General features: G+C 67.0%; 80 protein-coding genes, 1 tRNA gene and 2 pseudogenes. 39 read left to right on the top strand and 44 right to left on the bottom strand.

The genetic code is table 11. From position 1 onward, the window contains the following. Nucleotides 1–179: pseudogene (gene cpsB / locus QO033_RS20785) on the top strand (mannose-1-phosphate guanylyltransferase/mannose-6-phosphate isomerase); the annotation flags it as partial. Nucleotides 180–266: 87 nt separating this feature from the next. On the opposite strand, the gene QO033_RS20790 reads toward cpsB, so the two are convergent. From QO033_RS20790 to QO033_RS20805, 4 genes are all read right to left on the bottom strand, one after another. Further along, nucleotides 267–701: a universal stress protein gene (locus QO033_RS20790; protein WP_284482819.1), complete on the bottom strand. Its 435-nt coding sequence runs from the start codon at nt 699–701 to the stop codon at nt 267–269. Continuing rightward, a complete protein-coding gene (locus QO033_RS20795; RefSeq protein WP_407682135.1) occupies nt 698–3,301 on the bottom strand; it encodes a TRAP transporter permease in 2,604 nt (867 codons plus the stop codon). The genes QO033_RS20790 and QO033_RS20795 overlap by 4 nt, the downstream gene beginning before the upstream one ends. 133 nt (nt 3,302–3,434) lie before the next feature. Then, the gene (locus QO033_RS20800; RefSeq protein ID WP_284482820.1) at nt 3,435–4,403 is read right to left on the bottom strand and encodes a TAXI family TRAP transporter solute-binding subunit; all 969 of its coding nucleotides are present in this window, start codon (nt 4,401–4,403) and stop codon (nt 3,435–3,437) included. Nucleotides 4,404–4,491: 88 nt separating this feature from the next. Further along, on the bottom strand, nt 4,492–5,352 hold the full coding sequence (locus tag QO033_RS20805) for a MurR/RpiR family transcriptional regulator (RefSeq protein ID WP_284482821.1): 861 nt from the start codon (nt 5,350–5,352) through the stop codon (nt 4,492–4,494). Nucleotides 5,353–5,487: 135 nt separating this feature from the next. Between QO033_RS20805 and QO033_RS20810 the strand changes: the two genes are divergently transcribed. The 5 genes from QO033_RS20810 to QO033_RS20830 all read left to right on the top strand — a co-directional run bounded on the left by QO033_RS20810 (nt 5,488) and on the right by QO033_RS20830 (nt 13,431). Then, nucleotides 5,488–6,828, top strand: coding sequence for an aspartate aminotransferase family protein (locus tag QO033_RS20810; protein WP_284482822.1), 1,341 nt, complete (start codon nt 5,488–5,490; stop codon nt 6,826–6,828). Then, a complete protein-coding gene (locus QO033_RS20815; RefSeq protein WP_284482823.1) occupies nt 6,828–7,607 on the top strand; it encodes a 3-keto-5-aminohexanoate cleavage protein in 780 nt (259 codons plus the stop codon). Before QO033_RS20810 ends, QO033_RS20815 begins: the two co-directional genes overlap by 1 nt. A 170-nt stretch (nt 7,608–7,777) precedes the next feature. Further along, nucleotides 7,778–9,415, top strand: a complete 1,638-nt coding sequence (locus QO033_RS20820; protein WP_284482824.1) for an MFS transporter — start codon at nt 7,778–7,780, stop codon at nt 9,413–9,415. Between the two features lie 217 nt (nt 9,416–9,632). Then, a complete protein-coding gene (locus tag QO033_RS20825) occupies nt 9,633–12,254 on the top strand; it encodes a TonB-dependent receptor (protein WP_284482825.1) in 2,622 nt (873 codons plus the stop codon). A gap of 10 nt (nt 12,255–12,264) precedes the next feature. Then, nucleotides 12,265–13,431, top strand: a complete 1,167-nt coding sequence (locus QO033_RS20830; RefSeq protein WP_284482826.1) for a cytochrome-c peroxidase — start codon at nt 12,265–12,267, stop codon at nt 13,429–13,431. A 21-nt stretch (nt 13,432–13,452) separates the two neighbouring features. On the opposite strand, the gene QO033_RS20835 is transcribed toward QO033_RS20830, so the two are convergent. After that, nucleotides 13,453–14,814, bottom strand: a complete 1,362-nt coding sequence (locus QO033_RS20835) for a M10 family metallopeptidase C-terminal domain-containing protein (protein WP_284482827.1) — start codon at nt 14,812–14,814, stop codon at nt 13,453–13,455. A 246-nt stretch (nt 14,815–15,060) separates the two neighbouring features. On the opposite strand from QO033_RS20835, the gene QO033_RS20840 reads away from it, so the two are divergent. Both QO033_RS20840 and QO033_RS20845 read left to right on the top strand, forming a co-directional pair. Next, on the top strand, nt 15,061–15,318 hold the full coding sequence (locus tag QO033_RS20840; protein WP_284482828.1) for a spike base protein, RCAP_Rcc01079 family: 258 nt from the start codon (nt 15,061–15,063) through the stop codon (nt 15,316–15,318). A gap of 11 nt (nt 15,319–15,329) precedes the next feature. Further along, nucleotides 15,330–15,821: a hypothetical protein gene (locus QO033_RS20845; protein WP_284482829.1), complete on the top strand. Its 492-nt coding sequence runs from the start codon at nt 15,330–15,332 to the stop codon at nt 15,819–15,821. A gap of 69 nt (nt 15,822–15,890) precedes the next feature. Here the strand turns inward: QO033_RS20845 and QO033_RS20850 are convergent, their stop codons facing one another. The 12 genes from QO033_RS20850 to QO033_RS20905 all read right to left on the bottom strand — a co-directional run bounded on the left by QO033_RS20850 (nt 15,891) and on the right by QO033_RS20905 (nt 27,890). After that, entirely contained in the window at nt 15,891–16,268 is a 378-nt protein-coding gene (locus tag QO033_RS20850) for a RidA family protein (protein ID WP_284482830.1), read from the bottom strand. Between the two features lie 100 nt (nt 16,269–16,368). Continuing rightward, nucleotides 16,369–17,055, bottom strand: coding sequence for a cysteine hydrolase family protein (locus QO033_RS20855; protein WP_284482831.1), 687 nt, complete (start codon nt 17,053–17,055; stop codon nt 16,369–16,371). A 54-nt stretch (nt 17,056–17,109) separates the two neighbouring features. Next, nucleotides 17,110–17,499, bottom strand: a complete 390-nt coding sequence (locus QO033_RS20860; protein WP_284482832.1) for a VOC family protein — start codon at nt 17,497–17,499, stop codon at nt 17,110–17,112. Nucleotides 17,500–17,529: 30 nt separating this feature from the next. Continuing rightward, the gene (locus QO033_RS20865; protein ID WP_284482833.1) at nt 17,530–18,519 is read right to left on the bottom strand and encodes an isopenicillin N synthase family dioxygenase; all 990 of its coding nucleotides are present in this window, start codon (nt 18,517–18,519) and stop codon (nt 17,530–17,532) included. A gap of 42 nt (nt 18,520–18,561) precedes the next feature. Next, complete coding sequence (locus tag QO033_RS20870) at nt 18,562–19,452, bottom strand: ABC transporter permease (protein WP_284482834.1); 891 nt, start codon at nt 19,450–19,452, stop codon at nt 18,562–18,564. Then, nucleotides 19,449–20,552, bottom strand: coding sequence for an ABC transporter permease (locus QO033_RS20875; protein ID WP_284482835.1), 1,104 nt, complete (start codon nt 20,550–20,552; stop codon nt 19,449–19,451). Before QO033_RS20875 ends, QO033_RS20870 begins: the two co-directional genes overlap by 4 nt. A 7-nt stretch (nt 20,553–20,559) precedes the next feature. Continuing rightward, a complete protein-coding gene (locus tag QO033_RS20880; RefSeq protein WP_284482836.1) occupies nt 20,560–22,050 on the bottom strand; it encodes an ABC transporter ATP-binding protein in 1,491 nt (496 codons plus the stop codon). 106 nt (nt 22,051–22,156) lie between these two features. Next, a complete protein-coding gene (locus QO033_RS20885; RefSeq protein ID WP_284482837.1) occupies nt 22,157–23,242 on the bottom strand; it encodes a BMP family ABC transporter substrate-binding protein in 1,086 nt (361 codons plus the stop codon). Nucleotides 23,243–23,646: 404 nt separating this feature from the next. Continuing rightward, a complete protein-coding gene (locus QO033_RS20890; protein WP_284482838.1) occupies nt 23,647–24,663 on the bottom strand; it encodes a glycosyltransferase in 1,017 nt (338 codons plus the stop codon). Between the two features lie 38 nt (nt 24,664–24,701). After that, entirely contained in the window at nt 24,702–25,697 is a 996-nt protein-coding gene (locus QO033_RS20895) for a glycosyltransferase family 2 protein (RefSeq protein ID WP_284482839.1), read from the bottom strand. 38 nt (nt 25,698–25,735) lie between these two features. Beyond that, a complete protein-coding gene (locus tag QO033_RS20900; protein ID WP_284482840.1) occupies nt 25,736–26,650 on the bottom strand; it encodes a glycosyltransferase family 2 protein in 915 nt (304 codons plus the stop codon). Between the two features lies 1 nt (nt 26,651). Further along, a complete protein-coding gene (locus QO033_RS20905) occupies nt 26,652–27,890 on the bottom strand; it encodes an oligosaccharide flippase family protein (protein ID WP_284482841.1) in 1,239 nt (412 codons plus the stop codon). Between the two features lie 221 nt (nt 27,891–28,111). On the opposite strand from QO033_RS20905, the gene QO033_RS20910 reads away from it, so the two are divergent. After that, nucleotides 28,112–29,338, top strand: coding sequence for a polysaccharide biosynthesis/export family protein (locus QO033_RS20910; protein WP_284482842.1), 1,227 nt, complete (start codon nt 28,112–28,114; stop codon nt 29,336–29,338). Nucleotides 29,339–29,363: 25 nt separating this feature from the next. Here QO033_RS20910 and QO033_RS20915 read toward each other — a convergent pair whose 3' ends face one another. From QO033_RS20915 to QO033_RS20925, 3 genes are all read right to left on the bottom strand, one after another. Further along, on the bottom strand, nt 29,364–31,937 hold the full coding sequence (locus tag QO033_RS20915; protein WP_284482843.1) for a hybrid sensor histidine kinase/response regulator: 2,574 nt from the start codon (nt 31,935–31,937) through the stop codon (nt 29,364–29,366). Nucleotides 31,938–31,963: 26 nt separating this feature from the next. Beyond that, entirely contained in the window at nt 31,964–32,494 is a 531-nt protein-coding gene (locus QO033_RS20920; RefSeq protein ID WP_284482844.1) for an oxidoreductase, read from the bottom strand. A gap of 124 nt (nt 32,495–32,618) precedes the next feature. Continuing rightward, entirely contained in the window at nt 32,619–34,040 is a 1,422-nt protein-coding gene (locus tag QO033_RS20925) for a WecB/TagA/CpsF family glycosyltransferase (protein WP_284482845.1), read from the bottom strand. 365 nt (nt 34,041–34,405) lie between these two features. On the opposite strand from QO033_RS20925, the gene QO033_RS20930 reads away from it, so the two are divergent. The 3 genes from QO033_RS20930 (at nt 34,406) to QO033_RS20940 (ending at nt 37,992) form a co-directional block, all read left to right on the top strand. Next, on the top strand, nt 34,406–35,023 hold the full coding sequence (locus QO033_RS20930; RefSeq protein ID WP_284482846.1) for a response regulator transcription factor: 618 nt from the start codon (nt 34,406–34,408) through the stop codon (nt 35,021–35,023). Between the two features lie 126 nt (nt 35,024–35,149). Further along, nucleotides 35,150–36,643 (top strand): GumC domain-containing protein, encoded by a 1,494-nt coding sequence (locus QO033_RS20935; protein WP_284482847.1) that lies wholly within the window; start codon nt 35,150–35,152, stop codon nt 36,641–36,643. Beyond that, nucleotides 36,640–37,992: an O-antigen ligase domain-containing protein gene (locus QO033_RS20940; RefSeq protein ID WP_284482848.1), complete on the top strand. Its 1,353-nt coding sequence runs from the start codon at nt 36,640–36,642 to the stop codon at nt 37,990–37,992. Before QO033_RS20935 ends, QO033_RS20940 begins: the two co-directional genes overlap by 4 nt. Before the next feature lie 88 nt (nt 37,993–38,080). Here the strand turns inward: QO033_RS20940 and QO033_RS20945 are convergent, their stop codons facing one another. From QO033_RS20945 to QO033_RS20960, 4 genes are all read right to left on the bottom strand, one after another. Beyond that, complete coding sequence (locus tag QO033_RS20945) at nt 38,081–41,134, bottom strand: efflux RND transporter permease subunit (protein ID WP_284482849.1); 3,054 nt, start codon at nt 41,132–41,134, stop codon at nt 38,081–38,083. After that, on the bottom strand, nt 41,131–42,213 hold the full coding sequence (locus QO033_RS20950; protein ID WP_284482850.1) for an efflux RND transporter periplasmic adaptor subunit: 1,083 nt from the start codon (nt 42,211–42,213) through the stop codon (nt 41,131–41,133). Before QO033_RS20950 ends, QO033_RS20945 begins: the two co-directional genes overlap by 4 nt. Then, nucleotides 42,210–43,268, bottom strand: coding sequence for an efflux RND transporter periplasmic adaptor subunit (locus QO033_RS20955; RefSeq protein ID WP_284482851.1), 1,059 nt, complete (start codon nt 43,266–43,268; stop codon nt 42,210–42,212). Before QO033_RS20955 ends, QO033_RS20950 begins: the two co-directional genes overlap by 4 nt. A 106-nt stretch (nt 43,269–43,374) precedes the next feature. Next, the gene (locus tag QO033_RS20960) at nt 43,375–44,196 is read right to left on the bottom strand and encodes a TetR/AcrR family transcriptional regulator (protein ID WP_284482852.1); all 822 of its coding nucleotides are present in this window, start codon (nt 44,194–44,196) and stop codon (nt 43,375–43,377) included. 411 nt (nt 44,197–44,607) lie between these two features. On the opposite strand from QO033_RS20960, the gene QO033_RS20965 reads away from it, so the two are divergent. From QO033_RS20965 to QO033_RS20975, 3 genes are read left to right on the top strand one after another with little or no spacing between them, the layout of a single operon-like run. After that, on the top strand, nt 44,608–45,627 hold the full coding sequence (locus QO033_RS20965) for an HlyD family secretion protein (RefSeq protein WP_284482853.1): 1,020 nt from the start codon (nt 44,608–44,610) through the stop codon (nt 45,625–45,627). A 16-nt stretch (nt 45,628–45,643) separates the two neighbouring features. Further along, nucleotides 45,644–48,394 carry a ribosome-associated ATPase/putative transporter RbbA gene (gene rbbA / locus QO033_RS20970; RefSeq protein ID WP_284482854.1) on the top strand — a complete coding sequence of 917 codons (2,751 nt, stop codon included), beginning with the start codon at nt 45,644–45,646 and terminating at the stop codon, nt 48,392–48,394. A 2-nt stretch (nt 48,395–48,396) separates the two neighbouring features. Next, entirely contained in the window at nt 48,397–49,515 is a 1,119-nt protein-coding gene (locus QO033_RS20975) for an ABC transporter permease (protein WP_284482855.1), read from the top strand. Nucleotides 49,516–49,549: 34 nt separating this feature from the next. On the opposite strand, the gene QO033_RS20980 is transcribed toward QO033_RS20975, so the two are convergent. Further along, nucleotides 49,550–50,707: an acyl-CoA dehydrogenase family protein gene (locus QO033_RS20980; RefSeq protein WP_284482856.1), complete on the bottom strand. Its 1,158-nt coding sequence runs from the start codon at nt 50,705–50,707 to the stop codon at nt 49,550–49,552. Nucleotides 50,708–50,752: 45 nt separating this feature from the next. Further along, nucleotides 50,753–51,397, bottom strand: a complete 645-nt coding sequence (locus tag QO033_RS20985) for a TetR/AcrR family transcriptional regulator (protein ID WP_284482857.1) — start codon at nt 51,395–51,397, stop codon at nt 50,753–50,755. Between the two features lie 292 nt (nt 51,398–51,689). Between QO033_RS20985 and QO033_RS20990 the strand changes: the two genes are divergently transcribed. The 5 genes from QO033_RS20990 (at nt 51,690) to QO033_RS21010 (ending at nt 56,663) form a co-directional block, all read left to right on the top strand. Further along, nucleotides 51,690–52,532, top strand: coding sequence for an enoyl-CoA hydratase/isomerase family protein (locus QO033_RS20990; protein ID WP_284482858.1), 843 nt, complete (start codon nt 51,690–51,692; stop codon nt 52,530–52,532). Beyond that, nucleotides 52,519–53,310 carry a TIGR03084 family metal-binding protein gene (locus QO033_RS20995; protein ID WP_284482859.1) on the top strand — a complete coding sequence of 264 codons (792 nt, stop codon included), beginning with the start codon at nt 52,519–52,521 and terminating at the stop codon, nt 53,308–53,310. The genes QO033_RS20990 and QO033_RS20995 overlap by 14 nt, the downstream gene beginning before the upstream one ends. Before the next feature lie 60 nt (nt 53,311–53,370). Next, the gene (locus tag QO033_RS21000; protein ID WP_284482860.1) at nt 53,371–54,939 is read left to right on the top strand and encodes a class I adenylate-forming enzyme family protein; all 1,569 of its coding nucleotides are present in this window, start codon (nt 53,371–53,373) and stop codon (nt 54,937–54,939) included. 10 nt (nt 54,940–54,949) lie between these two features. Then, on the top strand, nt 54,950–55,696 hold the full coding sequence (locus QO033_RS21005) for an SDR family oxidoreductase (RefSeq protein ID WP_284482861.1): 747 nt from the start codon (nt 54,950–54,952) through the stop codon (nt 55,694–55,696). A 109-nt stretch (nt 55,697–55,805) separates the two neighbouring features. Continuing rightward, nucleotides 55,806–56,663 carry an IclR family transcriptional regulator gene (locus QO033_RS21010; RefSeq protein WP_284482862.1) on the top strand — a complete coding sequence of 286 codons (858 nt, stop codon included), beginning with the start codon at nt 55,806–55,808 and terminating at the stop codon, nt 56,661–56,663. Between the two features lie 13 nt (nt 56,664–56,676). Here the strand turns inward: QO033_RS21010 and QO033_RS21015 are convergent, their stop codons facing one another. From QO033_RS21015 to QO033_RS21085, 15 genes are all read right to left on the bottom strand, one after another. Beyond that, on the bottom strand, nt 56,677–57,276 hold the full coding sequence (locus QO033_RS21015; protein WP_284482863.1) for a pentapeptide repeat-containing protein: 600 nt from the start codon (nt 57,274–57,276) through the stop codon (nt 56,677–56,679). Continuing rightward, on the bottom strand, nt 57,276–57,743 hold the full coding sequence (locus QO033_RS21020; RefSeq protein ID WP_284482864.1) for a flavodoxin domain-containing protein: 468 nt from the start codon (nt 57,741–57,743) through the stop codon (nt 57,276–57,278). Before QO033_RS21020 ends, QO033_RS21015 begins: the two co-directional genes overlap by 1 nt. Next, nucleotides 57,740–58,975 carry an FAD-dependent oxidoreductase gene (locus QO033_RS21025; RefSeq protein ID WP_284482865.1) on the bottom strand — a complete coding sequence of 412 codons (1,236 nt, stop codon included), beginning with the start codon at nt 58,973–58,975 and terminating at the stop codon, nt 57,740–57,742. Before QO033_RS21025 ends, QO033_RS21020 begins: the two co-directional genes overlap by 4 nt. After that, the gene (locus QO033_RS21030) at nt 58,972–60,477 is read right to left on the bottom strand and encodes an aldehyde dehydrogenase (RefSeq protein WP_284482866.1); all 1,506 of its coding nucleotides are present in this window, start codon (nt 60,475–60,477) and stop codon (nt 58,972–58,974) included. Before QO033_RS21030 ends, QO033_RS21025 begins: the two co-directional genes overlap by 4 nt. Then, complete coding sequence (locus tag QO033_RS21035; protein WP_284482867.1) at nt 60,477–61,289, bottom strand: aspartate dehydrogenase; 813 nt, start codon at nt 61,287–61,289, stop codon at nt 60,477–60,479. Before QO033_RS21035 ends, QO033_RS21030 begins: the two co-directional genes overlap by 1 nt. 6 nt (nt 61,290–61,295) lie before the next feature. Next, complete coding sequence (locus QO033_RS21040; protein WP_284482868.1) at nt 61,296–62,969, bottom strand: thiamine pyrophosphate-binding protein; 1,674 nt, start codon at nt 62,967–62,969, stop codon at nt 61,296–61,298. Between the two features lie 21 nt (nt 62,970–62,990). Further along, a complete protein-coding gene (locus QO033_RS21045; protein ID WP_284482869.1) occupies nt 62,991–63,779 on the bottom strand; it encodes an SDR family oxidoreductase in 789 nt (262 codons plus the stop codon). Then, nucleotides 63,776–64,708 (bottom strand): VOC family protein, encoded by a 933-nt coding sequence (locus tag QO033_RS21050; protein WP_284482870.1) that lies wholly within the window; start codon nt 64,706–64,708, stop codon nt 63,776–63,778. Before QO033_RS21050 ends, QO033_RS21045 begins: the two co-directional genes overlap by 4 nt. A 23-nt stretch (nt 64,709–64,731) precedes the next feature. Next, nucleotides 64,732–65,550 (bottom strand): alpha/beta fold hydrolase, encoded by an 819-nt coding sequence (locus QO033_RS21055; RefSeq protein WP_284482871.1) that lies wholly within the window; start codon nt 65,548–65,550, stop codon nt 64,732–64,734. Beyond that, nucleotides 65,547–66,284 carry an SDR family oxidoreductase gene (locus tag QO033_RS21060; RefSeq protein WP_284482872.1) on the bottom strand — a complete coding sequence of 246 codons (738 nt, stop codon included), beginning with the start codon at nt 66,282–66,284 and terminating at the stop codon, nt 65,547–65,549. The genes QO033_RS21055 and QO033_RS21060 overlap by 4 nt, the downstream gene beginning before the upstream one ends. 2 nt (nt 66,285–66,286) lie before the next feature. Continuing rightward, nucleotides 66,287–67,336 carry an aromatic ring-hydroxylating oxygenase subunit alpha gene (locus QO033_RS21065; RefSeq protein ID WP_284482873.1) on the bottom strand — a complete coding sequence of 350 codons (1,050 nt, stop codon included), beginning with the start codon at nt 67,334–67,336 and terminating at the stop codon, nt 66,287–66,289. 45 nt (nt 67,337–67,381) lie between these two features. After that, entirely contained in the window at nt 67,382–68,149 is a 768-nt protein-coding gene (locus QO033_RS21070; protein WP_284482874.1) for an ABC transporter permease, read from the bottom strand. A gap of 77 nt (nt 68,150–68,226) precedes the next feature. Next, nucleotides 68,227–69,201 carry an ABC transporter substrate-binding protein gene (locus QO033_RS21075; protein ID WP_284482875.1) on the bottom strand — a complete coding sequence of 325 codons (975 nt, stop codon included), beginning with the start codon at nt 69,199–69,201 and terminating at the stop codon, nt 68,227–68,229. 20 nt (nt 69,202–69,221) lie between these two features. Further along, complete coding sequence (locus QO033_RS21080) at nt 69,222–69,992, bottom strand: ABC transporter ATP-binding protein (RefSeq protein ID WP_284482876.1); 771 nt, start codon at nt 69,990–69,992, stop codon at nt 69,222–69,224. Beyond that, a complete protein-coding gene (locus tag QO033_RS21085; RefSeq protein WP_284482877.1) occupies nt 69,982–70,284 on the bottom strand; it encodes a recombinase-like helix-turn-helix domain-containing protein in 303 nt (100 codons plus the stop codon). The genes QO033_RS21080 and QO033_RS21085 overlap by 11 nt, the downstream gene beginning before the upstream one ends. A 254-nt stretch (nt 70,285–70,538) precedes the next feature. On the opposite strand from QO033_RS21085, the gene QO033_RS21090 reads away from it, so the two are divergent. Then, the gene (locus QO033_RS21090; RefSeq protein WP_284482878.1) at nt 70,539–71,684 is read left to right on the top strand and encodes an FAD-dependent monooxygenase; all 1,146 of its coding nucleotides are present in this window, start codon (nt 70,539–70,541) and stop codon (nt 71,682–71,684) included. Between the two features lie 298 nt (nt 71,685–71,982). Here the strand turns inward: QO033_RS21090 and QO033_RS21095 are convergent, their stop codons facing one another. Further along, nucleotides 71,983–72,927, bottom strand: a complete 945-nt coding sequence (locus QO033_RS21095) for a cupin domain-containing protein (protein WP_284482879.1) — start codon at nt 72,925–72,927, stop codon at nt 71,983–71,985. 84 nt (nt 72,928–73,011) lie between these two features. Here QO033_RS21095 and QO033_RS21100 point away from each other — a divergent pair, with 84 nt between their 5' ends. The 4 genes from QO033_RS21100 to QO033_RS21115 all read left to right on the top strand — a co-directional run bounded on the left by QO033_RS21100 (nt 73,012) and on the right by QO033_RS21115 (nt 77,865). Next, entirely contained in the window at nt 73,012–73,791 is a 780-nt protein-coding gene (locus QO033_RS21100; protein ID WP_284482880.1) for an IclR family transcriptional regulator, read from the top strand. 240 nt (nt 73,792–74,031) lie between these two features. Continuing rightward, nucleotides 74,032–75,609 (top strand): NAD(P)/FAD-dependent oxidoreductase, encoded by a 1,578-nt coding sequence (locus tag QO033_RS21105; RefSeq protein WP_284482881.1) that lies wholly within the window; start codon nt 74,032–74,034, stop codon nt 75,607–75,609. Beyond that, on the top strand, nt 75,602–76,765 hold the full coding sequence (locus QO033_RS21110; protein ID WP_284482882.1) for an NAD(P)/FAD-dependent oxidoreductase: 1,164 nt from the start codon (nt 75,602–75,604) through the stop codon (nt 76,763–76,765). The genes QO033_RS21105 and QO033_RS21110 overlap by 8 nt, the downstream gene beginning before the upstream one ends. A gap of 44 nt (nt 76,766–76,809) precedes the next feature. Beyond that, a complete protein-coding gene (locus tag QO033_RS21115) occupies nt 76,810–77,865 on the top strand; it encodes a GlxA family transcriptional regulator (protein ID WP_284482883.1) in 1,056 nt (351 codons plus the stop codon). 22 nt (nt 77,866–77,887) lie between these two features. On the opposite strand, the gene QO033_RS21120 is transcribed toward QO033_RS21115, so the two are convergent. After that, nucleotides 77,888–79,126 carry a lytic murein transglycosylase gene (locus QO033_RS21120; RefSeq protein WP_284482884.1) on the bottom strand — a complete coding sequence of 413 codons (1,239 nt, stop codon included), beginning with the start codon at nt 79,124–79,126 and terminating at the stop codon, nt 77,888–77,890. Nucleotides 79,127–79,217: 91 nt separating this feature from the next. Between QO033_RS21120 and QO033_RS21125 the strand changes: the two genes are divergently transcribed. The 6 genes from QO033_RS21125 to QO033_RS21150 all read left to right on the top strand — a co-directional run bounded on the left by QO033_RS21125 (nt 79,218) and on the right by QO033_RS21150 (nt 86,050). After that, nucleotides 79,218–79,291, top strand: a tRNA-Gly gene (locus QO033_RS21125). A gap of 273 nt (nt 79,292–79,564) precedes the next feature. Continuing rightward, entirely contained in the window at nt 79,565–80,053 is a 489-nt protein-coding gene (locus QO033_RS21130; RefSeq protein ID WP_284482885.1) for a MarR family winged helix-turn-helix transcriptional regulator, read from the top strand. A gap of 46 nt (nt 80,054–80,099) precedes the next feature. Continuing rightward, nucleotides 80,100–81,164, top strand: a complete 1,065-nt coding sequence (locus QO033_RS21135) for an HlyD family secretion protein (protein WP_284482886.1) — start codon at nt 80,100–80,102, stop codon at nt 81,162–81,164. Continuing rightward, nucleotides 81,161–83,908, top strand: a complete 2,748-nt coding sequence (gene rbbA / locus QO033_RS21140) for a ribosome-associated ATPase/putative transporter RbbA (protein ID WP_284482887.1) — start codon at nt 81,161–81,163, stop codon at nt 83,906–83,908. The genes QO033_RS21135 and rbbA (QO033_RS21140) overlap by 4 nt, the downstream gene beginning before the upstream one ends. A 1-nt stretch (nt 83,909) precedes the next feature. Beyond that, nucleotides 83,910–85,022, top strand: a complete 1,113-nt coding sequence (locus QO033_RS21145; protein WP_284482888.1) for an ABC transporter permease — start codon at nt 83,910–83,912, stop codon at nt 85,020–85,022. 485 nt (nt 85,023–85,507) lie between these two features. Next, nucleotides 85,508–86,050 carry a phosphatase PAP2 family protein gene (locus tag QO033_RS21150; protein WP_284482889.1) on the top strand — a complete coding sequence of 181 codons (543 nt, stop codon included), beginning with the start codon at nt 85,508–85,510 and terminating at the stop codon, nt 86,048–86,050. A 139-nt stretch (nt 86,051–86,189) separates the two neighbouring features. Here the strand turns inward: QO033_RS21150 and QO033_RS21155 are convergent, their stop codons facing one another. Then, the gene (locus tag QO033_RS21155; protein ID WP_284482890.1) at nt 86,190–86,969 is read right to left on the bottom strand and encodes an IclR family transcriptional regulator; all 780 of its coding nucleotides are present in this window, start codon (nt 86,967–86,969) and stop codon (nt 86,190–86,192) included. Between the two features lie 177 nt (nt 86,970–87,146). Here QO033_RS21155 and QO033_RS21160 point away from each other — a divergent pair, with 177 nt between their 5' ends. The 8 genes and pseudogenes from QO033_RS21160 to QO033_RS21195 all read left to right on the top strand — a co-directional run. Then, nucleotides 87,147–88,352 (top strand): CaiB/BaiF CoA transferase family protein, encoded by a 1,206-nt coding sequence (locus QO033_RS21160; protein ID WP_284482891.1) that lies wholly within the window; start codon nt 87,147–87,149, stop codon nt 88,350–88,352. Nucleotides 88,353–88,355: 3 nt separating this feature from the next. Next, the gene (locus tag QO033_RS21165) at nt 88,356–89,522 is read left to right on the top strand and encodes an acyl-CoA dehydrogenase family protein (RefSeq protein WP_284482892.1); all 1,167 of its coding nucleotides are present in this window, start codon (nt 88,356–88,358) and stop codon (nt 89,520–89,522) included. Between the two features lie 11 nt (nt 89,523–89,533). Further along, complete coding sequence (locus QO033_RS21170; RefSeq protein ID WP_284482893.1) at nt 89,534–89,998, top strand: MaoC family dehydratase; 465 nt, start codon at nt 89,534–89,536, stop codon at nt 89,996–89,998. Then, nucleotides 89,998–90,852 carry an HpcH/HpaI aldolase/citrate lyase family protein gene (locus QO033_RS21175; protein WP_284482894.1) on the top strand — a complete coding sequence of 285 codons (855 nt, stop codon included), beginning with the start codon at nt 89,998–90,000 and terminating at the stop codon, nt 90,850–90,852. Before QO033_RS21170 ends, QO033_RS21175 begins: the two co-directional genes overlap by 1 nt. After that, the gene (locus tag QO033_RS21180; protein WP_284482895.1) at nt 90,830–91,453 is read left to right on the top strand and encodes a TRAP transporter small permease; all 624 of its coding nucleotides are present in this window, start codon (nt 90,830–90,832) and stop codon (nt 91,451–91,453) included. The genes QO033_RS21175 and QO033_RS21180 overlap by 23 nt, the downstream gene beginning before the upstream one ends. Then, nucleotides 91,450–92,736, top strand: coding sequence for a TRAP transporter large permease (locus tag QO033_RS21185; protein ID WP_284482896.1), 1,287 nt, complete (start codon nt 91,450–91,452; stop codon nt 92,734–92,736). The genes QO033_RS21180 and QO033_RS21185 overlap by 4 nt, the downstream gene beginning before the upstream one ends. 29 nt (nt 92,737–92,765) lie before the next feature. Then, complete coding sequence (locus tag QO033_RS21190; protein ID WP_284482897.1) at nt 92,766–93,779, top strand: TRAP transporter substrate-binding protein; 1,014 nt, start codon at nt 92,766–92,768, stop codon at nt 93,777–93,779. 124 nt (nt 93,780–93,903) lie between these two features. Then, nucleotides 93,904–94,033 (top strand): annotated as a pseudogene (locus QO033_RS21195) (electron transfer flavoprotein subunit beta/FixA family protein); the annotation flags it as partial.

Here is a 94,033-nt window from a genome sequence, read left to right on the forward strand (position 1 = left end):
CCATCGACGAGGAGGTGAAGCTGGTGACCGAGAACCAGTCCGTCTACATCCCGCTGGGCGCCGTCCACCGGATGGAAAACCCCGGCAAGGTGCCGATGGTGCTGATCGAGGTGCAGACCGGCTCCTACCTCGGCGAGGACGACATCATCCGCTACGAGGACATCTACGCCAGAAGCTGAAACCGGAATGCGCAACGGTCCAGAAGCAATCCCCCGGTACTGTCTGTACCGGGGGTTTTTCGTGTCGGTGCGTCCCGGGCTCGGCGGTCAGCGCACGACATAGACCGAGCAGTTCGAATGGCGCACCACCCGTGAGGCATTGGGCCCGAGGAGGTAGTCCTTCAGGTCGGGCCGGTGGGCGCCGAGCACGATCAGATCAGCGCCGTCCTTTCCGGCGGTTTCGAGGATCTCGTGATAGGCGGTGCCGACGCCGACGATATGGCGGACCCTGGCGTTGACCGCCGCGCCAAGCACATCGGCCACCAGGGTGGACAGCGCGGCGCGGGCCTGGGTGATCGCCTCAGAGGTGTGGCCTTCCTTGAAGAAGCCGCCGACCATGCTCATCCCGTAGTCGGGCAGCACCGTGATCACGTCGAGCTGCGCGCCTTCGAGCTCTGCCAGGCGCCAGGCGCGGGTCAGCACCTTGGCCTCGCTTTCCGGGCGGTTGACATCGACGGCGCAGAGGATGGTGGTGAGGGTCATGCCGGAACTCCTTCGGGACGGGCCGCGCGGCGGGATTGCAGGAAGGCGACCAGGCCGAGCAGCAGCAGCGCCGGGATGAAGATCAGCTCCTTGGGAAGCTGGTTGACCGGGGCCTGTACGGCGGTGATCTCAACCGGATTGTCGCCGTAGAAATCGAAGCTGGACAGTTTGTCGCCGAGCGGCGTGCCGAACATCGGTTCCTCCAGGATCATCTTGTCGCCCTCGGGCATCAGCAGCAGCCCCAGCGCATCCAGCCGGGCCTGAAGATCGCCCTCGGCAACATCCAGCACCACGGTCAGATCCTTCATCTCCAGCGTGTCGAAATCCGGGCCGGAGATGACCACGCGCAGTTGCGATCCGGTCGGTGCCTCAGTCAGGGCCTGCTCGAACGCGGCGGGGTCTATGGCATGATAGGGGTGCTGGATCTGATCCATGAAAAAACCGGGCCGGAACAGGGCAAAGGCAACGATCAGCAGCGCCAGGGTTTCCCAGATGCGCGACTTGGTCAGGAAGAACCCCATGGTGGCGGCGGTGAAGACCAGAATGCCGATGGTGGCGATGACGAAGACGATGATGCCCTGTGTCCAGGTCACGTCGATCAGCAGCAGATCGGTGTTGAAGATGAAGACGAAGGGCAGAGCGACGGTGCGCAGCGAATAGAAGAAGGCGGTGAAACCGGTGCGGATCGCATCGCCGCCGGAGACGGCGGCGGCGGCGAAACTGGCCAGCCCCACCGGCGGGGTCACATCGGCCATGATCCCGAAATAGAAGACGAAGAGATGCACCGCGATCAGCGGCACCACCAGCCCCGACTGGGCGCCGAGTTCCACCACCACCGAGACCATCAGCGAAGAGACCACGATATAATTCGCCGTGGTCGGCAGCCCCATGCCCAGGATCAGCGACAGGATTGCCACGAAGATCAGCATCAGGATCAGATTGCCGCCGGACAGGAATTCGACGAAATCCGCCATCACCTGACCGATCCCGGTCAGCGACACGGTGCCGACGATGATGCCGGCGGTGGCAGTGGCCAGGCCGATGCCGATCATGTTGCGGGCGCCGTCGATCATGCCGTCGATCAGGTCGATCGCGCCATCCTTCAGGCGGGAGAGCGCGTTGTCCTCGCCCCGGAAAAAGGCCTTCAGCGTCTTCTGGGTGATCAGGATGAAGAACAGCAGGAAGGTGGCCCAGAAGGCGGAGAGGCCGGGCGATTTCCGTTCGATCATCAGGAAATAGACCAGCACCACGATCGGCATGAGGTAATAGAGGCCGGCCTTCCAGATCTTGCCGATATCGGGCAGCTCGACGATTTCCGCGTTGGGGTCGTCGGCTTCCAGCTCCTCGACCGAGGCGGCCAGTCTGACGAGGCCGACATAGACCAGCCCCAGCAGCAGGGCCAGCACCCAGCCGGCACCCTCGGGCACCAGCGCGACGACGGCGCGCACCGGGAACTGTGTGGCATAGCACAGCGCCGCGAAGCCGGCGAAGAAGACGAACATGCCACCCACCGTCTTGCCCAGCGAGACGACCTTGTTGCCGAGCGTCGGCATCTTGTTCTTAAGCGCTTCGAGGTGAACGATATAGACCAGCGCGATATAGGAGATGATCGCCGGCACGAAGGCATGGGTGATCACCTCGAAATAGGAAATGCCCACGTATTCGACCATCAGGAAGGCGGCGGCCCCCATCACCGGCGGCATGATCTGGCCGTTGACCGAGGAGGCGACCTCGACCGAGCCGGCCTTTTCGGCGGAGAAGCCCACGCGTTTCATCAGGGGGATGGTGAAGGTGCCGGTGGTGACCACATTGGCGATGGAAGAGCCGGAAATCAGCCCGGTCGCGGCGGAGCCGACAACGGCGGCCTTGGCCGGGCCGCCCCGCAGGTGGCCGAGCGCGCCGAAGGCCATCTTGATGAAGTAGTTGCCGGCGCCGGCCTTATCCAGCAGGGCGCCGAACAGCACGAAGAGAAAGACGAATTTGGTCGAGACGCCGAGCGCGATACCGAAGACCCCCTCGGAGGTGATCCACATATGGCTCATCGCCTTGCGGAGGGAGGCCCCGGCCCAGCGGATCTGGTCGGGGACCATTTCCGAGGCGCCGAAGAAGACATAGGCGAGGAAGACGATGGCGAGGATCACCATCACCGGGCCAAGGGTGCGATAGGCGGCGATGAAGAGGAACAGCAGCCCGGCGAGCGAGAACCACGCATCGCTGGTGTCCGCGAGGCCGCCGTTGTTGACGATCTTCTGGTAGAAGAAATAGCCGTACATCGCCAGGGCCGCGCCGCCGATGGCGAGGATCCAGTCATACCAGGGCACCCGGTTCTTCGGCGCCGCCCTGAACAGCGGATAGGCCATGGCCGACAGGAAAATGGCGAAGGCCAGATGGATCTGGCGGGAATTGTTGATCAGGTCGCCGGGCAGCACATAGGGCGCCACCGGCGAGGCCAGCAGGACCTGAAACACCGACCAGATCAGAGCCACAGCGGCGATCAGCGTGCCGATGGCCCCGGGTACGGCCCGGGCGCCGCTGTCTGAGGCGGCGACCAGTTCCTGCAGTTCGTCTTCGTTCAATGCGCGTTTTTCAAAATCGGACATCAGGCCCCCCGTCTCGACCTTCGCCCTCCCCAGCCGGAAGTCGATTGAGTTTAATGTTGTGATTTTTGTCTGCTGTCGGAGGGCGGCTGGCCGCCCTCCGGACCGATCGCGGGATCAGGATAGGGGTGGAGGATTACTCCATCCAACCTTTTTCTTTGTAGTATTTGGCGGCACCCGGGTGCAGCGGCGCGGACAGGCCGTCCTTGATCATCTCCTCCGGCTTCAGGTTGGCGAAAGCCGGATGCAGGCCCTTGAAGTCGTCGAAATTTTCGAACACGGCGGACACCACGGCATAGACCGCATCGTCGGAGACATTGGCCGAGGTCACGATGGTCGCGCCGACCCCGAAGGTATGTACGTCATCGGGATTGCCACGGTACATGCCGCCGGGGATGGTGGCCTTGCGGTAGAAGGAATTGTCCGCGACCAGCTGGTCGACGACCGGGCCGGCGACTTCGACCAGCACGGAGTCACAGGCGGTGGTGGCCTCCTGGATCGAGCCGGAGGGGTGGCCGACGGTATAGACCATGGCGTCGATCTGGTTGTCGCAGAGGGCGGCGGATTGCTCCGAGGCCTTCAGCTCGGTCGCCAGGGCGAAGTCGCCGCTGGTCCAGCCCATGGCGTCCATCAGCACTTCCATGGTGCCGCGCTGGCCGGAGCCGGGATTGCCGATATTCACCCGCTTGCCCTTGAGATCCTCGAAGGTCTTCACACCGGCATCGGCGCGGGCGACCACGGTGAATGGTTCGGGATGAACCGAGAAGACCGCGCGCAGATCCTTGAACGGGCCCTGGTCCTCGAATTTCGAGGTGCCGTTATAGGCATGGTACTGCCAGTCCGACTGGGCGACGCCGAATTCCAGCTCGCCCTCGCGGATGGTGTTGATGTTGTAGACCGAGCCGCCGGTGGATTCGACCGAGCAGCGCACGCCGTGGTCGCGGCGGCCCTTGTTGACCAGGCGACAGATGGCGCCGCCGGTGGGGTAGTAGACCCCGGTGACACCGCCGGTGCCGATGGTCACGAATTCTTCTGCGGCAGAGGCGGTCGCGAAGCTTGCGCTGGCAACCAGCGCGGCGAGGCCGAGTTTGAAGTGTTTCGTCATGAGCTCAGTACTCCCATTGGTTTCTTGGTTCGTTCATGAAAGCTCACCGCAGGCGGACTGCGATGTTAGGGGGAAATTTCCCCTGCATTCACCCTATGACCTCGCCCAGAACACGGCTCTGACGTTCGATTTCGGCGATGCGCTCAGAGGTTTCCGGGCCGCAGCCACGGGCGACCATGGCCACCAGGGTTTCCAGCAGAAACACGGTGGCGACATAGGATGAGAAGAAGTTGGGCCCGTCGGAGGGGACGATGAAGCCGGAGTCGGCGCCGCGCAGCGCCGGGCAGGTGTGGCTGGAGGCGATGACCACCACATAGACCCCCTGCCGGCGCGCCTCTTCCGCGGCGCGGATCGACACTGTGGCGTAGGGGGCCTTGGTGATGACGATCAGCGCATCCTGGGCGTCGAGATCGCAGATCGCGCTGCCGATGGAGGCCCCCATGCGGCCGATCTGCTTCCAGTTCGGCCCGAGGAAATTGCCCATATAGCCAGCGTATTCGGCGATTCCGGTCGACCCGAGCGCCCCCAGCAGCAGCACGTTTCGGGCCGTGGCCAGCCGCGCGGCGGTGCGGTCGAGCTGATCGGTATCGATGCCGGCGGCCAGCTGATTGAGGTTGGCAATGGCGCTGCTGCGGGCGTTGTCCAGGAACACATGCGGCTGTTCGCCCTGGGTTTGCCGCAGATCGTCGGCGCGGGCGGCGAAGCTGGAGACGCTGCGGCCGATCTGGGTGCGCATTGCCTCGCGCAGGTCCTCGAAGCCGTCATATCCCAGCGCCCGGGCCAGCCGGCTGAAGGTGGCCGGTGAAATCCCGCTTTCCTCGGCCACCGTGCGCAGCGACCGCGACGCGGTATCGACCGGATTGGCGGCGAGATAATCGCCCGCCTGCTGCAGCCGCGCGCTGAGCCTGCCGTAACTTTCCGCAAGTCTGCGTTCAAAACTTGGCTGCACGCGCGGCCCCCGGGGTGTGACTGACGGTAACGGATTTGCGATTCTTAGCGTTTCATTTGTTTCATATGTTGTCAATAAATGAAACAATTGTATCATCCTGAAACGCGCCGCATTGCGCTGAGTTCGGAGATTCGCATGAACGCCCCCGTCGTCCCCCCGTCACATGTCTTCCACCGGTCGTCCCGGGCCACGCCGCCGCGCGCGGTGCGGGGCGAGGGCGCCTATATCTTCGATGCCGCCGGCAAGCGGTATCTCGATGGCTCCGGCGGCGCGGCGGTCTCCTGCCTCGGTCACTCCGATCAGACGGTGATCCAGGCGATCAAGGACCAGCTGGATCAGCTGCCTTTCGCGCATTCGGGGTTCTTCAGCTCCGACCCGGCAGAGCGTCTGGCCGACCGGCTGGTTGCCCATGCGCCCGAGGGGATCGACCGGGTCTATCTGGTCTCCGGAGGGTCGGAGGCGGTGGAAGCCGCGCTGAAGATGGCGCGGCAGTATTTCGTCGAGATCGGCGAGCCGCTGCGCACCCGCTTCATCGCCCGTCGGCAGAGCTATCACGGCAATACGCTGGGCGCGCTGGCGGCCGGCGGCAACGCCTGGCGCAAGGCGAAATTCGCACCGCTGCTGATCGAGACCAACCACATCTCTCCCTGCTACGCCTATCGCGGTCAGATGGAGGGGGAGAGCCTGGAGGCCTACGGGCTGCGTGTCGCCGACGAGCTCGAGGCTGAGCTGAACCGTGTCGGGCCGGAGACGGTGATCGCCTTCGTTGCCGAGCCGGTGGTGGGCGCGACCCTGGGCGCGGTGCCGGCGGTGCCGGGCTATTTCAAACGGATCCGCGAGATCTGCGACCGCTATGGCATCCTGCTGATCCTGGATGAGGTGATGTGCGGCATGGGCCGGACCGGAACGCTGTTTGCCTGCGAACAGGACGGCATCGCCCCCGATATCGTCACCATCGCCAAGGGGCTCGGGGCCGGCTATCAGCCGATCGGCGCGGCGCTCTGCTCGGGCCGGATCCATGCGGCCTTTGCCGAGGGCTCGGGCTTCTTCCAGCACGGCCACACCTATAACGCCCATCCCACCGCCGCGGCGGCGGCCGATGCGGTGCTGACCCGGCTGACCGACGACGGGCTGACCGCCCGGGCGGCTGAGATGGGCGAGACGCTGGACGCGGCGCTGCGGGCGGCCTTCGGGCAGCACCCGCATATCGGAGATATCCGCGGCCGGGGGATGTTCCGCGGACTGGAGATCGTCGCCGACCGCGCCAGCAAGACCCCCTTCGATCCGGCCGAGGGCAAGGCCGCCCGGGTCAAGGCGGCGGCCTTCGAGGCGGGGCTGATCTGCTATCCGATGGGGGGCACCATCGATGGCAAACAGGGGGATCACGTGCTGCTGGCGCCGCCCTTCATCCTCAGCGAGGATCAGATCGGCGAGCTGGTCGACAAGCTGTCGCAAGCCTTCGCGGCGGTGCTGTGATGACGCTGCCCCGGCTGATGGTCGCCCCCAACGGCGCCACCAAGAGCAAGGCGGACCACCCGGCGTTGCCGATCGCGCTGGAGGAGATCACCGCAGAGGCCCGTGCCTGCCTGGCGGCGGGCGCGGGCGCGCTGCACCTGCATCTGCGCGACGATGCCGGCGGCCACCTGCTGGACAGCGGTGCCTATGCCGAGGCGCTGACGCATCTGGCGGCAGAGGTGCCGGGGCTGGCGCTGCAGATCACGACGGAGGCCGCCGGCCTCTATCACCCGGCGCATCAGCGCTATGTCGCGCTGCATTCCGGCGCGACGATGGTGTCGGTGGCGCTGCGCGAGAACATCCGCGACAGCGGCACCGCCGCGCGCCGGTTCTACGAGTGCTGCGCAGAGCGGGGGATCGCGGTGCAGCATATCCTCTACGATCGCGCCGATGCCGAGGTGCTGACTCATGTCCTGCCGCCGGCGCTGTTGCGTGATCGGGGGCTGCAGCTGCTCTTCGTGCTGGGCCGCTACACCGCCGGGCAGCAATCCGATCCGGGGATGCTGGCGCCGTTTCTTGACTGGGTGGCTGCGGAAGGACTCAGCCCGGACTGGGCGGTCTGCGCCTTTGGGCAGGGTGAGACCGCCTGCCTGGTCGCGGCGGCACAGCGGGGCGGCAAATGCCGCGTAGGGTTCGAAAATGCGCTGGTCCATCCAGACGGCCAACGGGCCGGCAGCAATGCCGAGCGGGTGACAGAGGTGACAGCGGCGCTGGCCGGGGCGGGCCTGGCGGCGGGCTGAGACCGGTCGCGACCAGCGCCGGGACAGGGGGCACAGGGCGCATCGGTGCCGGTTTTTCGCCGCATCGTTCAAGGCGGCTTGCGACCGGGGGCAGAGATCCGCATAGAATGCAAGGACTTGCCCCGACGTGCGGCAGAATGACCGACACCAGCTTCCAGCGGAGAAAGCCGATGCCCAATTCCGTGCCCACGCTCGCCGTGTTCCGCAACCGGACCTTCCGGATGCTCTGGATCGCGACCCTGGCGTCGAATTTCGGCGGTCTGGTGCAATCGGTCGGCGCCGCCTGGATGATGACGACGCTGACCTCGTCACAGGCGATGGTGGCGCTGGTGCAATCCTCGGTCACCCTGCCGATCATGATCTTTTCGCTGACGGCTGGGGTTTTCGCCGACAACTACGACCGCCGGAAGATCATGCTCTGGGCGCAGAGCTTCATGTGCCTGGTGTCGATCGTGCTGGCCTTTCTGGCGTTCGAGGGGTTGCTGTCGCCCTGGCTGCTGTTGTCCTTCACCTTCATGATCGGCTGTGGCACCGCGCTGCATACGCCGTCCTGGCAGGCCTCGGTCGGCGATATCGTCAGCCGGGAGGAACTGCCGGCGGCGGTCTCGGTCAACAGCATGGGCTTCAACATGATGCGCAGCGTCGGCCCGGCGGCGGGCGGCGCCATCGTGGCGTTGGCGGGGGCGGCCGCCGCCTTCGCGGTGAATGCCTTCAGCTATATCGCCATCATCGCGGCGCTGTTCGGCTGGCGGCCGCAGCGCCCGCCCAGGACTCTGCCGCGCGAACCCTTCGGCAGTGCCTTTGCCGCCGGGCTGCGCTATGTCGCGCTGTCGCCGAACCTGATCCGGATCATCCTGCGCGGCTGTATCTTCGGGGTCTCGGCGGTGGCGGTGCTGGCGCTGCTGCCGCTGGTGGTGCGCGATCATCTGGACGGCGGGGCGCTGACCTATGGGGTTCTGCTGGGCTGTTTCGGCTTCGGAGCCGTGGGCGGGGCACTGGCCAACGGCCGGCTGCGCGACCGTTTCCGCAACGAGATCATCACCCGGATGGGCTTTGCAGGGTTCATCGTGACCTTCACCGTGCTGGCGCTCAGCCCCTTCGCGGTGCTCAGCGGCGCCTCGCTGCTGCTGGCGGGCTTCTGCTGGGTGATTTCGCTGTCTCTCTTCAATGTGACGATGCAGTTGTCGACGCCGCGCTGGGTGGTCGGCCGGGTGCTGGCGCTCTATCAGACCGGGACTTTCGGCGGCATGGCCGCCGGCAGCTGGATCTGGGGCGCGATCTCGGAACAGGCGGGGCTGCAGGTGGCGCTGTTCGTGGCCTGTGGAGCGTTGTTGTTCGGTGCCCTGGTCGGGATGGTGGCGCCGCTGCCGGATTCTCAGGATCTGAACCTCGATCCCGCCAACCGCTTCACCGAACCGCCCCTGCAGCTGGATATCACCCCGCGCAGCGGTCCGATCATGATCATGGTGGATTACGAGATCGATCAGACCGATGTGCCGCGGTTTCTGGAGCTGATGAGCCAGCGGCGCCGGGTCCGGGTGCGCGACGGGGCACAGCAATGGTCCTTGCTGCGGGATCTGGAGAACCCCGATCTGTGGACTGAATCCTATCACGTGCCGACCTGGGTGGAATATATCCGCCACAACGAACGGCGCACCCATGTCGATGCCGGCGTGTTCGATCAGCTCAAGGCGCTGCACAAGGGCTCTGCCCCGCTGCGTGTGCACCGGATGATCGAACGTCAGACGGTATCGCCGCGCGACAATATTCCGCGCCGGGTGCACCCCGATCCGGCTGAGCAGGTCTGAGCCGGGCTGTCTGAACGCCGCACTCCACCTGGAACCGAGACACCGCGCTGGCCGTTGACCCCAGGGCATGCGTGGCGTTTGCACATCTCAGCCCTCAAACATGATAAAAACAATCGGGATTAGTCTTGAACCCCGGGGGCACATCCCCTAGGGCGATGAGAAAACACGAGGGACGCAAGCCGCACGCCAGCTCCGACACTGAAAACGGATGGTTCAAATGCGACTTCTCTTCTCGCCGCCGTCGCGGCGTCGGCGGCTTCTGGGCACCACGGCGCTGCTGCTCTCCACCCTGACACTCACGCCCCTTTCGGCTCAGGAAATGCTGGAACTCGACCCGATCCTGGTCGAACAGGAGGAGGGCGAGATCCGTGCCATCGACAGTTCGGACGAGGGCGCCGGCGCCACCGTGCTGAGCGGGGCATCGACCAATCTGCGCTCGGACGGGTCAGGCGATGCCAATACCGCGCTGGCGACGCTGCCGCATGTGCAGGCGCAGCGGCCCGACAGCTCCGACGCCGGCAGCAATGTCGATGACGTACTGGATCTGAAACCGCTGGAGCTGTCGATCTCGGGCGCCTCGGTCACCGAAAACAACATCATGCTGAACGGGGTGGGGGTGAACTCCATCACCGGCAATGCCAGCCCCACCACCAGTGGCGATCTCAGCCGCGATACCGGCACCCCGGCGATCTATGCCTTCTACGGGCTGCATTCGCAGTCCCAGTTCATCCCGACCTCCTTCGTCGAGAGTGTCGAGGTGCTGGATTCCGATATCCCCGCCCGCTACGGCGGCTTTCAGGGCGGGGTGATCAAGTACCGCCTGCGGGAGGCCAATCCGGAGAAGAAGGAAGGTTCCTTCGTCGTCAACTACGGCACCCACGACTGGACCAGCTATGTGCTGGGGACCGAGGATGGCGACAACCCCGATGACCAGCCGAAACCGGAATGGACCAAGCTGGAATATGCGATCGAGATGAACCAGCCGCTGACGGAACGCTCCGCCCTCCGCTTCGGATTCTCGCGCCGCTATGCCGAGGGGCGCAAGTCGATGGATCCGCAGTATGTGGAGCCCTGGGCCGAGAACGACAGCCGCAGCGACTTTTACGGGCTGTCCTATGTGAACGGCTTTCTCAATGGCGGCAAGCTGACCCTGGGGGCCTATGTCACCGATTACAGCCAGGGTTGGGATAGCGATTACGCCGATGGTTTTCACGTCGATGTGGACAGCCGCAACATCCTGCTCGACAGCAAGTACGAGCGGGAGTGGGACAGCCTGTCGATTGCCGGGCTGGAGATGTCGAACGCCAAGCTGACCCTGCGCGGCATCTATCAGAATAACCGATCCTCGAACGAGAACGACAAGAGCGCCTATTACAACTGGTATGGGTCCTACCCCTATGGTGGGGAAGCCTTCTATACCGATGCCTTCTCGGGCTGGTGCGAAGGCGATGCGACAGCCACGAGCCTGGTCGGCTGCCGCACCGGTGGCTACGGCGACACCTATTACAAGGACACTCACGAGCGTCTGGAGGCGATGCTGGAGGCCGATGTCGCCCGGGGCAATTTCGCCATTGGCGGTGCGATCGAACATATCGACGCCAGCCGCTCCGCCTCCGGCTTCAGCTATTACAGCACGACGACGCGGATCGGTGCCGGCGATGCCTTCGACGCCTTCATCTGCGCCGACGGGGACGACAGCTGCCTGGCCGATCAGTATTTCAACCGCCGCATCATTCAGGACCCCTATGACGTGTCGGTCGAGGCCTGGAAGGCCGAGGCCTTCGCCGAACTGGAACAGACCTGGGGTACGTTCAGCCTGCGCGCCGGGCTGCGGGCCGATTACAACGATGTCTTTCACAATTTCGACCTGGCGCCGCGGCTGACCGGAACCTGGCGGCCGAGCGACCGGCTGGAGGTGTCGCTGGGCGCGAACCGCTATTACAGCGACAATTTCCTGGCCTATGCGATCCATGACGCGGTTCCGCGTGGGCTGAACCAGACCCGCGGCCATGACGCGACCACCGGCGAGGTCGGGACCGACTGGACCACCGCCATCGATCTGGGCCGCTACAGCTATACCCAGGGCAATCTGGACACGCCCTATAACGACGAGCTGTCGCTGAAGGTCGTGTTCCGCGACAGCTGGACCGATGGTGTCTGGCGGCTGAGCGGCATCTATCGCGACGGCAAGGACCAGTTCGCCGCCTCCACCGCCAGCAGCTCGACCTCGCAGGAGCTGACCAACGATGGCTGGACCCGCTATAAGTCGGTGTCGCTGGAATACGAAAAGCTCTGGGCGGCGCCGGGGATCGCGGCGCTGGACAGTGTCGGTCTCTATGTCTCCGGCGTCTGGGCGGACCGCTCGGTGTCGAACAACAGCTATTTCCTCGAAGACGAGGGCAGTTATGAGTTCATCTCCTATCACGGGCAGAGCTATACCACCGAGGAATTCGACGGGGTCACCGGCAATCTGGACATCCCGGTGCGCTCGACGCTGGAACTGCGAAGCTCCTGGAAACAGGGGCGGTTCGGGCTGGGAATCGGCGCCGATATCACCTTCGGCTATGACGGGACGCGCGACAGCGGCAGCAACGAGACCCTGACCCATGCGGTCTATGGCAGCCAGAGCCACAATATCTACACCGACTATAAATTCAGTACCGCGGTATCGGCCTTCCTGACCGCGCGGCTTCGCCTGGCCGAGCTGCAGACCGGCACGGTGGATCTGAACCTGAAGGTGGCGAACCTCTTTAACGACACCGGCGGCGCCACCTCGACCGACGACAACCCCTGGATCGAAGGCCGCTCGTTCTATTTCGGCACTTCGGTGACCTGGTAAGGAGAGCAGGATGAACAGACGCGCCGAGACCACCGCCCCGGCCACGATATCCCCGACACTGATGACCCGGCTCGCGGCCTACTGGCACTGGCCGATCTGGGCGGCGGTGGCGATCCTCTTGGTGATCGGGGCGGTCGATCTGGCGACCCCGGTACCGGATCGGGCGGCGCGTCTGCGGGCGGTCTATGCCGGATCGCCGGACCATTGGCCGGCGCCCTGGGTCGATCCCGATGTCGCCTATGTCGAACTGGCTGCGGCGGATTTGCCGCCACGGCCGGAGGCGGGCAGCGCGGAGGCGCGGAAGGTCGCGTTGGGGGAGCGGCTCTTCAACGATCCGATCCTTTCGGCGTCCGGTCATATCGCCTGCCAGAGCTGCCATAACCGGCGGCTGGGTTGGGGCGACGGGCTGCCGCGCGCCTTCGGTCATGGCCGGGCCGAGGGAACGCGCAACGCGCCGTCGCTGTTCGCCGCCTGGGCGCGGCCGGCGTTCTTCTGGGACGGCCGCGCCGCCAGCCTGGAGGATCAGGTGATGGGGCCGCTGGCGGCGGAGAACGAGATGGCCAATCACGACCTGAGCGATGTGGCGCATCGGTTGAAGTGGCTGCCGGGCTACCCCGAGGCCTTCGCCGCCGTCTATGGCGACAGCGAGATCACGCTGGCCCGGGTCGCCGGCGCTCTGGCCAGTTTCGAACGCCAGCTGGATTTTCCCAGCCGGCTCGACCGGTTCCTGTCGGGGGAAACCGCGATGCTGTCGGATCGGCAGATAGAGGGGCTGCATCTGTTCCGCACCAAGGCGCGCTGCGTCAATTGCCACATGGGGCCGGCGCTGATGGACGGGCAGGCCCACAAGATCGGGCTGACCTATTACCAGCGCAGATACGAGGACATGGGCCGCTATGCGCTGACCGGGGATCCGGCGGATGCGGGCGCCTTCCTGACCCCGAGCCTCAGGCATGTGTCGCGCAGCGCGCCCTATATGCACAACGGGCTGTTCCCGACGCTGCGCGGTCTGGTCAATCTCTATAACGCCGGTGGCGCGATCCAGCCCCACCAGCCCGAGCGCGCTGCGCGCGATCCGCTGTTCGGGCCGGCGACCGAGGTATCGCCACACCTGCGGCCGCTGAACCTGACGCTGGACGAGCGCGCCGCGCTCGTCGCCTTTCTCGAAGCGCTGTAACCGCCCGGGCGGGTGGCGCGGTCAGAGCGCCACCAGATCCGCGCTCAGGCTGTCGATCCCGATCAGCCGGACCAGCGCGCTGTCGAGATCGAGGAGCAGGCCGTTGTCGACCAGGCTCAGGCCGGCCTCGATGGCGGCAAACTCGGCGAAATCGAAGGCCGTCAGGTCCAGCAGATCGCCTTCGCTGAAATCGGTGATCCGGGCGCGGCCGTCCCCCGGGGCGATGACGAAGGTATCGGCACCGCCGCCTCCCGTCAGCACGTCGCGGCCATGGCCGCCGGTCAGCACGTCCTGGCCCTTGCCGCCCAGCAGCCGGTCGTTGCCATTGCCACCCTCCAGCCGGTCGGCGCCCAGACCGCCCGCCAGTCGGTCGCCGCCGGCACCGCCCAGAAGATGGTCGTCGCCGCTGTCGCCGCTGATCCGGTCGGCGCCGCCGCGGCCCTTCAGCAGGTTGTCGGCGGCATTGCCGGTGAGCAGATCGTCACCGCCGCCGCCGATGGCGCGTTCGATCACCACGCCGTTGGCGATGGTGAAGCCGCCGTGGATGCCGGCCACATGGCTGACCCAGCCACCACCGCCTTCTTCGGCCAGAAGCGTGGCGGCGCGCAGGTCGATGACCGCATCGGCGGCGCCGCTGTAGCGGAGGGTGTCGCGACCGCCGACGTCCCAGATCGCCAGATAGCCGGTGCCGGGAGCGTTCTCATCGGGCAGCACATAGGTCGTCGCGCCGCTGCCGGTTTCGGGATTGGCGCCGTATTTCGCCTGCAGCACCGCGATATCGATGGCCGAGGGCCCCAGGTTCCAGCCCCAGGCGCGCGACGCGGGCAGGCCCTCGGGCGCCTCGGGCCAGCCGTCGTTGTAGGTCATCACCGTATAGATGCCCTGATCCAGCCCCATGCCATCGCCGATCATGGGCATCACGGTAGAGCCGCCGCCGGCTTCGAAGGGATGCGCCAGCCCCAGCCCGTGGCCGAATTCATGCAGGAAGATCGTGTACATGTAGCTGCCCTCATCCAGCAGGCCGCTCTCCGCGTCGCCCCAATAGGGCAGGCTGTTGAACCAGGCGATGCCCTGGGTGTCACCATAGGCCGGGTCCGGCGGGTTCATGAAGCCGAGCGATCCATATTCGGTCTCTGTCTTGGTCAGGCGGAAGCTGGCGCCTTCGGGATCGTCGGTGATCGAGACGCGCAGATCGGCGATCGCGGCATAGCTTTCCAGCGCCGCCATCGCCTGGGCCCTGGCATAGGCGGACCAGTCGCCCTCACTGATGACGAAATCGAACCTCTCGCCATTCTTGGCGAAATAGACGGTGATATCGGGGCTCTCCAGGGCGACGCCATGGTCGATGGAGGACAGGACGGGGTTATCTGAGACTGTGGTCATTCCGCTCTCGCTTCGCGCAGGGCGGGGCACGGCCAGAGATGGGATGCCGGCCGGCCCGCAGATGTAACTGGACTGGGGCTGGCGCATCGGTCGGGCTGGCGGCGGCATCGAACCCCGGAACAGCGGGCGTGTCAACGCCGCCCGGGTGGACACCCGGATGGACAGGCCCTGAACCGGGCGACCGGGCAACGGATCGGCCCGCGCGCCTATGCTGCACCCCGGTTATCAGCAGAAAGGACCGAGAGGATGGAGGATCCCTTCAAGCATCACGCGCGCGGGCTGGAGTCGCCCGGCGCGGTGCATTTCGCAATCACCCCGGATGACGACAACGATCTGCCGGTGCGGCCGCGCTATCTGTGGTGCAACGGGGCCGGCACTGCGGTGCTGCGCGACAGTGCCGGTACCGATCTCAGCTATATGCTGGGGGTGGGGCAGATCCTGCCCTTCGCGCCGGTGCGGGTGATGGCGACCGGCACCACCGCCACGCTCTTCGGCGGCTACTGAGCGGGCGGGACATGAGCGCGCTTATCGAGGATGCGACAGGCCTGGCGCTTCTGGCCTATCTGCGGCGCGGCCAGATCGCCGGAGAGGCGGTGGTGGACCTGATGATCGCCGCGCCCGACCCGGCGGCGCTGGAGACCTTCGCGGCGGAAACCGGTCTGAGGGCGATGGGAGAGGATGGGGTGCCGCGCGATGCGCCGCATGTGGTCAGCGATATCATCGGTCCGGTGGAGACCGCGGCGGCGGTCTATGACGGCGATGGCGTCACGCTGCTGACGCCGGCTGTCTACGATCCCGCCTGCCATGCCAATTTCCGGATTTGTCCGGCGGCGGAGGCGTCGGGCGGGGTGGCGCTGCCGGCCTGGCAACAGGCGGTGGTCGACTGGATGCGGCTGGGCACCTTGGTGACCAGCGCCGGCGGCGCGGTGGCGATGGTTCACCGCGATATCCGGCTGATCGATCCCGACAGTATCGCCACGCCGGCGCGGGTCTGGCTGGCGGCCTGAGGCCGGGCCGGGATGCCGGGGCGCGCGCGTGGCTTCGCCCGCGCGCGCCCCGGGACATCGGCGTCCGGGTCAGGCGGTCAGATCGGCGGTGGCCATCATCTCGATCCGCATGCCGGGCGCCACCAGTTCCTTGGCCACTACGGTGGCGCGGTTCGGATAGGGCGGTTTGAAGTGGCGGCGATAGACCTCGTCCACGGTTTTCATGTCGGCTCCGTCGATCAGGAAGATCTGGACCTGCAGCACATGGTCGAGCGTGCCGCCGGCCTCGGCCATCACCGCCTTGAGGTTCTCGATGGTCAGCTCCGCCTGCGCCTCGATCCCGGCCTGCAGGATGCTGCCGTCCTTCTGCACCGGGCCATGGTTGGTATAGACCATGTCGCCGGATTTCACGCCCCAGGTGAAGGGCTGGCCGGGTTCCGGCAGGCCGCCGGTCAGGATCTGTTTCATCTCTTGCTCTCTCTCGCTTTCAGCTGGGTTTACGGCGACGCTGGCAAGAACGGCAGGCCGGCGCAAGGGCCGTTTCGGTGCGGGGCGAGGTGGGGCGAGCTCAGGCGGTGGCGCTTTCCCAGACCCGCAGGATTTCTTCCGATGCCATCACCACCCCGGTGTGCAACGAGATGATCTTGAGCGCGGCCTGTTCCATCTCCTCATTGGTGCCGCGGACCAGGTCGGCGGCGACGCAGACGCGGTAGCCGATGTTGGAGGCGTCAAAGGTGGCGTTCAGCACGCAGCAATCGGTCATGCCGCCGTTCAAGACCACCCGTTTCACGCCCATCGAGCGCAGCAGGAAATCCAGATCGGTGGGATAGAAGGGCGACAGCCGACGCTTGGTCTCGACAATCAGGTCGGCCTCCAGCACCTCGGTCGAAAACTCGTTCCATTGGGTGCCTTCGATGGCGTGCTGGTCGATGCCGGGGATCTCGCCCACGGTCAGCGGGAAGAGGGTGCGCCAGGCCGCCGGATGGGCGCCTTTCAGGTCATCCTCTCCGGTCGCGCGCAGGACGGAGCGGACATGGATCACCGGAACGCCCATCGCGCGGGCGGCGCGGTGAAATTCATTGACCGGTTCGATGATCTCGCGGCCACGCGGCGCCGGGCAGGGGCACATCGGGTCGGTGGACAGATGGCCTTCGTGCATGTCGATGGAGATGACCGCCGTATCCGGGCGGGAGACCCATTCTGAGAAGACATCATCGGGGATCTCTTTCTCGGCGCCGTAGACGAGGGCTTTCATCGGATGTCCTTTCCGGGGGAAGAGGGGCGGACCCATGGCCCGCCCCCGATCGCGTTAGACGTCGGTGCAGGCCAGCCGGATGGCATTGCCGTCCGGGTCGCGCATCACGGCCATATACCAGTGGTAATAGGTCATGAACTGCTCCTGCACCATGGTGGCGCCGAGGCCCTTGGCCTTTTCCACGATGGCGTCGAGCGCCTCCTTGCTTTCGCATTTGAAGGTGAAGGCGGTCTGGTCGCCTTCGCCGGGCTTACGCGGCTCCAGCCCCAGCATCTCGTAGGCCGCCAGCGCGCTGAAGCCCACCATGCAGTCCCCGGACATGTAGCCGCGGAACACATCGGAGCGCAGCCCCTCGTTCTCGGTCAGATCGAAACAGTCGCGGTAGAATTCCGACAGTTCGATGAAGTTTTCGGAAAACAGGCTGACCTGCATCAGAAGGTTCATGGGTCTTTCCTTGATTGGCCCAGCAGCGCCTTACTTGGCGGCGATGCCGAAGGTTTTTTCGAATTGCGCGCGCAGGTGCTCGCCCGCGGTCATCGCCGGGTATTTGGCGTAACCGTCGTGTTCCAGGATCGTGGGGGCGCATTCCACTTTGTAGAAATACTCCGGATCGCAGAAGGTCGGGCAGGAATAGCGGGTCTTGTCGGTCTTGTTGTTCAGCACCCGGTGGAAGTTCGCCTTGTAGCGATCATTGGTGATCACCGGCAGCATCTCGCCCAGGTTGATGATGTAGGTGCCCGGGATCGGCGGGGCGGAGATCCACTGGCCGTCGGCATTGCGCACTTCCAAACCGCCGATATCGTCTTGCAGCAGCAGCGTCAGCAGGCCCCAGTCGGTATGGGCGCCGGCGCCCAGCTGGTTTTCGGCGGCGTCCTTCGGCATCGGCGGGTATTTCAGGATGCGGCAGTAATGCAGCGGCTCGACCAGCGCCTCGTCGAAGTAATCCTCCGGCAGTTCCAGCGACAGCGCGACCAGACGGGCCAGATGCCGGCCGAGGTCCAGGACCTTCTCGACATAGGCCTCATACTGCGGGCGGAACTCGGGGAAAGCCTCGTCGGGCCACTGGTTCGGGCCGGTGCCGGGCACTTCCAGCTTGGTATAGCGGTGATCGGGGCCGGCCTCGACCGAGGACATGAAGCCTTCCTTCAGGCCGGGCGGGGAGCCTTCGTCCAGCGTCTGCGCCGCCATCGGCTCATAGCCGCGGGTGGAGTGCTGCTGGACGGAATCGAGCTTCATCTTCTCTTCCATCGGCAGGTCGAAGAATTCGGCCGCCAGCTTCAGCTGGGCGTCCATCACCTCCTGCGGGATGCCGTGGTTCTTGATGTAGAAAAACCCGGTGTCGACGCAGGCCTTGTGGATTTCCCAGGCCACGGCTTTGCGTTTTTCCAGATCGTCCGAAAAGCTGTCGGTCAGGTCGATCAGCGGGATTTCCGTCGCCGCGTGCGGGGGTTCGTAAATGATCATCGGTGTTTCCTTCTCCGTGTTGGTGGGGCGGTGCCGGGGGGATCAGCCCCGTTCCTCCCTGATATGGTGTTGGCCGAGCGCTGCGGGCTGGGACCAGCGGTCCCGGCCCCGGGCGGCGGCCCAGATCATGACGGCCAGCGTGGCCAGATAGGGGGTCATCTGCAGGAAGTAGCGCGGCACGTCGAAGCCGGCGGCGGCGATGCGCGGGATCAGCGCCTCGATACAGCCGAAGAGGATGGCGCCGAGGAGCGCCCGCCAGGGGTGCCAGCGGGCGAAGATCACCAGAGCGATGGCGATCCAGCCGCGCCCGCCCACCACGCTGTCGACCCAGATGCGCGATACCGCGACCGTCAGATAGCCGCCGGCCAGCCCGATCAGCGCGGCGCCGATCAGGATGGCGGCAAAGCGGATGGCGGTGACATCGATCCCGGCGGCGTCCGCCGCGCCGGGGTTTTCGCCCACCGCGCGGATGGTCAGGCCGAAGCGGGTCCGGTTCAGCATCCAGACCGTCAGCGCGCAGAGCACCGGGGTGGCGTAGACGATCACATCCTGGCCCAGAAACACCGGCTCAAGCCCGCTGATCGCCTTGTTGGTCCAGCGCTCGGCCGAGGCGATGTAACTGGTCAGCGCCTCGGCGAAGAACACCAGCGCCAGACCGGCGATCACATGGTTGATGCGAAAGCTCGCCGCCATGATGGCGAAGATCAGCCCCATGGCCATACCGGCCAGGACTGACCCGCCAAGCGCCACCAGCGGCGGCGCGCCGTGGATCATCAGCCCGACGCCGGCCAGGGCGCCGGCCAGCATGAAGCCTTCGGCGGCCAGGTTCAGAACGCCGGCGCGTTCGGTGATGATCAGCCCCAGCGCCGCGATCGCGAAGGGCGCGGCGAAGCCGGGGATGTTGATCAGCCAGTTGAGCAAAAGGTCACTCATGCCGCGCTCCGCCAATGCATGCGATAGGTGAGGAAGAATTCGGAGGCCGCCACGCAGATGATGAAGACCGCCTGGATCAACTGCACCAGTGCCGAGGGCACGCCGAAGAAAACCTGCAGGCTCTGCCCCAGAAGCATCAGCACCGCCATGAAGAAGGCGACGACGACCACCCCCAGCGGATGATTGCGGCCGAGAAAGGCGATCAGCACGCCGGAGAACAGGTAGCCCACGAAGAAATCCTGGGTCATTCGCCCCTCGATCCCGGCAGCGATGGCAAAGCCGGTGAGCCCGCCGACCGCGCCGGACCCGAGGATCGAAGCCACCGACAGCCCCAGCACCGGCACCCCGACGGCGCGGGCCATGGTGGCGTTCGACCGCATCAGATCGACGAGATAGCCCAGCCGCGAGAAGGAATAGGCCCACCACAGCGCCAGCGCCAGCAGCCCCGACAGCGGCAGCGCCCAGGTCAGGTTCTGCCAGCCGAGCTGTGGCAGCTTCTCGAAGGCCTCGTATTGCTCGGTATGGGGAAAGGCGCTGACCGGGTCTTTCCAGGGGCCATAAAGCAGGTGCAGCAGCAGGTTGAAGGCCACATAGTTCAGCAGCAGCGTGGTGATCACCTCGTTGACGCCCAGTCTGATCTTCAGAAGACCGGGGCCGGCAACCCAGATCATGCCGCCAAGCGCCGCGGCGACGGCCATCAGCAGCAGCCGCGCACTCTCCGGCCCGATGTCGTGGATCGCCACGTAGGAGGCGAAGATCGCGCCGAGGATCATCTGCCCCTCCAGCCCGATGTTCCAGAAATTGGCGCGAAAGGCGATAGCGGTGGCCAGGCCCGCCACCACCAGCGGCGCGGTCTGCGCCAGCACCGATCCCAGCGCGCGCGGGCTGGAAAAGGCGGTGGTCATGATCTCGCGGCCCAGATCGCCGGGCGGTACGCCGGCGCCGGCCAGCAGCAGCACCGACACCAGCACCGCCAGCAGCAGGCTGCCGACGTAGATGCCGATGCGCAGCCCCTCGGCGACGCTCTGGCGCGGTTCGAGAAGCGGCACCAGCCGCAGGCGGGTCTTCGCGGCCGGGGCGGCGGGGGAAGCGGAAGTCATTTGCGTCTCAGTCATGGGTCACCATCGCCGCGCCGATCTCGGACCGGTTGGCAGGCGCCTTGAATTCGGCCACCAGACGGCCGCCGGCCAGCACGCCGATCCGGTCCGACAGCAGCAGGATTTCGTCAAGATCCTCGCTGATCAGGATCACCGCGGCACCACGGTCGCGGGCAGCGCGCAGTCGCTCGTGCACGGCGGCGCCGGCGCGGACATCCAGCCCGCGCGACGGGCTGTGGGCCAGAACCACCTGCGGCGCGCCCTGGAATTCGCGGGCGATCACCAGCTTCTGCGCATTGCCGCCCGACAGCAGCGCCGCCTTCTGCCCGAGGCTGCGCACCCCCTGCACATCGAAGGTCTCAATCGCGGCGCGCGCTTCGGCCCGGGCCTTGCGGCGGTTGAACCACAGCCAGCTGCCATAGCGGCCGGCGAGTGCGCCGTTCACCGCGAAATTATCGGCCACACCGATGCTGCCGGCCAGCCCGTGGCGATAGCGGTCGACCGGGATGCAGGCCAGCCCGTTCTGGCGCCGGTGCGCCGGGCCGGCGCCGGTGACATCGCCATGGCCGGCGATCTCGATCGACCCTCCGGTGGGCAGGCCCAGCCCCATCAGCACCTCGGCCAGCTCGTTCTGGCCGTTGCCCGACACCCCGGCGATGCCGTAGATCTCGCCGTCCTTGACCTCGAAGCTGACATCGACCAGCCCCTTGCGGCCGCCGTCGCCGGCCAGACGCACCTGGTTCAGCCGGATCCGCGCCCCGCCGACATGGGGCGAGGGCTCGGGCTCCTCGACGATATGTTCGCCGACGATCAGCGTGGTCAGGCGGCCGGGGTCCATCTCGGCGGGCAGGGTCTCGGCGATCCTGCGGCCCTGTCGCATCACGGTGATGCGGTCGGAATGATAGAGCGCCTCATGCAGCTTGTGGGTGACCAGGATCACCGCGCTGCCGCTGTCGGCGAGGCCCCGGACCAGCGCCATCAACGCGCGTCCGTCATCCTCGCCCAGAACCGCGGTCGGCTCGTCGAGGATGATGATGCGGGCGCCGGCGACGAGAACCTTGAGGATCTCAAGCCGTTGCTGTTCGGAGACACCGAGGGTGCCGACCCGGGCGTCGAGGTCGATCTCGAAACCCATGCGGTCGGCCAGCGCCAGCGCCTCTCGGGCGATCTCGGCCGGGGCGCGTCCGGGGTTGAAGAGAAGGATGTTTTCGAGAACCGTGAAGGCGGGTACCAGTTTGAAATGCTGGTGCACCATGCCGATGCCCTTGGCGGCGGCGTCGCGGGCACCGGCGATGGTGACGGCGCGGCCTTCGAGCTCCACATGGCCCTCGTCGGGGGCGTAGAGCCCGCAGGCGATATTCATCAGGGTCGATTTGCCGGCGCCGTTTTCGCCCAGCAGCGCGTGAACCTCGCCCGGGGCCACGGAAAAGTCGACGCTGTCGAGGGCCTTGAAGCCCCCGAAGCTCTTTGACACGGAGCAAAGGCTCAGCGCGTTGGTCATCTCAGGCGATCTTTCCGCTGTCGTGAGGGTCCGCGCCGGAACGCCGCGGGCCGGAGGCTGGATGGCGTGTGGCGGGCCGGCGGTGTGCTGCCGGGCCCGCATCGGGTTATTGGCCGGTCACACCGTCAACGAACCAGTCCATGCCCCAGAGGTCGCCGTCGCTCAGCACCTCGCCCTCGGCCACGCGCAGCGTGCCGTCGCGATCGCTCAGCGGACCTGCGAAGATCTGCTTGCCGGCGATGATGGCGTCGCGCTCGGCCATGACCTTGGCTTTCAGCTCTTCCGACACCGCGTCGCCGCAGCAGGCGATGTCACCGCCGCCCTCGGCGATCGACAGGAAGGCGCCATAGGGGGCCGGTTCGAAGGCACCGGCGGCGATCTTCTCGATCTCCGGTTTCAGGAAGCGGTCCCAGGTCCAGACCGAGGAACATTGCGTCGCGGCGCTGAATTCCGACAGGTCGCGGTGGTGGCCGGTGCCGTAGATGCCGTGTTCTGCGGCGACGATCTGCGGGGTGGGGGTGTCGACGTGCTGGCCGACCACATCGACGCCCTGTTCGATCAGCGCCTCGGTTGCGGCGCGCTCCTTGACCGGATCGCCCCAGGCGCCGGTGAAGACCACGCTCAGCTCCGCATCGGGGTTCACCTGCCGCGCGCCCATCAGATAGGCGTTGACGGTCCAGTTCACCAGGCCGAAGGGGTTGGCGGCGACGAAGCCGATCTTGTTCGATTTGGTCAGCCCGCCGGCGACCATGCCGCAGAGATACTGGGTCTCATAGGTGCGGCCATAGACGCTCTTCAGGTTCGGCCCGTTGGTGGTGCCGGCCGGGTTGATGAAGACGGTTTCGGGATACTGCTCGGCCAGCTCCTTGAAGGTGTCCGAATAGCCGAAGGCCGAGCCGATGATGATGTTCGAGCCGCGCTCGATGAACAGTTCGGCCGCCGGGCGGATGGCGGTCGCCGATTCCGGGATCTCCTCGGCCTGCGGGATCCGCATGTCGAGCTCGTCTTCCAGCTTCTGGCGGGCCTCGTCGATGGCTTGCGACCAGCCGCCATCGTTGCTGGGGCCGAACAGGATCACGGCGGGTTTCGGATTGCCGACGGCGGCGAATTCGGCCTGGGCCATGCCGGCCAGCTGCATGGTGGCGAAGGTGCCGACCGCTGCAAGCTTCAGGACGGAGCGAAAGATGGTCATTGAGCTATCCCTGCGATATGTCGTTGGCGCGTGGTTGGATCACGCTGTTGGCGCCGCATCGCGCGATGCGGAGGGGTTGACTGGATGGCCGGTCTCTCCGGACCTGGCTCTCTGACCTCAGCCAAGGGCCCTTTAGGCGTCAAACGAATAGCGGGGCGGATAGAGACGCGCTGTTAACTTTTTTTCCAGTTGGTCAAAAAATGAGCGCAGTTCGGACTTGGGTGTTTCGATTCCGGGGGAATGCGGGGCAGGGGCCGCGGGGCAAGAGAATCGGCACCGGTCCGGCCGTTTCATGGCACGGCTGCAGGGGAAATGCCATCGGGACCGCACCGCTGGGATCGGTGCGGTCCCGGCGCCCGGAAACGGGCGCGACCGGCGTCTGAGGGCGGACGCCGGACCCTGGGTCAGGCGCTGCGGACGGCCACGTCGGCCGGCCTGGCCCCAGCGGTGTTCGGGGCGAGCTGGGCCAGCAGTCCGTGCCAGCCCGCCAGCGTGTGCAGTTCCGCCGGCAGCCCGTCGGTGGCGGGCAACAGCGCGTGGTCGGCGCCGGTCAGATGCACCAGGGCGCTGATCCAGGCCGAGATCGAACCATCGGCAACCGGGCTGAGGCCGCGCCCGGCATCGCCCAGCCCGTCGACGGCAGAGCAGAGCACCGGGCGGCGGGCGGCGCGGGCCTCCTGCGCGACCAGCCCGTAGGGCTCCCACCGCGACGGCATGGCGATGGCGTCGCAGCGGCTGAGCTCGGCGGCGGGATCGGCGGTGAAGCCGGTGAAATGGATCCGCGGATCCTCATCCGCCAGCGCCTCCAGCACCACCCGTTCAGGGCCGTCGCCGATCAGCCGCAGCCGCAGGTCTGGGTCGGGCAGGGCGCGAAAGGCGCGGATCAGCAGGTCGAAGCCCTTCTGCCGGTCGAACCGGCCGATGGCGCCGATGCTGCGCACCGGCCCGGAGGGCGCCTTCATGGCACGAAAGACCGAGAGATCGACACAGGGCGGGATCACCGTCAGCGCCCCGGCGGCGACCAGTTCACGCTGGGCCAGCCAGCCGGCCTGGGCCTGGCTCACCGCGACGACCCGGTCGAACAGCGCATAGGCGCAGCGCAGCAGGCGGCGGAACCGGCCGGGGGCGGTGACGTTGGCGGCGGCGAAACCGGCGGAATAGCTGTGTTCGACATGGATCAGCGGCTGGCCCGAGTGGCGCGCCCGCAGCAGCATCAGCCCGGGCAGGCCGCGCCAGCTGATGGTCAGATGCGACACCACGATATCGGCTTCGACCGGCACCGCGGTGGGGCGGTTGCGGGGCACCGGCACGATCCGATGCTCTGCCAGCTCGGCCATGTCGGGGTCGCGGGCGATGAAGTCGAGATAGCGGGTGACGCCGCCGGGATTGGTGTCGTCGATCAGATGGGCGATGCGCAGCATGGGAAAACTCCTTTCGGGAAACTCGGGAAACGTCGGGGTCAGGCGGGGCGGCGGGGCGCCGGCCGGCGGGCGGCCAGCCCGCGCAGCCGGTCGATGGCACGGGGGCCGCAGGTGGCCAGCACCAGCCCCGCCGCGAGGGTGGAGAGGGTCTTGACCGGCTCTTCCAGCAGCGGCCGGGGCGAGGCGGCGAAACAGGCGGCCAGCCGGGCCAGCGCCTGCGGCCGGTCGCCGGCGCTGATTGCCCGCCGTGCCAGATAGCGGTGTTGATAGGCGCGCGCCGCCGGAGCGTGACGGGCGATGAACTCCGGAGCGAGCGGCGTCAGCTTGGCCACCATCGCCTCCCAGCTGGCATATTGCCGCTCGACCCCGGCCGACAGCCCGCCCGAGGCAACGCGGTAACGGGTCAGCAGGCCGGGAATGCCCTCGATCTCCCAGTCGGTGCTGAGCGCCAGCCGCAGCCAGCATTCGATATCCTCGGACTGGCGGAACCTTTCGTCGAACCACCAGTCGCGCCGCTCTTCGCCGGCGGGGCGGAAGGCGATGGCCTCCAGCGCGGCGCGGCGCAGCACCGGGGCGGAGCCGTTGCCGACCGGGTTGCGCCGGAAGATATGCGCAGGAGTGATGCCGCGCAGGCGGGGCCGCTGTGCCAGGCCGGTGGGATGGCCGGCCTCGTCGATCAGTTCGGAGCCGGAAAAGCTCAGCCCGACATGCGGATGGGCCTCGAGATGGGCGACGTGATCGGCCAGTTTGGTCGGCCGCCACAGATCGTCGGCATCGCAAAAGCCGATGAAGTCGCCACGGGCGGCGTGGATGCCGCTGTTGCGGGCGCCCGCCAGTCCCCGGTTGGGCTGCTGCACCAGCCGGATGCGCGGATCGCCGAAACCGCGGGCGATGGCGGCGGTGCGGTCGCTGGACCCGTCGTCGACCACCACGATCTCGAAATCGCCATAGGTCTGATCGAGCAACGCGCGCAGGGTCTCGCCCAGCGTGGCGGCGACGTTATAGGCGGGGACGATGACGGAAGCCTTGGGCATGATCGGATCCTTTCGGGGGCGGAAGCAAAGCGGATGGGTCAATGCGAGAACAGCGCCTGGCGCAGGGCGCGGGGCAGCAGCGGGGCGGCCAAGGCCCCGGCCAGCGTCAGCCCGCCGCGGCGCAGGTCGGAAAAGAAGCCGGCGGGGCTGGTGCCGATGCCGGAGCAGGCCAGCAGCAGCGCCTCGCGCACCGGGGCGCCGGTGCGCAGCGCCCGCCGCGCCAGATAGCGCAGGTGGATCGCCTCGGCCCGGGCATCGGGGCGAAAGCCGAAGCGCAGCGCGGTGGCCAGCGCCGCCTCGCGCCCGGCACGCATCTTGTCGAGATCGGAGGACAGGCCGGTGGGGCTGGTGCGGTAATGCACCAGCGTGTGCTGCACGCCGATCAGCCGAAACCCGCAGGCACAGAGCCGGATCAGCCATTCCAGGTCCTCGTTATGGACCAGCGCGCAGTCGAACCCGCCGGTGGCGCGGAACACGTCGCGGCGCACCACCAGGTTGGACATGGTGCAGACCGGGTTTTCCCCCAGCAGCATCTGTACGCTGATCGCCTCGGCCGGGACCGTCGACAGGGTTCGCGAGCCGGCCTCGTCGAAAAAGGCGACACGGGCGAAGGCGGCGTCGACGGTTGGGTCGGCAAAGACTTCCAGCATGCGCTGCAGCTTGTCGGCCTCCCAGAGATCGTCGGCATCGCAGAAGGCGATCAGATCGCCGCGCGCCGCGTTCAGGGCGACGTTGCGGGCGCTGGCCGGGCCCTTGCCGGGGTTGGGCAGCAGGCGGAACCGGCAGTCCTCGGCGGCGAAGCGCTCTGCCACGGCGCGGGTGCTGTCGGTGGAGCCGTCGTCGACGATCAAGGCCTCCCAGTCCGGCTGGGTCTGGAACCGCAGGCTTTCCAGCGTGCGCGCCAGCGTGGTCTCGGCGTTGTAGCAGGGGATGATGATGGTAAAGCGCAGCATGTCACACCAACTTTCTGGACGAGGGATGGAAGGCGGGGGCGAGGGTGGGCAGGGCGGCACCGATCTGCACGGTCAGCGCGACCGCGAGATAGCCCCAGGCGATGGCGCTCAGCCCGTAGGGGGCGAGCAGGGCGGTATTGCCGATCAGCGCGGCGGTCAGCCCGAGGGTGACCAGGAATTCGGTCTGCGGCCGGTCGTGGCTGCGCAGCCATTGCGCGGCGGCCGACCAGATCACCCCGGGGATGGCGGCGAGGCAGAGGATTGAGACCACATCGGCGATCCCGTCCCAGCGGGCCCCGAACAGCACTGGCACGTAATAGGGGGCAGCCAGCGCCTGCAGGATCACCGCCGGGGCAATCACCGCCACCGACAGCACCAGCGCCTGGCGCAGCGCGGCAGAGCGGTCCTCAGCGCTGCACAGATGCGGGAAGAGCGCGACAGAAAAGGCCTGGGCGAAGGACGTGGCCAGTCCGAGCCCGGCGTTGAAGGCCATGAAATAGAGCCCCAGCGCCTCGGTCCCCATCAGGGCGCCAATCACCAGCTTGTCGGCCTGCAGCCGCAGCGCCTTGACCACCTCGACCCCGAGAACCGCCCAGCCATAGCGCAGGAAGGGGCCGACGGGGGCGGCGGCGACGCGGCGGTCGGGCGCCCAGGGGTGCAGCCGGCGCATCGCCAGCAGCCAGATCGGCGCCGCCAGCAGGCGGGGCAGGATCAGCGCCAGCGGCCCGGGAAAGACCAGCGCCAGCGCGGCGGACATGAGGTTGGCGCCGACCACCTGGCCGCCGGCGATGGCGGCGGTTTGCTGCATCTTGCCGGCGCGCATCGCCAGCGCGCAATGCACCAGCCCCGCCGGCATGAACAGGTATTCCGCCGCCAGCACCGCGATCAGCCAGAACAGCAGCGGCTCTGCGGTGACCATCAGCACGCCGGCGCCGATCGCCAGCTGCAGCGCGAAGAGCCCCAGGCTCCAGCCCCAGAACAGCCGCGACGCGGTGCGGCAGGTGGCCTCCAGCGCCTCGTCGCGGGCGGCGATGATGCGCTGGCCGATGCCGTTTTCGGTCAGGGCCTTGAGGATATCGCCGGCGGCGATGGCGGCGGCGGCCAGGCCGATGGCACTGGCCTCCATCCGGTGTGCCACCGCGACCACCACCAGCAGCCGCGAGGCTTTGCCGGCGACTTCCGACAGGCAATAGGCGGCCAGGTGGCGCACGAAGGGGCTGAAGCGGCTGGAAAACGTCATACTCGGTCTGATCCTGTGTCACGGGGCCGATCGCTGCGGCCTGAACAGTTCTACCGCCGCCGGCTCGGGTTTGCCGCTGCGCGGGGGGAGAGCGGGGTGGCGCAGCGGGCTAGCCTCCTATCCGAAAGGATTAGCCTGCGAGGCCGTCGCGACGATGGACGAACCGGCGCTGCCGCCGCTAAGATCGATTCAATCATGACGAGAGGAGCGAGAGGCCCGACGTGTTCCGACCCGGCCCCAGACTTTGTGCGAGCCTGCTGGCGCTGAGCGTCGCCACCGCCTGCACGGTGCCCCGGCAAGCGGCGAATATCGAAGCCGCCGCCGCCGGCGATGCCTATCAGGCGCAGTATCGCGCTTTCGTGGCGCAGGAGGCGGAGCCGCCGCTGCTGCAGTCCCCGGCGATCAACGCCGGGAAATGCCGCCCGCCCGCCGGCGATGCCGGTGGCACCGGGGGCGGCAAGCTGGGCCGCCCGATGCCGTACGCCCTGACCGGAGAGCTGCTGACCCGCGGCGATCTGGTGGATCTGCGGCTGCCGGAGGACGAGACCTTTCCCGGCGATTACGTGATTTCGCGCGATGGCACGCTCAAGCTGCCCTATCTGGCGCCGATCCCGGCGCAGGGCCGCAGCCCGGCGCAGGTGATGGCGGACATACGCCGCGCGCTGGTGGCCGGCGGCTATTACGATACGGAGCCGACGCTGTCGCTGCTGATCCGCGATTTCGCCCCGGCCCGGGTGGCGGTGTCCGGCGCCGTCTTCGAACCGCGCCTGGTCGAGATCGGCGGCATTCGCGGCGATGAGGTGGACGCCGGCCGCCAGGCGGCGCTGGGTGATTCCACCGAAGGGCGCAACCTGTCGGTGGCGCTGCGCAATGCCGGTGGCATCCGCCCGGATGCCGATCTCTCCGCCGTGCGGCTGACGCGGGCCGGCACCAATTACACCATCGATCTGCGCGGAGCGCTGGCGGGGCGGCATTTCGAGGACATCATGCTGCTGACCGGCGACGAGCTTTATGTTCCCAGCCGTCTCTGTTTCCAGGACGATCTGATGAAACCGAGCCCGATCAGCCCGCCGGGGATATCGCTGTACCTGTCGAACCTGACCCAGCCGGCCACCGGCAATGCGCCCTCGGCCATCGGCCAGACGGTGCGCGAGGTGCCCTATGGCACCCGCTACATGCAGGCGGTGATCGATGCCAACTGCGTCGGTGGCGCCCGGATCAGCAGCGCGGACCGTTCGGCGGCGCTGTTTTCGCGCAACCCGATGACCGGTGTGTCGGTGGTGATCGAACGCAAGGTCGAGGTGATGCGGACCCGGGCCGATCGCGACGATTACGATCCCTATCTGCTACCGGGTGATTCACTGGCCTGCTATGACAGCGGTGTCACCAACCTCTCGGAGGTGATGCGGATCATCGGGCTGGCGAGCGTCGTGGCGTTGCTGGACTAAGGCCGGAGACGTCGTGCCGGGCGGCTCAGGCGGCGCGGTGCCAGGCCTCCAGCGCCAGCCGGCTGCGCGCCCAGAGATCGTTCAGTGCCGCCAGATCGGCCGGTGCCACCGGGGTGCCCTGCTTGGTGGCGAGCTCGACCTGACCCAGTGCCCGGCGCAGCGCCACCGCCCCGAAGGTGGCGCAGGAACCGGCGCATTTATGCGCCAGCGGTCCCAGATCGGGCCGGTCGGGCGGGGTGGCGGCCAGCGCCGGGATCGCCTCGTCCAGCTCGGCCAGAAAGCTCTGCATCAGATGCGCGCTCGCCTCCGCCCCCAGCCCGGCCCAGAGGGTCGAGAGTTGGTCGGTGTCGATCAGCGGATCGGTCGGGGCGGGCCGGATCGTCACCACCGGTGCCGCCGGCAGCTCGCCAGAGGCGACCCGGGCCAGCGCTTCGGTCAGTTCGGCGCGGTCGATCGGCTTGCTGATGCTGTCGGTCATGCCGGCCTCGCGGAAGCGGGCGAGTTCCTCGGGCAGGGCGTGGGCAGTGACGGCGATGATCGGCACCCGGGCACAAGGACCGCTGCCGGCGCGGATCCGCTGGGTGGCCTGGGTGCCGTCCATCACCGGCATGGAGATATCCATCAGGATGGCGTCGAAGTGCTGCGCCTCGGCCCATTCGACGCCGGCGCGGCCATCGCTGGCCTCGGTCACCCGGTGGCCGTCGGCCTCCAGCATCTCGCGCGCGACGAAGCGGTTGATCTCGTTGTCCTCCACCACCAGCAGATCCAGCGGCGCCAGTTCCGGCCGCGGGGTGCTGCGGACGGCGCGGGCCGGCAGCGGCTCCGTGCTGGGATCGAGCGGCACCCGCAACCAGAACAGGCTGCCTTCGCCCGGCTCGCTTTCGGCTCCGATCTCGCCGCCCATCATCTCGGTCAGCCGCCGCGCGATGCCGAGCCCGAGCCCGGTGCCCCCGGCCTGCCGGGCATAGGAGGAATCGAGCGTCTCGAAATCGGAGAAGATCCTTTCCAGATCAGCCTCGGCGATGCCGATGCCGCTGTCGATGACGCGGAACTCCACCGCGTGGCCGTCGCGCAGAAGCTCAGCCTCGATCTCCACCGTGCCGCCCTGGGTGAATTTCACAGCATTGCCGGCGAGGTTCAGCAGCACCTGGCGCAGCCGGCGGGCATCGCCCTCGGCGGCATCCTGGGGCGGGCCGACCCAGCGCCAGCTGAGCCGGTCGTGGTTCTGCGCCGCCAGCGGCGCCATCGTCTCCACCACTCCGTCCAGCAGCCGGGTGAGCGAGAAGGGCCGCGATTCCGGGCGCATCTTGCCGGCTTCGAACTTCGCCAGATCCAGCACGTCGTTGACCAGCCCCAGCAGCAGCCGGCCGGAGGATTGCATCCGGTCGAGCAGCTCGCTCTGCCGTTGGTCCAGCCGGTGATCGCGCATCAGCTGCATCGATCCGAGCAGCCCGTTCAGCGGCGTGCGCATCTCATGGCTCATCACCGCGAGGAATTCGGCCTTGGCCCGCTCGCCGGCCAGCGCCCGGTCGCGGGCGACGGTCAGCCCCTCCTCGGCGGCCTTGCGGCGCGAGATGTCGCGGATATAGGCGACGAAGAGCCGGCCGCTGTCGTCCTCGGCCAGGTCGATCGAGATCTCCGCCGGAAAGCGGCGGCCGAAGCGGTCGACCGCGGTGATCTCGATCTGTTTCTCATGCGCCTCTGGCGCGCGGGCACTGTCGAGAAACCGCAGCGGGCCGTCGCGCAGGCTCTCGGCCAGATCGGAGGGGAACAGCAGGTCGATGGCGCTGCGATGGCGCGCCTCCTCGCGGGTATAGCCGAAGATGCGCCGGGCGGCGGGGTTGAATTCGCGGATTCGCCCCTCCGCATCGGTCACCACGATGGCGTCCAGCGCGGTTTCGATGATGGTCCGCAGCCGACCGGCGGTGCGCTGCACCTCGCGGGCGCGGGTCTGCGACAGTTTCGCCAGCCGGAAGAACGACACCGTCAGCAGCGCCAGGCCGGCCAGAAGCACGGCCAGAACCACGGCCATCATCAGCAGCGTCTGCACCAGATGCTGCCGCCGTTCGTCCGAGATCTGGGCGAAGGCGGACAGGCCGGAGAGCGAGAAGGTGCGCACGTCGTCGGCAATATGGCGGGTGTCGCGGGCCAGCTGCGGCAGCGCGTCGAACAGCGCCACATCGCTGCCGTCGATCAGCGGCACCGTGGAATCGAGAAAACTGCGCAGATGGGTTCGCGGATGATCGAAGGTCGGGTCGGCGCGCAGCCGTTCGAAGACGGTGCCGCGTTCCAGCGTCGTCATCCGGCTGTAGAAGATATCGAACCGGCGGCGGACCTGATCCAGTCGGGTGGGATCGTCGCGCGCCCGTTCCAGTTCCAGCTGAAACCGCAGGAATTCCACATCCGCCTGCGCCAGGCTCCATTGCAGGTTGTCGGAATTGGCCTGCGACAGATCGTCGAGCTCGCGCAGCACCAGCAGCGCCATGCCGCTCACCAGCCCGAGGCAGAAGATCAACGTCAGAACCGTGGCGCCGGTGCGGCGCCACGGTGTGCCGGTTGTTCCGGCCTCTTTGGTATTGTCCTGCCTGATCGGGATCATCTGCCGTCCTGCAAAGAGGGAAGCGGTTATTCGACGGTGATGCGGTCCAGCTGCCAGATGCTGCGGGAATAGATCACCTCTCCCTGATACTTCGGATTGGTGTCATAGGGGTAAATAACCCACAAAGGCCCCTTTTCGCGCACCGACATCGGTTTGCCGTTGTTCAGATAGGCGACGATCGGCCCGCCCTCGACCCAGTCGCTCCGGGGGATTTCGATCGCATAGTCATTGATCGCGGTGGCGCGCAGGCTGTCGCCCCGGGCGCCGACCGCCTGCATCAGCGCCACCAGCGGCACGCCGGTGAAGCTCTGGACGCCCTCGGTCCAGATGGTCGATGTCTCGATGGTCACGGTCTCCAGCGTCTCCAGCATGGCGCGGTCGAAGCGGGCCGCCTCAGCGTCGTTATGCATGGAGATCGCACCGTTGATGGTGAGCAGGACCTCGCCCTGAGGAGGGGCGAGATCCTGTGCCGCGACACGGAGGGGGAAGAAAAGTGTCACGGCGATTGCAACGGCGCAGGCCGCTGCAAAGAAGATATGTCGTGCGGGGTTGGCCATCTGGAAAACTCCTGGGAAACTCCGGGTATCTGGGTCCGGTATAGCAGCCGGTGGCGTCCGGCTCATGCGGGCATCGGTGGAGAGGACCTATCCGAACGGATAGGATCCAGGGGGGACGCGCGGCTCAGTAAGCGCCGCGCCCGCCGATCACGGCGCGGCAGGTCATCGAGATCAGCATCAGGTCGAGCAGCAGCGAGCGCGAGGCAGCATAGGCCAGATCCATGTCGATCATCTTGTCGAACCCGATCTCGGCCCGGCCGGAGACCTGCCAGATGCCGGTGAGCCCGGGGTTGACCCTGAGCCGCCCCAGCGCGCGGGCGGGATAGGCGGCGACCTCCTCGGGCAGGGCCGGGCGCGGGCCGACAATCGACATCTCGCCGCGCAGCACATTGAGGATCTGCGGCAGTTCGTCGATCGAGAAGCGGCGCAGCAGCCGGCCGACGCGGGTGACGCGGGGATCGTGGCGGGACTTGAAGCAGATGCCCTCGCGATCCGATTGCGCCAGCAGCGCCGCGCGCCGCGCCTCGGCATCGGTGTGCATCGAGCGGAACTTGAACATGGTGAAGGGGCGGCCGTCGCGGCCGATCCGGGTCTGCCGGAACAGCACCGGCCCGGAACTGTCGAGCCGGATCGCCAGCATCAACAGCAGCGCCAGCGGTGCAAGCAGGGTCAGAGCCCCGGCCGAGAGCAGCAGATCGAGCCCGCGCTGCAGCCAGTCGGCGCGGCTGCGGCGGGAAAGCGCATGCATCGCGGCGCGGGCCATGAAGGTGGCATTGCCGATCAGGTAGCGGCGCGCCATCCGGCGGGGCTCCATCGCCAGGCGCCAGATCCATTCGCAGCGGGCGCGGCGGATCGGGGCGGGGGCGCGGCGGACCCGCCCGGCCAGAAAGTCGAACAGCGCGCCGACCCCCATGGTGATCCGGGCGCCGGTGCGGGCGCCGTTGCGCGCCAGCCACAGGTCCTGCGCCGGCACCCCGAGGGCGACAAGAAGGATGTCGGGCCGGGCGGCACGGATCGCGGCGATCGCCGCCGCCTCGTCCCGCAGCCCGTCATAGCCGTCGCGGGTGCCGGCGATCCGCAGCCCGGGGATCCGGCGGCAGAGCGTTTCGGCGGCGGCATCGGCGACCCCGGGGCGGCCGCCCAGCAGATAGACGCTGAGCCCGCGCCGTGCCGCCTGCGCCAGCAGGGCGGGGGTGAAATCGGTGCCGTTGAGGTTCGCGGCCAGCCGCTGGCCGGTCATCCGCGCGGCCAGTTCGACCCCGATTCCATCGGGCAGCACCATATCCGCGGTGGCCAGCGCATCGGCGTAATCCGGGTCGCGGGCCATGACGTTGCCGCAATGGGCGTTGAGAAAGGCGACCCGCGACCGCCGGCCGGGCTGCAGCAGGTGATCGATCACCTCTCCGGTGCTGGCGGAGACCAGCGGCAGACCAAGCACCCGGAGGGTGCCGGGGGCGTTCCGGTGGGTTGCGGCAGCGCGGGCGGGGGCGGTGGCGACCGGCGCGCCGGAGAACAGGGAGGGGTCGAAGCTGGGAACGAAGGTCATGGGCGGTCATCCGATTTCGTGTTGCGTTTCCAATGGGATGCCTGAGAGGGCCCCGGGCGTTCAACGCAACGGGCGGACAGGTCGGCGGCGCGCCGGGACAGCCCGCCGCCCGGGTGGAGGGGCTGTCCCGGCCACCCGGGTGGCGATGCGATCCGGCCGGAGGGGGCACCTACCCATCGGGATCGGTGACCTCTCCGCCTGTGCCCTTCTTCTGCCGCTTTTTTCCGTTTCAATATCGAATGGAGACAGCAGAACGGTGAGTCGCCTTTAGGTTGACGCCCCCGCGTGGAGGTTGAAACATGTTGAATCAGGCCCAGTCCCGACCCGCCGACAGGGCGCGGGTGGTTGCCGCCGGAGGGGGAGCGATGCGAATTCTGATCGCCGACGATCACATGCTGCTGCGCGACACGCTCGTGCTGTATTTCCAGAACGAGGAGGGGATCGAGACCGCCACCGCCGCCGATTACCAGGAAGCGGTCGGTCTGGTGGAGGCCGGTCCGGATTTCGACCTGGTGCTGCTGGATTTCTCGATGCCTGGGATGGAGGGGATCGCCGGGCTGACCCGGATGATGGAGCTGCCCGGGGCGCATCGCGTCGCCCTGATCTCGGGCACCGCCAACCGCGAGGTCGCCGAACAGGCGCTGGCCGCCGGGGCGGCAGGCTTCCTGCCGAAGACACTTTCGGCGCGGTCCCTGGTCAATGCGGTGCGCTTCATGGCGCTCGGCGAACAATACGCCCCGCTCGATTTCATGCGCGCCGAGGAGGCGGAGGCGGACCGCCATCCGCTGGCGGAGAAGCTCTCCTCGCGCGAGATGGAGGTGCTGGAGGGGCTGACCCAGGGCAAATCCAACAAGGAGATCGCCCGCGATCTCGATATCCGCGAACCGACGGTCAAGCTGCACGTCAAGACGCTCTATCGCAAGATCGGCGCCTCGAACCGCACCCAGGCGGCGATGATCGCGAAGGAGGCAGGGCTGTTCTGACCGGCCGGCCGGGGCATCCTATCCGAATGGATAGGGGGCCTCTCCGACCGGGCCGGGGCGCCATCCCGCCGCGATAAGGCGGGGCGCCGGCGGGGCTGCTATCTGGTTGGGCAAGGAGTTTTGCCCATGCCCAGTTTCCGGTTGCCCCCGAAATCCCGTCTGCTCTCTGCCCTGCTGCCGCCGCTGGTGCGGCTGCCATTGCGCCAACTGTCCTTTGCGCGGTTGCTGCGCGGCGGGCGGATCGCCGATGCCGGGCGGCTGCCGCGCTACCTGGGGATCTTCGCCATCGGCGGTGTCTGCATCTGGACCCCGATCGTCAGCTATCTTTCCACCGCGCCGGAACGCTATACCTCCGGCCTGTCGCTGATCCTGCCGGGCTCGGGCGCCTCGGCGTCGGTCAACCTGTCGCGGATCGGCCAGGCGTCGTCCTTCGCCAATTCGCCCTATTCCAACGGTTCGGTCAGCCCGACCGAGACCTACAAACGCTTGCTGGCGGCCGACCGCATCCTGGATGCGGCGGCGCAGACGCTCGACATGAAACGGCGCGATTTCGGCAAGCCGCGGGTCGAGCTGGTCGATCAGACCGGGCTGATCCATGTCTCCATCGTCGGCAACTCGCCGGAGGATGCCCGCGCCCGCGGCGATGCGTTGCTGGCGGCCTTCTTCTCCGAGGTCGAGGCGCTGCGCACCGATGAGGTCGACAAGCGCGAGGACGGGGCCAATGTGGCGATCGAGGAATACCGGCAGTCGGTGCTGGCGACGCGGGCGGAGATTTCCGAGCTGCAGCGCCATACCGGGCTGATCTCGGCGACGCAATACGCCGATCTGGTGGCCGAGACCGACGATCTGGCCCGCGCGGTCAAGGACCTGAGCGTGGCGCTGGATGAAAAGACCGAGGCGGTGCAGGCCCTGCAGGCGGCGCTGGGGCTGGGGCCGCGGCTGGCGGCGGCCGCCCTGCGGCTGCATGCGGACAGCGAATTCGCCGCGTTGGCGGCGGAGATGTCGGATCAGGCGGCGGCGTTGTCGCTGGCCCGGGGCCGCTATGGCGCCAATCACCCTGAGGTGCGCAGCGCCGAGGCCGGCCACGCCTCTGCCCGCAAGCAGGCGCAGGCCCGCGCCGCCAGGCTGACCGGCCTGCGCCCGGAAGAACTGCAAAGTCTCGATCTGTCGCATGTCGGCGGCCGCTCGGCGCTGCTGAGCGAACTGGTCACCCGCGAGGCGGAGCGTGCCGCGCTGGCGGCCGAACATGCGGCGATGTCGGCGCGGCTGGCGGCGGCGGAGACCCGGCGGCTCGACCTGATCGAACCGGCGGCGCGGCTTGAGGATCTGCAGCGCGACTTCTCGGTCGCCGAGGCGGTCTTTGCCTCCGCCATGGCGCGGACCCAGACCAACAAGGCGGACCTCTTCGCCTCTTACCCGCTGGTGCAGGTGCTGGCCGATCCGTCGCTGCCCGATGCGCCGTCGTCGCCGCGCAAGACCCTGGCGCTGGCCGCCGGTGTCGCCGCCACCCTGTTCTTCTTCATCGGGCTCGCCATGGGCTGGATGCGGCGGCCGCTGATCGACAAGCTGCTGATGCGCGCCACGCCCGAGGGCGCCGGCCTGCGGGTGGCCGCGGAATGAGCCGCGCCGCCGTCTCCCCGCCCGCGCTGGCACCGCAGAACCTGGCCGAGACGATGATCTGGAAGGCGCTGCGCTGGACCTGGCCGTTCTACTTCGTCGGTGCGCTCTATGTCGTCGGGCCGGTGCTGGCCTGGACGCTGGCAGGGCTCGGGGCGCTGGTGCTCTATCTCGGCCCGGCGGTGCGCGAAGACCTGCGCGCGCGTGGTCCGGTGCCGCCGATCGTCTGGCTCTGGTTCGCCGGCATGGCGCTGATGCTGATCGCGCTCTGGGCCGGGCATCTGGACTGGGGGCTGGGCCTGAAGAAGACCATCAAATCCTCGGTCGGCTGGGCCAAGGGCTGGGCGCTGCTGGCGCTCTTCCCCTTCATCGGCGCGGTGCTGCCGATCCGGCGCGAGATCCTGGTGCGCGGTCAGTGCATCGTCGGGCTGTGGACGCTGGCGCTGTTGCCGATGATGGTCGCCGCCCCCTATGCCGGCCTGCCGGAGAAGATCTTCACCTCGCCGTTGAAGGCGGTGGGCGGCCCGGGGCCTGAGTATTTCTCGGTCTATTTCTTCACCTGGGATCCGGCCAGCTGGACGCCGCGCTGGCAGTTCTACGCCCCCTGGTCGCCCTTTGCCGCGCTGTTGGGCGTGCTGCAGGTCTGCTTCGCGCTGGAGGAGGGCAACCGCAAATGGCGCAGCATCGGTATCGCCGCCGGTATCGCCATGATCGTGCTGTCGAAATCGCGGATGGGGATGGTCGGGCTGGTGGCCTGCACCGTCGGGCCGCGGATGCTGCCGTTGATCCTGCGCGGCTGGGCCTGGCAGGCGCTGGCCGGGCTGACCGCCTCGCTGGCGATCGTCGGCACTGCGCTGATCCAGGGGCTGAAGGACGGCATCGCCGCTTTCAAAGGTGCCCGCGCGGACAGCACCCGGGTGCGCGAGACGCTGCAGCGGATCGCCGGTGAGCGCTGGCAGGCCGAGGCCTTCTGGACCGGCCACGGCACGGTGCAGCCGGGCGCGCATATCGTCGAATACATGCCGATCGGCAGCCATCACACCTGGTGGGGGCTGCTGTTCGTCAAGGGCATGCTCGGGTTTCTGGCGCTGCTGGTGCCGCTGCTGGTGCAGACGCTGCTGGTGCTGGTCGACGCGGCGCGCCATCCGCGCGGGCGGCTGCCGCTCAGCGTGATCATGACGATCGTTCTTTTGTCCTTCGGGGAAAACCTCGAGATCGAGGCCTATATGCTCTGGCCCGGTCTGGTGGTGCTCGGCATCCACGCGGCGGAAATGCGCCAGGACGCGCGGGCGGGAAAGGGGGAGCTCACTCCTCCCCCCGGGCGGCCCGATCCGGAGGCGCTGCCGGCCTGATCCACCGGTATGTGCCCCGATCAGGGTCCCGCGGCCCCGGCGCATGGGATGGTGCGCCGGGGCCGGTCGTTTTCAGGTCGGGTCGCGATCAGGCGGCGGCCTTGCTGTCCTTGTCCGGACGGACTCGGAACACCGCGCAATAGAGCGCCGGCGCGAACAGCAGTGTGATCAGCGTGCCGGCGATGATGCCGCCCATCATCGCATAGGCCATCGGCCCCCAGAACACCTGGCGCGAGATCGGGATCAGCGCCAGAGAGGCCGCCGCTGCCGTCAGCAGGATCGGCCGTGCCCGGCTGTCGGAGGCTTCGAACACCGCGTCCCAGCGCGAGCGGCCCTTCTCGATCAACACCTCGATCTCCTGCACGAGGATGATCGAGTTGCGGATCAGGATGCCGACCAGCGCCAGCACCCCGAGGATGGCGACGAAGCCCAGCGGCGCGCCCGACGGCACCAGGGCGGCGACGACGCCGATCATCCCCAGCGGCGCCACCGCCAGCACGATGAACATCAGCCGGAAGCTCTGCATCTGGACCATCACCAGGGTCAGGATGATCAGTACCATCAGCGGCACCACCGCGATGATCGGCTCCTGGCTTTCGGCGCTGGATTCGGCGACCCCCGCAGTGGTGATGCTGTAGCCGGGGGGCAGGGCGGCGGCCATCGCGTCGATTTCGGGTGCCAGCGCCTGCACGATGGTGGGCGGCTGATCGCCGGTCGTCACCGCCGCCTTGACGGTGATCGTGGGCACGCGGTCGCGCTGGTGGATCACCGGCGGTTCGCTTTCCCATTCCAGCCGGGCAAAGGCGGTGAGCGGCACCGGCGTGCTGCTGGAACTGCTCAGCTGCAGCGATTCCAGCGCCGCCACCGAGGTGCGATCGGCCTGGCTGCCGCGGGCGATCACGTCGATCAGGGTCTGACCGTCGCGCAGTTCGGTGATGCTGGTGCCCTCATAGAGCGATTGCAGCGCCCCGGCCACGTCCTCCTGGGTCAGGCCGAGCTGGCGCAGCCGCTCCTGATCCAGGACCACGCGGGCGACCCGCACGGGTTCCCCCTGATCGAGGGTGATATTGCCCAGCCGGGGATCCTTGCCGATCATCGCCGCCAGCGCGCGGGCCTTGTCCAGCACCACCGATCCGTCCGGTCCGGAGACCCGGTATTGCACCGGCTTGCCCACCGGCGGGCCCATTTCGATCAGCTTGGGAAACACCTCGATCCCGGCCAGCTCTGCGTCATAGGCGTTGATCGCGGCGCGCAGCCTGTTCCGCTCTTCGATGCCCTTGGTCATGATGATGACCTGCCCCATGTAGGGGGCCGGTGTCGGCGCATCCAGCGACAGCAGGAACCGCGGGGCGGAGCGGCCGACGTAGGTTGACCAGTAATCCACCTCGTCGCGGGCGGCGAGGAAGGCCTCCAGATCGGCGATGGCGGCATCGGTGGATTCGATGCTGCTGTTCTGGCGCAGGTTGATGTCGACTAGCAGTTCGGGTCGGTCGGAGGCCGGGAAGAACTGCTGTTCGACGAAGCGCATGCTCCAGATCGACAGGCCGAACAGCGCCACGGTGATGACTATGGTCAGGTATTTGGCCCGCATCGCCCCGCGCAGCACCCCATGGAACATGCGCCGCAGCCGTCCGGCCTTGGCATCGTGGTGTTTCCATTTCGACGGCAGGAAGGTGACCCCCAGGAGCGGCGCGAACAGCACCGCGACGATCCACGACAGCACCAGCGAGATGGCGATCACGTAGAACAGCGAGATGGTGTATTCCCCCGCCTGGGAGGAGTTCAGCCCGATCGGGATGAAGCCCGCCACCGTCACCAGCGTGCCCGAGAGCATCGGAAAGGCGATCGAGGTCCAGGCATAGGAGGCGGCCTTGGTCAGGCTCTCGCCCATCTCCAGCCGCGAGATCATGGTTTCGATGGAGATCATCGCATCATCGACCAGAAGCCCCAGCGCGATGATCAGCGCCCCGAGCGAGATCCGCTGCAGCGTCACCCCCATGATTTCCAGGATCACGAAAGTCAGCGCCAGCACCAGCGGGATCGCCATGCTGACCACCAGACCGGCGCGCAGCCCCAGCGACACGAAGCTGACCGCGAGCACGATCACCACCGCCTCCAGCAGCGCGCGCAGGAAGTGATCGACCGAATCCTCCACCACCTTGGGCTGGTCGGAGACCTTGTGCAACTCGATGCCGATCGGCAGCCGTTCGGCGACCTTCGCCATCATGCCGTCCAGCTCCTCGCCGAACTTCAGGATGTTGGCCCCCTGGCGCATGCCGACGATCAGCCCGATGGCCTTCTGGCCGTTGTAGCGGAACAGGTTGCCCGGCGGGTCCTCATAGCCGGCGGTGACCTCGGCCACGTCGGAGAGGGTGAAGAAGGTGTCGCCGACCCGGAGCGGCGCATTGGCCAGCTCCTCGGCCGAGGCGAAGCGACCGCTCATCCGCACCGCCACCTGTTCGGTATCGGTATCGATCACCCCGGCCGGCACGATGGCGTTCTGCGCCGCCAGCGTATTGAGCACGGTGGCGCGGTCGAGCCCCAGCGCCGCCAGCTTGCGAGAGGAGAATTCGACGTGGATTTCCGGGTCGAGCGTGCCCACCAGTTCCACCTTGCCGGCGTCCTTCAGGGTCAGGACGGCGGATTTCACGTCTTCGACCCGGTCCTTGACCTCCTGTGGGGTGAAGCCGTCATAGGTGAATGCATAGATGTTGCCGTAGACGTCGCCGAAGCCGTCGTTGAAGGCGAAGCCGCGGAATTCCGCCGGAAACTCCGATCGGATGTCCGACATCATATTGCGGACCTTGACCCAGGTCTGGGTGACCTCCTTGCCGCGCACCTCGGGCCGCAGCTCGACATAGACGACGGCGCTGCCGGGGAAGGTCTCGGACCGGGTGTTCTTGAGGTTGGGCAGCTCCTGCAGCTTCTTCTCGATCCGGTCGGTGACCTGTTCGCGGGTCTCCTCGGCGGTGGCGCCGGGCATCGAGGCCGAGACCACCATCACCTTGATGGTGAAGGAGGGGTCCTCCTCGCGGCCGAGGTTCACATAGGACAGCGCGCCCGCGATCAGCGAGACGATGATCATGAACCAGACCAGAGAGCGGTGTTTCAGCGCCCAGTCGGAAAGGTTGAATCCCTTCATTCTTCGATCCTCTCTCCGAGGGTTTGGCCGGTCTCGACCGAGTGGATGCCGCGGATCAGCACCTCGTCCCCGGCTTGCAGACCTGTCGTGATGATGACGCGTTCGCCCAGGCTCTGGCCCAGGGTGACGGCGACGGGTTCGGCCTTGCGGCCGGCGCCGATCCGCCAGACCCGCGGGCTGCCTTCCGCGTCGAGGATGGCGCGTCTGGGCAGGGTGAGGACCGGGGTGGCCGGACTGTCGAGGCTGGCGCTGACCAGCGACCCGAGGCGCAGGCCGGGGGCATCGCCGAGGATGGTGATGCGCAGCCGGTGGCTGCGGGTGCTGCTGTCGGCGACCGGTTCGATCAGTCTGAGCCGGCCGGGAATCGCGGCGCCGCCGGGGCTGCGCGGCGCGATGGTGAACCGCGCATCCTTCGGCAGGATCGTCAGCACCTCGGTCGGCACGTCGATCACCGCCTCGCGGCCAGCTTCGGTGGCCAGCGTCAGGACCGAGGTGCCGGAGGAGACGGTGGTGCCGGGATCGGCGTCGACGGTGATCACCACGCCATCGGCGGGGGCGCGCAGGGTGCCGTAGCGTTCGGCATCCTCGGCGCTGGTCAGATCGGCCTCGGCGGCGCGGGCGCTGGCGGCGGTGGCATCGCGTTCGGCGATGGCCGCCTCGAGCTGGGCGGTGGAGGCGACACCGCGACGGTTCAGTTCCTCGACCCGGGTCAGGCTCTGGGCGGCCAGATCGGCCGCCGCCTGGGCCGCCTTCAGCGCCGCTTGGGCGGCGGCGACATCCTCGGCCAGGGTGATCTGGTCCAGCGTGGCGAGAACGTCGCCGGCCTTGACCACATCGCCCAGTTCGGCCGGGCGGGTGGCGATCCTGCCGGAGGTCTGGAACGCCAGAGAGGTTTCCACCGCCGCCTTGATCACGCCGGGAAAGCTGCGCAGCCGGGTCGCCTCGGCCGCGACGATCTCGGTCACCACCGGGCGGGCGGCCTGCGGGACGGCGGCGGTCTCTTCCGCCGCGCGCAGCGGCGGGGCGGTGAGGGCCAGAAGCGCCGCCAGGGCAGTGGCGGTCAGTCTTTTCGGGGTCATTTCCGGTCTCCTGCCGGTGCGACCAGACGGTCGGGATAGAGCAGATGCGACCCCGAGGCGGCGACTATGGTGCCATCGGCGATGCCGCCGCTGAGTTCGATGGTGGCAGAGGTATAGCTCTGCACCTCGACCGGGGTCAGGTGCACGGTGTGGGTGTCGGGATCGACTACCCAGACCGCCGGCTTGTTGTCGAGCGTCGCCAGCGCCGTCCAGGGCAGGCTGATGGTCTCGGCATCCGACAGCTCGAAGATGCTGGAGACCGCCGCGCCCAGCCCGGGCTGCAGGTCCTCCTGCAGCAGCCGCGCCTTGACCTCGACGGTGCCGCTGTCCTCATCGGCCAGCGGCGAGATGTCGGAGACGGTGGCCGGGAACCGCTGTTCCGGCCCGTCGAGGGTGCGCAGCACCAGATCGTGGCCGATCAGCCCGTCCAGTTCGGGCAGGTCGGGGGCGTGGAACACCGCCTCGCGCAGCCCGTCGCGGGCGATCGTCAGCACCGCCTGCGCGGCGCTCACCACCTGGCCCGGCTCAGCGGTGCGTTCGGTGACGATGCCTGAGGCGGAGGCATGGATGATGGTGTCGGCGACCGCCTGGCGGGCCTTGGCCAGCGCCGCCCGGGCCTGATCGCGCGATGAGGTCGCCGCCAGCAGCGCCTGGATCGCCTGGTCCAGATCGGCGCGGGTGCCGGCGCCGCGTTCGGCCAGCCCCTTGGCCCGGTCATGCGCCAGCTGCGCCTGTTTCAGCGAGGCCTCGGCGGCGGCCAGCTGCGCCTCGGCGGCACGGGCGGCGGCCTCGGTCTGGGTCGGATCGACGCGGGCCAGGATCTGGCCCTCGGTCACATGGTCGCCGACCTGCACCTCGATGCCGATCACCCGGCCGCCGTTGCGGAAACTGACGGGGATGTTCTCGGTCGCCTCGATGGTGCCCGACAGTTCGAAGGTCACCATCAGCGGCGCGGTCCGGGCGACGACGGTCTGCACCGTCAGCGGCACCTCGGCGACGGCGGGCAGGGCGGTTGTCAGGCAAAGCGCGAGCACGAGAAGCGGTCTTGCGGTCATGGCTGCGCCCTCCCTTGTGGCTGCGGCAGTGTCGTCATTTGCTGTCCCTTTCGTGGCGTGTCGGGGTCGTAGCTGACCCGACGGTGTGGCTTCGTATGGACGCGGGTCATGGCCGGCATGGTGTGGGTTTGGTGCCGCGCAGGCGCTGGTGCGACCGGCAGAGCAGGCTGTCCTCGGGCAGCGCCATGGGGGCCACGTCGCGGTCTGCCAGCTCCCAGGCCTCTTCCAGAGATACCCCGAGCGCGCGCAGCAGGGCGGCAACCACATGGCGGGTGCGTTGCGAGTCGAGCTGGGTTTCGGTGCTGCGGGCGATGCAGAACAGCACACCCCCGGAAATCAGGTCCAGCGCCACCTGCGGCGGCAGATCGGCGAAGCGGCCCTGGGCGATGCCGTCATTGACATGCACCGGCAGATATTCCCGCAGCACCGAGGAGGGGCCGGCGACCTCCATTCCGGCGGTGCTGGCGAAACGGGCGAACAGCGGGAAGGCCAGCGCCGTCTCGATATAGAGCCGGAGCCCCAGCGCCACCCGCTCCGCCGGGTCGCAGATACCCTCCAGCTGTTCCAGCACGAAGGTGAGCAACTCGTTCACCAGTTCCTCGCTGGCCGCGACCATCAGATCGCGGTTGGAGGAGAAGTACTTGTAGAAGGTGCCGCGCGAGACGCCGGCGGTGGAGATCACATCGTCGATCACCGTGGCATCGACGCCTTTCTCGGCGAAGACCAGCATGGCGCTTTCCAGCAGCCGGCGGCGCATGGCCTGTCGGCGCCGCGCCGCGGTGCGGGTACGGTGGTCGACCGGATCGGGGGGATGGGCGGTGTCGCCCTCGGGCGATGCGGCGGGCGAAAAGCGGCTGTCCTCCGTCGCGGGGGGGACGGTGTCGGGATGGTCCTTCATCCGGGGATGGGCTGAATCGGGGGGTGTCATTGTGTCTTGGTCGTTAGTTCGAATTTTTCACATGCGTCATGGTGACATTTGTGTCAACTTGAAAAGCAGAAAGGCGGTGCGCAACCCTGGCAGATGCCGGTTTCGCAGGCGATCACCCGGTCGGGATTGTCGCGGTTTTCGCGATTTCTGGGACGGGTTTTCATAATTGGGTAAAGAGAGTTAGCCATGGTCGTTCCGACGCATCGACGAACGCGCGGGATCGCGGTAGGGCGGTGGCGGCATGTGACGGAGGGTGGCGCCTGCCTTGACGGTAGGTCAGCCTTGCCTCGGGCGGGCGGCTGCGGTCGATTGTTCCCATCCTGGCCGACCGCCCCCGCGCAGGGGGCGCCGCGCCGCCGCCGATCGTTACGATAATTCTGCCTGTGCACCCGGCATCAAGGAGAGCTGTTCATGAGGTTTCAATTCCCCTTCCGCATTCTCGGCGCCGCCGCGCTCGCTCTGGCGCTGGCATTGCCGACCGCGCCGCTTCGGGCCGAGGGAAGCTTCGAGAAGCTGCTGCAGCGGTTCGGGGGCGCCGATCGCTACGAGAATATCGTCAGCTCCAACGGCCGGCTCGAGGCGCAGAGCGTCGAGGTCGCCACCAAATATGCCGGCCGGCTGACGGCGGTGACCGCGCATGAGGGGGATATCGTCGAGGCGGGCGACGTGATCGGCCAGATCGACGACCGCGACGCCAAGGCGAAGCTGACCTCGGCGCAGGCGGCGGTGCTCAGCGCCAAGGCCTCGAAACAGATGGCGGAGGCCAGCGTGATGCAGGCCGACAGCGCGCTGTCGGTGGCGCGGACCAATTACAACCGGATCGTCAAACTGCATGAGGAAGGCCATGCCGCCGACAGCGTGCTGGACGACGCCACCAATACGCTGAAGGCGGCCGAAGCGGCGCTGGCCTCGTCCAAGGCGCAGGTCAGCAGTGCCGATGCCACCATCGCGGCGGCCGAGGCCGATGTGCAGAGCCTGCAGATCTCGCTCGACGACCTGACGATCCGGGCGCCGATCCGCGGCCGCGTGCTTTATCGGCTGCATGAACCGGGTGAGGTGATCTCGGCCGGCGCCTCGATCATCACGCTGCTGGACCTGACCCAGGTCTACATGAACATCTACCTGCCGGCGCCGGCGGTGGGCCCCCTGGTCCTGAACGACGAGGCGCGCATCATCCTCGATCCGGTGCCGCAATTCGTGGTGCCGGCGCGGATCACCTTCATCGCGCCGCAATCGCAGTTCACCCCGAAAAGCGTCGAAACCCAGGAGGAGCGGGAGGATCTTGTGTTCCGGGTCAAGCTGACGATCCCGCACGACCTGCTGGAGAAGTTCGAGGATCAGGTGAAGGTCGGGGTGCGCGGCATCGGCTTCGTGCGCACCGCGGCGGCGGCGGAGTGGCCGGACGATCTCAAGGTCAACGTGCCGCAGTGAGCCGGGCGTGACGAGGATGTCTGACCCTTCCGGCGCCACCGCGGCGCCCGCCTGGATCGCCGAGCTGAGCGGCGTTTCGCATCTCTATGGCGAGACTCATGCGCTCAGCGATGTGACGCTGCAGGTGCCGGCCGGCTGCATGGCCGGGCTGATCGGCCCCGACGGGGTGGGCAAATCCACCCTGCTGGCGCTGGTCGCCGGGGTGCGCCGGCTGCAAAGCGGCAGCGTCAGGGTGCTGGGCCGCGATATCGCCGGGGCGGCGGCGCGGCGCGAGAATGCGCCGCGGGTGGCCTATATGCCGCAAGGGCTGGGGCGGAACCTGTCGCCGACGCTGACGGTGCGGGAAAACCTGGATTTCTTCGGCCGGCTGTTCGGCCAGAAGGCCGCGGAACGGGCGGCGCGGATCGACATGCTGCTGGAGGCGACCGGGCTGGCGCCGTTCCCGGACCGGCCGGCGGGCAAGCTGTCGGGTGGTATGAAGCAGAAGCTCAGCCTCTGTTCGGCGCTGATCCACGATCCCGATCTGCTGATCCTGGACGAGCCGACCACCGGGGTGGACCCGCTGTCGCGCCGCCAGTTCTGGGAGCTGATCGACACCCTGCGCCAGCGGATGCCGGACATGAGCGTGATCGTCGCCACCGCCTATATGGAGGAGGCCGAGCGCTTCGATTGGCTGGCGGCGATGAACGACGGCGCGGTGATCGCCTCGGGCAGCCCGGAGGCGCTGCGCAGCCAGACCGGCGCGGCGACACTGGAACAGGCCTTTGTCCAGCTGCTGCCGGAGGCGGCGCGGGGGCCCGATCAGGGGCCGGTGGTGCTGCCGCCGCGCGAGGGCGACGGCGAGGGCGCCCCGGCAATCGAGGCGCGCGGGCTGACCAAGCGGTTCGGCCAGTTCACCGCGGTGAGCGATGTCAGCTTCACCATTCCGCCGGGCGAGATCTTCGGCTTCCTCGGCTCCAACGGCTGCGGCAAGTCGACGACGATGAAGATGATGACCGGCCTGCTCGATCCCACCGAGGGGGAGACGCGGCTCTTTGGCGAGAAGCTGCGCGCCTCCGACATGAAGAGCCGGCTCGGCATCGGCTATATGTCGCAGAACTTTTCGCTCTATGCCGAGCTGACGGTCGAGCAGAATCTGGTCCTGCACGCCAAGCTCTATGAAATCCCGGCGGAGCGGCGGGCGGCCCGGGTGGCCGAGGTGCTGGAGGAATTCGAACTGGGCGAGGTGGCCCAGTCGATGCCCGAGGGGCTGCCCCTGGGCATCCGCCAGCGGCTGCAGCTGGCGGTCGCCACTATTCACGAACCGCGCATCCTGATTCTGGACGAGCCGACCTCCGGCGTCGATCCGGTGGCGCGGGACGGCTTCTGGCGGATGCTGATCCGGATGTCGCGGGAGCGCGGGGTCACCATCTTCATCTCCACCCATTTCATGAACGAGGCGGAGCGTTGCGACCGGATTTCGCTGATGCATGCTGGCCGCGTGCTGGAGGTCGGCGCCCCGGCCGAGATCGTCGCGCGGCGCGGCACCGACACGCTGGAAGAGGCCTTCATCGCCTGTCTGGAAGCCGAGCAGCCGGCGGAGGAGGTTGGCGCGCCGACCGATCTGTCGGCCTATGGCGCAGAGAAGGCCAGCCCCTCGGCGGCGGTGCAGTCGGCGACCCGGCTCTGGGCCTACAGCTGGCGTGAGACGCTGGAGCTGATCCGCGATCCGATCCGCATGTTCTTTGCCCTGGTCGGACCTCTGGTGCTGCTCCTGACCATGGGCTACGGCATTTCCTTCGATGTGGACGAGCTGAACTTCGCCGTCTTCGATCAGGACCATACCCCCGAAAGCCGGCTGCTGGCGGAACAGTTCACCGCGATCCCGCAATTCACCGAACGGCCCGAGATCAAGGCGCCGGCCGAGCTCGACCGCAGGATGAGCACGGGGGAGATTTCCATCGCGCTGGCGATCCCGGACGGATTCGGCCGCAAGCTGCATCAGGGCGAAGTGCCCGAGGTGCTGCTCTGGGTCGACGGTGCCATGCCGTTTCGGGCGGAGACGGCGCGCGGCTATGCGCTGGGGCTGCTCGACGGTTTCGCGGATGAGCTGGCGCTGGCTCGGGGGCAGACCGCGGGCGGCACGGTCGATATCCAGACCCGGTATCTGTTCAATCAGGCGTTCAAGAGCGCCAATGCGATGGTCCCGGCGATGCTGATGCTGATTCTGATGCTGATCCCGGCGATCATGTCCGCCATCTCGGTGGTGCGTGAGAAGGAGACCGGCACCATCGCCAACTTCCGCTCCACCCCGGTGACCCGACCGGAGTTCCTGGTCGGCAAGCAGCTGCCTTATATCGTGATCTCCTGGATCAGCTTCTGGATGCTGCTGGCGATGGGGCGCTGGGTGTTCAACGTGCCCTTCACCGGCGATGTCCGGGTGCTGGGGGCGATTTCGCTGCTCTATGTCTGCGCCACCACCGGCTTCGGGCAGCTGATCTCCTCTTTCACCAAGACGCAGGTCTCGGCGGTCTTCGCCACGGCGGTGATTTCGATCATCCCGACGGTGAACTTCTCCGGCCTGATCGTGCCGGTCTCGTCGCTGAACCCGGGCGGCCGGATCTTCGGTCTGTCCTTTCCCGGCGCCTGGTATCAACCCGCCAGCGTCGGCAGTTTCGTCAAGGGGTTCGGCTGGTCCGACCTCTGGCTGAACGCGCTGATGATCGCGATCTTCGCGCTGGCCTATCTGGGCCTGTCGGTGCTGGCGATGCGCAAGCGGGAGGCATGATCATGCAATCTCTTCTCAACACCCTGCGGCTGACGGTGAAGGAGTTGCGGGCGATCCGCGGAGACAAGGTGATGCTGGCGCTGATCTTCTATGTCTTCACCGCGGCCACCTGGCTGGTGTCTGACGCCAGTTCCACCGATATCTCCGATCTGTCGGTGGCGGTGGTCGACGAGGATCACAGCCCGCTGTCCTACCGGCTGACCGATGCGATCCGTGGTCCGCTGTTCGCGCCGCCGCCGGTGATCTCTCCGGGACAGGCGAAACAGGGGCAGACCGACGGCGATTACGTGCTGGTGGTGTCGATCCCGCCGCATTTCCAGCGCGATCTCTCTGCCGGCAAGGATGTGTCGCTGATGATCCTGATCGATGCCACGGCAGTGGCACAGGCGGGCAACGGCGCCTCCTACATGCAGCAGGTCCTGGCCGACGAGCTGGCGAAATTCACCTCTCCCGGCGCGCAGAGCGAGGATCTGGTCCAGGTGGTGATGCGCAACCGCTTCAACCCCAACCTGACGTCGAAATGGTTCTCCTCGGTGATGCAGCTGATGAATTCGGTCACCATCCTGACACTGATCCTTGCCGGGTCCTCGCTGATCCGCGAACGCGAACACGGCACCATCGAACATGTGCTGGTGATGCCGGTGCGGCCGCATGAGATCGTGTTTTCCAAGATCCTCGCCACCGGCATCGTCATCCTCGCCTCCTCGGTCGCCAGCCTGTTTCTGGTGGTGCAATGGGGCATGGGGGTGCCGGTGGCGGGCTCGCCGCTGCTCTATACCTGCGGGGCGGCGATCTATGTGGTGGCGGTGGGCAGCCTCGGGCTGCTGCTGGCGAGCTTCACCCAGAACATGGGGCAGTTCGGCCTGCTGGTGATCCCGGTGATCATCGTGATGTTCCTGCTGTCCGGCGGCATCACCCCGATGGAATCGATGCCGGGCTGGCTGCGGCTGGTGATGAAGACCCTGAGCCCGTCGCCCCATTACGTCGAATTCGCCCAGTCCGTCCTTTATCGCGGCAGCGGGCTGGCGCTGGTGGCCGGCAATCTGGTGGCGATGGCGCTGATGGCGCTGGTGTCGCTGGTGATCGTCATCGGGCGGTTCCGCAAGGTGCTGGCCAACTGAGGCGGTTGCCGGGGCCGTCGGGCGCCGGCGGGTCTCAGGCCTCGGCCAGGCCCATCTGTCGAACCGCCAGATCGCGCAGGATCTCTTCCGATCCGCCGCCGATCGCCATCACCTTGATCTCGCGCCAGACCCGTTCCACCGGGTTGCCGCGCAGATAGGCGGCCCCGCCGAAGATCTGCATCGCTTCGGAGGCGACATATTCCAGCGCCTTGGTTGCCTGGACTTTGGCCTTGCTGATTTCCGCCACCGGCATGCGGCCCTGCGAGATATCCCAGCAGATCCGCTCCAGATAGGCCTCTGTCAGGTCGATCCGGGCGGAGATCTCGGCGAACTTATGGGCGATGGCCTGATGTTCGATCAGGCGCCGGCCAAAGGTGCGCCGTTCGCGGGCCCAGCCCAACGCGCTGGCGTAACAGAGCCGCATCATCCCCAGGCAGCCGGCGGTCATCGACAGCCGTTCATAGTTGAAATTGCCCATGATGGCGAGGAACCCCTTGTTCTCCGGGCCGATCAGCGCGTCTTCCGGCAGCGTGCAGTCCTCGAAATAGAGGGTCGCCTGATCGGAACAGAGCCAGCCCATCTTGTCGCCGATGGAGCTGCGGGAAAACCCCGGCACCCCGGCGGGCACCAGGAACAGCGAGATGCCGGCCAGCCCGGGCTTGCCGGTGCGGGCGCCGACGACGAACCAGTCGGCCTCCATGCCGCCGGTGATGAAGGTCTTGCAGCCGTTCAGCACCCAGCCGTCGCCACGGCGGTCGGCCCGGGTACTGAGCGCGGCGACGTCCGAGCCGCCGCCGGGCTCGGTGATCGCCAGCGCCGAACCGATGCGGCCGGCGACGATCTCGGGCAGGATCAGCCGCTTGAACGGTTCCGGTGCGAATTGCACCATCGGGCCGATCGAGATCACCCGGCCGCCCACCGCCGCGGCCACGCCGGAGGCGCCGCAGCCGAAGGCGCGTTCGGCATAGTCGCAGCGCAGGAAGGGATCGTCGAAGCCGAGCCCGCCATAGGCCTCGGGCACGCCGAAGCCGAAGACGCCGAGCGCGCCGAGATCCTCGTGGATGTGCTGGGGCACCCGGCCGGCCGCTTCCCAGGTCTCGATATTGGGCCGCACCCGATCGGCGAAGAACCGGTCCAGGTTGTCGCGGAAGCCGGCGCGTTCGGGGGTCATGAAAGGGGATGGGATGGTCACGTCGCGGTCTCCTCCAAAGCGCGGCTGACGGGGGCGATGGGCGCTCTAGCCTGGCGGGCGCAGGTGCAGCTGCGTCTCCATCATCCGGGCGAACCGCTCGACCATCCGGCCGAGATAGGCGGGATCGGCGGTGAATTGTTCGTGCAGGATCAGCCCGCGCAGGAAGCTGCGGGCGATCGACCAGAGCAGTTCGGCGTCTTCGGCATCTGTGCCGACATAATGGCGGGTGATCGACCTTCGGCTCTGGCGGTCCCAGTCGTGCAGCTTGTCGGCCAGCAGCGCATGCAGCGCCCGGTCGCTGCGGCAGGCGGAGAGGATTTCCACCATGGCGCGGCCGCCGGCGGAATTCACCACGCTGTCCCAGCTGGCCAGGATCAGCGCGTGAACCGGCATCGGGGCATCGCTGCTGTCGCGGTTCCGGGCGGGTTCCAGCGCCTTGGACAGCAACACCAGCGCCGTGGCGGCGACCAGCGCCTGCTTGCTGGGGAAATGATGGGTGATGGCGCCGCGCGACACCCCGGCCTTCTCCTGCACCCGGGCAAAGCTGGTCTCGGCATAGCCGTAGCGGTCGAGACAGGCGATGGCGGCGCGGCAGATGCGCGCCCGCATCGCTTGCGACCGGCGGTCGTGCTGGCTGGTGCCGCTGTCCTGATCGGGCTGATCGGAGACCTTGGGGGCGGGGCGGGGCATCGGCGGGCGTCCTGAAATGGGGGTCTGAAAATAGGGCCTGGCTGGCGGGCGGCGGGATTCCCGGTTGACCGGGAGCTCACGACTCACTTACAAACAGAACGTTCGGTCTGTAAACCCGCTTTGGGAGGAGAGGGCAGGCATCCGAACCGGCGCCTGCGGGGCGCCCCATCGGCGGCCGGGGCAGGAGGAGGCCCCGGCCGCTGCGGTCTGCGCCCCCGCCTTGCGTGTCTGTTCGACCGTGGCGGTTCCGCCGCCGGCCATCGGGCATGACAGGCGCGAGGGAGGGGAGCGCATGACGGCTTTGCCGCCGACCAAGCATCTGGATCTGGAACTGGACGACGGCGCCGGCTGGCTGACGGTGTGGTTCAACGACCCGGCGCGGCGCAATCCGCTGAGCGCGGCGCGCGCCGCCGATCTGATCCGTCTGGCGGCGCATCTGCAGGACCGGGGCGATATCCGCGGCGTGGTGTTTCGCGGCCGGGGCGGCGTGTTTTCCGCCGGCGGCGATCTCAAGGCGTTTCAGCAGGTGTTTCAGGGCGGGGCCGATCGTGAGGCGGTCTTGGCGGCGAGCCTGGAGGGCGGGCGCATGTTCCGGGCCATCGCCGGCCTGCCGCAATTCACCGTCATGCTGATAGAGGGGGCGGCGATGGCCGGTGGCCTCGGGCTCGCCGCCTGCGGCGATCTGGTGATCGCCGAGGCGGGGGCGCGCTTCTCCCTGTCGGAGACACGGATCGGCCTGACCCCGGCGCAGATCGCACCCTATCTGGTGGCGCGGCTGGGGATGGTGGCGGCGCGGCGGCTGATGCTGACCGGCACGGTGATGACGGCGGATCGCGCGCGCGAGCTCGGGCTGGTCGACGAGATCGCCACCGGGCAGGCCGGGATCGGGGCGGCGCTGGCACGCGCCCGGGAGGACCTGCGCCCCGCCGCCCCGGGGGCGGTGGCGGCAATCAAGGCGCAGCTGGCCCGGATGCCGCTGCAGGACGATGCGGCGCGGATGCAGACTGCCGCAGAGAGCTTTGCCGGGCGCATGCTCTCCGACGAGGGGCGCGAGGGCATCGCCGCCTTTTTCGAAAAACGCGCGGCCAGCTGGGCCGTCTCCGGCGATGGAGGAGATATCGATGCAGCAGGTTGAGGATTTCCTGGCGGAGAGCGAAGCGCTGGCCGCCGTGCTGGCGCCGCTGCCGGAGGCGGACTGGACCCGGATCACCCAGTTCAAGGGCTGGAGCGTCAACGACGTCGTCGTGCATCTGCTGTTCTGGAACCGCGCCGCCGATCTTTCACTCAGTGATCCGGAGGCTTTCGCGGAACGGATCGCGGCGATCTATCCCAGGATGCAGGTGGAGGGCATGCGCCCGGTCGAGAACGCCGATATTCCCGAGCGCGGCCCCGCGCTCTTCGCGCTCTGGCGGGATCAGTTCCGGGCGATGGTCGCGCGTTGGGCCGATGTCGATCCGAAACGGCGGCTGAAATGGGCCGGGCCGGATATGTCGGCACGCTCCTCGATCACCGCGCGGCAGATGGAGACCTGGGCGCATGGGCAAGAGATCTTCGATCTGCTGGGGCGGAGCCGGCCGGAGGCGGACCGGATCCGCAATATCGTCGTTCTCGGCGTCAACACCTTCGGCTGGTCGCATCAGGTGCAGGGGCTGGAGGTGCCCGCCCGGGTGCCACGGCTGCAGCTGACGGCGCCCTCCGGCGCGGTCTGGGAATTCGGCGATCCCGACTCGGCCGATCTGATCGCCGGGCCGGCGGTGGATTTCGCCCGCGTTGTGACACAGACGCGCAGCGTAGCCGATACGGATCTGCAGCTGACCGGGCCGGTGGCGCACGGCTGGATGCAGACCGCGCAGTGTTTTGCCGGTGGCCGCGAGGTTCCGCCGGCGCCGGGAACGCGATTCCGGCAAGGCTGAGCTTGCCAGCGGTTGCCCCGGCGCCCTAGGATCGGCGGCGGAGGAGAGGGAGGATCCTGGATGATCGAATTCGAACGCCCGTCCGAGGCGGGCGGCGAGACCATGTCCGTTGTCGACATGGTGCGCCAGGCGGCACGCGATAACCCGCGCGCCGAGGCCGTGGTCTGTGGCGAGACCCGGCGCAGCTGGGAGGCTTTTGACGCCCGGGTGAACCGGGTGGCCAACGCGTTGCTGGAACTGGGCCTGCAAAAGGGTGAGCCGGTGGCGATCCTGTCGCCGAACTCCGCGGAATTCGCGGAAACCTTCATGGGCATCCTGCGCGCCGGCGGCTGCGTCACGCCGCTGTCGACCATGGCCTCGCCGGATGCGCTGGAGCGGATGCTGGCGGATTGCGGCGCGCGGTTCCTGTTCCTGGCCGAGGCCTATCGCGGGCTGGCCGGGCAGGCGCTGGCGGCGCTGCCGCTCAAGGTGATCTCGATGGATTTCGCCGCGCCGGGGCTGGTGAATTACGGCACCCTGCTGGCGAGCGCCGGGGTGGAGGACCCGATGATCCCGATCGGTATGGGCGACCGGTTCAACCTGATCTATTCCTCGGGCACCACGGGCACACCCAAGGGCATCCTGCACGACCACGGGCTGCGGGCGGCCCAGATGGAGCGGATCGCGATCAGCGGCTACGATCAGAACGCGCGCACGCTGCTGTCGACGCCGCTCTATTCCAACACCACCATTGTCGCTTTCCTGCCGACGCTGGCGGGTGGTTCGACGGTTCATCTGATGGGCAAATTCGACGCCCGCCGCTGGCTGGAGCTGGCCGAGGCGGAGCGGATCACCCACACCATGCTGGTGCCGGTGCAATACAAGCGCATCCTCGATATCCCGGAGTTCGACGATTTCGACCTCAGCGACATGCGGGTGAAATGGTCGACCTCGGCACCGCTGAGACAGGATGTGAAACGCGACGCGCTGAACCGGTTCCCCGGCACCCTGACCGAGCTTTACGGCCTGACCGAGGGCGGCGGCATCACCATGCTGCCGGCGCATGAACATCCCGACAAGCTGCACACCGTCGGGCGGCCGGCGCCGGGCAGCGATATCCGGCTGATCGACGAGGATGGCCGCGAAGTCGCACCCGGAGAGGTGGGCGAGATCGTCGGCCGCTCCCCGACCATGATGGCGGGCTATTTCGGACGCGACGACCTGACCGAATCCTTCCTCTGGCGGGACGATCGGGGGCGGGTCTATTTCCGCTCCGGCGACATGGGGCGTTTCGATGAAGACGGCTTCCTGATCCTGTCGGACCGCAAGAAGGACATGATCATCTCCGGCGGGTTGAACATCTTTGCCGACGATCTGGAGCGGGCGCTGCTGGAGGACCCGGATGTCGCCGATGCGGCGGTGATCGGGGTGCCCTCGGACCAGTGGGGGGAAACGCCGCTGGGGCTGGTGGTGCTGCGGCCCGGTGCGCGGCGCGGGGCAGAGGAGATCCGCGCTGCCGTCAACGTCCGCCTGGGCAAGAGCCAGCGTTTGTCGGGGCTGGAGATCCGGTCCGATCTGCCGCGCAGCACCATCGGCAAGATCCTGAAACGCGAATTGCGGGCGCCTTACTGGCAGCCGCAGCCGGCCTGAGGAGCGCAACATGACGGAAACACTCGTGGGTAAATGCGCCTGGATCACCGGCGGCGGCTCCGGCATCGGCAAGGCGGCGGCGCTGGAACTTGCCGCGGCCGGGGCGGAGGTGGTGGTCTCCGGTCGCCGGGCCGCACCGTTGCAGGCCGTGGTCGATGAGATCACCGCCGCCGGCGGCCGGGCGCGGGCGGTGCCGGTAGATGTCACCAACGTCGATGCGGTAACCGCCGCGGCGGAGCAGATCGGCTCGGTCGACATCCTGCTGGCCAATGCCGGGCTGAACGTGCCCCGGCGCGGGCTGTTCGATCTGAGCGCCGAGGACTGGCAGAGGGTCGTCGATGTGAACCTCAACGGGGTCTATTATCCGGCGCATGCGGTGCTGCCGGGGATGCGGGCGCGCGGCGGCGGTCAGCTGATCCTGATCTCCAGCTGGGCAGGCCGGTATGCCGGACGGCTGACCGGCCCCGCCTACAGCGCCACCAAACGGGCGGTGATCGCGCTGAACGAGATGATCAACGACGAAGGCGGCGGCTATGGCATCCGCTCGACCGTGATCATGCCGGGGGAGGTGGCCACCGATATTCTCGACCAGCGGCCGAACCCGCCCTCGGCCGAGGTGCGGGCGCGGATGCTGCAGGTGGCGGATCTGGCAGCCACCGTGCGCTTCGTCGCCCAGATGCCGCCGCATGCCTGCGTCAACGAGATCCTGATTTCGCCGACCTGGAACCGGTTCTATCAGGGATTTGACGAAGTTTAAGGCGCCCGGGGCGGTCGCTGCGGGGCGGAAAGGCGGCTGGGTTGTGTCCCGGGGTTGATCAAATTAGAAGGCCCTGTTCAATATTGGTTGGACCTTGCGGAGCCTGACGATGACCAGCCCCGATACCGCCCCCCTGGCGGATGACCCCGCTGCCGATGAATTCGCGCAGAAGAAACCCGGCCCGGAATATTCGGTGCCGCCGGTCGAACGGGCGTTTCGCCTGCTGCGCCATATCGCGGCGGGCAACCGCTGCCGCAACTCCAGCCGTGCGGCGAAGGAACTGGGGATCAACCGGACCACGCTGATCCGGCTGCTGGCGACGCTGGAGGCCGAGCGGATGATCGAACAGCTGCCCGAGGATGGCGGCTATCGTCTGGGCACCGGGCTGATCGCACTGGCCACCCAGGCGCTGAACGATCGCGGCATCATCCCCACCGCGCGCCCGGTGCTGAAGGCGCTGGCGCAGAAGCTGGGGCTGTCGACCCATCTGGGGGTGCGGGAGGGGCGCGAGATCGTCTATCTGGCGCGGGAAACCCCGGTGTCGCATCTGGCCAGCTCGGTGCGCGAAGGCTCGCGCCTGCCGGCCCATGCAACCACCATCGGTCGCATCCTGCTGGCGGAGCTGTCGCCGGCGGAGCTGCGAGAGCTCTATCGCGGCCATGCGCTGGAGGCCTATACCGACAAGACGCGGACCTCGCTCGACGAGCTGGAAAGCCAGCTGGCCACGGATCGCGCCCAGGGCATGACCTGGAGCGTGGCGAACTTCGAACATGACATCGGGTCGGCGGCGGTGGCGGTCTACGATCACAAGGGCCAGGCGGTGGCGGCGATCAATGTTACTGGCCACGCCAGCGTCTTTGCCGAAGACAGCGCCATCGTCGAGGATATCAAATCCGATCTGCGCGCCGCCGCGCAGGAGATTTCCGAGGCTCTGGGCTATCGCGGCTGGCGCGCCGATCAGATGTGACCGGCGGCCGGGATCACAGGTAGGTGTATCCGAAGGACATACCGAAATCTCCGGTCTCCAGCGCCGCATTGCCGCGCCGGGCGTCGCGCAGCCACAGGCGGCCGTGCACCTGGGTATCGGTCAGGTCGGTGCCCTCGGGCAGCCTTGCGCCCTGACACCAGAGCCCGCCCAGCCACTCGCCGCCGCGGAAGCTGACCGCGCCACGGGCGCTCACCCCCTGCAGCGAGACATTGCCATAGCTGATCAGCCCGGAGAAGTCGGCGCCGGCGGCGAAGTCCGCGGCGTCGAACCGGCCGATCCCGCGTAGCTCCGCCCCGGAGAAGCCGGCAGCAGCCTTGAACCGGGCCTGTTCGAAGCGGGCGTCGTTCATGAAGCACGCGCCATCGAATTGCGCCGGTCCGGCGAAGGTGACATCGCGAAACCAGCTGATGCCCTCGAACCGGGCGCCACGGGCATCGATGCCGCCGGCAAAGGTGGCGCCGGAGAAATCGACGCCGGTCAGAGCCAGATCGCGCAGGTCGAGCAGCCTGTCGCAGGTGATGCCGCGCAGATCGACGTAGTCGCCGTGCTGCCACGGCACCGCCAGGCGGTCGCGGATCTCCTCCGGGCGCATCAGGCGTCCTCGCCGATCAGCTCCGCCGCCTCGGCGACCACGGCCTCGGCCCAGGGGAAGGCAAGATCCTCGGCCATGTCGGGGCCGGAGGCATCATGCGCGATCCGCTCGCCCACCTGGGTGGCGCCTTGGGCCTGCAGCAGCTCGGCCAGCGTCTTGGGACCGAAGTTGAAGGTCTCGTCGTACTCGCTGTCGCCGAGACCGAAGATGGCGAACTTGATGGCGGAAAGATCGGGTTTCTCCGCCTCCACCGCCTCGGCGAAGGGCTGGGCCGAGGCCGGCAGCTCGCCGTCGCCATAGGTCGAGCAGACCAGCAGATAGAAACGCGACGGATCGAAATCGCCGGCGCCCATGTCGGAGAGGTTCAGGCAGTCGACCTCGTGGTCGCCTTCCAGTTCGGCCTGGATGTCTTCGGCCAGCATCTCGGCGTTGCCGGTTTCGGTGCCGTAGAGAATGGTGATCTTCATTTCGTCTTCTCCTCTTCGCGGGCGAGGCGCAGCATTTCCTCGCGGCTGGCGATCTTGGCGCGGCACCGGTCGTCGGGGGCCGTCGCGATTTCATGTGCGTCAATACGCGTCCAGCCGCTGTAGTCCACCCGGGCATCCAGATCGGACAGGATGACGCGGCCGGGTTTGTCCGGATCCGGCGTCAGCTCTGCCAGGATACGGGTGGCAAGCGCCTGGGCATCGGCGCGGTTTTCCGGAATCGTCCCACGCGGGCCCCGGCGAAACCAGCCGGTGGCATAGAGGCCCGGGGCCAGCACGCCGGCCTCGGCATCCTGCGCCCCTGCCAGCAGCGTATCGCGCGGCAGCACACCGTCGGCGCAAAAGCCGATGGCGGTCAGGACCGAGGTGCAGGGCAGGGTTTCCTCACCCGCCGTCGTCTGGAACCGCATGGCGGTGACCCGTTCGTCGCCCTCGACCGCCAGCGGCGTCAGGCCGAAGCGGAAGGTGACGCGGCGCGGGCCTGTGGCATGGCCGTGCAGCGCCAGAACCGCCTCGATTTTCTTGGCCTCGGCGGCATCCTCGCTGGAGCCTGCCCCTTCGACGTGGATGGTCACGCCGGAGAGCTTCGACAGTTCCTTGATCATTACGGTGTCGAATTTCGCCTGCGCGGCGGGGGAACGGCCGGTGATGGTGATCTCCTCGACGCCGTTCTGGCGCAGCCAGCCGGTGGCGACGGGGCCGAGGTCGGACCCCTCCAGCTCTTCCGGTTGCTTGGCGAGCAGCCGCAGAAGATCGATCGCCACATTGCCGTTGCCGACGATCAGCGGGCGTGGACCCAGATCGGGCAGCGGCGTCGCGTCGGGGTGGTCATAGAGCGCGCGGGTGATCGCTCCGGCGCCATGGATGCCGGGCAGGTCGCCGCCGGGAATTTCCAGCGCCCGATCCTGCATCAGCCCGGCGGCCAGAACCACCGCGTCATAGGCGGTTTGCAGCGCCTCCAGCGTCACCTCCTGGCCAAGGGTGATATTGCCGTGGAACTGGGCGCCCTGACGTTCGAAGATGCGGGCGAACTGCCGCGCCACGCCCTTGGTGCCCTGATGGTCGGCGGCCACGCCATAGCGCACCAGCCCATAGGGCACCGGCAGCCGGTCGATCAGGTCGACTTCCAGCTCGGGCGCGGCCTTCAGCAACGATTGCGCCAGAAAGCAGCCTGAGGGGCCGGCGCCGACGATGGCGATTTTACCTGCGGTCATAGTCCCTCCACGGTCGCTGCGGCCCAGGGGTGCATCTGGCCGGTGAGATCGGTGTAAAAACTCTTCTGTGCCATATAGGCGCGCAGCCCCTGACGGCCCTTTTCCCGACCGACGCCGCTGTCGTCCTCGCCGCCGAAGGGCGTGGAGATCGAGAACTGCTTATAGGTGTTGTGCCAGATGGTGCCGGAGCGGATGGCGCGACCGACCCGCCAGGCCTTCGGGAAGTCCCGGGTCCAGAGACCGCAGGCAAGGCCATAGTCGTTATCGTTCGACTGGGCGATCACATCTGCCTCGTCCTCAAAGGGCATCACCACCAGAACTGGGCCGAACACCTCTTCGCGACAGATGCGGTCGGTGTTCGTCACGCCGGCCAGGATGGTGGGCAGGTAATAGCTGCCCTTGGCATAAAGGTCGCCCTCCGGGATGGCGCCGCCACAGAGCAGTTCGGCGCCGTCGGCAATCGCGCGGGCAACGTGATCGGCAACCTCGGCACGGTGGTCCATGTGGATCAGTGGCGCGACCTGGGTGTCGGCATCGAAGGGATGGCCGACCTTCAGCCGCTTGGTCGCCTCGACCAGACGCGGCACGAAGCTGTCATAGATGCTTTTCTGCACGAACAACCGCGATCCGGCGATGCAGCTTTGCCCTGAGGAGGAGAAAATGCCGAACAGGATGCCGGCCAGCGCCTGATCCTGATCCGCGTCCTCGAAGACGATGGTGGGGGATTTGCCGCCCAGCTCCAGGCTGACCGGCATCAGCTTGTCGGCGGCCTGACGTGCCAGCGCGCGGCCTGTGGTGGTGCCGCCGGTAAAGCTGACGCGGGCGATGTCGGGATGTTCCACCAGCAGGTTGCCGATCTCGCGCCCCGATCCCGGCAGCACCGAGAACAGGCCCTTGGGCAGGCCCGCCGCATCGACGATGCGGGCCAGCTCCAGCGCGGTGAGCGGCGACCAGGAGGCGGGTTTCAGGATCACCGCATTGCCGGCGGCGAGCGCCGGGGCCACCTTTTGCGCGTCCGACGCGATCGGAGAGTTCCAGGGCGTGATCGCTGCGACGATGCCCAGCGGCTCGTGCACCGACATGGTCAGCGCGGTGCCGCGCTGCACCGTCAGATCCTCGTCCATCGTTTCCACCACCGCGCCGAAATAGCGGAAGGTGCCGGCGGCGGAGGCGGCGAGCGCGGCGGTCTCCCGCAGGGTCTTGCCGGTGTCGCGGGTCTGGATTTGCGAGATGCGGTCGATATTCGCCTCGATCCCGTCGGCGATGGCATAGAGGTAGCGCGCGCGTTCATGCGGCTTCAGCCCCAGCCAGGCCGGATCGGCCTGCGCCGCCTTGGCCCTGGCGATGGCCTCTTCCCCATCGGCGCGCGAGGCGCCCTTCAGCACCCGGTTGACGCTGCCGTCGGCCGGAAAGACCGAGGTGATCTCGGCCCCGGTGCCCTCGCGCCAGTCGCCGGCCAGATAGAGGCGCCCGTCCGGCATCCCGTCGAAAGTCGTATCCATCAGATTGCCACCACTGCCAGCCGGTTCCGGATCTCCCGCAGGACGGAATAGATCGTCGACACGCTGGTCTTCGCGTTGCCCTTGGAGGGCAGGTTTTCGATTTTCATGCTGTAGTTCGCCACGTTCGAGCGCACCTCATAGGCATGGATATTACCGGGCGCGGCCGGATCGGCGATCAGCTCCACCCGCGTGGCATCGAGGCCGGCGCCGGCCAGCGCCAGCGTTGCCGCCACATTGGCGTTCTTGGGAAACTGCGAGGCCGCCTCGCGCGCCGTGCCTTCGAAGAAGACCAGCGCGTGATTGAGCGTTTCCAGATCCGTCACCTCTTCCGCCGGGGTGCCGGCCCAGGCCTTGGGCGGCTTGATGCCGCGATAGGTGACCTCGACAGGCCCCGAGGCGGAGAGCGAGGCGAGAAGGTCGATCCCGCCCACCGCGCCCGCCGGCAGCACGATCCGCGCACCGCCAGCCTGGGCCGCCGCCTTCAGCTCCGTCGCCAGCGCATCGTCCGACATCGCGCCGATGGAGACGACCACGGTGTCGATGCCGGCGCGCAGCACGGCGGGCACATGGGCGGTGACGCCCGCGTGGCCGGCGCATTCCACCACCAGATCGGGGGCGCCGGCGATCAGTGCCTCAGCCGTTTCCACCGCTGCTATGGGCAGGGCGAAGCCGCCGGCCGCCTCGGCTGCGGCTGTCGCCTTGCCGGGGCGCACCAGCAGCGTCACGCGGGTGACGGCGGGGGCGCCCGGCTGGCTCAGCAGCTCCAGTAGGGTCTGGGCGATGTTGCCGTATCCGATCACACCGAGATGCATTGCGGTTTACTCCGTCTTGCCGGCGGCGCCAGCGGGCGGACCGGCAAAGCTCTGGGCGAAGGGACCGATGGCGCACATGTCGACCTCGATCAGGCGCGGACCGTCGGCGGCGATGGCGGTTTCCAGCACGGCCTCGAACTCGGTCACGTCACCGACCCGCACATGCGGCATGTTGATCGAGCCGCAGAAGGCCTCGAAATCCGGGACATGCAGCTGCGAATAGTGCCGGCGGCTGTCGTATTGCGCGTCCTGGATGTTCTGGATCACCCCATAGGCCTGATCGTTCATCAGCACATAGACCAGCGGCGCGCGTTCCTCGACGGCGGTGATCATCTCGGCCAGGCCCAGCATGGTGCCGCCGTCGCCGATCAGGGTGATCGCCTTGCGCCCCTCGCAGGCCAGCGCCGCGCCCACGCCCATCGCCACGCCCTGACCGATGCCACCGCCAAGCGCGTGAACGCCCTGGGTCGGCTCGGACAGCCGGACATAGCGGTTGCCGAAGGTCGAGTTCGAGATGGTCACATCGCGGACCCAGACGTGATTGCCTTCGCCCACCTTGGCGCTGATCGCATCGGCGATGACGCGATAGGCGCCAAGCTGATCGCGCAGCCGGCCCTCGGCGGTGGCGCGGGCCTTGGCAATATCGAAGGTCAGCTGCGGATCGGTGTCCAGCTTCTCGGGCAGACGGTCGAGCAGCCGGCGCAGCGTGTCGGCGGCATCGCCATGGGCGAAGACGTCGATCGGATAGTTGCGCCCGCCCTGGCCGGCGTCGGCGTCGATCTGCAGCAGCGGCCGGGGCAACGGCATCTGGTTGTTGCGCGTCTCGTTGCCGCGCAGGCGGGAGCCGACGACCAGCATCAGATCGCAGGTCTGATAGAGGTCGGATGCATCCGGCCCCATGTTGAAGGCGCCGAGCGTGGCGGCCTCTTCCTCCGAGACCACGCCGCGGCCGTTGGTCGAGCTGACGACGCCGACGCCGCGGCGCATCAGTTCGGTCGCCTCGGCCACCGCGTTGCGGGCGCCGCCGCCCAGCCAGATCAGCGGGCGTTTGGCGGATTTCAGATGTTCGGCGATTTCGTCGATGACGCTGTCGGGCGCGATCGGGCGCTGGATCACCGGGGCGTGGATACGCGCGGTGCTGGTCACCGGGCTGCGCTGCACGTCGACCGGCACCTCAAGGCTCACCGGGCCGGAGGGGGCGGAGAGGGCAGCGGAGACCGCCGCACTCAGGGTGCCGAGGGCGCCATTGGCGTCCCAGATGCGGAAGACGGATTTCGACACGCCGCGCAGCATCTCGGCCTGTTTCGGCACGTCGTGGATCGGCGCGCGGTCGCGGTCGGCATAGTTGGTGTCGACCTGGCTGGTCAGATGCAGCACCCGGCTGCCGGCGGTCAGCGCCTCGGCCTGGGCACCGGCGGCGTTGCCGGCGGCGGTGCCGGTCGAGGTCAGGCAGACCCCCAGCCCACCGGAGGCGCGGGCGAAGGCATCGGCCATGTTCATCGCCCCGGCCTCGCCCCGGGCGGGCACGAAGCGGATCCGGCCCTGACGCGCCACCGCGTCGAGGATCGGCATGTTGTGGATGGAGATCACGCCGAAGATCGTCGTGACACCGACATCGGCCAGGGCCTCGGCGATGAAATCGCCGACGGTGGCGACTTGCTGGATATTCTCGTGTTTCATGCCCACGTCCCTATGTGTCCCTTAGATGTGCCGGTTCAGGCCGCCCGAAACATCGAGCTGCGCACCGGTGATGTAGCTGGCCGCACGCGACCCGAGAAATGCGATGGCATTGGCGGCCTCTTCGGCGTCGCCCAGACGCTGCATCGGAATGCCCTTGCGTTCGGCCAGATCGCGATACCATTGCTCGCGGCTGACGCTCTGATCCTCTCGGGCGGCAAAGCGGCGGGTCCATTGCCCCGATCCGATCAGCCCCATCAGCACCGAATTGACGCGCACGTCGGGCGCCAGTTCCAGGCTGAGGGATTTCAGCATGTTCTGCACCCCGGCGCGGGCCGAGGAGGTGCAGACCATATGGCTTTCTGGCTGATAGGCCAGCAGAGAGTTCACCGCGACGATGGCGCCCTTGGTCTCCTTCAGCATCGGCAGGAAGGCGCGGATCGGCAGCACCTGGCTGAAGATCTTCAGCTCATATTCGTCGCGCCAGTCCTGGTTCGAGGTATCGGCGAAGGTCGACTGACGGCCCTGGCCGGCGTTGTTCACCAAGAGGTCGCAGCGCCCGAAGCTGTCCTTCACCTTGTCGGCGAAGGCGTTCACTGCCTCCTCATCCAGCACCGAAAAGGCATCGGTCAGCACCCGGTCGGCGCCGAAGTCGCGGCGCAGCACCTCGGCCACATCCTCCAGCCGGGAGGCGTTGCGGGCGCAGAGCGCGACCTTGGCGCCCGACTCCAGCAACACCCGCACCGTGGCCAGCCCGATGCCGGAGGAGCCGCCGGTCACCACGGCGACGGAATTCTCGTACCCGAAGTTCATTCTGCCGCCTCCGTCGTGGTCTTGCGCATTTCGGGGAAGCCCGGATCGGGGCGACCCTGCATCACCGCGCGCTGCGCGGGCGTGGGCGGGCCGGCGGTCATCCACTGGTCCATCTTCTCGGGCACGTCGCGCGGCCAGACCTGCGCCTCATGGGTGGCCTCGTCGATCTGCTGCACCTCCGAGGTGAATTCGATCACGAAACCCGAGGGCGAGACGAAATAGGCGAAAGGATTGTCGCCCGGACCGTGACGGCCCGGCCCCCAGGTCGGTACATGGCCCTTCTGCCGCATCCGCCCGATCGAGCGCATGTATTCGTTGAGCGAGGGCAGCTCGAAGGCGACATGGTTGACGCTGGGATAGAAGGCGCGGACCAGCGCGATGGCATGGTGATCGGTGGAGCAGCGCAGGAACACCATCTGATCGGCGGAGTAATCCGAGACGCGGAAGCCCAGCACCTCGGAATACCACTGTTCCAGGCCTTCCATGTCGGGGGTGTTCAGCACCACATGGCTGACCTTGCGCGGCTTGGCCCATTCGGGTTCGGCCTCGACCGTCAGCGCGTCGGTGCGGAACCGCAGGCGGCGGTTGTCGGGGTCGAGCACCTCGAAGCCATAGCCGCCCATCCAGTCGTCGAATTCCGCCGGCTTGCCGCTGACCGGCGCGCCCTTGGCGATCACCTGATCGTAGAGCGCATCCATCGTCGCGCGGTCGGGCATCGAGAAATGCACATATTCGATGCCATAGGTCGGATCATCCTTCAGACCGTAGAGGAAGGGCTCGGCGCTGGTGCCGCGCAGATAGACGGCGCCATCGTCCTTATGCGACAGCTTCAGCCCCCACATGTCTTCGTAGAAGGGCAGGGTGGTGGTCAGGTTCGGGCCGCGCATCATGATGCCGCGCAGGCCACCCACTCGTATCGTTTCAGTCATGTCTTGTCCTCCGGGTCCGGCCATCAGGGGGTGGCGGGTTCGGGTGTCAGCTCCAGCGCGGCGGCGAACCCGGCCGGGGCCTGTTGATAGATCGCATGCCCGGCTTCGGGGAGCAGGGTCAGCTTGCCGCGCAGCGGCCGGCGCAGAGCGGCATGGGCGCGGCGGGCGCCTTCGGGCGGGGTGACCTGATCCTCGGCGCCGACGATCACATCGGTCGGCACGGTCAGCTGCTCGGCGTCATCCAGCAGCCGGCCGGAGGCCAGCATCCGGGCCGCCTGGCCGTAGCCGGGCAGTTTCACCTGCGCCATGGTGCTGCGGACCAGATCGACGACACCGGGGTTGTCCTCGGGGCGATAGACCAGCCGCGCGGCGCGGGCGGCGGCAAAGGCCTCCGCCCCCTGGCGTTCCAGATCGTCCAGCCGGGTCTGGGCCGCCGCGCTCAGGGCGCCGCCGCGGGCCATGCCGTGCCCCAACGCCGGCGAGGCCAGCGTCAGGTGGCTGACCCGGTCGCGGCGGGCGGCGGCAAAGCTCGCCCCCATCAGCGCGCCCAGCGAATGGCCGAGCAGCATCACCGGGGTGCCGGGGGCGACCCGGTCGAGGAAGCCGTCGAGCGCGCGGGCGTAGTCGGCGGCCACCGGCCAGTCCTCGGCCAGCGGCGTGGAGGCGGCGTAGCCCGGGGCGTTCCAGGCGATTACCCGCAGGTCGGCCGGCAGATGCGGCAGCAGCGGCGTGAACGAGGCAGCCTGAGAGCCGATGCCGTGCAGCAGCACCAGAACCGCACCGTTGCCGGGCCGCTCCAGGTAGCTGATGCCGCCCGAGGTATGGGGGTGCCAGCCGCTCATTTGAACACGAAGCCGTTGTTGACCGGCAGGGTCTGGCCGGTCAGCGTCAGCGCCCCCTCGCTCAGAAGGAAAGCAATCACATCGGTGATCTCGCCCGGCGCCTGCGGCCCCGGTACGGCGCGGCCTTCGGAATAGAGCCGGTGACGTGCCTCGGGGACGTAATCGGTCGAGGGGGTGGTGAGGATCCCCGGCGCCACGGCGGTGATGCCGACGCGGTCGGGGCCCAGTTCGCGCGACAGCGACCGGGTCATCGCCATCACCGCGCCCTTGCTGGCGGTGTAGGACAGCAGGTTCGGCGCGCCCCAGAGCGCGGTGTCGGAGGCGACGTTGACCACCCGGCCGGAGCCGGAGGCGCGCAGCATCGGCGCGCAGGCGCGGGTCATCAGCCAGGTGCCGCGGACATTGACGCGATGCACCAGATCCCAACTGTCGATCTCGATCTGGTCGAACGGGATGCCGCCGATGCCGGTGGCGATGGCGCCGTTGTTGACCAACCCGTGCAGCGCCCCGTGCGTCAGCTCGGACACCGCCGCCCCCAGCGCCGCGATCGATGCCGGATCGGCCAGGTCGACGGGCAGGAACTCTGCCCCGACCTCAAGGGCGGTGGCGCGACCCTCGTCCTCGGCGATGTCGGCGACGATCAGCCGGGCGCCGTGGCCGGCCAGGCTGCGGGCGATCTCCGCCCCCAGTCCCCGGGCCGCGCCGGTCAGCAGGATATGCCGGTCCTTGAGCATGATCACTCCGCCGCGACGTCTTGCTGTTTCAGTTCCGCCTCGATCTGCGCCTTGGCGGCGCGGGTCAGGATCTGGCGCAGACGGGTGACGCCCAGGTCGTGCTGATAGAGCATCTCGCGCTTGCGGGCGTCATCGGGCATGCCTTCCAGCATGACCCGGTCCTGTTCCAGCACGTCCCAATGGGTCTTTTCCATCTTGGCGCGATAGAGGAACCGCCAGCTGTCGCGGGCCAGCCCCTTCACTTCGCGCATGCGCCAGAAGAACACCTTGGTGGTCAGCTCGTCCATAGGGGTGACGAAGCCGATGATGCGGAACACGCCGCCCGGGCCGGCCGCCGGCGGATAGGGGATTTCGAGGAAACAGAACATGTCGCCCGGGTAGACCTCGAACTCGGTCCAGTCGAAATTCTCGCCGGTCTGGCCGACACGCTCGATGCGGAAACCGTTGTCGGTCTTGTCGAGCTGCATCAGGTCCTGTTTCGACCCGTAGGCGAGGGTGAAGCTCTCGGCGTGCAGATAGCAGCCGTGCATCGGGTCGGCGAGGTTGTCGAGCGCGTAGCGATAGTTCGATTCCCAGACCGAGGTGCAGAGGAAGCCGGCCCAGTTCTCGTGATCCATCATCACCGCCGGCAGTTTCAGCTCGGGCGCTTCGGGTTGATCGACGGAGGGCACATAGACGAAGACCGCGTCATAGGCTTCGGTCACCGGATAGGATTTCAGCGCCTTGCGGCCCTCCAGCGCGCATTCGGGCATCGCCGGAACGCTGACCACGACACCGTCGCCATCGACCACCACGCCGTGATAGCGGCAGGCGATATTGCCCTCGTGCAGCTCGCCATAGCTCAGCGGCGCGCCGCGGTGGGGGCAGAAGTCCTCGATGCAGCGCAGCTTGCCGGCGCCGTCCCGCCACAGCACGATCTTTTCGCCCAGCAGCTTGGTGCCATAGGGTTTGGAGGTCTTCACCTCGACCGATTTGCACACCGGGTACCACTGGCCGCGCAGGCCCTCGTTCACCCGTTTCTCGATCAGCGCCTTCTTGTCGATGGCAGTCATGGCTTTCTCCCTTGGGAAATCAATGCGTTGAGGTCTCAGGCGGGCTCAGTGCTGCGCCTTGGGAAGATAGTGCAGGATGCGTTCCTCGACGTGTTGCAGCACGGTGTAGAGCAGGAACCCGATCACGGTCAGCAGGATGATGGCGTTGAACACCATCGCGGCATTGGCCTGGCCGCCGCCGTAGGAAATCAGATAGCCGAGCCCGGTGTTGCCGCCGATCAGCTCGCCCACGGTGATGCCGATCACCGCGAGGGTGGAGGCAATGCGCAGGCCGGCCATCAGGTTCGGCAGGGTCGAGGGCATTTCGATCTTCCAGAAGATGCCGAGACGGCTGAGGTTGTAGGCGCGAGCCAGGTTGACCAGGTCGCGGTCGACGGTGCGCATCGCCTGCAGCACGTTGACCAGCACCGGAAAGAAGACGATCAGCACCGTCACCAGCATCTTGGGCATGGCGTTATAGCCGAACCACATGATGAAGAGCGGTGCGAAGGCGACCTTGGGGGCGATCTGCAATGCCAGGATATAGGGCGACAGCACCTTTTCCCAGAACGGCGACATGCCCAGCAGATAGCCCAGAACGGCGCCCAGCAGGCTGCCGACGGCAAAACCCAGCACGGTGTAGAGCGCGGTCGACAGGGTGTTCGACACCAGCTTTTCGTAAAGCCACATGCGCTTCATTTCGACCAGGCAGTCGGTCAGCGTCGGAATGATGTATTTCGGCACGTCCAGCGCCGGCGGCAGGTATTGCCAGGCCAGCAGGACCAGGGCGAGCAGCCCGAGGCTTGCGATTGTGGTGCTTTTGCTGCGGTCCATGCGCTGTCTCCCGGCTTTCGCGCGTCTTTGAGAGGTGGCCGGGGCGTTCGCCCCGGCCGAGCTTGCAGTTGCGTCGGTCATTTCACGAAGTCGTTGGTGTAAAGCTCATCCACCGGGACGGCGGTGCTCACCAGACCGGCATCGACATAGAATTTCTGCACCTTGGCGATCCGCTCGGGATCGAAGGCGCCCAGCGGCAGGCCGGGGGCCTCGGGGTAGATCAGCGTCGAATAGGCGCGCATCACCGCCTCGATCTGGGCTTCCTTGCCGGAATGCTGCGGCACGAAGGAGACATAGTCCTTGGCGGCCTGGGCCGGGTCGGTGGTGATGTCGTTGATCGCCTTCAGCACGCCCTGAACCATGCCGCGTACCACCTCGGGCCGCTCTGCGATGGTCTTGTCGGAGGCGATGATCGCCTGCGCCATGGCGGGGAAGATGCTGTCGACCGGTTGCTGCTCCAGCTCGACGCCGGCGCCCTGCACGGCGGCGATCCATTCCGGCACGCCGGAGAACCCGTCAAGCTTGCCGGCGATGGTCAGCTGGATGATGCCGCCCGGGCCGACGGCCTGGATGTCGACGTCGTTCTTGGTCAGCCCGACCGAGGCCAGCGCACCCAGCAGGTTGTAATAGGTGGTGTCCTGGAAGGCGAGCACGCCGATCGACTTGCCCTTGAAATCGGCCGGGCCGGTGATGCCGCTGTCCTTGCGCCAGGCCAGCTGGGTCAGGCCGCGGCCGCCCAGCAGCGCCACGCCGCGGATATCCAGCCCGTTGGCGCGGACGATGATCGGGGTGTCGCCGATGCCGCCGCCGAGATCGGCGTTGCCCACCGCGACCTGGGTCGCCACATCGGCGCCGCCCTTGCCGACCTGGAAGGTCACGTCGAGCCCGGCATCCTCGAAATAGCCCTTGCCCTTGGCCAGCTGGAACGGCGCGAAGGCCGGCAGGAAGTCCGGCGCCGGAAAGAGGTAGGTGACTTTTTCGGTTGCCATCGCTGCCGTCGCCGACAGGGCGACCGCAGCGGCGGCGATGGTTTTCAGGATGCTGTGTTTCATGGTGTTGGAACTCCCTGTTATCAGGCTGCTTTTTCTTCTAGTTTCAAGTATTTGAAGAGCTGGGCGGCATAGTCGCTCACCTCCGGCAGTACCCGCCGCTTGATCGGTTCGTCGCGGTGCGGCAGGTCGATCTTGATCTCGGCAATCACCGACCCGGGCCGCTCGCTCAGCACCAGGATGCGGTCGGACATCAGCACGGCTTCGGCCAGGTCGTGGGTGATCAGCAGCGTGGTCTTGCCTGCCTCGGAGATGGTCTTGGCGAAGGCGTTCTGCAGCAACAGCTTGGTCTGCGCGTCGAGCGCCGAGAACGGTTCGTCCAGCAGGATGATCTCGGGGTCGATCGCCAGCGTCCGGGCCAGTGCCGCGCGCTGCCGCATGCCGCCGGAGAGCTGATAGGGATAATGATGTTCGAACCCGGCGAGGTGGCAGGCTTCCAGCTCTTCCATTGCGCGGGCGCGGCGGTCGGCCTTGGAGACGCCGCGCGCCTCAAGTCCGAATTCGATATTGGTGATGATGCTGCGCCAGGGCAGAAGCAGATCCTTTTGCAGCATGAAGCCGACATGGGCATTGGGGCCCATCACCGGCTGATCGCTGACCAGCACCTCGCCGCGGGTCGGCTGATAGAGCCCGGCGGTCATCGACAGGATGGTCGACTTGCCGCAGCCCGAGGGGCCGACGACGGAAACGAATTCGCCCTTTTCCACCCGGAAGCTGACGTCCGAGACGGCGGTCATCTCGCCGCCGGAGGTGGTGGGGAAGGTCTTGGTGACCGAGCGGAATTCAAGCGCCATAGCCATGCGCCTCATAGGCGGCATCGAGATCGGCGTTGATTGCGGCCAGTTCCTCGGCCAGCAGCGCCTCGGTCCAGTCGGTCCGCCCGGAGACCGGTGCCGGCAGCGCGCGTTCGGCTAGGGCCGCGGCGACGGCGGCGTAATCGTGGGTGCCGGCGCCGTAGATTTCCATCAGCGTCTCTGCCAGCGCGGTTTCGGCCTCGGTCAGCGGCCGGCCCTGGCATTGATGCGCCAGGTCGGGGCGGCTGGTGTCGCGGGCTCGTTCCGACAGCTTGTCCTTGAATGCATCCATGTGTCTCAGCCTCCTGTCGCGGTCTTCGCGGTCACTTAGTGTTCACATATAAACAGTATGTTCAAAAATGATGTTGCGGCATTCCTCCCTGATGAGTCAAGAAATTTCCCGGCCTCGGCTGGGGTGAGGGGCGATTGCATTGACAACTGCCCGTATCGACGTCAAAAATTCTAATACGAACAGTGTGTTTTATATTGAACATATGCGGTGAGCGGAAGATTTCTGTGTTTGCCGCCTCGCAGGGGAGCCTCTTCATGGAAAAACTGAGAATCGCCGTGGCCGGTGGGGGCGTCGGAGGGATGACCCTGGCGCTGGCGCTGCAGGCCAAAGGGCATGAGGTGACGATCTATGAGAAGGCCGGCGCCTTCGGTCGGATCGGCGCGGATGTGAATCTGACGCCGAACGCGATGCATGCGCTGGACGGGCTGGGGCTGGGCGATGTGCTGCGCGCCACCGGCGCCCGGGCAGAGTTCCGGATCAGCCGGATGTGGGACGATGGCCGTGAAACCTCGCGGTTGCCGATGTCGGACGCGGCGGAGGAGAAATACGGCGCGCCGCAGCTGGCCATTCACCGTGCCGATCTGCTGAATGCCCTAGAGGCGGCGCTGACCCGCGGCACGATCCGCTTCGGCGCCGGCGTCGCCGGGCTGGCGCAGGGCGCGGAGGGCGCCACGCTGATCCTTGAGGATGGAGAGCGGATCGCGGCCGATGTGGTGATCGGTGCCGACGGTATCCATTCGGTGATCCGTGCGGCGCTGTTCGGGCCGGACGCACCGAGCTTCGCCGGCCTGGTGTCCTGGCGCGCGGTGGTGCCGCGGGCGGCGCTGGCGGGGGCGCCGAACCTCGACAGTTTCACCAAGTGGTGGGGGCCGGAGCCGACCCGGCAGATCGTGACCTTCCCGCTGACCGGCGGCGATGAGATCTTCGTCTTCGCCACCACCGGTCAGGACGGCTGGGGCGAAGAGGGATGGACCCTGCCGGGCGACGTCGAGGAACTGCGCGCCGCCTATGCCGATTTCCACCCCGAGGCGCGGGCGCTGTTGGCCGCCTGCACCGAGGTGATGCGCTCCGCTCTGCATGTCCGCGAACCGATGCCGCGTTGGTCCAGCGGCCGGGTGACGCTGCTGGGCGACGCGGCGCATCCGATGGTGCCCTTCATGGCGCAGGGTGCCTGCATGGCGATCGAGGATGCCATTGTGCTGGCCCGGGCGCTGGACGCGGGCGCGCAGGACGTTCCGGCGGCGCTGATCGCCTATGAGGACAGCCGCCGTGCCCGTACCGCGGCGGTGCAGCGGGGATCGCTGGCCAACGACTGGATGAAACAGGGCGGCAACGCCGACTGGGTCTATGGCTATCACGCCTGGACCGCGCCGCTGGGAGAACCCGCGCCGGCGGCCTGAACCGGCAGAAGGATCCAAGACAGGCCCGGCCATCGTGCCGGGCCTTTTGCCATCTGGCGTCCGGGGCGATCAGTGTCGCGAAGCCTTCGGAGGGGTGCGCCCGGTGTTTGCGCCGGGCAGCGCCCGACCGCCCCCCTCGGGCGGGCGCTGCCCTCGTTTCGTGACGTGTGCCAAGGGGCCTTTCAAAAAGCGGTCACCCTCGGGGCGGGCGCGAACTTTTGACCCCGGGCGTGGCCGCGCAACAAGAAAAGGGCGCCCACGCAGGCGCCCCAGTCACTCACTCACACTTTGTACCTGTTCAGGCGGCTTGGTATTGCACGCCGTCCTCTTCCGCCTGACCGATCACCGACCAGACGGTCGCCGGCGCGGCGGAGGTGTTGCGGAACCAGTGCTTGCGGCCGGCCGGCGTCTTGACCAGATCGCGCGGGCCCAGTTCGGTCTCGACCACTTCGCCGTTTTCTTCCCAGCCGACGACCAGCGACCCTTCCAGCACCATGATGGCGTCTTCCACCGGGCGGACATAGGGTTTAACCGCGACCCGGCTGGGCACGCCCCACATCTCCTTGCGGCAGGTGTCGGTCTCGATGCCGCCCTTGCCGACATAGACCTTGCGGGTGAAGCCGGCGTCTTCCCAGATCGTCTCCAGCTCATGATGACGGACCACGTATTTCGACATCAGCTGCTGCAGCGGGTGGCTGCCGTTGCGGTCGAATTTCAGGGTCTTGCCGGGCTCGGCGCCGAAGGTGCGGGCCAGTTCGGTCGGGTGCTCCTTCGGGTGATAGTGATAGACCGGCGGCAGCGGCTTGCCGACATCGACCGAGATCGACATCATCACCGGTTCCACCCCGTCGACGCGGAAGCCATGGCCGATCTCGCGGGCGTTCAGGATCATGTCCTTGGGCCCGAGGTTGACCTCGACCACTTCGCCGTCCTTCTCCCAGCCAACGATCAGGGTGCCGTCGATGATCAGGAAGCTCTCTTCGATCTCATGGCTGTGGCAGGCGGCGTAATGGCCCGGTTCCTTGTAGATCAGCGACAGGGTGAAGTGATCGGGCTTCAGGGTCGAGGTATCGCCGACCTTGGGCGACCCGCCGGCACCGATATAGCGCATCTGCGCCCGGGCCAGTTCCTCGAACCCGGCGTTCGAGGGGAAGGCGTTCCAGTCGAACACCTTGTCGGTGAAGCGGCCGGTATGGGCTTTCAGGTCGTCTGCGAGCGTAGTCGCCGGGGTCTGCACGTTCATGGCGGTATCCTTTTCTCTGTCGCGCTGTTGGGTCGTTGGAATCGGATCTATCGCAGGGGTGTTTTGTGGGCTACATAGTGTTTTATGGACAAAACACACGGTGAGTCGCCCGATCCGCTGCTTGAGGACCGGTATATCGTGCCCGGCCTGGTGCGCGGGCTGCGCGCGCTGGGGGTGTTTTCGCCGGAGCGCAAGGAATTGACGCTGGCCGATTTGGCACGGGAACTGGGGTTGAGCCGCTCCGCCGCCTTTCGTACCGCCTATACGCTGACGCAGATGGGGTTCCTGCTGCAGGACCCGCGCAGCAAGACCTACAGCCTCGGCCCGGCGGTGCTGCGTCTGGGCTATGGCTATATGGCGACACGGGAATTGGTGGAAATCGCCCTGCCAGAGATCGAACGGCTGAGGGACGAAACCGACTGGTCGACGCATCTGGGCGTGCGCGATGGCGACCGGGTGCTTTACATGCTGCGCTGCCCCAGCCGGATGGGGATGGGCAGCATCGTCCATGTCGGCAGCCGGCTGCCGGCGGCCAATACCACCATGGGGCGGGTGCTGCTGGCCGATGTCGACGAGGCGACGCTGATCGCGCTCTATCGCGACCAGACCGGGCCGGGGCGCAGCTTTGCCGAGATCCGGGCACATTGGGCCCGCGACCGTGCTGCGGAGACGGTCGAGCAGATCGGCAGTTTCGAGGCCGGCATTGCCTCGGTCGCGGCGCCGGTGCGCGACATGTCGGGCCGGGTGATCGCGGCGATCAACGCCACCCGCGCCACCGAGGACAGCGGCCCGATTTCGCCCGAGCTGCGCGCCGCGGTGCGCAAGACCGGTCAGCGGATTTCGGCGCTGCTGGGCGGGGTCTGAGCCGCCGCCACGCGGGCATGTCGGAAATCCTGCCGGCCGACTCGGGGCTGGCGCGGCCCTGGTGCGGGCGAAATCGCCATGCCTGCTTGCCTTTGCAAGGCTCCGCGAGAGGAGGATGGTATCCGGGATGTCGGAAATGTCGCCCTCGCGGTCGGAAGCTTTCCCTCCGCGCCGCGGCGCCTGACGGAGGATGAGGGAACAGCCCCGCTTCGGGGTGGCGTTCCAGCAAAGGGCCCGCGCATGACCTCCAGCCCCGCAACCGATCCGCGCTCCGTCGCCGGCAAGACGCTCGAACTGTCGGGAGGCTGCGATCTGCTTGTTGTCGGCGCCGGGCCTGCCGGGATCGCCGCCGCGCGCGCCGCCGTAGAGACCGGGGCCGGGGTGACGCTGGTCGATGAGAACCCGGTGCCCTTCGACGAGATGGGCGAACATGTCCCGCAGCTCTGGGGCGGGCGGATGGGGGCAGAGATACGCAACCGCACCGCGATGATGGAACGGATGCTGGAGGTGCGGCCCGATCTGGCAGATCTCTTCGATCTCGGCGTTGACCTGCGGTTGGGCACCGCCTGCTGGGGGCTGTTCGTCAACCGTGCCAACCTGGGCTGGATGCCGGGCCCGGTCGCCGGTCTGCGCGATGCCGGGGGCAGTTCGCTGGTGGGCTTCGGGGCGGCGGTGATCGCCACCGGCCGGCGCGACATGGGGCTGGCGTTTCCGGGCTGGGACCTGCCTGGGGTGATCGGAGCCGGGGCGGCGCAGATGCTCGCCGGGCTCAACGGCGCGCTGGAGACCCGTCGGGCCGTGGTGCTGGGCACCACGACCGAGGCGCTGTTGGCCGCGCGCGATCTGGCCGCGGCGGGGGTGGACATCGCCGCCATCGTCGAACAGGCCGGCGCCCCGCAGGCCGATGCCGCGCTGGTCGCGGAGGTCGAGGGACAGGGCATTCCGGTTCTTTTCGGCGAGGCGCCGCGTGGCGTGACCGGGGATGCCGACGGGGTGACCGGGTTGCAGCTGAAAGGGCGGGCGATTGCCTGCGACAGCGTCCTGCTGGGGATGGGGGCGGTGCCGATGATCGATCTGCTGCAGGCCGGCGGCGCCCGGACCGTATTCGACGCCGCGCGCGGCGGCTTCGCGCCGGTGCTGGGCCCGGGCGGCGCGACCAGCCTGCCCGGGGTCTATGCCGCCGGCGATTGCGCCGGGGTCTGGGGGGCGAAATCCGCCGATCCCGGTATCGCGGCGGCAGAGGGGGCCGCCGCCGCGCGGGCGGTGCTGGGGCAGGCGGCGGCGGCCGTCGCACAGCCGCCGGAGGCCCCCGATCTTGACGGCTATCGCAAGGGCTGGGTGCGCGCCGCTGTGATCGAGGCGCTGGAGGAAATGCCGGTCTGCCTCTGCGAAGAGGTCACCGCGCGGGATATCCTCGATGTTCGCCCGCCGCGCTATCTGAAGGCCGGGGCCGGGCGCAACGCCGAGCTGAGCCTGAGCGATATCCTCGGTGACGGCCCGCCCGATCCCGACCAAATCAAGCGGCTGACACGCGCCGGCATGGGCCCCTGTCAGGGCCGACGCTGCCGGGAGCAGATACAGGCGCTGCTGGCGCTGCGCGAGGACCTGACGTTGGGGGCGATCCCGCTGGCGGGCTATCGCAGCCCGGTGCGGCCGATGACGCTGGCCGAGATTGCGCCGCAACGGGAGGATCCGGCGATCGCGGAGCAGTGGGATTCCTGGTTCGGCATGCCGCGCCAATGGGTGCCTTTCTGGGATGTGGAGCCGAAATACACCGTCGCCAGCCTGGCTAACCGGAAGGATCATGTCAGTGAGTAACGCGAAAGCCGAGGGCGCACAGGTCATCGTCGTGGGTGGCGGGGTCACCGGGCTTTCCACCGCCTTCTGGCTGGCAGAGGCCGGGGTGGATGTGCTGGTGCTGGAACGCGGGCTGGTCGGCTGGGAAGCCTCCGGCCGGAATGGCGGCGGCTGTTCACATCACCACAGCCCGCTTTTCCCCGAGGAACAGCGGCTCTGGCCGGTGATGGACGATCTGCTGGGCTATCCCACCGAATTCCGTCCCGACCGCATCCGCATCGCCCTGAACCCGACGCAATACGAGCTTTATTCCCGCGCGGTGGTCAATGCGCGCCACCAGGGCTTCGCGGTCGACGAACTCGACGCGCAGCAGGTGCGCGATCTGGTGCCACTGGCCGGCGAGACCGCCTATGCCGGGCACTATTACCGCTTCGGCGGCCATGCCAATCCGCATCGCACGGTACAGGCCTACGCCTGGGCGATCCGCGACCGGGGCGGGCGCGTGATGCAGCATGTCGCCGTCACCGGTTTCGTCACCGAGGGCGACCGGGTTACCGGGGTGGAGACCGACCGGGGCAGGTTCGGTTGCGATCATCTGGTGATCGCGGCGGGACCGCAGACCGCCCGGCTTGCCGCGCGCCTTGAGGTTCATATCCCGATGCGTAGCGCGCGGGCGGAGATGATCGTGACCGAGCCTTTGCCGCTGATGCCCCTGGGCGGGATCGACGGTAACGGGCTCTATGGCCGGCAGACCCTGCGCGGCAACCTCGCCTATGGCGGTGGCCCGCACGAATGGGTCGAGACCGAGGCGCTGCCGGATCGTGATCGGCCGGCGACGCCGCTGGCGGGCCATATCGCCAGGCGGCTGGCAGAGCTTCTGCCCAAGGCCGCCCATGCCCGGGTGATCCGCAGCTGGGCCGGGCTGATCGAGAACACCCCCGATGGCCGTCCGGTGCTGGACCGGCCGGCGCCCTGGAGCAATCTGACCGTGGGCAGCCTCTCCGGTGTCGGTTTCGGCCTGTCGCCGGCCAGCGGGCGCGCATTGATGCAGCTTGTGACCGCCGGGCGCTGCGATTTTGCCGATCTCTCCTCGCTTCGGCTTGACAGGTTCAGCGATCTGGAACCCGATTGGGCAGCGCTGCAGGGGTGGCTGCCCGCGGCCGCATTGGCGGTCTGATCCGGGTGGCGCCTCCTGAGCCGAAGCCGGAACCGAGCGGGCCCATGTTTTATACCGCGATTGACGAACCTCTGCGTTTTGCCTTCCTGATGGTCGAGGACATGTCGTTCATGAGCCTCGCTTCCGCCACCGAGCCGCTGCGCGCCGCCAACCGGCTGCTGGGGCGGGAGGCCTATGTCTGGGATTTCTGCAGCCCGGAGGGGGAGGCAGTGCGCGCTTCCAACGGCGTGGTGTTCCCGGCCGGGCGGGTCGATATGGACCGCGCCCATGCGGTGATCCTCTGCGGTGGCGGGCGGGTGCCGCCGGAGCTCGAACGGCCCTATCTGGCCGTGCTGCGGCGGGCGGCGCGGCGTGGCCTGGCGGTGGGCAGCCTGTCGACCGCGACCCATCTGCTGGCGCGCGCCGGGCTGCTGGACGGCTATCGCTGTACCATCCACTGGGAAAACCGCAGCGCCTTCGAAGAGGATTTCCCGGAGATCGAGATCAGCAGCGCGCTTTACGAGATCGACCGCAGCCGGCTGACCTGTTCCGGCGGCACGGCCTCGATGGACATGATGCTGCACATCATCTCGGATCGCGACAGTGTCGATCTGGCCCGGGCGGTGGCCAATCAGTTCCACCACGAACGCATCCGCGCCTCCAGCGAGGATCAGCAGGGCGGGCGGTTGCAGCAGATCGGCGCCCTGCCGCAGCCGATGCAGCGGGTGATCCGGGCCATGCAGGAGAACATGGAAACGCCGCTGGGGGTGGAGGATCTGGCGCGGATCGCCGGCCTGAGCGCGCGGCAGTTGGAACGACAGTTCGGCGCGCATCTGGATATCAGCCCGGCGCGGTTCTACCTGTCGCTGCGGCTGGAGCGCGCGCGGGAGCTGTTGATCTATACCGACCAGCCGGTGATCAATATCGCCGTGGCGGTGGGCTTCACCTCGGCCTCGCACCTGTCCAAGCGGTTTCGCGAATTCTTCCAGATGCGCCCGACGGATGTGCGCAAGCGGGCGCAGCTGCGCCGGCAGCCGGAGGCGGAGCAGCTGCGCATCCCGGTGTCGCTGCAGCGTCCGGAGCCGGCGGAGGCGGATCGGATCGGCCGGATCGGCATCTGATCCCCGCGGCTCCGGCGCCGGCTCAGCGTGCCAGGCTCCGTTTCATGCTGGCTTCGGGAAAGCAGGTGGCGGGGCGGCCGGTGGCCTCCTGCCAGCGGCCGATCGACCGCCGGGTGCGGAACCCGGGCAGGCCGTCGGCGCCGCCGACATCGTGGCCCTGACGTTCCAGCGCCCGCTGCATCGCCGCGATATCCGAACGGAAGAGGCTGTCGGTCCTGGCCCAGGGGGTGGCGAAATCGCCGCTGCCGTATTGGATGCGATCGCCCACATGCCCGACAAAGAGGGCGTAGAGATCGCTCATGTTGTAATCCTTCAGGACATAGAAGTTCGGGGTCACCAGAAAGGCCGGGCCATGGCGACCTGCGGGCATCAGCAGAAACAGCTGCCGTCCGGCCTCGATGGCCGGAAATGGCCGGCCGGAGACCCGGGCGATCCCCATCTCCTGCCAGCGGCCGAGGGGACGGCCCTGATCCGGTCCTTCCAGGGTGCAGGAGACGGCGGGCGGCACCCGCACCTCGAACCCCCAGTCGCGGCCCGGCTGCCAGCCGTGCTGCTGCAGATAGGTGGCGATCGAGGCGATGGTATCGGCGGGCGACCCCCAGATATCGGCCCGACCGTCGCCATCGCCGTCGCGGGCATAGGCCAGAACGTTGGTCGGCATGAACTGCGGCTGGCCGAGCGCGCCGGCCCAGCTGCTCTTCATCGCCCGTGGTGGCAGCGGCCCGGTCTCGGCGATCCTGAGCGCGGCGATCAGCTCCTTGGTGAAATAGGGCGCACGGGTGCTCATGAAGCCCTTGGTGCCCAGAACCTGAAACACATCGTGGCGGATCGGCGCCTGGCCATAGCCGCTTTCGCGCCCCCAGATGCCCAGGACAATCCGTCCGGGTACACCGGTGGTCCGCTCCGCCCGCGCCAGGGCCGCGGCGTGGCGGCTGGCCATCTGCCGGCCGGTGCGGGTGGCCGCGGTGACGGTGCCGGGGCTGAAATACAGCGCCGGGGCGCCGAATTCGGTCTGAACCTGGGTCTTCGGCGTGGTCGGCCGGCTGCCGGGTGGCACCAGATCGGGCAGGTCCCAGTTCAGCGTCACCCCGTCGAAGGCGCGGTCGAAGGTGGCGCGCGATACCCCCTCGGCCCGGGCGGCGGGCCAGACCGTGCGCTGCAGCCAGCTTTGGAACTGGCGCTCCACTCCGGCACGGTTCTGCGCCAGTGCCGGCTGGACGGCAAGCAGGCCGATCACCAGGGCCAGGGTGGCGCGGATCATCGGGAAAAAGCGGCGCCGGGCCGGCGGGCGGGGCGACGGACGGATAGCGGTTGACGGCATAACGGCAATGAATTACCCAGCGAGGACCCAAGCGGGTATAGCTTAATGGTAAAGCCCCTGCCTTCCAAGCAGGCTATGTCGGTTCGATTCCGTCTACCCGCTCCAATCCCTCCCGCAAATGTTCCGAACGACGATCAGGCCGGGCAAAGCTCCCCGCGACCCGATGCGTTGGCTCTCCTCGATGGCGCGCGGTGAAATGCGACCTGGGCAGGCCGAGGGCCCACCGGAGCCAGACAGTCCCGGGCATAGGATGCGGTCTTTGGCTTCACCGAAATGGGGCGCGGTCGCAAGCGGCTGAAGGTGGGCAGGGGAGGCGCTCCGATCTGAGCCGATGAGAATTACCTTTACGGTGAAGTATCTTTGTCATTAAGGTAATTCATGTACGAGAAATCGAGCAGATACGGCGTCGTCCGCCGACTGGGCACCGCACTGTTGCGCTTCATGCAGCAGATCGAGGCGGTCTATGAGCATATCGCCGCCTCGACCCGCATGCACCCGACCGATTTTCGCACGATCTGCCTTCTGGCCGACGCCAAAACCCCGCTCAGTCCGAAAGATATCGGCCATGCGCTGGGGTTGACCTCCGGGGCGGTGTCGGCGCTGATCCTGCGGCTGGAAGGTCATGGGCTGATCTCTCGCCAACCGAACCCGACCGACCGGCGTGGCGTTCTGATCTCCCTGAACGAAGAGACGGCGGCGCCGGCCCTGCGGGACTATCACGCGCTGCATGCCCATTACATGCAGGTGACCGAGGAATTCACCGCCGCCGAGCTGGAGGTGGTGGCGCGCTATATGGAGAATATCCGGCAGGTGACCACCGGCCATCTGATGCTGGCCGGGGCAGAGCCTCCGAAGGCATCGAAATGAACGTTCACAGGCGGCGACGCACCGCCGCCAGGACATGAGGATTGGAATGAAACTGCAACCGAAATGGCTGGTTCTCGGTGCCGTGATCGTGGCCGTCGCCGGATGGGCGGCCTTCGGCCGTCTGTCGACAAACGGCCTTCCCGAAGGCATCGTCAGCGCCAACGGCCGGCTCGAGGCCGTGGACATCGATATCGCCGCCAAGACCGGCGGGCGACTCGAGGACGTCTTTGTCCTGGAGGGCGATTTCGTCAAATCCGGCGATGTCCTGGCGCAGATGGACACGACGGAGCTCGAGGCCCTGCGCGCGGAGGCCGCGGCGCAGTTGCGCCGAGCTGAGATATCGGTGGACACGGCCACCAGCCTCGTGACCCAAAGGCAGGCGGAATTCGCCGCCACAGAGGCCAATGTGGCGCTGCAACAGGCCGATTTAGATGCCGCCACGACACGGCTGCAACGTTCCGAGAAACTGGCGCAGAGCAACACCGTCTCGCAGCAGACCCTGGACGACGACCGCGCCGCAGAGCGCCGGGCACAGGCTGCGCTGGCCTCTGCGCAGGCGTCGCGGGCGGCGGCCAAGGTCGCCATCGGCTCGGCCGAGGCGATGATCGTCGATGCCGGGGCGGCGGTCGAGGCGGCGCGCGCCTCTCTGGCCCGGGTCAAGGCGCAGATCGCCGATGCGACTCTGACCGCGCCGCGCGACGGGCGGGTCCAGTACCGGCTGGCGGAACCGGGTGAGGTGTTGGGCTCTGGCGGACGGGTGATCAACATGATCGACGTCTCCAATGTCTACATGAGCTTTTTCCTGCCCACGGAAGACGCCGGGCGTGTTGGCATCGGCACCGAGGTGCGTCTGGTCATGGATGCCGCCCCGGAGATCGCCATTCCGGCCCGCATCTCTTTCGTCGCGGATGTGGCGCAATTCACCCCGCGCACCGTGGAAACCGAAGAAGAACGGCTGAAGCTGACCTTTCGCGTGCGTGCCCGGATCGATCCGGAGCTGTTGCGGCGCTATATCACCCAGGTGAAAACCGGGCTGCCCGGCATGGCCTATGTCAGGCTTGACCCGGCGGCCGCATGGCCGGAGGCCCTTCAGCAAACGCTGGCCGAATGACCACGCCCGCCGCCATCGCAGACATCCGCGATGTCAGCCTCAGCTACCGCAAGGTGCGGGCGCTCGATGCAGTCACCGCGGAGATCCCGGCAGGCGTCATGGTCGGGCTGATCGGCCCGGACGGGGTCGGCAAATCCAGCCTTCTGGCGCTGATCTCCGGCGCGCGGGAGATGCAGGCGGGGGAGCTGACGGTTCTGGGCGGCGACATGCGCTCCGCCGGGCACCGGCAAAGGGTCTGCCCCCGTATCGCCTATATGCCGCAGGGACTGGGCCGGAACCTCTATGAGACGCTGTCGGTCTTCGAGAATGTCGATTTCTTCGGGCAGCTGTTCGACCAGAATCGCGCCGAGCGCGAGGCACGCATCGGCGAGTTGCTGGCCGCCACCGGCCTGGCACCGTTCCGCGACCGTCCGGCGGGCAAGCTGTCGGGCGGGATGAAGCAGAAGCTGGGCCTGTGCTGCGCGCTGATCCATGATCCGGATCTGCTGATCCTTGATGAGCCGACCACCGGCGTCGATCCGCTGTCGCGGCGGCAGTTCTGGGACCTGATCGACCGCATCCGCGCCGGGCGGCCCGGCGTGAGCGTGCTGGTGGCGACCGCCTATATGGAAGAGGCGGCGCGGTTCGATTGGCTGATCGCGATGAACGCGGGCCGGGTTCTGGACACCGGCGCGCCCGATGACCTGATGGCGCGCACCGGCACCGACACGCTGGACGCGGCCTTCATCGCGCTTCTGCCCGCGGAAGACCGCGCGGCGCACCGGAAGGTAGTGATCCCGCCGATCCATCATCGCGCCGGAGATTTCGCGATCGAGGCGGAGGGGCTGACCAAGCGCTTCGGCGATTTCACCGCCGTGGACCGGGTCAGCTTCCGCATTCCCAAGGGTGAGATCTTCGGATTTCTCGGCTCCAACGGCTGTGGCAAGACCACGACGATGAAGATGCTCACCGGCCTTCTGGAGGCGACCGAGGGCACGGCGAAACTGTTCGGCAAGGCGGTCGATCCCAACGACCTCGATGTGCGCCGGCGGGTCGGCTACATGAGCCAGGCGTTTTCGCTTTATGGCGAGCTGACGGTGGCGCAGAACCTTGATCTGCACGCCCGGCTGTTCAAGATTCCGGCGGACAGGATTCCGGGTCGCATCGAGGAGATGGTGGCGCGCTTCGATCTGGCCGGGGTGCTGAAGTCCCGCCCCGATGCGCTGCCGCTGGGCCTGCGCCAGCGGCTGTCGCTGGCGGTGGCGATGATCCACGCGCCGGACATCCTGATCCTGGATGAGCCGACCTCCGGCGTCGATCCGGTGGCCCGCGATGCTTTCTGGCAAATCCTCGCGGACTTGTCGCGCGCGGATGGGGTGACGATCTTTGTCTCTACCCATTTCATGAACGAGGCGATGATGTGCGACCGCATCTCGCTCATGCATGCGGGGCAGGTTCTGGTTTCGGATCGCCCGGCGCAGATCGTCGCGGAGTCCGGGGCGAAGACGCTTGAAGACGCTTTCGTCCGGCATCTCGAAGAGGCCACCGGCGAGCATGTCGCGGCGGAGACCCCGGAGACCGTCGCCGTGCCGGAGCCTCGCCCCTCCGCATCTGGCCCCCCCGCATCTGGCCCGGCCGGGTTCGGCCTGCGCCGGATGCTGAGCTATGCGATGCGCGAGACGATGGAGCTGCGCCGCGATCCGATCCGGGCCGCGCTGGCGGTATTCGGTTCGCTGCTTCTGATGCTGGTGATCGGCTACGGCATCAACATGGACATCGAGGATTTGCGCTTTGCCGTGCTGGATTACGACCAGTCCACCGTGAGCCGCGATTACATCGACCAGATTTCCGGCTCGCGCTATTTCATCGAACAGCCGCCGATCACCAGCTACGCCGATATGGACCAGCGCATGCGGGCGGGCCTGCTCGATCTGGCGCTGGAAATCCCCCCTGATTTCGGCCGCGATCTGTTGCGTGGGCGCGATGTGGAGATCGGCGGCTGGATCGACGGGGCGAACCCGACGCGGGCGGAAACCGCGATGGGCTATGTCCAGGGCATGCATCAAAGCTGGCTGATGTCCGGCCTGCGCGAGGCCTATGGGCCCGAGGCGGTGGCGGGCGATTTCGGGCTGGAACTGCGCTATCGCTACAACCCCGACATCAAGAGCATCGTGGCCATGGTGCCGGCAGTGATCCCGCTCCTCTTGCTGCTCATTCCCGCCATGCTCTCTGCCCTTTCGGTGGTGCGGGAGCGTGAGCTGGGCTCGATCACCAATTTCTATGTCACCCCGGTGACCCGGCTGGAATTTCTTCTGGGCAAACAGCTGCCTTACACGGTGCTGGCGATCGTCAACCTGATCCTGCTGACGCTGATGGCGATCTTCCTGTTCCGGGTGCCTTTCACCGGCGATTTGCTGTTCTTCCTGCTGGCCGGGGTCCTTTACGTGTCGGCGGCCACCGCCATGGGGCTGGTGATCTCCGCCTTCGTCAAAAGCCAGCTCGCCGCCGTCTTTGCCACGGCGATGGGGACCATCCTGCCCGCCGTCCAGTTCTCCGGGATGGTCACGCCGGTATCCGCGATGAAGGGCCTCGGCGCCATTGTCTCGCGGGTCTATCCCACCACCCATTTCATGACGATCTCTCGCGGGGCGTTTTCCAAGGGGTTGGGATTTGCCGAACTGTCCTCGGCGCTCTGGCCGCTGGCGCTGTCGATCCCGGTGCTGATCGGCCTCGGCGCGCTGCTGATGCGCAAACAGGAGAAGTGAGATGGACCTGGGCAATATCTTTCATCTCGGGATCAAGGAGCTCCGCGGGCTGGCGCGCGACCCGATCATGATGTTCCTGGTGCTGTTCTCCTTCACCCTGCAAATCACCGCCTCGGCGAATTCGGCCAGCGAGACGCTGAACCACGCCCCCATCGCCATCGTCGACGAGGATCAGTCGCCCCTGAGCCTGCGCATCGCCGAGGCGTTCCAGCCCCCGTTCTTCACCGCGCCTCGGCGCATCGGCTGGAACGAGATGGATCGGCGCATGGACGAGGGGCTCGACACTTTCGCGCTGGATATTCCGCCGGATTTCCAGGCCGATCTGCTGGCGGGCAAGCGGCCTGAGATTCAGCTCAACGTCGATGCGACGCAGATGGCCCAGGCGTTTTCCGGCGCGGGCTATGTGCAGAGCATCGTGTCCGAGGAGGTCTCTGAATTCCTCGACGGCTATCGCGCCGATCCGCGTCCACCCGCCGATCTGCAGCTGCGTGCCCGCTTCAACCCGGAGCTGAATGGCGGCTGGTTTCAGGCGGTGATGGGCATCGCCAACAGCGTGACCCTGCTGGCGCTGATCCTGGCCGGCGCCGCCCTGATCCGCGAACGGGAGCATGGCACGATCGAGCATCTGCTGGTCATGCCGGTCACCCCGCTGGAGATCATGATCAGCAAGCTCTGGTCGATGTCGCTCGTGGTGATCCTGGGCACGCTGTTCGCGCTGGTGGTGATGTGTAACATGGTGCTGGGCATTCCGCTTCAGGGGTCTCTGGCGCTCTTCATGCTGGGCACCGCGCTGCATCTCTTCGCCACCGCCTCTCTGGGGGTCTTCCTTGCCACCTTCGCGCGCTCCATGCCGCAATTCGGCATCATGATGATCCTCGTGCTGCTGCCCCTTCAGGTGCTCTCCGGCGCGCAGACGCCACGCGAGTCGATGCCGGAGCTGGTGCAGGACATCATGCTGATCGCGCCCAACACCCATTACGTTATCCTGTCGCAATCGGTCCTGTTCCGCGGTGCCGGTCTGGATGTGATCTGGCCGCAGCTGCTGTGGCTCACCGGGATCGCCGCCGTATTCTTCGTCGTGTCCCTGCGGTCGTTCCGGGGGTTCCTGCGCTAGAGCCGGGGACAGGTCGCCCGGGATGGCGACACCTCTTGAGGCAGATGCCGGGGCAGGACGGGCCGATCGCCCCATGTTTCACCAGGGGGTGACCCAGCGTGGGCCGAAGAGGGCACTTCGTGGCGCCGGAGCGTTGAGCGCTGCACGACCAAGCCTGTCCTCCGGGCGGCCGAACGACGCATGGGAAGCCTTCCGACACTGCGCTGAGGCGGCGCGGCTCCCTTCTGACTGGGCTGGGCAAGGACATGGTTTGCCTCTTGTCCGAAATCGGCTGCATTGCCCGATCTCGACCGGGGAAGATGTGGGCGCGTCACAACACCGGGTTCCGCACCAAGCCCGAGGACACCAGATGGAACACAAGTTCGACAACTCTCTTGGTCGGTGCGTGCAATTCCTTAAGTAAGGTGTCAGCGCGAAAGACTTGAGGGATGCGGTGTTCATCTAGGGGCCGGCCGCGATCGATCTCATTGAACGAAAGACACACGATGGACGCCGCGATTACCCACTGGATCAACGGCTTTGCAGGCCTGAGCCATCTCGTCGATCTCTTCATGATCGCCATCACGCAGATCGGTGTGCCACTCATTGTCCTTGGCGCGGTTCTGCAATGGTGGAGCAGGGACAACCGAAGACATCTGCGACACGCAGCGATTTGCGCCGGGCTGGCCTTCCTGCTGGGGCTTGCCATCAATCAGGGCGTTCTTCTCTTCGTTCACCGCCTGCGACCTTACGATGCCGGCCTGACGCAGTTGCTGATCGCGAAGAGCGCCGACTGGTCGTTTCCCTCTGACCATGCGACGGCGTCGATGTCGGTGGCGATGGCCTTCGCCCTGCAAGGGCTGCCGCGCCGGGCGCTGGCCTTCGGGGCGCTGGCGCTCCTTGTCTGCCTGTCACGCATCTATGTCGGCACTCACTACGTGACCGACGTGCTCGGCGGGGCCAGCACCGGGGTCATTGCTGCCATCGTTGTTCGCGCCCTTTACCGCGAGAACAGCAAGCTTGATCGTTTCGCCACGGGCATTCTCTGACGCGGAGAGGGCGTTTGCCGCTGGCACCTGCTTCGAAAGGTTCCCCTGCGGCCGTCCCGTCAACGGTCCAAGAGCCCCCCTGAACAGGGATGATCTGTCGGCGGTTCTCCTGGGGCGAGCGGGCCCGCGTCGGCCCCCTCTAGGTCAGTGCGGGTACATCGAAGTTCTTGAGCGTTTCCTGACTGTGCCCCTCGCCGAAAACGCGCTCAATCGCCCGGTGCAGTGAGCGCGCATGGCTTTCCGCCTTGTCCGCGACGCGAAAAAGCGGCCCCGCAATCGTCACTGCAAAGATGCGCTGCCCCTCGACCACGGGGACGGCCACACCGCCGAGATCCGGTGAGTAGTGCGAAGCTGACTGGAACCACCCCCGCCGGCGCCCGGCCTCGATCTGTGACAGCACCTCTTCGATGCTGGTTGGCGAACCCGTCCCGTAGCGTTCGAATGTGATCTTGCGAAGCAGGACCTCAAGATCGTGGTCAGGGTACTGCGAGAGCAGTGCCTGGCCGGAGGCGGTGGCATGGATCGGCACACGTTTTCCGGGCTTCGCGGCATACCGAATGCTCGCGGGCGACTCGATTACATCCAGGAACACGGCGAAGAGCCCGCTTGAAGCCGAGATGCAGACGGTTTCCCCGGTCTCGGCAGCCAGTTCCGCCATGATCCGAATCAAGCGCTCGGGGATCGGTTCACCTTCCGCGAAGGCCATTGCGATCTGAGACCAGCGCGGGGTCGGATAGTAGCCGGAACGTGCCTGCGGTTCGTAGAGATACCCCCTCTCGGTCAGCGTCGAGAGAATGTTGAACGCGCTCGACCGTGGCCAGCCGAAATGGGACACCACGTCGGCCAGGGTTGCCGGGCGTTGCCGCTCTGCAAAAAACTCAAGCAAAAGCAGCAAGTTATCGATTTGCTTCACGGTCATCTTCTCTCTCCATTCGACGCTGTGATTGTTCATCACCCGGCACGATTTTGTCCAGAACGGACGGCAAAGCCCGCCTGACACCATCAAAGAAATACGTTGACACGATGAGGTTCAATCTGAAAGTGTCCACATTACTGAACGTAATGTCCATATTTATGAACAAATGGAGAAGTCGCCATGGGACCTCTGGAAGGCCTGCGTATCCTCGACCTCACGACGGTGCTGATGGGGCCGTATGCCACGCAGATCCTTGGCGATTTCGGCGCAGAGGTGATCAAGGTCGAATCTCCGGAGGGTGACGTCATTCGTCAGATCGGCCCCTGCAGGCACACAGGCATGGGGCCGTTGTTCATGAACGTGAACCGCTCCAAGCGCGACATTGCGCTGAACCTGAAACAGGACGACGGACGCGCGGCGATGCTGCGGCTGGTTGAGAACGCCGATGTGCTGGTGACAAATATCCGGCCGCGGGCGATGGCGCGGCTGGGCCTGTCCTATGCGGATCTGTCCGCCATCAACCCACGTTTGATCTATGCCGCGCTTGTGGGCTATGGTCAGACCGGGCCCTATGCCGACCGCCCGGCCTATGATGACCTGATCCAGGGAGGCTCCTGCATCTCGCACGGTTTTGTGCGGGCCGGGGGCGAACCCGCCTATGTGCCCGCGGCCATCGCGGACCGGATCGTCGGGCTGGCTGCCATCAACGCGATCCTCGCCGCGGTAATCGAGCGGACGAAATCGGGCCAGGGGCAGCTGGTCGAAATCCCGATGTTCGAGTCCATGGTTTCGATGATCATGGGCGATCACATGGGCGGTCTCACATTCGATCCGCCGCTGGATGCCGGGGGCTATTCGCGGCATCTTTCGCGCGATCGCCGTCCCTATAAGACGCAGGACGGATATGTCTGTGCGCTGATCTACAACGACGGACACTGGCAGCGGTTTTTCAAGGAGATCGGGCGCACCGATATCCCTGAAAACGACGATCGGTTTGCCAGCTTCGCGAACCGCATGGCCAATATCGATTTCGTCTATGCCGCCCTTGGCGAGATTATCCTGACCCGGACGACGGCGGATTGGCTGGAAATTTTCCAAAAGGCCGATGTGCCGGCCATGCCAATGCACAGCTTCGAATCCGTTATGGAAGATAGGCATCTGGTCGCCACCGGGTTTTTCCAGACGGTCGAACACCCCAGCGAAGGCAGGCTGCGCCAGATGGGGGTGCCCGTCAGCTTCTCACGCACACCCGCCAAGGTGGAGCGCTATGCCCCCCGCCTTGGTCAACACGGCCCGGAAATCCTGTCCGAGGCCGGCTTTTCCGATGCCGAAATCGCTGAACTGGAGCGCAGCGGCGCCCTGCATCACATGAACGAGGACAAATAAGTAATGGATTTCTCTCTGACCGATGATCAAACCGCGATCCGCGATGCGGTGAGCCGGATTTGCGGCCGTTTCGATGCCGAATATTGGCTGCGCCGAGATCGCGAGGGCGGGTTTCCGGTGGATTTCTACGATGCGCTTGCCTCAGAGGGCTGGCTGGGCATCTGCACGGCCGAAGCGCAGGGGGGGGCCGGTCTGGGGATCACCGAAGCCGCGATCATGATGCGCGCCATCTCGGAGTCCGGCGCGGGTCTCTCCGGGGCCTCGGCGGTGCATATCAACATCTTCGGGCTCAACCCGGTCGCCGTCTTCGGCACCGAAGAGCAAAAGGACCGCATGATCCGGCCGATGGCGACGGGCGTGGAAAAGGCCTGTTTCGGTGTGACCGAACCCAATACCGGGCTGAACACCACTCAGTTGAAGCTTCGCGCCGAAAAGCGGGGCGAAAAGTATGTGGTGAACGGTCAGAAAGTATGGATTTCCACCGCGCAGGTGGCCGACAATATCTTGCTTCTGGCGCGGACGACACCGCTGGAAGAGGTCAAGTCGCCGACCCACGGGCTGTCGCTCTTCTACACGCCATTCGACCGTGCGCGGATCAAGGTCAACGAGATCGAAAAGATGGGCCGAAAGGCCGTGGATTCGAACGAGTTGTTCTTTGAGGATTTCGAAATTCCCGAAAGCGACCGGATTGGTGAAGAGGGACGCGGTTTCGAATACATTCTGCATGGGCTGAACCCCGAACGCATCCTGATCGCGGCAGAGGCGGTGGGGCTGGGTTTTGCCGCGCTGACCCGCGCGGCCAACTATGCGGTGGAGCGCGAAGTCTTCAATCGGCCTATCGGCAAGAACCAGTCCATTCAGCATCCGCTGGCGATTTGCCACGCCGAGCTGGAATCGGCCTGGCTGATGATCATGAAGGCGGCCTGGGAATACGACAACGGCCTGCCCTGCGGCATTTCGGCCAATACGGCGAAATACCTTGCCGGTGAGGCGGGGTTCAATGCCTGCCAGACGGCGGTGATGACGCACGGCGGTTTTGGCTATGCCAAGGAATATCATGTCGAGCGCTACCTGCGCGAAAGCCTGATCCCGCGCATTGCGCCGGTCTCCCCCCAGCTTGCCCTGTGTTTCATCGCAGAGAAGGCGCTGGGCCTTCCGAAATCCTACTGACAGGAGTGACCATGCCCGGACTGTATTTCGAGGATTTCGAAGTCGATCGCCAGTTTCGCCACGAGCTGACGCGCACGGTGACGGAGGCGGACAACACCATGTTCAGCCTGATGTCGATGAACCCGCAACCGCTGCACATCGACGCGGCCTTTTCCGAGGGCACCGAATGGGGGCAGCGGCTGTTCAATTCGATGTTCACATTGGCGATCCTGATCGGCCTGTCGGTGCAGGACACAACCCTGGGCACGACGATCGGCAATCTCGGCATGTCGGACGTGCGTTTCCCGAACCCGGTGTTTCACGGCGACACCCTGCGCGCCGAGACACGGGTCGTGTCGAAGCGTGAAAGCCGGTCACGCCCGGATGCCGGACTGGTGGAGTTCGAACACAGCTGCTTCAACCAGAACGGTGTCGTGGTCGCCAAATGTCTCCGTGTGGGCCTGATGCGCCGGCGGCCTGTTGCAGGGGGCGCGTGATGCGCAGTTTTCTTTTCGTTCCCGGCGACAGTGTTCGCAAATTCACCAAGGCGACCGGCGGCGCGGCGGACGCCCTGATCCTCGATCTGGAGGATTCCGTCGCGGCCGCCGCCAAGGACGAAGCCCGCGAGTGCGTGGCCGGGATGCTGAGGCAAGACCGCCGTGGCAAGGCGCTGTTCGTGCGCGTGAATGCGCTCGACAGCGGCATGACGCTCAGCGATCTGACGGCCGTCATGCCGCAGGCCCCCGACGGGATCGTGTTGCCGAAGTGCCAGAGCCCGGACGATCTGCGGCAGTTGACCCATTATCTGGCCGCGTTCGAGGTTGTTCACGGGCTGCCGCAAACACCGGTTCTGGCGATTGTCACGGAAACCGCGGCATCGCTGTTCCATCTTGGCCGGTATCGCGATGTGGATCCGCGTCTTTGGGGCATGATGTGGGGGGCCGAAGATCTGGCGGCCTCGCTCGGCGCGCGGCAGAACGCAGAGGATGGAGTTTATCACGAGCCGTTCCGTCTGGCCCGCAATCTTTGCCTTGCCGGCGCGGCCGCCGCGGGTGTGGTCGCGGTTGACACGATCTGCGCCCGGTTGAGTGACCTCGATGCCCTGGAAGCCGAAGCCCGGGCGGCGAGGCGCGACGGGTTCGGCGCCAAGGCGGTGATCCATCCGTCCCATGTCGCGCCGGTCAACACCGCCTTTCAGCCGACCGAACTGGACCTGGTCTGGGCACAGAAGGTGCTGGACGCCTTCGCCGCCAATCCTGCCGCCGGCGTGGTCAATATCGACGGTCAGATGATCGACAAACCGCATGAACGCGCGGCGCGGAACATTCTTGCCGCGCGCGGTCCATCTTAAACTGGAGGAGAAGATGGGAGGAGTTTTAGAGGAGAACCGGCCGGTCAATGCGCTGTCGGCGGTTCTGGCGCGGGTGGAGACCCTGCTGATCGGTATTTCGGCGCTGGCAATGGCCGCAATCATGCTGATCGTCGTTCTCGACGTGGGCATGCGCTATCTGCTGTCGGCCCCCCTGGTGTGGTCCTACAGCCTGATCGGGCTCTATCTCGTCGGGGCCGTGTTCTTTTTGGCCCTGTCAGACGCGATGCACCATCACGGGCATATTGCGCTGGATGTGTTCGTGCCGTTGCTGCCGCGCCCGGTTAGGCACCTGACGCAGGCCGCGGGCTATATCGCAGCCACCGTCTTCGTCGCTGTGATCGCCTGGCTCGGCTATGTTCAGGCCCAGGACGCCTTTCTGTCCGATCACCGGGCGGCGGAAATCGTGCCATGGCCCACGTGGATCGCGCATCTCCTGCTCACCGTTGGCATGGCGACCCTGTGCCTGCGCTGCGGCTATCGGGCGATTTTCCATCTGCTTTCAGTTTTCTCGCCGACCGATCTGGTCGAGCTTCCGCCACCACCCAACACCGACACCAAGACCGGGGAGCACGGCGAATGAGCGTGACGATCGTACTTATCCTTCTGGCGCTGCTACTGTTCACCGGGCTGCCCGTGGCGCTGGCGATGGGGGTTTCGGGGGCTGTCGGCCTGTACATGTTCGGAGGGTGGCCGGTCCTGCAGGGCATCTTGAAGACAACGCCGCTGTCCACGGCCAATGACTACGAGATCATCACGATCCCGATGTTCATCCTGATGGCCGAGTTCGTCATCATTTCCGGCGTCGCCAATGATCTCTTCCGTGCCGCAACGATCTGGGTCGGCCGGATTCGCGGTGGCGTCGCCATGGCCACCGCCCTGGCGGGGGCCGGCTTCGGCGCCATATCGGGATCGTCGACGGCGGCCGCCGCGACACTGGCATCGACATCGATCCCGGCGATGCTGAAAGAAGGCTACGACCCGAAGCTGGCAGGGGGTGTGGTGGCCATTTCCGGCACGCTGTCGATGCTTATCCCGCCCTCGATCGCACTGATCCTCTATGGGATCATCGCCGACATCCCGGTTTCGGCGCTGCTGATTGGCGGGGTGCTGCCGGGTATTCTGGTCACGGCAACGATCATCCTGACCATCGCGTTTCTGGTCTGGCGCGATCCCGAGGCGGCGCCGACCGGTCAAGCCTATCGCCTTGCCGAGAAGTTTGCCTCGCTCAAGCGGGTCGGGCCGGTGCTGATCCTGTTCTTTGCGGTGACCGGCACGATCTACTCCGGAATCGCCACGCCGACCGAGGCCGCGGGGATCGGCGCGTTCTTCGCCATGCTGATCGCCGCGTGGGAACGCCAGCTGTCGTTCGCGAATGCCTGGAGCGCGTTGCGATCAGCGGCCCACACGACCTGCATGATCCTCTTCATCATTCTGGGCGCGCATGTCTTCGGCTACTTCTTCACGCTGACCCGGGTCACCAACGATCTGGCGAATTGGGTCGGCATGCTCGAGACCTCGCGCTGGGTCATCCTGTTCGTGATCCTGCTGGGGTATCTGATCCTGGGCTTCTTCATGGACCAGATCGCCATCCTGATCCTGACCGTGCCCGTGGTTCTGCCGCTGGTCTACCAGCTGGGGTTCGACCCGGTCTGGTTCGGTGTCCTGATCGTCGTCACCGCAGAGGTCGGCATGGTCACACCGCCGATGGGCATGAACGTCTTCGTCGTCGCGCGCTACACCCGCCGGCCGCTGGGCGAGATATTTCGGGGTGTGATGCCGCATGTCTGGGCGCATCTGATCGTCATCGCGCTGCTTGCGGCCTTCCCCGGACTCATCCTGTGGCTACCAACCACGATGCAATGATCACCGAAACCAAGGAGGAGATTATCACCATGAAACAGAGAATTTGGGGGGCCATGGCCGGATTGGCGCTTGGGGTAAGCGCCACAGCGGCCACGGCGCAGGACATCACGCTGCGCGTGGCGGACAGCCTGCCGGTGGATCACTATATCGCGACCAGCCTGCTCGTGCCGTTTCTGGCCGAGGTCGAGGAGAAATCAGGCGGAACGGTCGGGTTCGACTATTTCCCCGCGCAACAGCTGGGCAAGGCGAAAGACATGCTGTCGCTGACCCAGACCGGCGTGACCGACATCGGCTATATCGGTGCCTCCTATCTGGCCGACAAGCTGCCGCTCAGCGCGGTTGCCCAGCTTCCGGGCGCCTTTGACTCCTCCTGCGAGGGGACGATGGCCTATTGGCAGCTTGCCAGACCCGGCGGCGTCCTGGATCAGGCGGAATATGCGCCCGAGGGCGTGCGCGCGCTGATGGTTCTGGCCCTGGCTCCCTATCAGCTGTTCTCGGCAAGAGAGATCAGCGATCTGGCCAGCTTCAAGGGGCAGAAGATGCGCACCAGCGGCGGCACGCAGTCGCTGGCGATGAGCAAGCTCGGAGGTGTGCCGGTGCAGATGTCCGCTCCCGAAACCCGCGAGGCCCTGTCCCGGGGCACCTTGGATGCGGTCGTCTTTCCCCACAGTTCGATACCGCCCTATGATCTGACCCCGCACCTGAAATCCGCGACCGAAGGCTTGAACCTGGGCTCCTTCGTGCTGGCCTATATGATCAGCCAGCAGAAATTCGATAGCCTGCCCGAGGCGGTTCAGACCGCCTTGACCGAAGCCGGCGAGAACGCGACCCGCGCCGCCTGTGCCCGCGTCGATGCGCTCGACGGCGCCGACAAGCAGGCGATCGCGGATGGTGGGGTCCGCTTTGTTGCCTTGCCCGAAGCCGATGTCGCGCAAATCCAGGAGATTCTTGACGGTGTCGGGGCGGAATGGGCGGCAGATCTCGATGCGCGCGGCAAGCCCGGGTCAGAGGTGCTCGCGGCCTTTACCGCCGCGCTGCGCTAGACCTATGACAGGGTGCGCGCCGGTGTGACATCTGCAGCTCGGCAGCACTGAGGCCGGCGCGCGCCCGATTGATCCAGACGACCCGTGCCGACAGGCCGGCATTGAATTCAAGAAGGGCATTCCCATGAGACTCCTGGTACCTGTCAAGCGCGTGATCGATTACAACGTGAAGGTTCGCGTCAAAGCGGACGGAAGCGGTGTCGATCTTGCGAACGTGAAGATGTCGATGAACCCGTTCGACGAAATCGCGGTGG

It is taken from the genome of Pseudodonghicola flavimaris (assembly GCF_030164425.1).
Lineage (GTDB): Bacteria > Pseudomonadota > Alphaproteobacteria > Rhodobacterales > Rhodobacteraceae > Pseudodonghicola > Pseudodonghicola flavimaris.

Coding starts and splice junctions, on each gene's coding strand:
- QO033_RS20795 (WP_407682135.1), bottom strand. CDS start 3,301: ATGTCCGATTTTGAAAAACGCGCATTGAACGAAGACGAACTGCAGGAA.
- QO033_RS21190 (WP_284482897.1), top strand. CDS start 92,766: ATGAAACAGAGAATTTGGGGGGCCATGGCCGGATTGGCGCTTGGGGTA.
- QO033_RS20815 (WP_284482823.1), top strand. CDS start 6,828: ATGACGCTGCCCCGGCTGATGGTCGCCCCCAACGGCGCCACCAAGAGC.
- QO033_RS20870 (WP_284482834.1), bottom strand. CDS start 19,452: ATGAGTGACCTTTTGCTCAACTGGCTGATCAACATCCCCGGCTTCGCC.
- QO033_RS21160 (WP_284482891.1), top strand. CDS start 87,147: ATGGGACCTCTGGAAGGCCTGCGTATCCTCGACCTCACGACGGTGCTG.
- QO033_RS20895 (WP_284482839.1), bottom strand. CDS start 25,697: ATGCCCAAGGCTTCCGTCATCGTCCCCGCCTATAACGTCGCCGCCACG.
- QO033_RS20890 (WP_284482838.1), bottom strand. CDS start 24,663: ATGCTGCGCATCGCCCATCTGATCGACGACACCAATCCCGGCGGCGTC.
- QO033_RS20820 (WP_284482824.1), top strand. CDS start 7,778: ATGCCCAATTCCGTGCCCACGCTCGCCGTGTTCCGCAACCGGACCTTC.
- QO033_RS21145 (WP_284482888.1), top strand. CDS start 83,910: ATGGACCTGGGCAATATCTTTCATCTCGGGATCAAGGAGCTCCGCGGG.
- QO033_RS20790 (WP_284482819.1), bottom strand. CDS start 701: ATGACCCTCACCACCATCCTCTGCGCCGTCGATGTCAACCGCCCGGAA.
- QO033_RS21155 (WP_284482890.1), bottom strand. CDS start 86,969: ATGACCGTGAAGCAAATCGATAACTTGCTGCTTTTGCTTGAGTTTTTT.
- QO033_RS21055 (WP_284482871.1), bottom strand. CDS start 65,550: ATGAGCGGCTGGCACCCCCATACCTCGGGCGGCATCAGCTACCTGGAG.
- QO033_RS21120 (WP_284482884.1), bottom strand. CDS start 79,126: ATGATCCGCGCCACCCTGGCCCTGGTGATCGGCCTGCTTGCCGTCCAG.
- QO033_RS20955 (WP_284482851.1), bottom strand. CDS start 43,268: ATGACCGCAAGACCGCTTCTCGTGCTCGCGCTTTGCCTGACAACCGCC.
- QO033_RS21185 (WP_284482896.1), top strand. CDS start 91,450: ATGAGCGTGACGATCGTACTTATCCTTCTGGCGCTGCTACTGTTCACC.
- QO033_RS20840 (WP_284482828.1), top strand. CDS start 15,061: ATGGAGGATCCCTTCAAGCATCACGCGCGCGGGCTGGAGTCGCCCGGC.
- QO033_RS20860 (WP_284482832.1), bottom strand. CDS start 17,499: ATGAACCTTCTGATGCAGGTCAGCCTGTTTTCCGAAAACTTCATCGAA.
- rbbA (WP_284482854.1), top strand. CDS start 45,644: ATGTCTGACCCTTCCGGCGCCACCGCGGCGCCCGCCTGGATCGCCGAG.
- QO033_RS20920 (WP_284482844.1), bottom strand. CDS start 32,494: ATGGCCAACCCCGCACGACATATCTTCTTTGCAGCGGCCTGCGCCGTT.
- QO033_RS20950 (WP_284482850.1), bottom strand. CDS start 42,213: ATGACCCCGAAAAGACTGACCGCCACTGCCCTGGCGGCGCTTCTGGCC.
- QO033_RS20995 (WP_284482859.1), top strand. CDS start 52,519: ATGCAGCAGGTTGAGGATTTCCTGGCGGAGAGCGAAGCGCTGGCCGCC.
- QO033_RS21035 (WP_284482867.1), bottom strand. CDS start 61,289: ATGCATCTCGGTGTGATCGGATACGGCAACATCGCCCAGACCCTACTG.
- QO033_RS21045 (WP_284482869.1), bottom strand. CDS start 63,779: ATGAACTTCGGGTACGAGAATTCCGTCGCCGTGGTGACCGGCGGCTCC.
- QO033_RS20965 (WP_284482853.1), top strand. CDS start 44,608: ATGAGGTTTCAATTCCCCTTCCGCATTCTCGGCGCCGCCGCGCTCGCT.
- QO033_RS20845 (WP_284482829.1), top strand. CDS start 15,330: ATGAGCGCGCTTATCGAGGATGCGACAGGCCTGGCGCTTCTGGCCTAT.
- QO033_RS20855 (WP_284482831.1), bottom strand. CDS start 17,055: ATGAAAGCCCTCGTCTACGGCGCCGAGAAAGAGATCCCCGATGATGTC.
- QO033_RS21040 (WP_284482868.1), bottom strand. CDS start 62,969: ATGAAACACGAGAATATCCAGCAAGTCGCCACCGTCGGCGATTTCATC.
- QO033_RS21020 (WP_284482864.1), bottom strand. CDS start 57,743: ATGAAGATCACCATTCTCTACGGCACCGAAACCGGCAACGCCGAGATG.
- QO033_RS20880 (WP_284482836.1), bottom strand. CDS start 22,050: ATGACCAACGCGCTGAGCCTTTGCTCCGTGTCAAAGAGCTTCGGGGGC.
- QO033_RS20940 (WP_284482848.1), top strand. CDS start 36,640: ATGAGCCGCGCCGCCGTCTCCCCGCCCGCGCTGGCACCGCAGAACCTG.
- QO033_RS21065 (WP_284482873.1), bottom strand. CDS start 67,336: ATGACTGCCATCGACAAGAAGGCGCTGATCGAGAAACGGGTGAACGAG.
- QO033_RS21030 (WP_284482866.1), bottom strand. CDS start 60,477: ATGGATACGACTTTCGACGGGATGCCGGACGGGCGCCTCTATCTGGCC.
- QO033_RS20900 (WP_284482840.1), bottom strand. CDS start 26,650: ATGCTGCGCTTTACCATCATCATCCCCTGCTACAACGCCGAGACCACG.
- QO033_RS20875 (WP_284482835.1), bottom strand. CDS start 20,552: ATGACTTCCGCTTCCCCCGCCGCCCCGGCCGCGAAGACCCGCCTGCGG.
- QO033_RS20945 (WP_284482849.1), bottom strand. CDS start 41,134: ATGAAGGGATTCAACCTTTCCGACTGGGCGCTGAAACACCGCTCTCTG.
- QO033_RS20850 (WP_284482830.1), bottom strand. CDS start 16,268: ATGAAACAGATCCTGACCGGCGGCCTGCCGGAACCCGGCCAGCCCTTC.
- QO033_RS21135 (WP_284482886.1), top strand. CDS start 80,100: ATGAAACTGCAACCGAAATGGCTGGTTCTCGGTGCCGTGATCGTGGCC.
- QO033_RS21000 (WP_284482860.1), top strand. CDS start 53,371: ATGATCGAATTCGAACGCCCGTCCGAGGCGGGCGGCGAGACCATGTCC.
- QO033_RS21100 (WP_284482880.1), top strand. CDS start 73,012: ATGGACAAAACACACGGTGAGTCGCCCGATCCGCTGCTTGAGGACCGG.
- rbbA (WP_284482887.1), top strand. CDS start 81,161: ATGACCACGCCCGCCGCCATCGCAGACATCCGCGATGTCAGCCTCAGC.
- QO033_RS21080 (WP_284482876.1), bottom strand. CDS start 69,992: ATGGCGCTTGAATTCCGCTCGGTCACCAAGACCTTCCCCACCACCTCC.
- QO033_RS21105 (WP_284482881.1), top strand. CDS start 74,032: ATGACCTCCAGCCCCGCAACCGATCCGCGCTCCGTCGCCGGCAAGACG.
- QO033_RS20915 (WP_284482843.1), bottom strand. CDS start 31,937: ATGATCCCGATCAGGCAGGACAATACCAAAGAGGCCGGAACAACCGGC.
- QO033_RS20990 (WP_284482858.1), top strand. CDS start 51,690: ATGACGGCTTTGCCGCCGACCAAGCATCTGGATCTGGAACTGGACGAC.
- QO033_RS20960 (WP_284482852.1), bottom strand. CDS start 44,196: ATGACACCCCCCGATTCAGCCCATCCCCGGATGAAGGACCATCCCGAC.
- QO033_RS20865 (WP_284482833.1), bottom strand. CDS start 18,519: ATGATCATTTACGAACCCCCGCACGCGGCGACGGAAATCCCGCTGATC.
- QO033_RS21165 (WP_284482892.1), top strand. CDS start 88,356: ATGGATTTCTCTCTGACCGATGATCAAACCGCGATCCGCGATGCGGTG.
- QO033_RS20810 (WP_284482822.1), top strand. CDS start 5,488: ATGAACGCCCCCGTCGTCCCCCCGTCACATGTCTTCCACCGGTCGTCC.
- QO033_RS21090 (WP_284482878.1), top strand. CDS start 70,539: ATGGAAAAACTGAGAATCGCCGTGGCCGGTGGGGGCGTCGGAGGGATG.
- QO033_RS21175 (WP_284482894.1), top strand. CDS start 89,998: ATGCGCAGTTTTCTTTTCGTTCCCGGCGACAGTGTTCGCAAATTCACC.
- QO033_RS21085 (WP_284482877.1), bottom strand. CDS start 70,284: ATGGATGCATTCAAGGACAAGCTGTCGGAACGAGCCCGCGACACCAGC.
- QO033_RS21070 (WP_284482874.1), bottom strand. CDS start 68,149: ATGGACCGCAGCAAAAGCACCACAATCGCAAGCCTCGGGCTGCTCGCC.
- QO033_RS21130 (WP_284482885.1), top strand. CDS start 79,565: ATGTACGAGAAATCGAGCAGATACGGCGTCGTCCGCCGACTGGGCACC.
- QO033_RS20930 (WP_284482846.1), top strand. CDS start 34,406: ATGCGAATTCTGATCGCCGACGATCACATGCTGCTGCGCGACACGCTC.
- QO033_RS21060 (WP_284482872.1), bottom strand. CDS start 66,284: ATGCTCAAGGACCGGCATATCCTGCTGACCGGCGCGGCCCGGGGACTG.
- QO033_RS20905 (WP_284482841.1), bottom strand. CDS start 27,890: ATGACGTTTTCCAGCCGCTTCAGCCCCTTCGTGCGCCACCTGGCCGCC.
- QO033_RS21095 (WP_284482879.1), bottom strand. CDS start 72,927: ATGAACGTGCAGACCCCGGCGACTACGCTCGCAGACGACCTGAAAGCC.
- QO033_RS20925 (WP_284482845.1), bottom strand. CDS start 34,040: ATGACCTTCGTTCCCAGCTTCGACCCCTCCCTGTTCTCCGGCGCGCCG.
- QO033_RS20830 (WP_284482826.1), top strand. CDS start 12,265: ATGAACAGACGCGCCGAGACCACCGCCCCGGCCACGATATCCCCGACA.
- QO033_RS21010 (WP_284482862.1), top strand. CDS start 55,806: ATGACCAGCCCCGATACCGCCCCCCTGGCGGATGACCCCGCTGCCGAT.
- QO033_RS20975 (WP_284482855.1), top strand. CDS start 48,397: ATGCAATCTCTTCTCAACACCCTGCGGCTGACGGTGAAGGAGTTGCGG.
- QO033_RS20825 (WP_284482825.1), top strand. CDS start 9,633: ATGCGACTTCTCTTCTCGCCGCCGTCGCGGCGTCGGCGGCTTCTGGGC.
- QO033_RS21050 (WP_284482870.1), bottom strand. CDS start 64,708: ATGACTGAAACGATACGAGTGGGTGGCCTGCGCGGCATCATGATGCGC.
- QO033_RS20935 (WP_284482847.1), top strand. CDS start 35,150: ATGCCCAGTTTCCGGTTGCCCCCGAAATCCCGTCTGCTCTCTGCCCTG.
- QO033_RS21170 (WP_284482893.1), top strand. CDS start 89,534: ATGCCCGGACTGTATTTCGAGGATTTCGAAGTCGATCGCCAGTTTCGC.
- QO033_RS21075 (WP_284482875.1), bottom strand. CDS start 69,201: ATGAAACACAGCATCCTGAAAACCATCGCCGCCGCTGCGGTCGCCCTG.
- QO033_RS21005 (WP_284482861.1), top strand. CDS start 54,950: ATGACGGAAACACTCGTGGGTAAATGCGCCTGGATCACCGGCGGCGGC.
- QO033_RS21025 (WP_284482865.1), bottom strand. CDS start 58,975: ATGACCGCAGGTAAAATCGCCATCGTCGGCGCCGGCCCCTCAGGCTGC.
- QO033_RS20835 (WP_284482827.1), bottom strand. CDS start 14,814: ATGACCACAGTCTCAGATAACCCCGTCCTGTCCTCCATCGACCATGGC.
- QO033_RS20985 (WP_284482857.1), bottom strand. CDS start 51,397: ATGCCCCGCCCCGCCCCCAAGGTCTCCGATCAGCCCGATCAGGACAGC.
- QO033_RS20885 (WP_284482837.1), bottom strand. CDS start 23,242: ATGACCATCTTTCGCTCCGTCCTGAAGCTTGCAGCGGTCGGCACCTTC.
- QO033_RS21150 (WP_284482889.1), top strand. CDS start 85,508: ATGGACGCCGCGATTACCCACTGGATCAACGGCTTTGCAGGCCTGAGC.
- QO033_RS21115 (WP_284482883.1), top strand. CDS start 76,810: ATGTTTTATACCGCGATTGACGAACCTCTGCGTTTTGCCTTCCTGATG.
- QO033_RS20800 (WP_284482820.1), bottom strand. CDS start 4,403: ATGACGAAACACTTCAAACTCGGCCTCGCCGCGCTGGTTGCCAGCGCA.
- QO033_RS21015 (WP_284482863.1), bottom strand. CDS start 57,276: ATGCGCCCGGAGGAGATCCGCGACCGCCTGGCGGTGCCGTGGCAGCAC.